This window comes from Leisingera sp. ANG59, assembly GCF_013317235.1.
Taxonomy (GTDB): Bacteria; Pseudomonadota; Alphaproteobacteria; order Rhodobacterales; family Rhodobacteraceae; genus Leisingera.
Genome location: NZ_WLCM01000017.1, coordinates 1 through 94,251 on the forward strand (window position 1 = coordinate 1; position 94,251 = coordinate 94,251).

The following is a 94,251-nucleotide window of genomic DNA, read 5'->3' on the forward strand; positions in this document are numbered from 1 at the left end:
TAGCTCGGCGGGCTCTCATCCTTCAGATACTTCTTGATCGTGTTCCGCGATAATCCCGTCGCCCGCGCAACAGACCGGATGCTGCGTCCCTCAACCAATACCCATCGTCGGATCTTCGACACGCTTTCCATCAGTAACACCTGCTCTTTCCTCCGCACTTTTAGTGCGGATGTTAACGAAAACAGGTGGGTCAATTTTACTCGCTCATAACCCACCAAAGTGGGTCAATTTTGCACGCCGATTCACAGTGCTGGGGCTGCAGCAGGTGCCGGAAACCGTCCGCGAGGCCGCGCTCGCCTTCGGCGCCAACCCGCGCTACCTCCTGTGGCGGGTAGACTTGCCGCTGGCGCACAAGACGATCATGGCTGGCGTCAACCAGACTATCCTTTTGTCACTGGCGATGGTGGTTGTGGCCTCGCTGATTGGCGCCAAGGGTTTGGGTGAGGATGTGCTGGAAGCTTTGCAATATGCCGCCGCCGGCCAAGGCATTCTGGCCGGTCTGGCAATCTTGTTCTGCGCCCTGATCCTCGACCGGATTGTGGCTGGGAAAAGGTGAAGCAAACAACGCCGCATCCTGGCTTCTCATGGCGCGGCGTCGGGTTTGTCAGGTTGCTGCCGCCGCAGCAGCGGGGTAGTTCTCGCTGCCATGTTGAACATCTAAGATTTGCCCCGGATCAAAGGCTTCCGGTTTCCGCGGAGTGTGATTGGATACGCCGTTTGGGTCTACCATCGGTTTTCTCTGAGCCTGCGCGACGTCGAGGAATTGTTGGCGGAACGCGGTGTCGCAGTTTCGTACGAGACGATCCGTGACTGGGTGAACCGGTTCGGGCATCAGTTTGCCGCAAAGATCCACCGGGACCGTTCAGCGCCGGCGGATAAATGGCATCTCGATGAAGTCGTGATCCGGATCAAGGGCCGGAGCCATTGGCTTTGGCGGGCCGTCGACGCCAAAGGCGATGTGCTCGAAATCCTGATCCAATCACGGCGCAATAAGGCCGCGGCCCACCGTTTCCTCCGCAAACTCATGAAACGATGGGGCCAGACCCGTGTCCTGGTGACGGACAAACTGCGATCCTATGGCGCCGCCAAGGCAGAGATCGCGCCCGGCGTAGAACATCGTCAGCACAAAGGGTTAAACAACAGGAGCGAGGCGTCCCATCGGCACACACGGCGGCGCGAGAAGATCATGGGCCGTTTCAAATCGCCGCGCCAGGCACAGCGATTTCTATCCGTCCACGATCAGATCGCCAACTTGTTCCGCCCCAAACGCCACCGCCTATCCGCCAGATCCTATCGCCATGCGAGGTCAGATGCGTTCGGCCTCTGGGCTGGCTATGCAGCAAAACTGACCGCCTGATTATAGGAAGTCACCCATAGTATGGTCGCGCGGCAACAACCTGACAAAGCCGTCTCAGCCCCGAAGAGGCCCTTCTACCTGATAATAAAGCGTAGAGAGTGCCCACGCAGGACGGGCGGAACGCTGTGGTTCTCTGGAAGTGCAAAGTACCTGTCCGGAGCCGACCCCTAGTTCAAGCTCCGCAGCTCACCCGCCTCTGAATAATACTGAACCTCTGCTTTAATATCGCGAAGAAGCCGGGCATCGCTTTCTGCAGCTTCCTTATCGATGAAGGTCACAAGCACCTGTTCAACCGGCTCTCCTTCACTGGTGCCAAAAGCCCTGTAATACAGAAGCGTCATAACATCGGTCGGGCTAAGCAATTGGTCTCCTTGAATTGAAGCCGTAAATTCAAGCACCTTCTTGTCTGCGAAATAACCAACCGGATTGAGCTGGGCCTCAAAGCCGAAGATCATATCTCCCTCTTCCTGCGTATAGGGCGCGGTCTCCCATAACGTGCTTCCAGGGGCAGCTGCGCGGGCCAGCTCAATACCTTTCTCCAGCGCTTGCCGCTTGAATTCCGTCTCATCAGCCGTTTCAAGCCCGCGTGTCACTAGCGCGCGCCCGGCACCGAAGTACTCAACGCTGTCCCAGGTCTCGAAATACGCATCGGGCGTATCGTAGTCCCGGGCAATCAGATCGGTGTTGGCCAGATACATCACCAGATCTGAGCGCGCATGGGGCGGGGAAACTCCGGCAAATCCCCGGCTGCGGCGTGAAAGATGCGCACCCAGAACTTCAAACCTCTGAAGCACCTGTTCAATCAGCCCTCGGTAAAGGCCCCACTGGCGGGAAAACCCGTCCTGAAACTCAAGAAAACCAGCTCCTTCGTCATAAATCCGCCACCCGCTGGTGTTGCCGTAGGTGTCGTAGAACCGGTCGGGATCCGCGCCCTCGATCCGCCGCACATTTAGACCGCAGGGATCGCCGATGATTGAGAACCCGCCAGCAAAGGTTTCGGCTCCGAGCCGATCCAGATCCCCGGCTTCCGGAACACCTTTGCGAAAGGCCATGACCGGCGCATCATCACGCCGAAGATCCGCCGCCGCGGCCCATTCTCGCGCCTCGATTTCGGGTTTCCCCCAATAAGCGGCGGACAGAAACTCGATCAGCTCACCTATCTCAACGGTCGGCGGAAGAACAATGTTGACGCTGAGCCTGTCTGGAAACTTGGTGGTCACGCCTGCTTCTCCCCTAATCTATCGAATCCATTTCACGGTCGAAGCAATGTTGCCGGACTGTGATTTGGCATAATAGGCTACGTGAATGTTTTTATGCAGCTTGTCACCCTGACGGTCTTTCATGATGAGCAGTGCCTTTTCTGCATCGGCCTTGGTCGGGAAGAAATAGGTTACCCCTTCCAGCGCCGCGTATTCACCGTCAACTTTCATATCCGTAAGGATTTTTCCCGCCTGGGGCCCCTGCCCTTCAGACAGGAGGCGGCAGTAGTTTTCAAGCTGCTCGAGTTTGAGCGCGGCAACGCTGGCCTTGTCTTCGGCCAAGTAATCCCCCGCCTTCAGCGGACCGGGATCATCGGAGCCTCCGATCGGTCTGCGCACCTCGTTGATGCCGTCGCCTGACCGGCTGGTTCCTTTCAGCTGCGTCTCTTTGGGCAGCGGCTTCCTGGCAATAATGTCCTCTTCCAGAACTGCCTGCATCCCTGGCCGCCCGGCGGTGACGGGCTTTGCCCCCGCGTCAGCCTCTTTCAGCACCATTTCGCGGAATTCAGAGAAGAGTTTGCCATGAAAGCCCTGCTCGGGACTTGTCCGGAAATAATCCTTCAGCACCTGCATCCGCCGCGCCGGATCCTTAATCTCAGCCAGCTGTGCAACGATCTTTTCACGCAGAGCGCGCCGGATCAGCCCGTCCACATTCGCTTCGGTCGCACTGGCCAGGAGTTTTTGCGTAAGGATCTCATCCGGGGTGACTTTCAGACCTTCAATAGCCCCGATCTGCTTGAATACTTTTTCGTATTTCTTGGCGTAGGCCCGGGCGAAAGAATAGGTAGGAAACTCTGCCTCGAACTGCACTGGGGTCAAATTGGCTTTCTTGTCGGCGGCCATCTTTCTCAGCTTGGGATAATCTGGGAATTCCGCTTCCAGTTCAGCGGCGGACTTGCTGCGCATTGCAGCAATCAGTTTGCCAACCTCATCCTCGGCGATACCCGCGTCCTGTGCCAGTTTCTGGATCAACAGCCCTTCCGCAGCGCTTTCAAGTTCGGGAAACGCCGGGTCTCCCCGGTAGCGTCTTCGCACATCCTGGCGCAGATCAGCACTGGATTTTGCTCCGGTGGGCTTGCTTGGAAGTTCAACGCTCCTGTACCCGGTCTTTTTCGAATATTCGAGCTTGAAGTACTTCTTAGGCGTGGCCCCGGGCAGCAGCCTGAAATGATATCTGCCATTCTTCAAGTAATAGGTATAGCCATCAGGGCAGTCGATCTTGGGCGGCCGCGATCCGTCTGCCAGCCTGACCGCGCTGTTGACGTTCTCGATTTCTGTTTCAGCAAGCTTGCGGGTTTTCAGCGTTTGCTTAGAAGGGGAATTGAACAATCTCGGCGGTGTTGCGCCTTCAAGCCAGACCGGCATTTTGCCCGCCGCCAGGCCGTCTTCCACGCCTTCCAGCCGGAATTCGTAGTCAGCAATATAACCCTGCACATCCGCACGCTCTGCCTTGAGAATATCCAGCTTGCCTGTGTCACTGGTCTTGGCAATGGCATCGTTCAGGTCGGCCAGAAGCTTCTGCTGCGCGTCGATCTCCATCTTCAGCTGCAACTGGTGCGCCTTCATCTGGTCGACAGCGCCGGTATCCGGCCATTTCTTCAGAGCATCCTCGCTCAGCCGCCAAACCTCGCCTTTGAAACGCGGGTCAGTCAGTTGGTCGATGTGACGCATTTCTTCCAGCACGGCAGTCCGGCGCACGTTCACTCCGGCACCACCGCGCACCACCACCTCTATCGAAAAACCCTCAGCCGGGTTGCCCTTGACCAGCGTAACTGCTTCGGACATCTCGGAGGCGTATTTGGTGTCAAATACCGAAGGAGGCACCTCAACTGCACGGAAGTTTTTCACCCGCGCGCCTTTCAGAAGCGGCAGCAGCGTATTGTCCACCTCTTCGGGCGACAGCTTCAGCGCCTTGATAACATCGTCCAGCTCGGCTTTGCTGAGCTTGCCGAAGTCATCCACTTTGGCCAGTTTAGCCGCTGCCACCAGGGCCTTGCTGGCCTTTGCCACATCCACAGCGTCAAAGCCTACTCCGATCCAGGCGGCAACCACCCAGCCAATGCCGGGAACCTCTTCTTCGGTCACAATGCCCTTAGCCGGGTCGATGGACACGTTGGCCGCCGAGCCCAGGCGAAAATAATCCTCGGTTACATCCACTGCGCCGTAGACGCCGACAGCCAAAGCGGCGCCGCCGAGAACCCAAGCCAGCCCGCCTGTCGCAAAGCCAGCCGCAACCGCCAGACCGATCCCGACAACAGCTTCGCCAATGGACCATGCGGCATCTTTCTTGCCTTCCCAGGCTGCCTTTTCCTGCGCCCATTTCAGCTGATCGCCCTCGAGCCCGGTTGCGGCCATCGCCGTGTTGCAAACCCCGGGGATGGTCCAGAGGTCAAAGTCTCCCTCATCGATGTTTTTGCGGGTGGTTTGGATGTCGATCAGCATTGAATCGACTTGGCTGCGCAGCAGGCTGGCCTGGGCCTCGGGCGTCATCCCTGAGAAGGCAACCCGGTCCGGCACCCGCAACGCCAGAGGAAACTCTGCCGCCGCGACAGAACGCTGCGCCTTGAGCGCATTAACTTCTGCCGTCAGCCGTTTGACTTCAGCCTGTGTCTCCGCATCCGCCGCAACCGGATTGCCGCGCAGCAGGTTCCAGCCAAGTTCCAGGGAAGCAAAAGGTGCCGTCATCGGGTTGCCGAACTTGGCCACGAAATTGGCATATTCGCCATAGAGCTTCAGCTCGGCGATCAGCAGTTCTCGCTCCTTGACGTCAAGCTTCTTGTCGAAAGGCGCAATTTTCTCCAAGGTCCGCTCCAAAGCCGCCTGCTCTTCGGAACCAAGTTTTGCCCCGGCAAGCTGCTCCTTAAGCTTTTGCGCAGCGTCCTCCGCCTTGGCCACGCAATCATGGGCCGCATCGCGCATCACCAGTTCGAATTGCTTTTCAAACTCCTCACGCGTCTTGCAGTCCTTCAACCCAACGCCAAAAGTGCGCATATGCGCAGCATAGGGATCACTTGCGCCCCCGGCGCGCTCGATCTTCGCATTTCCTGCGCTATCGCTGTGCAAAACATAATCGTCTTCGGTAATCAAAGCGGCCAGGTTCGATGCACCGCCTTTGATTGCTGTTTCTGCCTGATGCGCGGACTTCAGCTGCGCAATCTCAAGTTCCAGCGCGGCCATCCGGTCCAGATCAGCCTGTCTCACCCCCAAAGGCGATCCATCCCCCAGCAGGTTTGCCACGATCTCGATAACCGCAAGGGACCAAGTGGCTGGATTGCCAAACTTTTGAACGAGTGAGGCCAGCTGACCGGCGGCTTCTGCCTTCAGCATCAGCAGCTCGAGTTCTTTCCTGCTGAGCGCCTTGGCCGCCTCCGAGTCAACGTCCATTGTCTCATTGTCGGTCAGGGTCAAGGCATCCTTACCGAAAACAGCCTCGCTGTTCTCCAGCTTGACCTTATAGACCACATAGCGGCCCCCTTCGAATACCACAGCCGCGGCACCGTCCAAACCGCGGGCAAAGGCCGTTGCCTCCTGAAGCGCAGGAAAATCACGCGCCACCCGGTCCCCCGCTACAATCGGGTCGCCGTCCCCATGCTGCGCCAAGGTCTTTCCGGTCTGATCTCCGGTTTTGAATACTTTGTTTCCAAGGCTGGCGTGGGTTCTCAGCTCTTTCAAATAGGCGTTCAAACCCGCTTTGAGGGTCCGCATATCGGTCGGCGAAATATGCATCCAGCGCCAGAATCCGCTGAGATCGTCATCGCTGAGCCCTTTCAGTTTCTCAGCGATCTGGACGTAATCCGGCATCGTGTGAAACCCCAAGGTCATGCCGTTCTTGGGGTTGGTGAAAAAATTCTGCAATCGCGGCGCAAGGCTGTCCCACTGCCCCTGGATACTGATGGCCCGGGTCAGCGGGACCGGCGCCAGAGGGTTGGAAGCCAGCAGCGCCTGGGTCCTAGCGACCAGCGCCGCCACCACTGCCGTGATTTGCTCCAGCTGCGCTTGCGTCTTAACTTTTGAGAGCCCGCTCCTGAGTTTAGCAACGGCTGCCGCCAGCTTTCGGAATTCCCCTGGCGGGGTGACCGCCGAAACCATAAGTCCGTCAAAAACCGCAGCCAGATCCCGGGCCGCGGCCTGGACCCGCTGCGTTTCGGCTGTTGCGTCAATGCCGTCGTAATCGCCGCGGTATTGCGCGATCATTTGCGTGGATTTGGCGAGGATCAGATGCATTCCCTGCACGATCTTGGGAAGATTTGCCTCAGCCTCTTTACCGTCGAGCGATTGACGCAGTTTGGCCAGGGCTTTTTGCAGGGCAGCAACCTGCTCCGCGGGGGCATCTGACGGGATCACAATGCCGTTCAGGGCCGCGTGAAGATCCTTGCGGACATCTTCGAACTCCACCTTTGCTTCGGTCTCCGCGCTGCCGGTCTGAGAGGCATCAGCCTCAAGCGGCCTTTCCTTCGGCTCCGGTGCAGCAGTGTCCGCTGCCCTCTGCTCCATGTCACCGGATTCCACAATTTTGCCATCCCGCAAAATCAGCACCTTCTTGACCAGCGGCAGTTTGAACAGGCGGAACATTGTCCTGGCCCGCTTCGCCAGCCCCGGCAAGTCACGCCCCTTGAGGGACAGGACCAGGGTCTGCGAACCGGCCTCTTCATCTGTAAGATCCGTGACGCTGTCCTTCACTGCAGCGGCCCCGAAGGTCAGTTTCCGCGCCCCCGTTTCTTTGGCCAGTTTGGCTGCCAGAGCTTTGCCCTTACGTTTGGGATGAAACAGGATCCGGATCTCACTGGGATCGCTGGAGGGCATCACCAGACCGAAATGCATTGGCCGCTTGCGCATGCGCTTGATCATCTTGCCCAGATATTCTGCGTAGGCTTCCGGATCGGACAGGCTGCCGTGATCATCCTCTTCCTCAGGAGCCTCACCTTGCTGATCCTGCACATTGGCAGTTTCTTCCGGCTTGAGCGCGTCTTTTGGCGCTTGCTGCGGAACCGGTTCCTCCGCCGGGGACTTCGGAGCGCTGCCGCTGCCCTCCTCTTCTGATCCCAGAACGACATCAAACGGGATTTTCTGCGTCTTCAGGTATTTTTTCATCTTGGCGGTGAGGGCTGCCACCTCGCGCTCACAGCGCAGTATCAAAGTCTTACCCTCAACCGTGAAGGTGCCAAAAGCTATCTTTTTTCCAGGCCCTTCGGTCTTTGCAGCTTTGGCCAAGGCCGCTGCATCTTTGCTGCGGTGCACAAACATGGCGTGATCGGCATCTTTTGCACCTGGGTTGAACGCAAAGGGCAGAGGCCCCTTCTTGCCGAGGACAATTAGTTTTCTGAGCGCATCACCCGTTACTTGAAGCCCCGGCATCCAAAAACCTCCAACCGGTCAACATCGAATTCGCGACGCCTCTCCGGCATACAGCAAATGCCAAGCCGGCAGGCCGCCAGCCCCTCTTCAACTCAATCACCTTCGATCTTAGCACCAAGAGGATCTCTGTCTATCCACTGAACTGAATTCGGGCTGGCTGGCCGGATCGTGCCAGCTTCAGTTCAATCTCACGCAAAAGCTTCAGGATGTCCTCGTCCGAATACCGTTTGACTGGCCGCCGTTTCGACTCTTTGCGGGTTCCGGTGTATATTGGAGCGGGCTGATCGGTCGAAAGGCAATGCCGGAGCGAGACGAGAGGATAACGATACGGGGCGGTGTGCAGAACCCTGCAGGAAGTGCCGTTCGCCTCAGTGTCCGGCTGCTTGGTGCTGCCGAGGTCATTTTGGACGGTCAGCGGTTGAGGGGTTTCAATTCACCACGATTGCAAGCATTTTTGGCGCGTATCGCCCTGCGAAGAGAGCCCCTGGACCGAGCCGCCCTGGCCTTTGAGATCTGGCCCGAGTCCACAGAACACCAGGCGCGCACGAACCTCCGAAAGCTGCTGCATGAGCTGCGGCAGGCACTGCCGAACGCAGACGCATTTGCCGAGACCGGAACCAGGAGGGTGCGCTGGCTTCCGGCAGGGCCGAGCGAAGTCGATGTCCTGAGTTTCCGGGAGGCGATCGCGTCCGGCGATTTTGAAGCGGCCGCGAGGCTCTACCGGGGTGACCTGCTGCCGTCCTGCTACGACGACTGGGTGCTTGAGGAGCGCCGCTGTCTTCGCGCTGCAGCGGTCGGCGCCCACCGCCGTCTCGCCGAGGCGGCAGCGGAGCGTGGCGGTCACCTCGCTGCTCTCCGGCATGCCGGGGCGGTAAGCCGTTTGGACCCCACCGATGCGGCCGCAGTCCGAATTCAGATCGAAGCCCATTGCGCGCTGGGTGACACCGCCGGGGCATTGCGGACGTATCATCACTATGCCCGCGATCTTCAGCGTGAGCTTGCGATTGAACCCGATGCGGAGATCAAGGCGCTGTACAAAGCAATTCCTGCGGGCCCGCCTGACCAGCACCGCCGGTGCGCATCGGACCCGGAAGCGCCGCCGTTTGTGGCGCGCGACCAGGAATGGCATGCACTTGCCAAGGCGTGGGATATGGCACAAGCCGGACGGGCGCATCTGGTCCTTCTGACTGGCGAACCCGGGATCGGCAAGTCCCGCCTTGCACATGAGCTCGGCCGTTATGTGCAGGCCGACGGGTATGAGGTGGCAACCGCCCGGGCCTATCAGGCGGCTGGCAGGCTGCCGTGGGGGCCGGTCGCCGACTTGCTGCGGTCAGAAAGCATCCGGCGCCGGGTCAGCACACTCGGGCAGGCGTGGACCGGTGAGCTTGCCATGCTGCTGCCGGAGCTTGGCAGCACCGTTTCGCAGTCGGCAACCGGTGGCGCGGACAGCGTTTCCAGGCGCCACCGGTTGTTTGATGCCGTGTGCCGGGCAATCGCAGCGCATGACAGGGCGCTAGTGCTGATCATCGATGATTTGCAATGGTGCGACACCGAGACCACCGAATGGATCGGATTTCTCCTTCGCGCGTATTCGCAGCTGCCAGTCCTGATAGTCGGAACCGTGCGGTGGGAGGAGCTTCCCGACGGCCACCTGCTTCCAAAGCTGGCCGATGCATTGCAGCGTGAGAACGCTGTTACCGTCGTCGCGACCGGCCCGCTCAATCAGACGTCAACCGCAGTGCTCGCGGCTGAACTGCAAGGGGTGAAGGAGCTTGAGCCAGAGCTGGCCGAACGGCTGTGGAACGAGACGGAGGGCAATCCTTTGTTCGTTATCGAGACGATCCAGGCTGGGATCACATCTGCTGGTGAGCAGGGCATTCTGACACCGACGATGCGCTCGGTTTTACGGGCGAGGCTCAGTCAACTGACTGATGGGGCGCGGGAACTGGCGGAGCTGGCCGCCGTCTTCGGCCGGTCGTTTTCAGCGCGCGCGCTGGCTGCAGCAATGGGCGGCAGCGAACAGCTAGCCGAAGACCATCTGGACGAGCTTTGGCGCCGGAGAATCGTGATTGTCCGGGGCCAGACCTATGACTTCAGCCACGACAAACTTCGGGAAGTTGCAATCGAGATGATCAATCCTGCGCGCCGGCGGCGGCTTCACCGGGTTGTTGCAGACGCTATTGCGCGCGAATATCGCGACGATCCGACCGCGGTCATTGCGCAGCTGGCGGCACATTACGACCAGGCTGGCATGGCCGAACAGGCAATCGGGGCGTACCGCATGGCTGGCGCGCAAGCGGTAGCAATGTCGGGGTTCGACGAAGCTGTCTCAATGTACCGCCGCGCGCTTGCGCTCCTGACCGAGCTACCCGTTTCACCGGACCGCGACGCTGTCGAACTGAATATCCGGATTGCCCTGGGCGCGCCGCTTGTCGCGGTAAAGGGGTATGGTGCAGGCGCCTCGCACCGTCTTTACGAGCGCGCCCTGTCGCTTTGCAGTAAACTCGGAAGACCGGCCGATCCGCCAATTCTCCGCGGACTGGGCCTCGCCCGCTTGCAAGGGTGCCGGTTTGATGCCTGCGACGAGCTCGCCCAGGCGCTGATCGATCACCAGAGCGGCGACCGCGTTGCCAGCACCGAGGGCCTGTACCTCATGGGCGTCAGCGCGTTTTGGCAGGGTAACCTGGTTAAGGCATGCCGGTTCCTTAAGGCGGCTATAGCGCGTTACGACACCACGCGGCGCGAAGAGCATCTGGCGCGCTATGCGCAGGATCCGAAGGCGGTTTGCCTTGTGCGGCTGGGGCTTGCCACGCTCTGGTCCGGCGATCCTGCGCGGGCCGGCGCGATGGCCCGGTCGGCGGACGGGCATGCCGGTGAGCTCGATCATCTTATGACGTCGGCCTACGTCGTGACCTATGGAGCCGTTTTGGCGGCCATGGCCGGGGATGTTCCCCGGCTGGAAGAGCTTCTTGGCCGGGCCGACCGGATCTGGCAGCATCTCTCCGAACGGTATCTTAAGGTCGTCCTGGACGCGCTGCGGGCCTGGCTGGAGGTTTGCAACGGGTCCGGTTCCGGTGTGGACCGGATCGTGCGGGCGGTGGAGCGGTCGCGGGTCCAGGGCCAGACGCTTCACCTGAGCCTGACCCTGCTTTTGCTTGCGCAAGCGCGCGGTGCCCGCGGGGAGTTGCACGAGGCGCGCGCCGCCGCCCGTGAAGCGCTCGCGTGGTCTGGGCAGTGCGGCCAGCGCTATCTGACCGCCGAGCTGCTGCGCACCGACGGCGAACTTTCGTACAGCATGGGCGAAACCGTTGATGCGTTTTCATCCCTGCACAATGCGGTGGATGCCGCAGGCGCTCAAGGCGCGCGGTGGTTGGCGCTCAAGGCTCTGCATTCGCTTGCCATTCGGTTTCCGGATCCGGCGGCGCGCGCGCAACTGGCAGGGCTGGCGGAAGAGCTTCCGTCTGGGCACGATCTGCCGGCATTTCGGGCAGCTGAGGCCTTTTTGCGCAAAACCGACTAGCCCGGAACGCTTTCGGAACGCCAAAGGTGGTATGCCTCAGAGGAACTCAGGGGGAGGGCAATCGAATGCGCAAACTGATTGAGAAATTGTCCGGGACGGTTCGGGGCACGGTCACAGCCGCTGCGGATCCCGGCTATGACGAAGCGCGGGCTGTCTATAACGCGATGCACGACCGAAGACCGGCCGCAGTGGTCAGCTGTGCCGACGCGGCAGATGTGATGGCCACGATCACCGCCGCGCGAGAAGCCGGGGTTGACCTTGCGGTGCGCGGAGGCGGCCACAGTGTACCAGGGTTCGGCACGGTGGATGACGGGCTAGTCATCGACCTTGCGCGAATGAACAACGTCCATGTCGACCCCGGCAAGAAGACTGCCCGCGTTGGCGGCGGCGCAACCCTTGGCGACGTGGATCACGCCACCTATCCCTTCGGGCTAGCCGTCCCTGGCGGGATCATCTCAACCACTGGGATCGCGGGGCTGTCCCTGGGCGGCGGGCTTGGCTATCTGACCCGCAGGGCGGGCTTGACGATCGACAGTCTCGTGTCGGCCGATGTGGTTCTGGCCGACGGAAGGCAGGTCACTGCCAGCCACTACCAGAACGAAGATCTGTTTTGGGCCCTGCGCGGCGGCGGCGGTAACTTCGGTGTTGTCAGCTGCTTTGAGTTCCAGTTGCACGAAGCTGGAGGCGTCGTGGGCGGACCGCTGTTTTATGAATTCGGCGATGCCAAGGCGGTCCTGCAAGGTTACCGCGAGTATATCGCCGAGGCGCCTGAGGAGCTTGGCTGCTTCTTCGGCTGGCAGATCGCTCCGCCGCTGCCGTTCATCCCGGAGGACCGGGCCGGCGATCTCTTTTGCGTGCTTGTGCCCTGCTGGAGCGGTCCCCATGATGACGCCGGGCGGGTGCTGAAGCCGCTCCGGGATATTGCCGAAGTGAAGGCGGAATACTGCATGCGCATGCCGTTACCGGCGCTCAACAGCCTGTTCGATGATGCGGTTCCAAAGGGGATGCAGCACTACTGGAAAGCCGACTTCATCAAAGAACTCACTGACGATGCCATCGCTGCGCATATCGCGCACGGGCGGCACACGCCGCATGTCAGCTCCTCAATGCACCTGCACCCAATCAACGGCGCAGCGCAACGCGTCGGCGCCGACGAAACCGCATTCGGCCACCGGGACAAAACCTTTTCGCCGGTGATTGCCGGCATCTGGGACGATCCGGCTGACAGCGAAGCCAATATCAAGTGGGTCCGGGACTACTACGATGCGATCCATCCCCACTCGGGCTGTGATGGCGGCTACATAAACTTCATGTCAGACGACGACGGCCACCGGGCGGCGGCGAATTTCGGCGGAAACTACGCCCGGCTGGCCGAGGTGAAAGCGGCCTACGACCCCGACAACGTCTTTCACGTCAATCAGAACATCGAACCAGCGAAGGGAGGAAGCCATGTCTGATCATTGGCATTTCAAAAGCGAAACCTTCGACAACTGCAACTGTGCGATCAATTGCGGCTGCCAGTTCAATCTGCCCACGACCCACGGGTTCTGCCAGTCGGCCTATATAGGCCGCGTTATTGAGGGAGACTTCAACGGCATCCCGCTTGCAGGCCTGAAATGGGCGGCGATTTATAAGTGGCCGGGCGAAATTGCTGACGGCGACGGTAAATGCCAGATTGTAATCGACGAAACCGCCGACGCGGAACAGCGGTCCGCGCTCGACACCATTCTCTCTGGCAAGGCCTGCAAGCCGCTGAGCAATGTCTTTTCGGTTTTTGCCTCGACCTGCTCCGAGTTCCGCGACACGCTGTTCCTGCCGATCGAGCTTGAGGTTGATCTCGAAGGCCGGACTGCACGTGCAAGCATACCCGGCCTGTTGGAAAGCCGCGGTGCCCCGAAGATCAACGAATTCACGGGCGCCCCCTTCCACATCGCGCTGGCGCGGCCGAGCGGCAGCTTCGAGTTCACATATGCCGAACTTGGCCTCGGATCGACCGAGGTCAAAGGCAGCCTGGAAATGGCGTTCGACAACACATGGGCGCTTTACTGTATCCACCATTTCAACCAGGACGGGCTGGTGCGCGACCGCCCGCGCCTGACTGCTTGGCTTGGCCACTAGGCCAGCGGATTGGGAAAGGAACATGCACAAAACCGGCGGATTGAACGGTTCCCAAGGCGTGGTGCGCAGCGATCGCGTGCCTGTGGCGGCAACGAAAAATGTCTTGGTCAAGCTTCCGGTGATCTGCACCGGTGCTGGCGTTGGGATGAGGTTCGGCAGCGGCACGGATGGTTGCTCTGGTTCGGATGCAATTCGAGCTGCGTCACCGGTTCAAACAGAGTTCCATCGCCTTTCAGCGCTGCCAACGCCACTTTCGCTTTGAATGAAGGGCTGTGGTTCCGTCTCGGACGTCTCCTCATCATCGCTCCTTCGCTCCGGCAACGCTGCCGGATTGGGAGCAGGAAATCCACTAAGCTCACACGTTCAAATTTCCCGAACCAGCTCTCCGTTTCGTCCCGCTTTTGGTCGGTAACAACCGGCTGCAGCAAAAGGGCGGTTTGAAAGTCGCGCCTAGGCGTGGCATTCAGTGACCGGTTTGGTGCAGTCCCCTGCGGCGCAACAATCCGGTCGCCGCATATACGAACCGCGAATGTGGCTTTCTGCTCGCGCATTCGCCGCAGTGGCACAAGTCCGGTTTGTCCCGCATCTCATCGCATACGCGATCTGGTTCACGTTCGTGGACAGGCCATGTATCTGCCGCAGCCCTGCCATGAACCGGCGACGGTCGCGTGCCGTCGGCTGAGGGGCTGCACAAAGCCGCGCGGTCAGTAGATTGCCCGCCCAGGTGGACGGTGTGACACCGGCCCGCACTGCTTCCTCGGACAGCGCTTCACGGGCATCAGAGGCTAGGCGGACGGTGACCTTGCCCTCGCGGCGGGACCGCGAGGACAGCTGTGGAGGTTCTGCCGAGCCCTCCTCTTCTCCCAGAACGATATCGATGAGCTGACCCAGAAAGGCCGAAACTGTTTGCCCCTTGGCCTCTGCAACGGCTGCAGGCTGGGCATGGCGGTCTGGGGGCAGATAGGCCATCGCGGCTTTCTTTTGTGTCGGAATTTCAATCTATGGTAATGTACTTGCTGGCGCTACGCCTATCCTGCATTAGCGCTATAGGAAAGCGGATTTGTGGTCCCGGACCACACTTTGCGTGGCACCCTCGGTCAGGGATAGGCTGAACCTCACCGCCCGTGGGGCGGTGAGGTGCTGCTGACGGTGTGCCATCTGCCGGCGTCACTCCCTGAGGAAATGTGGTCCCGGAACACGCGCTTGGCGCCGGGCGTGCGTCGCGACGGCACCACCTCTAATGATCTGGCTAGATCAGGCCTTTTAAAAAATTCGGCCGGGGCATTTGCTAAGTTTCGGTTCCCCGAAACCCGGCGGGATCCNACGACTATCCTGCATTAGCGCTATAGGAAAGCGGATTTGTGGTCCCGGACCACACTTTGCGTGGCACCCTCGGTCAGGGATAGGCTGAACCTCACCGCCCGTGGGGCGGTGAGGTGCTGCTGACGGTGTGCCATCTGCCGGCGTCACTCCCTGAGGAAATGTGGTCCCGGAACACGCGCTTGGCGCCGGGCGTGCGTCGCGACGGCACCACCTCTAATGATCTGGCTAGATCAGGCCTTTTAAAAAATTCGGCCGGGGCATTGGCTAAGTTTCGGTTCCCCGAAACCCGGCGGGATCCGCAAATGTGGTCCGGGACCACATCTCCATTGCAGCCAGGGCAATGCCAACGTGGCCACGCTTGTAGAGCGAAAGACCCGGTTTGCCGTCTTGTTCAGAAACCAAGACAGAAGCACCACACACCTGATGAACCGGCTGATGGAAGTCATGGAACCTCTGCCCCAGCTGGCGCGGCGGTCCATCACCTTCTACAGAGGGATCGAGTTCCGGAACTGGCGCAAGCTCAAGACTGGGATTGGAACGGAGGCCTGTTTTTGCGATCCTCAAGCTCCTTGGCAAAAAGGATCCGTCGAGAACCTCAACAAGCGAGCGCGCCGGTACCTGCCACCGGATACGCCGGTGGCTGCGCTCTCAAACCGCTCAATGAAGGCGATTTGCGACCGCTTGAACGGCACACCAGAAAATGCCTCGGATGGTGCACACCGGCTTAAGCCTTCAGGGACGAACTCATTAAGCTAGGATAGCAGGAAGCGTCGCAACGACTCTTGAGCCTCCAGCGCAGATGAGTTGTAGAGGCAAAAGATTCCAAAGCGATCAATCCGCATACGTCCAAAGTTCACTATCCGTCTGAATAGCTGCGACAACTTCATTCGCACGTTTCAAAGCACCTGGAGAGTTCCCCAATCCCATGTGGTTTGCCTCAATGTCGACAAGGTATCTGGCAACAGATTCCTCTGGCTCTCCTCTACGAAGCTGGCCTGCCGCGTGAAGCAGGTAGCCATCGTATTCGCCGGCGAAAGGTAGGCAGTCTTCATCATCCCAACTCTGATCGTCGGCAAGCAACCCAACCGGATCCCACTTTGACCAGCCAATGTCGCGCAATCGCGACAGCTTGATCTTAGGTGGAGGCGTTAAAGGCGGGTCGAGAAGCGGCATCAGAACGTACTCAGGAAAATGTTTCGCCCTACGGCTACCCGATATCGCAAGGTTTTTCAGCCCTGCGATCTCTGGAGTCTTCGGTCCGCCAAACTTTGCTCCTGTTGAAAGTCTTAGTGATGTTCCTGACTTGCACGCCCGGGGACATTTCTGCTTGGCTGCTACATCGCAAGCCGCACCCATGCTCTCCCTGCAAAGGCGGCAACAAGCCGCCCGGCAATAATTGACAAAATTAGTAAATTATAATACCCGCCGCGCTCGAAGGAGTTGCGGATGTTTTACGACCTGGCCAAATTGCGCGCATTCGGCGCCCGTCCCTGCCTGATTGAGGCCGATGGAACCGAGCTGACCTATGACGATTTAGCGGCAGCTGCCGAACAGTTTGCCCGCCAGCTGCCGCAGGAACGGCGGCTGATTGCGGTTGAGGCTGCCAGCGACCCCCAAGCCATCACTGCCTATCTGGGTGCCCTGGCTGGTGGCCATGCCGTCATGCCGCTGCCCGCCGGGGATGAGGACACCGCCGACAGCCTATCAGACCGCTTCCGCCCCGCCGCCAGCTTCCGCTGCATCGGCGGCACCTGGCAACTGCTCAACCATACGCTTGAACCGGCGGACATCCATCCGGACCTAGCCCTGCTGCTGCAAACCTCCGGCAGCACCGGTCATGGCCGCGGCGTGCGGCTGTCCGGGACGGCCATGGACAGCAACGCCCGTGCCATCGCGGACTATCTTGAGATCCGGCCGCAGGACCGCGCCGCGCTGATCCTGCCGCTGCATTATTCCTACGGCCTGTCGGTGCTGCACTCGCATCTGGCGGCCGGGGCCAGCCTCTGGCTCGCCCCTGGCTCAGTGCTGGATGCCGGTTTCGGTGCCGCGCTGGAGGCCTCCGGCACCACAAGCCTGGCCGGAGTGCCGCATCACTTCCGGCTGCTGGACAGCGCAGGCCTGTCCCAGGCGCTGCCGGAAAGCCTCAAGACCCTCACCGTTGCGGGCGGCGCGATGGAGGCGGATCAGGTGCGCAGCTGGGCCGCCCGGATGCAGGCCCGCGCCGGCAGGTTCTTTGTCATGTACGGTCAGACCGAGGCCACCGCCCGCATCAGCTACCTGCCGCCTGAGCAGGTTCTGGAACACCCTGGTTCCGCAGGCCGCGCCATCCCCGGCGGCCGCCTGCTGCTGCGTGATGCAGGCGGCAACGAAGTCACCGCGCCCGAAGGCGAAGGCGAGCTGGTCTACCAGGGCCCGAACGTGATGATGGGCTATGCCGTAGACTGCGCCGATCTGGCCAAAGATGCGGAGCTTACTGAACTTGCCACCGGCGACCTGGCCCGGCGCGATGCAAACGGGCTCTATCACATCACCGGGCGGCTTTCGCGGATGTCCAAGATCGCCGGGCTGCGCATCGGCCATGACGCCATCGAGCGTGCCCTGGCCGCCCAGGGGCATGAGGCCGCGGTCTGGGGGGATGACAGCCGTATCTCGATTGCCATTTGCGGGCCGGAGGATGGCATCGCCGCGCTGGCCGCCAAGCTGACCTGCGTCGGCCAGCAGCTTTTCACGGTGCTACCGCGCAAATCCCTGCCGCGCCGCGCCAATGGCAAGATCGACTACCGGGCGCTCAAGGCGCAAGCCGCCAAGCCCAAGCCCACCAAGGGTGTTCTGGCCGCCTTCCAGGCCGCCTTTGCGCCGCAGACCGTGGGCCGCAACGACAGCTTTGCCTCGCTCGGCGGCGACTCGCTGCGCCATGTGGAGCTGTCGCTGGCGCTGGACGAAGCCCTGGGCGGCGCCCCGGCAGGCTGGGAAGAGATGCCGGTCAAGGATCTGGAGCAGGCCGCCCCGGCGCCTACCGCCAGCCTGCCCTTTGATCTGGTGGCCCGGGTGGTCGCCATCCTGGCGGTGGTGGTGGCGCATCAGACCTTCTGGCCGGTCTTCGGCGGTGCCGCGGCGATGGTGATCCTGATGGGGATGAGCGTTGCAGGCTTCCGCTGGGAGGCGCTGAAGTCCGGCGACATGCGCAGCTTCTTCAAGCCCGTGGCGGCGGTGCTGATCCCCTACTACCTGATCCTGGCCGGCTATGCCGTGGCGTGGGAGCAGGTGCCCTGGATCTCACTCTTCCTGGCGGGCAACTTTGCCCTGACCGTTCCCGAAACCCATCTGATGCTGCCGTATCTGTACTGGTTCATCGAGGCCTATCTGCAGATGACCCTGCTTGTGGCGCTGCCCTTTGCCTTGCCGCCGGTGCGGCACTGGCTGGTGCAGCAGGGCGCCTACCGCGCAGGCCTCTGCTTCCTGGGTTTTGCCGTCGCCATCCGTCTGATTGCGCCGGAAGTCTGGCAGATCGGCGGCCGTGCACAATTCACCGTGCCGTGGGTCTTCTACCTGTTTGCCCTCGGCTGGTGCATCACCGCCGCCAGCACGCTGGGGAAGCGGCTGCTTGTGCTGGCAGCAGCCTGCGTGATCATGCCCGCCGCCGCCTACCTCGGCGGCAACTGGTACGGCGGCTGGATCAAATACATGTGGCTGCTGGCGCTGATTGCCGGGCTGCTGTTCATCACCCGCCTGCCGGTGCCGCGGTTTGCCGCCCGCCCGCTGATGCGGCTGGCGCAGGCCGCCTTCCCGATCTACCTGCTGCACCGCTTCGTGCCGGAGCTGCTGATGCCGATGATCGGGATGGAGGGCCGCAGCCCGCTGAACGATGCGCTGGCGATCTTCGGCGGCATCGCCCTGGGTCTTGCTGCTGCCGCCCTGCAGCGCCAGCTGGTGCAGGCTTGGTCCAGCGCCAGGAGCCGGCGCCAGCCGTCAATGGCGCAGGCCTAGGCCAGCGCCGCCACCGCCCGGCCGATCCGGGTCAGCGCCTCGCGCAGCTCCGCCTCGGAGGTGGCATAGGAAATCCGGAAATAGGGCGAGATGCCAAAAGCGCGGCCCGGCACCACCGCCACATGATGCTGGTCCAGCAGATAGGCGCAGAAATCCGCATCCGTCTCCAGCACCCTGCCCCCGGGCGTGCGCTTGCCCAGGAGCCCTGCGCAATTTGCGAATGTGTAAAACGCCCCCTCCGGCACCGGGCAGGTGATCCCTTCCATGCCGTTTAGTGCCTCCACCACCAGATCGCGCCGCGCCTGGAAACTGGCCCGCCGCTCCGCCAGCACCTCCTGCGGGCCGTTCAGCGCCGCCGCCGCGGCTGCCTGCGAAATCGACGAGGGATGCGAGGTCGATTGCGACTGCACCACTTTCATCGCATCAATCAGCGCCTTCGGCCCGCCCGCATAACCCAGCCGCCAGCCGGTCATCGCATAGGCCTTGGAGACGCCGTTGACGGTCAGCACCCGGTCCTTCAGCCGCGGCTCCACCTGCGCGGGCGTTGCAAACTCAAAGCCGCCATAGGTGATGTGCTCATACATGTCATCGGCCATCAGCCAGACATCCGGGTGCCGCAGCAGCACCTCCAGCAGCGGCTGGTAATCCGCGGCGCTGTAGCCGGCGCCTGCCGGGTTCGAGGGCGAGTTCAGCAGCAGCCAGCGGGTGCGCGGGGTGATCGCTGCCTCCAGCTTCTCCTCCGTCAGCCGGAAGCCTGTGCCGTCCCCGCAGGGCACCAGCACCGGCTCGCCGCCCGCAATCCGGATGATGTCGGAATAGGAGGTCCAATAGGGTGTCGGAACAATCACCTCATCGCCGGGGTTGAGGCTGGCCATGAAGGCATCGAACAGGATTTCCTTGGCGCCGGTGCCTGCGATGATCTCGTCCAGCGCATAGTCCAGCCCGTTGTCGCGCTTGAACTTCGCCTGGATCGCCTGCCGCAGCGCCAGCGTGCCGCCAAGCGGAGTGTATTTCGTCTCCCCCGCCCGCATCGCGGCAGCCGCGGCCTCCTTTATGTGGTCCGGCGTGTCGAAATCCGGCTCACCTGCGCCCAGGATGATCACCGGCGCGCCCTGGCGCTTCATCTCCGCCGCCTTGGCGCCGATGGTCAGGATTTCGGAGACCTCAATCGGGTCAAGACGGCGGGCGCGGCGGAATTCGGCCATGGCATTCGCTCCCTGCTGGTGTTGCTTCGCCAGCTAGCATGGAGCGAATGCCGTTCTCCGGAAAACCAGCCCTTTGCGACCCAACCTATTCCGGTTTGGCATCTATCGCCGAGGGCGGTGCCCGTCCGCGGGCGGAAGCGAAGCGCCCGCCGCCGTTTTGCCGGAGGCAAACCTTCGGTTTGACGGGGCGGACGGGCGCTGCCCGGCCTGTCGGCCGGGCGAAACACTTCAATCCGGCCTGGTCCGCAATTGCTTGCGCATCCAGCTTTCCAGCTTCTGCACCGCCTCCGGCACCGGCCCGTGCGGGCGCACCAGGTAATAGCGCTTGCGCGACTCCAGCGCGGGACCCGGGATCCGCAAGAGATCCCCCACCGCAATCTCCCGCGCCACCATGTCATAGGGTACAATCGCCGCCCCCAGCCCCGCCGAAGCCGCCGCGATCACCATCGAATGCTGGTCGAAATAGCGCCCGTCTTGCCGCGGCGTGCCGGCCAGCCCGGCGCGTTCGAACCACTCCGCCCAGGCCCCCGCCCGGCTCTCCAGATGCAACAGCGGCGCCTGCGCCAGATTGGCGGCCAGCTCCAGCTGATGGGCGGCATAGAACCCCGGCGCGCAGACCGGCACCATCTCCTCGCCGAACAGCGGCGCCATATGGGTGCCCGGCCAGTTGTCGAGCCCGTAATGCACCGCCAGGTCGAAATTCTCGCGGGCAAAATCAAACGGCTCCAGCCGGGTGGAGAAGCTCAGCTCCACCTCCGGGTGGCGGGCAAAGAAATCCGGCAGCCGCGGGATCAGCCAGAGGTTGGCAAAGGCCGGCAGCACCGCAATCCGCAGGGCCGAGCGCCCGGCCCCGGCGGCGGCGGCCTTTTGCAGGGTCGCCCGCAGCCCGGCCAGATCCAGCTCCAGATCGGCCGCCAGCCCCTGCCCCGCGGGCGTCAGCACCACGCCGCGGCCCGCGCGCTGGAACAGGTCGAACCCCAGGTCCGCCTCCAGTTCCTTGACCTTCTTGCTGACCGCGCTTTGGGTCAGCCCCAGCTCCTCGCCCGCGGCGGTAAAACTCTGGTGCCGCGCAGCGCTTTCGAAACAGCGCAGATGTGTCAGGCTTGGCAGGCGCATCTCAACCCTCCTCCAGCTGCATCAGCAGCCATTCGCGGAACTTGATCAGCGGATATTCCTCCGCGTGGTCCGCGGGCCAGACCAGAAAATACTCACCCAGGCTCACCGCAGCCCCCTCCATCGCCAGCGCCAGCCGCCCTTGCGCAATCTCATTCTCCGCCAGGAAATCCGGCAGCAAGGCCACGCCCAGCCCATGCACCGCCCCCTGCGTCATCGCCGAGGACTGGTCAAACAGCATTCCCCGGAGCTTGGCGGCCGGCACATCGTGCAGATGAAACCACTGCTCCCAGCAATCGGGATGCGTCTCCAGATGCAAGAGTGGATAATCCAGCAGCTCCGCCGGGCGCGCAACCGGCCCGTCCATCAGCCCCGGCGCGCAGACCGGCAGCACGTGTTTTGGCATCAGGGGCAGATACTCCACCCCCGGCCAGTCCCGCGTGCCGTAGTGGATCGCCGCCTGCGCGGTGCCCGCGTCAAAGCTGAACGGCAGATTGTGGGTATGCAGGTTCACCGTGATGCCGGGATGCGAGGCGGCAAATTCCTTGAGCCGCGGCGCCAGCCAATGCAGCCCGAAGGACGGCAGGATCGAAAGCGTGAAACTGCCGCCGTCCGGGTTGGCCCGCAGCTTGACAGAGGCCTGCGCCAGCCGTGTCAGGATCGCCCTCGCCTCCTTGGCAAAGCCCGTCCCCGCCGGCGTCAGCTGCATCCGCATCTGGTCGCGGGCAATCAGGTCCACTCCCATCTGCTCCTCCAGCTGCTTCAGCTGGCGGCTGATGGCGCTTTGCGTCAGCGACAGATCCTCCGCCGCGGCAGAAGCGCTGCCCAGCCGGTCCACAGCCTCCAGCGCCAGCAGAGAGGGGATCGAGGGCAAAAAACGGCGCGGCGCAATCATATGATCATAACTCATGGCTGCAGGATTTACTTTCATTAGCAATCCGGCCCGCCAGGTGCAATTTCTATATCAGACCTACGCCCGGCGGGACTTCGCGGGAAACCACCCTAAAGTTTTTCTCATGCCCTGCCCTCGCACCGAAAGGACGCTGATATGCCCCATTCCGACATCCTCGCCGCTGCCGGCCTGACCCAAGCCGAACTCACCGGCGGCAGCCTGACTGTCACCACGCCGGTCGACGGCAGCGAAATCGCCCGGCTCAAGACCCACAGCGCGGCTGAAGCCAAAGCGCAGATCGCCGCCGCCAGGTCCGCCTTCAAATCCTGGCGCCTGGTCCCCGCCCCGCGCCGCGGCGAGTTGGTGCGCCTGCTGGGGGACGAGCTGCGCAAGGAAAAGGAAAACCTGGGCCGCCTCGTCACCCTGGAATGCGGCAAGATCTACCAGGAGGGGCTGGGCGAAGTGCAGGAGATGATTGACATCTGCGACTTTGCAGTGGGACTCTCACGCCAGCTTTACGGCCTCACCATCGCCTCCGAACGCCCCGGCCACGCGATGCGCGAGAGCTGGCACCCGATCGGCACCTGCGGCATCATCACCGCCTTCAACTTCCCGGTTGCGCCCTGGTGCTGGAACGCGGCGCTGGCGCTGGTCTGCGGTGATCCGGTGATCTGGAAACCGTCGGAGAAAACCCCTCTCACCGCGCTGGCGGTGCAGAAAATCTGCGAGCGCGCCATGGCGGCCTTTGGCGAGGACGCGCCTGAGGGCCTGATCCAGGTGCTGATCGGCGAGCGTGACCTGGGCGAGGCCCTTACCGCCTCCAACGACGTTGCCATCATCTCCGCCACCGGCTCGGTGCCGATGGGCAAGGCAGTGGCGGCCGATATGTCGAAACGCCTGGGCCGCACCATTCTGGAGCTTGGCGGCAACAACGCGATGATCGTGGCACCGTCGGCCGATCTGGAAATGGCCCTGCGCGCCATCGTGTTCTCCGCCGTCGGCACCGCCGGCCAGCGCTGCACCTCCCTGCGCCGCCTGATCGTGCACGAGGATATCTACGATCAGCTGATCCCGCGCCTGATCAAGGCCTACGAGGGCCTGCCCATCGGCGACCCGCTGGCAGACGGCACTCTGGTCGGCCCGCTGATCGACAACGCCGCGCTAGACGCTATGACCAGTGCGCTGGACCGCGCGCAGGGCGAGGGCGGCAAAGTGCACGGCGGCACCCGCGCGCTGGCGGACAGCCACGCCGATGCGGCCTATGTGCACCCGGCCATCGTCGAGATGCCGGCCCAGACGGAGATCATGCACACCGAAACCTTCGCCCCTATCCTCTATGTGGTGAAATACGCGGGTCTCGACCAAGCCATTGAAATGCAGAACGAAGTGCCCCAGGGCCTCAGCTCCTGCATCTTCTCCACCGACGTGCGCGAAACCGAATATTTCCTCTCGGCAGCGGGCTCCGACTGCGGTATTGCCAACGTGAACATCGGCCCCTCCGGCGCTGAAATCGGCGGCGCGTTCGGGGGCGAGAAGGAGACGGGCGGCGGCCGCGAAAGCGGCTCCGACGCCTGGAAAGGGTACATGCGCCGGCAGACCAACACGGTGAACTATTCGCGCGAGCTGCCGCTTGCTCAGGGGATCAAGTTTGACATCTGACCTGGCGTCCAGCCTCTGGCACCAAACCTGCCAGGAAAATCCCGCCTTCCCGGACCTCGCCGGGGAGGCCGAGGCCGATCTGGTGGTGATCGGCGGCGGCTATACCGGCTGCTCCGCCGCGCTTAAAGCCGCGGAACTGGGCGCCTCGATCCGCCTGATCGAGGCGGAGGTGATCGGCTGCGGCGGCTCCGGCCGCAATGTGGGGCTGGCCAATGCGGGCCTCTGGCTGCCACCCGAAGACATTAACGCCGCGCTGGGGCCGGAAACAGGCAGCCGCCTCTCCTCCCTGCTGGCGCGCGCGCCCGGGATGGTGTTCTCGCTGATCGAAAAGCACGCCATCCAATGCGAGCCGGAGCGCAGCGGCACCCTGCATTGCGCCCATGCGCCCGGCGGCCTGAAAGACCTGCAGCGGCGCCACGACCAGCTCACCGCCATCGGCGCGCCAGTGGAGCTACTGTCGCGCGAGGAAGCCATTCAGCGCACCGGTTCAAAGGCCGTTCACGGCGCCCTGTTCGATCCGCGCGCCGGAACCATCCAGCCGCTGGCCTATGTGCGCGGCCTCGCCCGCGCCGCCGCAAGCGCAGGCGCGCAGCTGCACAGCGGCACGCCTGCCACCGGTATCACCCGCAGCGGCACCAGCTGGCAGGTAGCAACGCCCAAGGGCAGCATCCGCGCTAGGCATCTGATCATGGCAACCAACGCCTATGCCCGCGAAATCACCGGCTATGACGCGCCGCAGGTGATCCCGGTGCATTATTTCCAGGCCGCCACCGATCCGCTGCCCGCCCCCCTGCTGGAGAAAATCCTGCCGGAAAKGGAAGGCTGCTGGGACACCGCGCTGGTGATGTCGTCCTGGCGGCTGGATCAGGCCGGGCGGCTGGTGATCGGCGGCATGGGCGCTCTCAACCATATCGGCAGCTCTCTGCACCGCAGCTGGCTGCCCCGCAAGCTGGCCGCGCTGTACCCCGAATTGAAGGACATGCAGCTGCACAGCCACTGGCACGGCCGCATCGCCATGACCACCGAACACCTACCCAAGATCCTGGATCTGGACGGCGGCTTGGCCTGTTTCGGCTATTCCGGCCGCGGCATCGGTCCCGGCACCCTGTTCGGGACCGCCATGGCAGAGGCGCTGCTGAGCGGCGACCAATCCCGCCTGCCGGTGCCGCCGGTGCGCGATCACGCGATCCCCTTTGCGGGCCTGCGCAGCGCCTATTACGAGACCGGCGCCACGCTCACCCATCTGATCAGCAACAGATGAAAAAGGCGGGCCAAATGGCCCGCCCCTCTCTCACTCGCAACCGGCAATCGCCGCACCGATCTCCTGCAGCAGCTCCGGATAGAACTGCGGCCCCGGCGCCAGTTCGGCACCCAGCGGATCCAGCACCGCCGTACCCGCACCGGTGCCGTCCAGCACCGTGGCGACCAGCCCCGGGTTGAACTGCGGCTCGGAGAACACGCAGTTCACCTTCAGATCCGCCACCACGTCACGCACCTCGGCAACCCGCGCCGGGCTCGGCTTGGCGGCGTCGCTGATCGAAATCGCACCCGCTGCATTCAGGCCAAAACCGCGCTCGAAATACTGGTAGGCATCGTGGAACACGATGAACTGCTTGGGCCGGAACGGTTCCAGCCGGGCCGAGATGCTGGCCACGGCCTCTGCAATCTCCTGCTTGCCGGCTTCGGCATTGGCCTTGTAGGCGGCAGCATTGTCCGGGTCATGCTCTGCCAGTTCTTCGGCGATCACATCCAGCCAGGCCTGGGCATTGGCCGGCAGCAGCCAGGCATGCGGATCGGCGCCCTCGTGGTGATGCCCATGCGCATCCGCGTGATCCTCATGCCCCTCATGTTCGCCGTGCCCGCCTTCTTCGGCATGCTCTGCATGATCATGGCCCTCATGATCCTCGTGGCCATCATGGTCTTCAGCGTGTTCTTCATGCCCATGGTCTTCGTGATCATCATGGCCCGCATGCGCATCTGCTTCGGCATGCTCCGCGTGACCGTGTTCGCCGTGGCCGTCATGATCTGCATGATCCTCATGCCCGCTGTGGTCATCGTGATCGCCGTGCTCCGCGTGACCATCATGCGCATGCGCCTCGAACCGGGCTCCTTCACGGAACGGCAGAACCGTGGTGCCTTCACTTTCCAGCAGCTCAATCCGGTGTGCATCGCCGGCCAGCTCTTCCAGCGGCCCCTCCAGCCAAGGGGTCAGAGCTTCCCCCAGCCAGAACACCACATCCGCCTGATCCAGCGCCCGCGCCTCGGAGGGACGCATCGAATAGCCATGCGGCGAGGCGCCCGGCGGCACCACCAGGGCCGGCTCGCCCAGGCCCTGCATCACCCGCGCCACCAGACCGTGCACCGGCGCAATATCCGCCGCCACCTTGGGCACCTCTGCCCAGGCCGCCCCGGTTCCCGCCAAAAGCGCCGCAACCGCAACCGCGTTCCGCATGTCATCCTCCGATGTAACTTTATAACATTCGCCCGGGTTGATAAACGTCATAACATTACATATCAAGAGCCAATCCCGCCCGTGCCCGGAGACCTCGCCCCATGGATTCCATCGGATTCGAACCGCATGATCACAGCAGCTGCATTCACGACGGCATAGCAGCAGTGGATGCCTATTGCCGGAGCAACGGGCTGCAGTTCACCCCCGTGCGCCGCCGGGTGCTGGAGATCCTGCTGCAGGAGCACCGCGCCCTCGGAGCTTACGAAATCCTCGACCGGCTGCGCGAAGAGGGCCTCGGCTCGCAGCCGCCCGTTGCCTACCGGGCCTTGGATTTCCTGGTTAAAAACGGCTTCGCCCACAAGATAGAGCGGCTCAATGCCTTCATCGCCTGCACCCATCCGGGTGAGAGCCACGCGCCGGTGTTCCTGATCTGCCGTGCCTGCGACGCGGTGGCGGAGGCGCAGCGCGAGCCCACCCAGGGCCAGCTCGGCCAGGCCGCCCGCGACGCCGGTTTCGTGATCGAACGCGCGGTGATCGAGGCTGAGGGGCTGTGCCCCAAATGCCAAGGGAAACCCTCCGCATGAGCAGCCTGATTACCCTGGACGGCCTCACCGTCGCGCATGGCGGCAACACGGTGCTGTCCGGTGTCAGCCTGGCGATCGCCCCCGGCGAGATCGTCACCGTGGTCGGCCCCAACGGCTCCGGCAAGTCCACCCTCCTGCGCAGTGTGATCGGCGCGCAGAAACCTTCGCGCGGCACTGTCCGGCGCGCCCCCGGGCTGCGGATCGGCTATGTGCCGCAGAAACTGCACATCGACCCCACGTTGCCGCTGACCGTGCGCCGTTTCCTCAGCCTGCCGGACCGGGTGTCCGACGCCCGCGCCGCTGAGGCGATGGAGCAGGCCGGCGCCGGCGGTCTGGCGGCGCGGCAGATGTCCGGCCTGTCGGGCGGCCAATTCCAGCGGGTGCTGCTGGCGCGCGCGCTGCTCAGCAATCCTCAGCTGCTGATCCTGGACGAAGCCACCCAAGGCCTGGATCAGCCCGGCTCCGCCGCCTTTTACCAGCGCATTGAAAAGGTCCGGCAGGAGCTTGGCTGTGCGGTGCTGATGGTCAGCCACGAGCTGCATGTCGTGATGGCGGCCTCCGACCGGGTGATCTGCCTCAACGGCCATGTCTGCTGCGAGGGCGCGCCGGAGCATGTCGCCTCCGCCCCGGAATACCGCGCCCTGTTCGGCACCGGCACCCAGGGCGCCCTGGCGCTGTACCGGCATGAGCACAATCACAGCCATGACCACGACTGCGCCCACAACCACGGGCACCATCACGAGGCCGCCGAATGACCCTGTTTGACGATTTCCTGATCCGCGCCGCGCTGGCGGGCATCGGCGTGGCGCTGGCTGCGGCGCCGCTGGGCTGTTTCGTGGTCTGGCGCCGGATGGCCTATTTCGGCGACGCCACCGCCCATGCCTCGATCCTCGGCGTGGCGCTGGCGCTCAGCTTTGATGTCTCGGTCTTTGCCGGCGTGCTGGCGACCGCGCTGGCCATGGCGACCACGGTTTCGGCGCTGGCCGGGCGCGGCTATGCGATGGACACGCTGCTGGGGGTGCTGGCGCATTCCTCGCTGGCCTTCGGCCTGGTGGCCGTTTCCTTTCTGCAAGGGGTCCGGATCGACCTGATGGCCTATCTGTTCGGCGACATCTTGGCGGTGGGCCGCACTGACCTGGCGGTGATATGGGGCGGCGCGGCGCTGGTGCTGGCGCTGTTGTGGTGGCGCTGGTCCGCATTGCTGACCGCCACCCTGAACCCGGACCTGGCCCATGCGGCCGGCATTGATCCCCGGCGCGAGCAGATGGTGCTGACCATCGCGCTGGCGCTGGTCGTGGCGGTGGCAATCAAGGTGGTGGGCGTGCTGCTGATTGCGGCGATGCTGCTGATCCCGGCCGCCGCCGCCCGGCCGTTCGCCGCGACACCTGAACGCATGGCAATCATTGCCGGACTGCTGGGGATGCTGGCTGCCACCGGCGGGCTTCAACTGGCCTTTGTGCTGGATACGCCTGCAGGCCCCAGCATCGTCTGCCTCGCAGCCGGGCTGTTCGCAGCAACCAGCCTGACCGGGCTGCTGCTGCGGTACCGCCGCGGCTAGCCGGCACCCGAACCGCCTGGCAGCGGCCTGACCGGGTCATCTTTCCGCCCGCCGACGGCAGGGGCGTCAGCTGCCGGTGCGCCGCAAGTCCGGGGTGCCCGTCCATTTGATGATCGCGTCGATCAGGGCTTTCTTGTTGATCGGCTTGCTCAGGAAATCGTCCATGCCGGCCTGCAGGCATTTTTCCCGGTGCGCTTGCAGCGCATTTGCAGTCAGCGCCACAATCGGGCATTTGCCGCCGCCGCCTGCTGCCTCGATCCGGCGCATCTCGGCGGTGGCTTCCAGCCCGTCCATCTCCGGCATCATCATATCCATCAGCACGATATCAGGCCGTTCAGACCGGAACTGGGCAACCGCCTCAACACCGTTTCTTGCAATTCTGATATCCAGCGGCGCATCCTTCAGCATTTTGGTCACCACCAGCTGGTTGGTGCGGTTGTCCTCAGCCAGCAGCAGCTTCAGGCGGCGCTCCGGCAGCCCGGGGCCAGCTGTGAGGTCCGCAACAGGTTCCGCCTTGCCGCCCAGCAGGCTCAGCACCCGCTCAAGCACCTGCCGGAGCTGCACCGCCCGTACCGGCTTCAGCGCAAATTCGCAGGTCCCGATCGCTTCGCAATCGGCACGGCTCAGCGCGTGCTCCACTGACGACAGGATGATCAGCGGCACCCCCTCAAACCCCGGCATCGAGCGGATCCGCGCCGCAAGAGCGCGCCCGTCCATGGCCGGCATCTGGTAGTCAAGAATGACAAAGTCGAACCGGCGCCCGTCCAGCTGCGCATCCGCCAGGATTTCCAGCCCCTCATGCGCCGACGCCGCCAGGGTGCAGGACATCCCCCAGGCGCCCAGCCGTTCGGACAGGATCACCCGGTTCAGCTCCAGGTCGTCCACCAGCAAGCCATGCAGCCCGGACAAATTCTGCGGGCTTCCCGCCGGCGCGGTTTCCAGCCGGCCGCCGGCCCGCAACGGAACCCGGATCGTGAACACGGACCCCTTGCCCGGCTCAGATTCCACCTCCACGGATCCGCCCATCAGCGCAAGCAGCCGAGAGGAGATCGCCAGCCCCAGGCCGGTGCCCTCGAAATTCCGGGAGGCGGCGTTGTCAGCCTGCTCAAAGGCCCGGAAGATCTTGCCKACACGGGCCGGCTCGATGCCGATCCCGGTGTCCCGCACCTGCAGCTGCAGCATGTAGCTGCCCGGCTCCTGCTGCTGTCCGGTGACCTCAATGTAGACGTACCCTTCGCGGGTGAACTTGACAGCATTGCCCGCCACGTTGGTAATCACCTGCCGGATCCGGCCGGCATCGCCCTCGAAGACTTCGGGCAAAGCCGGGTCATAGCGCATGGTGATCTCGACCCCTTTCTCAGCCGCTTTCGGCGACAGCAGGGTGATCACGTCCTCGACCGCTGTCTGCAGGTTGAAGGATTCGATGCTGAACTCGACCTTGCCGGCCTCGATCTTGGAGAAATTCAGGATGTCATTGATGATCGTCAGAAGCGCGGAGCCGGACTTGGCAATGGTCTCCGCATACATCTGCTGGTCTTCATTCAGCTCGGTTTCCTGCAACAGCTCCGCCATGCCGATGACCCCGTTCATCGGCGTGCGGATCTCATGGCTCATATTGGCCAGGAAATCCGATTTCGCACGGTTGGCGATATCCGCCGTCTCGCGGGCCTGCTCCAGCGCGAACTCCCGCTCGTCGCGCTCGGAGAAGGTTTCCTCCAGCACCCCGACCGAGAAATCCAGTGCCCAGAACTCCCGCGAGGCGTACCACGGCAGTTTTTCAGCTGGACTGCGCAAGCCGGAAATCGCATCCGACATCCGCTTGTGGATCATCTGCAGGGGCCGCAACGCCAGCCCGTGCACCAGCAGCAGCACCAGAAAGGACAGAACCAGCACCGGCACCACCGTCCAGATGATGATCTGGCGCACCGAGGCCGCGACCAGTTCCTCGCCTTCCTGAGTGGACCATTCGACCATCATGGTGCCGAAGACCGCGCCCTCCAGCTCGATCGGCCGCTCGTACATGACCCGGCCGCCTTCGGGCGGGGCGCCAGCCGCTTCCGCCGACGCCAGCAGTTTGCCTGCCGGGCTGCGGATCTGGATGGAAACGATTTGCGGCTTGCGGGTGACGGCTTCGATCAGGCCGGTTTCCAGCACCGGCACATCCTCGACAATGATCGATTCCAGCATCAGCCCGCTCAGCAGCGAAACCGTAAGGTCCGCCTGTTCCGCCAGCTGTTTTTCGAGCCTTTGCGCCTCCTGGCGCTGCGCCAGATCGCCGACCACAAAGCCGACAGCCGACGCTGCCAGCAGTAGCGACAGCACAATCTGGAAAAGGATGCTAGTACGTTTCATACAATCAACGCAGTGCTCTAAAAGGCCAGGCTGCGCTCCATCGCCCGGCGGATGATGTCATAATCCTGATCGTTCCCAAGCAGGAAGCCGTTCTTTGCAATCCGGCGCACGATCTCCTCGTTCTCCGAGGACAGCATTACCTTGCGCATCGCCTCCAGCACGCCGGCCGGCATGTCCGGCGACGCCAGCCACGGCTTGGTCACATTGTCGAACGACGCCAGCACCCGGATCGGCACCCCCTTGGCAACAAGCTTCTTGTAGGTGCTTTCTTTGAGAGCGCCCGCGGTATACTTGCCCGCGCCGACAGCCTCCCCCACCAGATCATGGCGGCCGAGATAGGCAAACTCCAGCAAATCGCTGCTGCTGATGCCGGCTTCCAGCAGATACTCCTGAGCGAGGTAGCGGCCGATGGTCGACAGTTCGTCGCCAAAGGCGAAACTGAGGCCCGCCAGGTCTTCGACCGACTGCACCGTGCTGTCTGAATGGACCACAATCACCCCCTTGAACCGCTTCTGGCCATTCTGGGATTCCATCGCAATGATCCGGATCCCCGGATTTTCCTTCATCACATGCACATAAGAGGCAGGGCCGAACCTGGAGAAATCCACTTCGCCGCTCGCAAGCTGGCGGATGCCTTCCTCGTATTCCTTGGCGACCTTCAGCCGGATGGTAACCGGCTCCCCCAGCTCCTCGCTCATCCGCTTGGCCAGGAAGGACAGGAACGGCTGGTATTTTTTGACCGTTGCGGTTGGTTTATCCGCCGCATAGGTGCCGAAAATCAGATCAGTTCCGGCCGGAGCAGCACCGGGCAGCAATGCTGCCAGCCAAGCAGCCAGCAGCGCGCCAGGGAGGGCGTGCCGCAGCCCTTTCCGGAAAAGCGCAATGATACCAAAGGTCCACTCAAACTGTTTCACGAGTCTAGCCTCCTGACTGACATCGGCTGGCACGGCAGGCAGGCCGCGCCCCTTGGTTACATGGCACGAAGTTAAGAATACAATGTTAACGCGCCTGCAATTCTCGGAAAAATTTTACGGTTCTTTTATTCTCCGGCCTCTATATTAACCTTTCAGTAAGATTTTCGTAATCTTTTAGGCAAATTCGCCATAATTTCAGAATATCAGACTCAGTTGGCCCGACAGGAACCACCGTGAAGCAGACCCCTATGCCCTCCAGGACCATCCGGTCCCTCCGCCGATCAGCACAAACCGTTGTGATGGCATCGCTTTTATCCGCGATTCCGGTAGCGGCCCTCGCCATTCCCTCGCCGGAACTTGTGATCGGCTCGGTCTCTTCGCTGTCCCAGGTCCTGGCTGTAGGAATTGCTATGGTTTCCGGTCTGGGCGCTGTCATTGCGGCGAAACTGGGTTTTACCCCCAAACCAGGCACCTCGCCGCGCCGCTACCCGGTCAAGCTGATTTCCTTCCTCGTTCTGGCAGCCATGGCGCTGGCTGCGGGCAATTACTGGCAATATTCCTCGCATGCGCAGGCTGAGCAGGCAAGGCTGCAGGCCACCTTGACGCGGCCTGCGCAGTTTGACGGCACCACCATCAAGGACGCCGCGCTCAAGGAAACCAGCTTCTCCAAGCAGGAGGATCATCCGCTGGCGATGAGCACGGCTGACGCCGCAGCGGCGCTTCAGGACGGCTCCACCCTGTTCTACGACATCCGCGAAACCGGCGAGAACGCCATGGGCACCCTGCCCGGTGCCACCCATATCCGCTTCCCGGACTTCGTTGAGAGCCAGCCGGTGCAGCCGGGCCAGAAGGTCGTGCTGTTCTGCCACAACGGCAACCGCTCTTCGGAAACCTGCGCCAAGCTGGCAGCAATGGGCATCGACTGCAGCTTCATTGCGGGTGGCATCGAGAAATGGATCGTCGAGGGGCGCGAGTTCTCCGACAAGGATGTGAAGACCCTCTCCGACCTGCGTGCAATCCCGGAATACCCGGGCAGGGACGTGCTGCTCAGCACCGATGACTTCAAGACCCTGCTGACCACCGAGGACCTGCAGATCGTCGACACCCGCTACCCCGGCGATTTCGCCAGCGGCCACCTGCCCGGCGCCGTCAACATCCCGATCCGCAAGATGACCACCGCGGACCTGATGGACCGCATCGCGCAGCTGGACCCGGACAAGCCCACCATCGCCGCCTGCTACGACCGCCGCAGCTGCTTCATGAGCCAGGTGCTGGGGCTGGAGCTGTCGCAACAGGGCATCGACTTCCGCGGCCGCTACACCCTGCCCTGGGAATACTTCGTCGCGCCCAAGCCCAAGCCGCATGTGCAGGAATGGCTGGCAGACCAGCAGACCGGCCTCTGGGACAAGGCGATCTCGGCGCTGGCAGCCGCCCTGCTGTGGGTGCATGAGCGCAGCCATATCCTGCTGGGCCTCCTGGCGCTGTCGATCGTGACCCGCATCCTGGTGCTGCCGGTGGCGCTGAAATCCGAACGCGACCAGATCATCACTGCCGAGACTGCGGATGAAATGAAGGCGCTGAAGGAGAAACTGGCCCACGATCCCGTGCGCAAGGCCCGTGCAGTACAGGCGTTCTACAAGGACAAGGGCCTGACCCCGATGAAGAACCTCACCGCGCTGCTGTTCCTGCCGGTGATGATGCTGGGCGTCTCTGCGGCACAAGAGGCCAGCGCCAGCCTGCAGACCCCGTTCCTGTGGATGGCCGACCTCGGCCTGCCTGATCCGCTGTTCATCATGCCGGTGCTGTTCTGCGCCCTGGCCGCCGTCTACCTGCTCTGGGCCGTGGCCAAGACCAAGCGCCAGAAGCAGCTGTGGATGCTGCTGGGCATGCCTGCGCTGTTCGCCATGGTCTTCACCCTGTCGGGCGCCGCCAACGCCTACCTCTGCTTCAGCCTGACCCTGCTGCTGGTGCAGCGCGCCTATGTGACGGGCATGCATCGCAAGCTGGCTGAGGCTCTGTCGCTGCGCGCCCACAAGCGCCGCCTCGCCAAGCTGCCGCGCGGCGTGATTCCGATGGGCTACACCGAGGAGCTGGAGCACGCCGGCAACAAGGCGCTGCGCCTGTCGATCCTGCGCAACGCCGGCCTGCCGGTGCCCGGCGGCGTGATCGTGCGTTCCGATGCGATCCACGACTACCGCGAAATGACTGACGCGAGGAAAGACGCCTTTGCGGCCAAAGTCTTTGCCCTTGCAGGCGGCAAACCGGTTGCCGTGCGCTCCTCCGCCAGCAACGAGGACGGCCACGACCAGAGCTTTGCCGGCGTCTTTGAATCGGTGCTGGACGTGACCGCAGAGACCATGCGCACCGCGCTGGACGAAGTGGTGACCAGCTTCTCCTCGGAACGCGCCGCCAGCTACTCCGGCGAGGGCGACAGCACCGGCCAGGGCAATATCGTGGTGCAGGAAATGGTGCAGGCGGAATACGCCGGCGTCCTCTTCACCCAGGACCCGATGGCCCCCGGCATGTGCATGATCGAATGGGTCGAGGGCTGCGGCGAGGACCTGGTTTCGGGCCGCGTCACCCCGACCAGCTTGCGCTTTGGCCGATACACCACCCTGCCTGCGTCCGAGGACCAAGACCAAACCCTGGACATGGCGCCGCTGCTGGCGCTTGGGCGTCAGATCGAGGACACCTTCGGCTGCCCGCAGGACGTCGAATGGGCCTATGCCAACGGCCAGTTCCAGATCGTGCAAAGCCGCGACATCACCACGCTGTCCTTGGGAACCGAGCAGGAACAGACCCGCCTGGCCGAGTGGCGCGATCTCCTGGACCGCTACGCGGACGCGGACCCGGACCAGACCATCCTGGAACAGGACGAGATGTCCGAGGTCCTGCCCCGCCCCACCCCGCTCTCCTTCTCGCTGATGAGCGAGCTCTGGGCGCCGGGCGGCAGCGTCGACCTGGCCTGCCGCGAGCTGGGCGTGCCCTACGGCCTGCCCGAGGGGCGCGACGGCCATCTGGTCAACCTGTTCGGCAAGACCTACGTCGATGTGGCGCTGAAACAGGGCATGACCCTGAAACTCACCGCCGCCAAGGCCAAGCAGCTGCGCAAGCAGGCGCATCCGATGATCACCCGCTTCCGCGGCCAGGTGATGCCGGAGCTGCGCAACAAGCTGGCGATCTGGCAGGCCGTCGACTACACCGCCCTGCCCCAGGACAAGCTGCTGGAGGCGGTCTCCACTCTCAAGGACATGTTCATCCAAGAGGTCTATCTGGAGGCTGAGAAAATCAACATCCTGGCGGGTTTCACCATGGGCGAAGCAGGCACGGCTGCCGCCGGCGACCCCGCCCTGCGCGCGCATCTGATGCACGCGGAACTGCCCAACGCGCCCTCCAGCCTGCTCGCCTCCTGCACCGGTAAGGACGCCCAGGCGCGTGCCATGAAGCTGATGGGCCACCGCTCTATTTTCGACTATGAGCTGTCCTCGCCCCGCTACGCCGAGGCGCCGGTGCTGCTGCAATCGCTGCTCGACAGCACGGTGGAGCCGATCGGTGCAGTGCCGGTCCCGGCCAACCTGCCGGACGAGCTGGACGATACCATCGGTCTTGCCATTGCCTATCAGGACCTCAAGGAACAGGCCAAGCACGAGGCACTGCGCGTCGTCGCCGAACTGCGCCGCGCCCTCTTGGCACTGGGCCGGATCAGCGGGCTGGAGGATCTGGTGTTCAGCCTGACCTTCGACGAGGTTCTGGACAGCAACTGGTCCAACCCGGCCCCCCTGCGCGATCTGGCAGAGGCCCGTGCGGAGAAGGAAGCGCTGCGCAAGAAATCCGCGCCGACAGATGTCACCCTCACCCTGCGCGATTGCGAACTGCTGTCGCTGGGTGCCCAGGCCCAGGCGGGCGACGGCACCATGGGCGGCACCTGCGTCGCAGGCAGCGGCAGCGCCACCGCCCGGGTGTTCTGGATGGAGGACGACAGCTGCATCGACCCCGCAGCCTTTGCGGACTTCCGGGACGGCGACATTCTGGTCTGCCGGATGGTCAACCCGGCCTGGCTGCCGTGGGTGCAGCGCTCCGGCGCGGTGCTGTCCGAGGTCGGCGGCTGGCTCAGTCACATGGCCATCGTCGCGCGTGAAAAAGACGTGCTGATGCTGGTCGCCTCCAAGGGCCTCGACAGCCTTAGCCATGGCGAGCAGGTGACCGTCAGCGAAGACGGCACCATCCAGCCGCTGGAGGAAAAGGGCCTCAAGGCGGCCTCCGCCTGATTTCCATCCAAAATTGAACTTTTTGCCCGGCCGATAGGCCGGGCAGCGCCCGTCCCGCCCCCACGGGGCGGGCGCTGCCCTCCGCGAGTCTCATAGAGGTTGCACCCTTGGCAAAGATTGCCATATCCTGTTCCAGCGAAAGGAGTCCTCCAATGGCCACCATGAACGTCTCCCTGCCGGACCAGATGAAAACTTGGGTCGAGGAACAGGCCCGCGCCGGCACCTATGCCAATTCCAGCGACTATGTCCGTGACCTGATCCGCCGCGACCAGGCCCGCACGGCGGCCATTGCCGAGCTGCAATCCGCCATCGACGCAGGCCTTGCCAGCGGCCCGGCTGAGGCGCTAACCGCCGAAGATTTCAAGGCCGCCATGCGCCGCAATGGCTGAGGAACGCTGGCGGATCCGCCCCGCTGCCCGCGCCGACCTTGCTGCGATCTGGCGCTATGGCCTGGACACCTGGGGCGAGGCGCAGGCGGATGCCTATGCCGACAACCTGTTTGCCCTCTTCGACCTGCTGGCGGATTTCCCGGAAATGGCCCGCGAACGGGGTGAATTCACGCCCCCGGTCCGCATCCACCCCACCGGCGCGCATCTGGTGATCTACCGCTTGGAGCAGGACCGCCCCGAAATCATCCGCATCCTGCATGCCCGCCAGGACCTGGTGGCGTTCCTGTCTGAATAATATCCGTTCCGCCCTTGCCATTCTCCGCACATCTGCTCTGATGCGGCGCATGGACCCGCATCTCGATCCCCGCAAAACCGCCCGGCTGATCCAGCATCTGAAGGACCGGATGGACGCCCTGCCGCCCAAGCTGAAGGCGGCAGCGAAATACGTGATCGACAACCCCGGCGACTTCGGCCTCGACACCGTGCGCACCTCCGCCGAAAGGACCGGCATCAGCGCCAACGGCTTCGTCCGCCTGGCCCAGCACCTGGGCTATGACACGTTTGAGGCCTTCCGCGCCCCCTTCCGCGCCGCCCTGACCACCACGCAGGAGGCCGGCCTCGGCCAGGACTGGCTGGAGCAGATGCAGGACCAAGGCCCCGCAGGCAAGCTGCAGGCCGCCGCCGCCCGCAATCAGCTCAACATCACCTCCCGCTCCCTGCGGCTGATGACGGCTGAGCGTACCCAGGCCATCGTGGACACGCTCACCGCCGCACGGCGCAGCTATGTCACCGCCACCCGCTCATCCTACGCGCTGGCCTATTACTTCCACTACGTGGGCCGCATGGCCCTGCCCTCGCTGGACCTTGTCCCCCGCCACATGGGCGCCGCGCTGGACGATCTCCTCGACATAGGCCCCGAGGACTGCCTGATCGCCCTCACCTTCGCCCCCTACTCCGCCGGCACCATCCAGGCGCTTCGGCTGGCGGGCGAACGCGGCGCATCGGTGATCCTGATCTCCGACAGCGAGGTGATCGCCCCCGGCATCCGCACCGACCACGTGCTGGCCGTCGCCGCCAACTCGCTGCACCCGTTCGGCGCCATCGGAGGCGCCATGGCGGTGCTGGAGTGCCTGCTCACCCATCTGATCGACGCCGGCGGCGAGGACGCCCGGCGGCGGATCGAAGCCTATGACGCCCTGCGCCAGGACAGCGGCGCCTATTGGATCGGCCCGAAACTGCCGCGGGTGGGGGGCTGATCACTCCCCTTAGACATCCCCGTCAATGAACGGGTTCTGTTCCTCATACTCGTCCCGGGTGGCCCGCTTGTGATCGCCCTTCAGCCGTACAGAAGCCATCGCCCGGTCGGCGTAGATCTCCGACCGCAGCGGCCACGCCAGCGCAGCATCAAAAAGCCCCGGCATCAGGTCAAAAGGACTGCCTTCTTCATCCACGTCCCGCATCCACAGGTGCGACCCGCAAGTGCTGCAGAACGCCCGTTCGGCAAAGGCAGATGATTGGTAGCGCGAAACCGGCCCCTCGACCGTCACAGCCTCAGCATCAGCCTCGAAACACAGAAACAGCCCGCCGCTCCAGCGCTGGCACATGCGGCAATGGCAGGCGCCTGCGCGCGGGTCATGCGCCCCCGTCACTTGGATCTTCACCGCGCCGCACAGGCAGCGGCCTTCCAGAACCTCACTCATCGCCGGCCTCCTTGCTGACATGGGCAAGGATACAGCAATTCAAGCGACTACGGTAAAATTCCCCATGTCAGAGCCGCAAATCCGCCTCTTCCGGCGCCAGCACGTATTTCAGGTCATAGACCAGCGCGCCCTCGGCCCCCAAAGCGCGGACCGCTTCCGGCCCCATCTCCCGGAACTCCGAATGCGCCACCGCCAGGACCACCCCGGCATAGGCCCCCTGCCCCGGCTCCGGCACCAGCGAAATCCCGTATTCCTCCTGCGCCTCTGCCGCATCGGCATGGGGATCGAACACATCCACCGCCGCGCCGTATTCCTCCAGGCTGCGCACCACGTCGATCACCCGCGTGTTGCGCAGGTCCGGGCAGTTCTCCTTGAACGTCAGCCCCATCACCAGCACCCGCGCGCCGGCCACCGGCAAGCCGCGCTTCAGCATCGCCTTGACCATCTCGCCGGCCACATAGGCGCCCATGCCGTCATTCAGCCGCCGCCCGGCCAGCAGGATCTCCGGGTGATAGCCCAGCTGCTCCGCCTTGTGGGTCAGGTAATAGGGGTCCACCCCGATGCAGTGCCCGCCCACCAGACCGGGGCGGAACGGCAGAAAATTCCACTTGGTGCCAGCGGCTTCCAGCACCGCCTGGGTGTCGATCCCCATCCTGTTGAAGATCTTCGCCAGCTCATTCACCAGCGCGATATTGATATCCCGCTGGCTGTTCTCGATCACCTTGGCCGCCTCCGCCACCCGGATGCTCGCGGCCTTGTGGGTGCCCGCCGAGACTACCTCGCGGTACAGCGCATCGACCCGCTCCGCCACCTCGGGCGTGGAGCCGGAGGTGACCTTCACCACATCCTTCAGCCGCCGCTGTTTGTCACCGGGGTTGATCCGCTCCGGGCTGTAGCCGGCAAAGAAATCCTTGTTGAACGCCAAACCGGACCGCGCCTCCAGCACCGGCACGCAATCCTCTTCGGTGGCGCCGGGGTAGACCGTAGATTCATAGATCACCAGATCGCCGGGTTTCAGCACCCCGCCCACAATGGCCGAGGCCGCCAGCAGCGGGCTCAGGTCGGGGCGGTGGCTGGCATCCACCGGCGTCGGCACGGTGACGATGTAGATGGAGCAATCCGCAATCTCTGCCGGGTCGGAGGTGAAGCGCAGAAACTCCGCCGCAGCCAGTTCCTCGGGTTCCAGTTCCCGCGTGCGGTCCTCGCCGTTGCGCAGCCCCGCGATGCGGGAGGGATCAATGTCGAACCCCACGACCGCCCGGTGCTGCCCGAAGGCCGCTGCCAGCGGCAGCCCGACATAGCCCAAGCCAATGACACAGATCTTTTCCTGCACGCCGCTCATTCCGGGCTGCTCCTTGTTCCGCGGGGCTTGTCACGCCAAGCCCCCTGTCCGCCCACATAATGCCTTGGCCCCAAGGGGTTCAACCGCAGGCGTGCCGTTTCCGCCTCACGCCTCCACAACAATGGCAGAGACCTCACCATCCACATCGCGGCAGGCCGCCAGCAGCCGCGGCATCAGATGCGACATCACATAGTTCGCATGGAACCGGCTCGGCGCCTTCAGCACCAGCCTGCCCCCTGCCCTGCCAGCGCGCTCCAGCCCCTGCACCCAGGAGGCATAATTCGCCGGGTCCTCCGCATGCAGCACTGCCTTGGCGAGGCTCCACTCATGGCCGTCCGAGACATCCGGCGCAGGCGGCACCGCACCGGGCCGCAGCGGCACCACATTCGGCGCAGGCTCATCCGCCCCCTGCATCCGGTGCTCGAAGTCCGGCCCCACCGCGCCCCAGCGCTCCTGCGTATCGGCCAGCAGCTGCTCCAGATCGATGCCGTATTCGGTGACCCGCCCGCGCGCGCCCTGACGTTTCACTACCAGCCAGCCCATGCCGCGAAGCTTCGCCATCTCGCGCTTCACCGTGCGCTCATCCACGTCCCACAGCCGGGCAATCTCCCGCTGCCCGACGGCCAGCTCATCCCGCTGCCAGTTGTAGCGGGCCGTCATCAATGTCATGAAACGCAGAACCAGCTTCTGCGCCCCCTTGCCCTGGCCAAGCGCATAAGCCCCCATCGCCGTGAGGATGTCATATTTCAGCGCGGAGGCGTTGCGCCCCGCAGGCCGTTTGGCAAGCATTGCTGCCCCCGTTTCTCCCTCCCTGCCCTCCTGGGCTGGGRTATGCTGCCTCAAGTGCTCCCGGGCCTTTTGCCGGGAAATGCGTTGGCCGGTTTTGCCCGGAACTCAACGCTATTCGTCTGTTGTATCTGATTTGCGTCCGGAATTCCGATTCTGTCAAGCGCTGGCGGGAATTCAATTCAAACCCAATCCCTTTTTCGAAAGAAAAATTGGTATCAATGGTATTGGGGGACATCCTTAGCGACCCCTATTCGCCCCGAAATGTCCCCCAATCTGCTGTGTCTCGGTCCGGGGTGTCCCCCTAAATCTGGCGCCGGAACCCCAGAAAAAACCAATGAAACGAATCGTTTGGCTGATGCCCTCCGAATCGTCCTGCCCCTTATTTCACGGGGTCTTTTGCAGATGTGTCCCCGCGGGGACAGGACGCTCTTCCCGACCATATTAGCTTTTGCGTTTTTTGCAAATTCGGCGTAAATAGATATTGAGGCCGAATTAGCGTCCTGAGGAAAATGGACGCCGCCAAATAACAACAACGTGCAGATCGAGGAGCAGTGATGTTTACGCATGAAGACCTGTCCAAAATGCAGGCCCAATCTCTCAAGATGCAAAGCTGGATCCGCCAGCAGACCTTCTCCCCCGAAATGGAAAAGACCTTGCGCCGGTTCTCCTCCTGGGAAGTGGCGGAGCTGATCTTCCGCGTCAACCAGTCGACCCTGCGCGGGCGGCTTGCCACCGACCCCACCCTGCCCCAGGGCCATGTCGAGGAGGACGGCCGCCAGCGCTGGTATTCGCTGGAGGAGATCAACGAGCTGCGCCGCCGCATCAGGATCAACCGCAAGTCCCTGCTGCCCAAGCGCCCCGCAGGCAAACGGGCGCTGCGGGTGGCAATCTCAAACTTCAAGGGCGGCGCCGGCAAATCCACCGTGGCGCTGCACTTCGCCCATGCCGCGGCGCTGGACGGCTACCGGGTGCTCTGCGTCGACTTCGACCCGCAGGCGACCCTGTCGCATTCCATGGGTCTCAGCGACGTCACCGAGGACTACACTGTCTGGGGCATCATGGCCCGCGACCTGGTGCGCGAGACGGAACGGATGAACGCCGCCTCGCAGGGCGCCGAGTCCGGCACCGCCCTGCCTCAGCGCCAGCTGCCCGACGCGATCACCGGCATGGGGCTGCAGGACCTGCGGGTCAGCGATTTCGTCAAACCCACCAGCTGGCCGACCATCGACATCATCCCCTCCTGCGCCAATGCGGCCTTTGTGGAATTCGCCTCCGCCCAGTACCGGCACCTGAACCCGGAATGGTCCTTCTTCGCGGCTGTGTCCCGCTACCTCGACCAGCTGCCGGCGGAAGATTACGACCTGATGATCTTCGACTGCCCGCCCGCCATCGGCTACCAGTCGATGAACGCGGTGTTCGCTGCTGACATGCTCTATATCCCCTCCGGCCCCGGCTACTGGGAGTATGACTCGACCACCTCCTTCATCGGCCAGTTGTCCGAAGCGCTGGAGGATTTGTCGGCTTTCAACGGGGTTGTCCCCGCGGGGACATTTGCCTTGCCCAAGGTTTTTCAGGACGTCCGATTCCTGCTCACCCGTTACGAAAGCGGTAACGATTTGCACCGTGCGATGCGTTCGGCATTTATGAAGGTTTTTGAGGGTAGGATGACGGAGCACCCGATCGAGATGACCCGCGCAGTCGAACAATCGGGCCGCTTCCTGAGTTCCATCTACGAAATTGATTACCGGGATATGACACGCGAAACCTGGCGGCGTGCGCGGGCGTCGTTTGATCAGGCCTATGACGAGTTCAAGGCCTATGCGCTGGAAGCCTGGGAAAAACTGGAGGATGAGGCATGAGCAAACGCAGAGTCTTCGACATCGACTTCACTCCTGACACCGCCGCTGTCCCCGCGGGGACAGCCCCGGAGAAACCGGACGAAAAACCCGCCGAGGCGCGCCGCGGGCCAATGGCCACCGCGATTTCCGAGAACGCCGATGCGTTGCGCGCCCGCGCCGAAGCAGAGAAGAAAATCCGCGCCGAAAACGACCGGCTGGCGCATGAGTTCGTGCGGCTGAAGAAATTGGGTCTGGTGGTCGACCGGATTCCTCTTGGCCGCATAAACGCGACCAAGCTGATCCGCGACCGGCGCGAGGGGCGCGACCCGGACCTGGATGAGCTCAAGGCTTCGATCAAATCCATCGGCCTGTCGAACCCGATCCGTGTCGAGGAAAACGAGGACGGCACCTACGAGCTGATTCAGGGCTACCGCCGGCTGCGGGCTTATCTGGAACTGCTGCGGGAAACGGAAGACGAGGCCTATGAGCACATCCCTGCGGGGCTGGTGGCCAAGGGCGACACACTGCAGAGCCTCTACCGCCGGATGGTGGACGAGAACCTGGTGCGCCGGGACATCTCTTTTGCCGAAATGGCCCAGCTGGCGCTGCGCTATGCAGAGGACGAGGGCACTAGGGCGAAGTCCCTGGAGGAGGCGGTGAACGATCTTTACGCCTCTGCGGGACGGCAGAAAAAGATCTATATCCGTCATTTCGCCCAGCTGCTGGGCGCGGTGGGCGATCTGCTGAAATTCCCGGAGGCAATCCCGCGCGCGCTGGGGCTGGAGCTGAGGAAACGGCTGGAGGCGGATGCGGCCAGCATCCCGGAGCTACGAGAGGCGCTGACACGTGCGAAAGCCGAAACCGAAGAGGCAGAGCTGAATGTGCTGCGCGGCTTTCTGGAGGGTAAGCGCAAACCCGCACCGCGCGCAGCCGCTGCACCGCGGCCCGGTGTGGCCAAGACCACCTTGCGCTGCACTGTCCCCGCGGGGACAGTCCGCTGCCAGGCGCGCGACGGCAAGATCGAGATGGCCATGGAGCGGGACTTCTCCGAGATCGACCGGCACAAGCTGGAGGGGGCGATTGCGGCCTTCTTTGCTGCCTTGGAAGACGATACCTGAGGGGGTGTCCCCGCGGGGACAGGAGTTGAAATCCGCAAGGGCCCGGCACCATTGCCGGGCCTTTTTTGTGTCTAACTGAGGATTTTGAGCCTGTTTCCGGTCTGTCTCTGCGGGGCAGCTTTGCGGGGGCGCGATAAGGAACGGAAACATCCCGTCCTGTCAGATCCACAGAAAGCAGGCAGAAGGTGCAGCCTGTCCCCGCGGGGACAGCCCGGTCAAGGGGCGGTTGCCAGTTCTGTGAAACCCACAGAAAAGGCCCCGGCTGTTAAGCCGGGGCCTTGATCATTTTCCATTGTGTCCCCACGGGGACAATAGGGGGACAGGATCAGTTCAAAACCTTGAACTCGATCCGCCGGTTCTTGGCCCGGTTCTGAGCGTTGTCGTTGGAGACCAGCGGCGTGGTCTCTCCGTAGCCGACCGCGACCAGACGCTCTGCCGGGATGCCTTTCAGCTGCAGATACTGGTTCACCGCAGCCGCGCGTTTTTCGCTCAGCGTCATGTTCCAGGCGGCTTTGCCCTGGCTGTCGGTGTGACCGCCGACCTCAACCACCATGCCGGGGCAGCGGCGGATGATGTCCGACAGGCTGTTCAGGAAGTCGCGGGAGTTGGCATCCAGGCGTGCGGTGGAGGGCGCGAAGTTCACGCTGCGGCCCTGCGACAGGATTTCGAACCTCCCGGTGCAGGCCTCGCGGCTGAAATCGCCGCTGGCCTCCAGCGCTGCGGAGGACCCGGCGGTGACTGTCCCCGCGGGGACAGATGCGCCACCGCGCTCAAACATCAGGTCCATGCTGACCAGGCCGACGGGGGTGATGGTGACGCCGGCGGCTTCCTCCAGCTTCTCGCGGCCGGGGTTCAGATTGAAGTCCTCCAGCTTGAGGATCACCGGCTGCACGGTGGCCACGGCGACACGGGTTTCGTTCAGCAATGTTACCGCGACAGGGACGGTCAGCCCCGCGGTGACCCCGTGCAAGGACAGGGTGACAGGCAGGTCGATCTGCTTGCGCTGCACTGCCGCCAGATCGGCAATCTGATCCGGGCTGATTTGCGCTGTGATCACCGCCTCGGGGTAGGTGAAGGTTTCAAAGAACAGGAACCGCATCCGCACGTTGCGCAGGTCGATGGAGGTGTCCACGGAGTCCAGCGCGATGTGGATCCTGGCCTCTCCCGTTTCGGAGATGCCGCCGGAGAAGGCGGCAAAGCGGCTGGATTCCGCAATGCTGCCCTTTTTGATTGATATGAATCGTATCGCAGAGGATTCGGGTGTCAGCTGCCAGCCGCCGTCAAACGGGCCCGCGGCCATGGCAGGGCGGGTGATAAGGAGAAAAAGTGTTATTATTGAGAGGGTTATGCGAAACATGCGGCAGCCATCCGGGTTGCTGGAAAAGGACATCCCGGCAGCAAGGCCGGGCAAGAAGCGATGCGCCTAGACTAACAGCAGTCTTGCCGCCGGGTGCAAGGGAAGCGATAGTTTGGTAACGAAATACCTTTAAGAATTGTGCAGAGGCCTGGCAGCAGTGCTGACAGGGCGGGAAGTGGGGCAGACACGTGCAAGTTTTGATGATCCGGGTCCGGCTGATGCTGCTGGCCGCTGTTGCGTCCTGCTGGGGCGTCGTGGCCTTGGCGGAGGAGCGGCTGGCGCTGGTGATCGGCAATTCGGCCTATGGCGCGGTTTCCGTGCTGGACAATCCGGTGCGGGATGCGCGGCTGATGGCTGAGACGCTGGAGGGCCTGGGCTTTGATGTGACCTTGGCGGCGGACGCCAAGCAGATCGAGATGAAACGTGCGATTGCCCAGTTCGGCCGCAAGCTTCGCAACGCCGGAGAGGATGCGACGGGGCTGTTCTATTATGCGGGCCACGGGGTGCAGAGCTTTGGCAGCAACTACCTCTTGCCGGTGGATGTGGCGCTGTCGGATGCCGCGGATCTGGACCTGATGGCGATCGAGGCGCAGTCGGTACTGCGGCAGATGGCCTCCGCCCGCAACCGCACCAACATCGTGATCCTGGACGCCTGCCGCAACAACCCGTTTGAGACAGTGGCCGACCTGAACCAAAGCGGCCTCGCGGAGATGAAGGCGCCGACCGGCACCTTCCTGGCCTATGCCACCGCGCCCGGTGATGTGGCGCTGGACGGGGAGGGGGAGAACAGCCCCTTCACCGAGGCGCTGGCGCGCGAGATCACGGTGCCCGGGGCGCCGGTCGAACAGGTTTTCAAACAGGTGCGCCGGGCGGTTCTGGAGCAGAGCGGCGGCAAGCAGACGCCCTGGGACACGTCCTCGCTGGTGAGTGATTTCACCTTTGCGGCGGCGGCACCGCAGGCGGCTATGACCGCCGCAGAGCTTGAGGAAGCGCAGATCTGGGCCTCGATCCAGGAGTCGCGGGATGCGATGCAGATCATGCTGTACCTGCGCGGCTACGGCGAAGGCAGATTTGCCGATGAAGCGCGGGCGCTGCTAGCGGAGCTGGTGCAGGAGGAGCTGCAGGCCAGCCAGCCGGTGGCAGAGGCACCGCCGGCTCCAGCCCCTGTTCAGGACGCAGAGTCAGCGATGTTCCAGGCAGCCCAGGGGGATGGCAGCAAAGCCGCTTATGAGGCCTATCTGATGGCCTACCCTGAAGGGCAGTTCGCGGAGATGGCCGCGGCCGAGGTCGCAGCGCTGGCTGCAGGTGCTGGACAGGACCCGGCGGCTGGCGGTGAAGCGCCAGCCACGGCGCCTGAGCTGGCCGCGGAACAGGCGCCAGAGCCGGTCAGCGAAGCCGGGCCTGTGACCTATGCCAGCCCCTTGCATGTTGGTGTTCCGGAGATTTCCGGGCTGACGCTGGCTGAGGCGGTGACCCGCTCGCCGGCGTTTCCGCCCATCGAAGGGCTGCCAGACAGCTACTGGAAAGACCAATCTTGCAGCAATTGCCACCAGTGGACACGGGAACGTCTGTGCACGCAGGGCAACACCTATTTGAGCCTCAACATGCAGCGGTCGCTGGGCAAGCAGCACCCCTTTGGCGGGGCGCTGAAACAAGTGCTGAAAAGCTGGGCCGCGGGCGGCTGCCAGTAGGTTTTCAGGTTTCGATCCAGCAGGGCAGGGGAGGGCTCCCGCCCGTTCCGGTGCATTTGAAAATGCACCCTTCCGGTTCGGCGTGGCGCTGTGCTGCGCACAGCGCGGCGGTGTTTCGAGGAGCAGCGTGCTGCCGGGTGGAAGGCAGGTTTTCATTTGCTGAGAAGCGCTTAAGGGCAGGTTTGCCCTTAAGGCGCCATGCCCAAGGCCGCCAAGGCCTGGCGGCGTCAGCCGCGGGCCTGCGGGCGCGGGAGTGCTGCCTTTGCGCTTGACGTCAGGGGGCGTGGGTGGTGATCAGGAAATAGACCCATTCGCCTTTGAAATCGGCATGTTCGGCGCGGGCGGCGGTGACTTGGGCGCGGAGGAAGTCGAGGTAAGGTTCAGCGGGTTCGCTGAGCGGGCGGGTGCCTTCGTAAAGCGGGTGCGAGGCGGCAAAGGCCACCGCGATTTCCTGGCCGTAGGGCGGGCCGACGGTGATTTGCAGGCCGGGGTCTCCGGCTTCCTTGGCGCCGACACGCAGGGCGCTTTTGGCGGCGGCCTCTGCGAGCGGCACCAGTTCGTTCGGGGAGAGGTGCAGCACCGCGCCGCCGGCGTCGAAGTAATCCACGTAGACAAAGGCCGGGTAGTCCGGCGCGGTGAGGTCAAAAAACAGCCGCTCGCCGCCGGAATAGTCGAGCACCCGGGCATGGGCGTCTTCGCCGACCAGCAGCGGGTTGGTGATCTGGTCGGTGCTTTGCGGCAGGCCGACGTTTGAAATGCCTGCCAGGGCGCCGCATTGCGGCCGGGGCAACAGGCGCATTTCGTCCGAGACTGTGATGTCGGTGCCCATTTGTGCCTGAAGGGCTGCCAGAACGGGAGGGCGGAGGCCGTCCTCGGGCAGGTGGCCGCGCACCTCCAGCGTGGCGGTTTCCGGAACAAAGGCCACCTGCAGGCGGGAGCAGGGCACGGCGGCGAGGATGCCGGAGACGCCGTCGCGCAGGGGGTCGCCCTCTGCCACTGCATCGCCGGGCTGCATGAAGCTTTGGAACGCGGCGAGGGAGACCGGGTCGATGTCGCCGGTGCCGCCCTGGAACGCCAGTGCGGCCTTGATGCGGGGGGCGTCCGGGATGGCGGCCGGCGTTTGCTGCGGATTGGGCGCGGTGCCGGGCAGCACGGGCGCATCCGGCTGCGCCTCCTGGCCGGGCTGGCTGGCTGGAGCGGTTTGCGGCAGCGCGGCCGCGTCGGGGCGTGCTGCTGCGGCGGCCGTCAGCGGAGCAGGTGCCGTTGCAAGGGTAAGCGCCGGTTCCTGCGCAGCGGCCAGCACCAAAGGCCGGGGGGCTGCGGCTGCGGCGGCCTGTGACAGCGCCGGTGCGGTGGCTTGGGCCTGCTGGGTTTGCGGGCTTGCAGCGGCCAGGCTTGCGGCCGGGAGGCTGGCGCTGGCGAGGGTGCTGCCGGCCGCCTGGGCCGGAGCCGCAGCGGCGGCTGGCGCAGCGGCGGCAGCAAGGGGTGCAGCGGGCGGAACAGCAGCGGCAAGGCGGTCCGCGTCAGGCGGCTGCGGCAGGGCCGCCGATTGCGGGATGCTGCCGGACGCCAGCCCCTGGCTTTGCGCCTCGCTTTCAGCGGCTTGCTCGCCCTCGGGCGCCTGTTGCACGGCCTCGGAACGGGGAACGCGGTGGGCCTGCAGGTTGAGGCTGCTTTCCGGCGTGGGCTGCTGCGGAACCGGGTCGGGTGTCAGCGAAATCAGCAGCGCGGCGGCGCCGCCGGCGTGGACCAGGGCGGAGGCTGCAAGCCCCAGCGCCCATATGGCCGGGGTGCGCATCATCCGTCCGTTTCCGGGGTGACCACCAGCACCACGTCCCGGATTCCCAGCGCCTCGCCCGCGGCGACCAGCGGCAGCACGTTGCGCAGTTCCGCCGTGCGGTGGGCGTTGATGCGCAGGCGCAGATCCGGGTCGTCTGCCAGCAGCGCCGAGAGGGCAGGGGAAAGAGCGTCTCGGGGGATTGCCTTGCCGTCGAGTGCCAGGTCTCCGGTGGCGGAGATGGCCAGGGTGATGCCGCCCGAGGGCATGTCGCGGCCGGTGACGGCAGTGGCGGGGCGGACATCGAACGGCGCGGTGGCGTCCATCCGGCCGATCAGCATGAAGAACACCAGCAGGAAGAACACCACGTCGATGAGGGCGATGATGGTTTCCGAATGCGGATTGCGGGCCGGGCGGTTGAGTTTCATGGCGCCGCCTCCAGCCGCAGGACGCGCAGGCGGGTGACGCCGGCCAGGGCGGCGCTGTCCATCACGGTGATCAGCGCCTGTGTCTGCGCGGCGCCGGAGGGGAGGATCACCACTTGGGTCAGCGGTTCCTCGGCCACTGCGGCGGCGAGGGTGGCGCGGAGGGTGTCCTGATCCAGTCCGGTGCCGCGCAGCACCGGCACACCGTCAGCGCCGAGGCGGATCATCAGGGTGCCTGCCGGCGCTTGCGGGCTTCCTGTTGCGGCGCCTTCGGAGGGTTTCACCGCCGGGATCATGTCGAGGTTCAGATAGGTGGAGGTCACCATGAAGAACACCAGCAGGATCAGCATGACGTCGATCATCGGCACCAGCGAGATCAGGGCGCGGGGACGGGCGGGCCGGTTGATCATCATGGCGGCCTCCCCCGTGTCAGCACGACCCGTCGATCAGCAGGAGGCGGCCGGCGGCGCTTTCGATGGCCTGCGCGGCGGCGTCGATGCGGGCCGCGAACAAGCCTGCGGCGATGGCGGCGGGGATGGCGACAAGCAGTCCCGCGGCGGTGGTCAGCAGCGCCTGCCAGATGCCGCCGGCCAGCACAGAGGCATTGGCGGCACCCTGTGCCAGTTCCAGCTCCTGAAACGATTGGATCATGCCGAGAACGGTGCCGAGAAGACCCAGGAGAGGCGCCACCATGGCGATGAGCTCCAACAGGCGGATGAGGGAATTCATCCGGCTTACCTCCTCATTGCCGCGGCGCTGCAGTTCGTCCTGCAGGAGCGGTCCGCGCAGGCCCTCTTGCAGTGCCTGCATGGCGTAGCCCATCACCCGGTCGGCGGGGGATTTGCCGCTTGCGATGCTGTCCTGCGCCTGTTTGCGGTCGCCGTCTTTCCATTGGGTCAGCGCCTGTTCGCGGGCTTGCCCGCCGGAGCGCACCGGCCAGAGCTGGATCAGTTTGACGGCGATCACCGTCAGCGATAGCAGTGACATCAGCGCCAGGATCACGATCACTGGCCCGCCGGTGCCGAGCATTTCCCAGGTGCCGGCCATGGTTTATTTCACCAGCGGCGCGGCAGCGCGGGAGCCAAGTTCCAGGATCGGGAAACAGTCCATCTGCTCTTCGTTCTGGGGCTGGCAGGAGGTGATGTCGTGCAGCAGGATCTCGGAGATGTTGCTGCAGGCGATCTCGGGAATTTCAAAGAGTTTCAGAGTGGTGCGCTGAACGGGCAGGGGGGCGGCGTCGATCGACAGCAGCCGGTCGATCACCCCCTGGCCGTCGAGGATGGCGAGCGACATCTCAAAGCCTTCGAAGCTCTTTCCGGTCTGGTTGCGGAACAGGAAGAAGGCGCGGCAGCCGCCGCCCTCGATCTCCTCGGTCTTGTTTAGCTCGACCCGCAGCGGGCCGGTCTCGGCCGCGGCGGCCAGCGGCAGGCAGATCAGGGCGAGGGCAGAAAGCAGGCGATTCAAGGGCATCACTGTCTCCGGGTTCCGGTTGGTGTTGGCCAGCCCGCCGGGTGCGGATTGGTTCTTTGGATCAGACCAGTGCGGTCAGGGCCTTTTCGATCTTGTCCATGGCATCGCGGGCGGAATCGAGGTCGCGGCGTTTCAGGTGGCGGGCGGCCACATGCAGGGCGCGGCCCAGACGGTCGCGGACCTTGCCCGGGGCGCGAGCGACATTGGCCTGCAGGGACTGGGCGCGCTTGACCTGGGCGCCAAGCGAGCGCTGGTCCATTTCGCGCTGGCCGCGTTTCATCGATTTGCCTTCGTCCTCTCGGTCCTTGCCGATGCGGGCGACGGCGCGTTCAATCACCACGACCATGGTCTCGGCTTCCTGCAGGCGGCCGTCGTTGATCAGGCTGACGGATTTGGCCAGCGCGCGTTTCAGTTTCAGCTCCAGCGGTCCGGGGGCAAGCCCGATGCGCGGCTGGATGCGTTTCAGGCGGCGTTTCAGCGGTGCGACGGCCTTGGGGTCGATGCCGGAGGCGGAAATGTCGGAGACGTCTTCCTCTGTGACCTGGCCCTCGGGGGCTTCGGGTTTGAGGCTGTCCAGCAGGTTGCCGCCATCGTCGTAGAACAGCACGTTGACCTTGGCCGGGTTGCGCTTGAGGAATTTCTTGAGCTCGGTGACCATGCGCTGCGGCGCGCTTTCGCAGATCATCTCCATATTGCCGGAGCGCACCACATAGGTGCCCCAGGCCATCGGCGGGCCGCCGCCTTCTTTCTTCATCGGGGCCTTCAGGGTTTCCGGTTTCTTGCCCGGCTGGATCATCAGGAGCGGATCCTTGCTGGCGTCGAGACAGAAGGCGAAACTCATCCGCTTCTTGGCCCCTTCGCGGACCATCTCTTTGACTTCCTTGCCAGAAATACGCTCAATACTCATCATTCAACCGCCTGAATGAACTGTGAAAAGGTTTGACATTAGGATGGCGATAAGGCTCTCTTGGGGTCAAGTTATTGTTTGAGGTTTCCGCGGGTTTAACCACCAGGCTCGAAAAGAGTGGTGCCCGCCTTACGTCGCGTTACCTATCTTAGGCGCGGCCAATAAAGAATGCACCCAGGGGGGCGAATAACGATGGATCCTGCAGTATTTCTGCAATCCAAAGGGGAGGATTCCCCTAGCGGTGAAAACCTCGAATATGACCCGGCTTTCACCGAGATGGAGCTGGCGGCTCAGCCGGGCGAGGAATCGGTGGTGGGCAATGAGAAGATCGAGGCCACCGATCCCGACTACCGCGAAGTTCAGAAGAAGGCGCTGGAGGTGCTGGAGCGCAGCCACGATCTGCGCGCGGCGGTGTTTCTGGGCGATGCGCTGCTGCATTCCGAGGGGCTGCCGGGCTTTGCCGATGTGACCACCTATATCCGCGGCTGCCTGGAGGAGTTCTGGGAGACCTGTCATCCGGAGCTGGATGAGGACGACGGCGACCCGACCATGCGGATCAATGCGATTCAGGATCTGTGCGGCCAGCCGGATGGCATGGCCGGCGCCTCGCCGCTTTACCGGTCGCTGCGCCGGGTGCCGCTGAGCGAGAGCCGCGGCTTTGGCCGCTTCTGCCTGCGCGACATCGAAATCGCCGAAGGGGTGATGACGGCGCCGGAGGATATGGAGCATGTCCCGGATACCGCCACCATCGGCGCGGCGTTCCAGGACAGCGACGAGGAGGTGGTGGCCGCGCGGCTGGCGGCGGTCAAGACGGCTGAGGAGAATGTCCGCGCGATCTCTGCCGTGTTTGACGAGCAGACGCCGGGGCAGGGGCCGGACCTGAGCGCGCTGATCAAGCTGCTGCAGCAGATCGGCAAGCGGATCAGCACCTATGCCAGTCTGAGCGCGGAAGACGGTGCCAGTGAGGATGAGACGGAAGAGAACGGCGCGGAGGATGGCGGTGCTGCGGCGCCGGCGGCGGGCGGCCGTGCGATGCCATCCGCGCCCGGGGCGATCAACTCTCCCGCGGATGTGTCGAACACGCTGGACCGCATCATCAGTTATTACCGGCGGGCGGAACCTTCCAGCCCGCTGCCGATCCTGCTGGAACGGTGCAAGCGGCTGGTGGGGGCCGACTTCCTCACCATCATGAATGACATGGCCCCGCAAGGGGTGGAGAACGTCCACCTGATCGGCGGGATTGACGACGACGACGACTGACGGACGCGGGAAACTTCTGCGGCGGAATCTGCGGCGGACCCCGTGAAAGCAAGACGAGTAAGGAGACCTAGATGGCCGGAAGTTCACAGAAATTCATTGCCCGCAACCGGGCACCAAGGGTCCAGATCGAATATGACGTGGAGCTGTACGGCGCCGAGAAGAAGGTGCAGCTGCCCTTCGTGATGGGCGTGATGAGCGACCTGGTGGGCAAATCCGAAGTGGAGCAGCCTGCAGTTGCGGACCGCAAGTTCCTGGAAATCGACGTGGACAACTTCGATGACCGGATGAAGTCGATGGCGCCGCGTGCGGCCTTCACTGTGCCCAACACGCTGACCGGCGAGGGCAATATGGCGGTCGACATCACTTTCGAGAGCATGGACGATTTCAAGCCTGCCGCGATCGCCGCCAAGGTGGAGCCGCTGCGCGAGCTGCTGGAAGCGCGTACCCAGCTGTCGAACCTGATGACCTACATGGACGGCAAGACCGGCGCCGAGGATCTGATCTCCAAGATCATCCAGGATCCGAGCCTGCTGAAAACCCTGGCTGCGCAGCCGAAACCCGGCGGCGACGCCGAGAGCGAAGAATAATAGGGGAGGACAAAGATGGCTGAAGAAGAACTCCAGGCGGAAGCCGCTGCTGGTGAAACCGCCTTTGGCTCTGCCGAATTTGCGAGTCTGCTGCAGAAGGAATTCCGCCCCAAGTCGGACCAGGCCAAGACTGCGGTCGAAAGCGCGGTCAAGACCCTGGCCGAGCAGGCGCTGGCAAACACCGCCCTGATTTCCGATGATGCGCTGCGTTCGATCGAGAGCATCGTGGCGGCGATTGACGCGAAGCTGACCGAACAGGTCAACCTGATCCTGCACAATGAGGAATTCCAGCAACTGGAAAGCGCATGGCGCGGGCTGCACTATCTGGTCAACAACACCGAGACCGATGAGCAGCTGAAAATCCGGGTGATGCCGATCACCAAGAAGGAAATGTCGAAGACCCTGAAGAAGTTCAAGGGCACGGCATGGGACCAGTCGCCGATCTTCAAGAAGATCTATACCGAGGAATTCAGCCAGCTGGGCGGCGAGCCCTATGGCTCCCTGGTGGCGGACTATCACTTCGACCATTCGCCGCCGGACATTGAGCTGCTGGGGGAAATGTCCAAGATCGCCGCGGCCGCGCATGCGCCGCTGATCACCGGCGCCAAGCCGACGCTGTTCCAGATGGACAGCTGGGCGGAACTGTCGAATCCGCGCGATCTGACTAAGATCTTCCAGACCCCGGAATATGCCGCCTGGCGCTCGCTGCGGGACAGCGAGGACGCGAAATACGTCGGCCTGGCGATGCCGCGCTTCCTGGGCCGTCTGCCTTATGGCTCCAAGACCGACCCGGTCGAGGAATTCGCCTTTGAGGAAGACACCGCGGGGGCGGGCAGCGAGAAATACGGCTGGGTCAACGCCGCCTATGGCATGGCGGTGAACATCACCCGCTCGTTCAAGATGTACGGCTGGTGCTCGCGGATCCGCGGTGTGGAAAGCGGCGGCACGCTGGAAAACCTGCCCAGCCACACCTTCCCGACTACCGATGGCGGCGTCGATCAGAAATGCCCGACCGAGATAGCCATCGACGACCGGCGCGAGGCGGAGCTGGCGAAGAACGGCATGATGCCGCTGTTGCACCGCAAGAACACCGACGTTGCGACCTTTATGGGGGCGCAGTCGCTGCACAAGCCGGCCGAATACGACGATCCGGATGCCACCGCCAACGCCAACCTCGGCGCGCGGCTGCCGTATCTGTTCGCCACCTGCCGGTTCGCGCACTATCTGAAGTGCATGGTGCGGGACAAGGTCGGCTCGTTCAAAAGCCGTCAGGACATGGAATCCTGGCTGCAGGACTGGATCAACAACTATGTTGATTTCAACGCAGACATCTCTTCGGAGAACGAGAAGGCGCGCAAACCTCTGGCCGCAGCCGAAGTGGTTGTGGAAGAGGTCGAGGGCAACCCGGGGTATTACACCTCAAAATTCTTCCTGCGCCCGCATTACCAGCTTGAGGGGCTTTCCGTCTCGCTGCGGCTGGTATCGAAACTGCCCTCGGAAAAAGGAGGCTGATTACCACTCCCCAGCCTCAAACCATCATAGTGCAGTAGAGTTCTTAATTTTTGAAAGGATAGAAAAATGGCTGCAAATATGTTCGTACAGATCTCGGACATCGAAGGCGATGCAACCGAGGAGAACCACAAGAAGTGGATCGTTGTTCAGTCGGCAAGCTGGAACGTTGAGCGTGCGGTCGAAATGACCGACCTCGGCTCGACTCAGCGGATGCACGCCAACTCGAACTTCGGCAAGATCGAGTTGACCTCGCAGATGGGCAAGGCCTCGAACGACCTGGCGCTGTCGGTTGCCAACGGCACCGTGCGCCCGGAAATCATCATGCACTGGTGCCGTTCGGGTGACAGCGCCAGCCAGGGCCTGCTGGTCTATTCGATCTGGAAGATGAAAGACGTGGTTGTCGACAGCTACTCGATCTCTGCCAGCGAAGACGGCATCCCGGAGGAGACCTGGTCGCTGGCCTATGCCGCGATCGAGCACGAGTACAAATCGACCAACCAGAAAACCGGTAAACTGACCACTGAAGGCACCTTCAAGTGGAACGTGCAGACCGGCAAAGTCGAGTAACCATTTGGCGGACCCCGGGTGTATTGCATGCCCGGGGTCCGTTTTTCTGATGTATTTGCAGCATTCAACCCCGTTGCGGAGTAGAGCCCCATGACCCCCGAAGAGCATCTGAAAGCTGGTGATCCCAAGGCGGCGCTGGAGGCGCTGCAAGCTAAGATCCGCGCGGATGCGAGCAATGCGAAGCTGCGGATCTTTCTGTTTCAGCTGCTGTGCGTACTGGGCGACTGGAACCGGGCGATTGCCCAGCTGAAGGCGGCCGCGGGTCTGGATGAAGGCGCCACAGTGATGGCGCAGGCCTACCGTGAGGCGATCATCTGTGAAGTCTACCGCGAGAAGGTGTTTGCGGGAGAGAAGTCGCCGCTGATCCTGGGCGAGCCGGAGGAATGGCTGGCGCATCTGATCGAGGCGCAGAAATTGCTGGCGACCGGCAACCCCAAGGAAGCGGCAGAGCTGCGCGCCAAGGCGTTTGACGCCGCGCCCGCCAGCCCGGGCGAGGTGAACGGCAAGCGGTTCGAGTGGATTGCGGACGCCGACATGCGGCTGGGGCCGGTGCTGGAAGCGGTGATCAACGGCAAATACTACTGGCTGCCGTTTTCCAAGATCGTCTCCTTTGAAGCAGAGGAGCCGAGCGACCTGCGCGATGCGGTGTGGACGGCCGGAACCCTGACCCTGGCGGGCGGCGGCGCGGTGGCCGCGATGATCCCGACCCGGTATCCGGGCAGCGAGAAGGCCGACGGGCTGTCGATGCTGGCCCGCGCCACCGTGTGGCAGGATGCCGGCGCGGAAACCTATACCGGTCTGGGCCAGCGGCTGCTGGCGATCGGCGATGAGGACATTGCCATCATGGACGTGCGCACACTCCGGATGGATGGGCACGGCGAAGAGAATGGCTGACAAGACACTGGCCGAGCGCCTGCAGCCCTCGCTGCTGGACCGGTTGACCGACAATGCGCCTGGCGATCAGAAGGAAACCCGCGAGAGCCGGGTGATCGATCTGGTGCGGCTGCGGGAAATCATCCAGCGCGATCTGTCGTGGCTGCTGAACACGCAGAACGTCGAAAGCCACTTCGATGCGGAGAAGTATCCTGCGGTCTCGGCTTCGGTTCTGAACTACGGGCTGATCGAAGTGGCGGGGGAGGCCTCGACTACCGAGAAGGCCGAGGCGATCCGGCGGTCGATCAAGCAGGCGATTGCGACCTATGAGCCGCGGATCATCGAAGGCTCGGTCGATGTGCGGCTGCAGGAGGGAACCGACGCCACCGAGATGACCGTGGGGCTGGAGATCCGCGCCGACATGTGGGCGCAGCCGATGCCGCTGGAGCTGTACCTGCGCAGCAAGGTCGATTTGACCACCGGTGAAGTGGAAATGGAAAGGGCCATGTGATGGATACACGGCTGCTGACCCATTACGAGAACGAGCTGAACTACCTGCGCGACATGGGCGCGGAGTTTGCGGCTGCCTATCCCAAGATTGCGGCCCGGCTGGGCATGGAAGGGGTTGAGGTTCTTGACCCCTATGTGGAACGCCTGTTGGAAGGGGCCGCGTTTCTGACTGCGCGGGTGCAGCTGGAGCTGGAGCTGCAGTACCCAAATTTCACCTCCAACCTGTTGGAGATTATCTATCCGCATTATCTCGCGCCGACGCCGTCGATGATGATCGCGGCGTTTGAGCCGGATGTGGCGAACTCTGCCGTCAAAAGCGGCTATGTGCTGAAGCGCGGATCGACCCTGCGGTCGCGGCTGACCGAGGGCGAGCAGACGCCCTGCGAATTCCGCACCGCCGCTGATCTGACCATGTGGCCGATCCAGATCACCGAGGCGCAGTATATCGACGGGCGCGGCGAGCTGGTGGCAGCGGGGGTTGCCACCGGCTACGATGCGCGCGCTGGCCTCCGGCTGCGGATCAAGCGCATCGACGGCGACCCGATCAGCAAACTGGAGATGGACAGCCTGTCGCTGTACCTGACCGGCGAGGCGGGCAACAGCTGGCCGCTGCTGGAGCTGCTGTGCACCCAGGTGCAGGGGATCGTGGCGCGCTCCACCGACCGGCGGGCGGATTGGCAGCTGCCGCTGCGCGAGGCCAAAGTGGTGCAGAAGGGGTTCAGCCCGGAGGAGGCGCTGCTGCCGCTGCCGCGGCGGGTCTATGACGGCTACCGGCTGCTGCAGGAATATTTCGCGATGCCGGAGCGGTTCCGTTTTGTCGAGCTGCAGGGGCTTCGGGAGGGGTTGCGGAAGTCCGAGGGCAATGAGGTCGACCTCTATATCCTGCTGCGCGAGGGCATGCCGGAGATCGCGCCGATCGTGGTGCCGGAGGTGTTCAAGCTGAACGCGGTGCCGGCCGTGAACCTGTTTGAGAAGCGCTGCGACCGGGTGCGGATCGCGCCGATTGATACCGAGCATCATGTGATCCCGAACCGCACCGCGGGCCTCGATTTCGAAATCTACGGGCTGCAGAGCGTGGTGGGCATCAGCGGCGAGGGCGAGGATGACGTGGTGTTCCGCCCTTTCTATTCCGCCAATGACTTCACCGCCGCGGGCGAAAGCCATCCGGCCTATTATACCGTCAAGCGCCGGATGCGGCAGCGCTCGGAGAAGGAGCGGTTGCGCGGGGTGCGCAGCTCCTACCTGGGATCGGAGGTGTTCCTGACGCTGGTGGACCGGGCGCAGGCGCCTTACTCCGCGGGACTGGAGCAGCTGGCGGTCAAGGCGCTGTGCACCAACCGCGATCTGCCGATGCTGCTGGCCACGGGCAATGACGATGTGTTCCAGCTGCCTGAGGGCGGTCCGGTCAAGAAGGTGACGCTGCCGGTGTCGCCAACCCGTCCGCATCCCACCCTGGCGCAGGGCGATACCGCCTGGCGGCTGATTTCTCACCTCAGCCTGAACTACGTCTCGATCGCCGAAACCGGCAAGGGCCAGTCGGCGGAGGCGCTGCGGGAGCTGGTCGGGCTCTATGCGCCGCTGGGCGACCGGGTGACGGAAAAGCAGCTGGAGGGCATCCTGTCGGTCAGCGCGCGGCCCATCGTGCGGCGGATGAGCGATGAGGTGCTGTCGACCGCGGTGCGCGGGCTGGAGATTACCCTGGGCTTTGACGAGAGCTTTTTCGAGGGCAGCAATATCTATGCGCTGGGGGCCGTGCTGGAGCGGTTCTTCCGCGGCTATGCCAGCATCAACTCGTTCACGGAGACCGTCCTGAAAACGGAAAAACGCGGGGAAATTGCCAGATGGCGACCGGAAAAGGGCCTCGGCCGGATGATCTGAGCCTGTATGGCCGGCTGGCCATGGACCCTGAAAAACACCACGTTTTTCAGGCCCTGCGGGTATTGGAGGCGCATTTCGGTGACGCCCCGCGCCTGGGCGAGAGCCGCCGCCCGCGGCAGGACCGGCTGCGCTTGGGGCAGGAGGCGGAACTGGCGTTTCCGCCTACAACCATTGCGGCGTTCAAACCTGCGGAAGGCGACAAGCCCGCAGTGCTGACCAACCGTTTCTTCGGGCTGTTCGGGCCGCAGGGGCCGCTGCCGCTGCATCTGACCGAATACGCCCGCGACCGGAAGCGCAACCACCGCGATCCGACGATGGTGGCCTTTGCCGATATGCTGACGCACCGGCTTATGAGCCTGTTGTACCGGGCCTGGACGCAAGGCTCGCCTGCAGTGAGCTTTGACCGGGCCGACGATCCGATGGCGCGCAAGGTGGCGTCGCTGATCGGCTACAACGGTTTCAAGTTCACCGGCCGGGACGACATGCCCGACCTGGCCAAGCTGCATTTTGCGGGCCACCTGGCCAAAGGCGCCAAGAACGCCGAGGGGCTGGTGTCGATACTGTCGGCGTTTTTTGAAGTGCCGGTTTCCCTGGAGGAATATGTCGGCAGCTGGCTGGAGCTGGAGCCGGACGACCGCTGGCAGCTGGGGTACGGCGGGCTGGGGCAGACCACCAGCATCGGCGACAAGGTGTGGAGCCGCTCAGCCAAGTTCCGCATCCGCATCGGGCCGCTGAAGCTGGAAGATTACGAGCGGCTGCTGCCGGGCGGCGCGGCGCTGAAGCGGCTGCGGGCGATTGTGCGGTCTTATGCGGGCGATGTGCTGGACTGGGATGTGAACCTGGTCTTGGCGGGCGACGAGGTGCCTCGGGCATCCTTGGGCGGCACCACGCGGCTGGGGCTTACCAGCTGGGTGCGCTCGCGCCCGGATCCGGACGCGGATCAGCCGGACGTGAATGATTTATACCTGTACCCGGGACTAGGCGCCGGGGCTGAAGAGCGAGTAGAGGGAGGGATTTGAGATGACCGAGATCAGCCGCGTGGCGCTGTTTGGCAAATTGAACAAGCTGGGATACCAGGCCGTCGAGAGCGCAACCGTATTCTGCAAGATGCGCGGAAACCCCTATGTCGAACTGGTGCATTGGATGCATCAGCTGCTGGCGCAGCAGGACAGCGACCTGCACCGGATCATCCAGCATTACGATCTGGATGCCGGCAAGATTGCCACCGAACTTACCCGCGCCTTGGACATGCTGCCGCGCGGGGCCTCAACGATTTCCGACCTGTCGGACCATCTGATGGATGCGATGGAGCGCGGCTGGGTCTGGGGCTCGCTGCTCTATTCCTCCGCTCAGGTGCGCAGCGGCCATCTGCTGCTGGGCATGCTGAAGACGCCGGCGCTGCGCAATATCCTGTCCAACATGTCGCCGGAACTGGCCAAGATCGGTGCTGATGATCTGGCGGACAACTTCCATAAAGCCACCGACGGTTCGCCCGAGGAACGGTTGGGGGCGCAGGACGGCTCCAACGTGACCGGCGGCGGGGCGGAGCCGGGCGAGGCCTCCGGCTCGATGGCGCCGGGCGCGATGGGCAAGGGTGAGGCGCTGCAGCAGTTCTGCACCGATCTGACCGAACAGGCCCGCAATGGCGAAATCGACCCGATCGTGGGCCGGGACGAGGAAATCCGCCAGATCGTCGACATCCTGATGCGGCGGCGGCAGAACAACCCGATCCTGACCGGCGAGGCGGGTGTCGGCAAGACCGCAGTGGTTGAGGGCTTTGCGCTGCGGATCGCCCGCGGCGATGTGCCGCCTGCGCTGAAGGACGTGCGGCTGCTGGTGCTGGACGTGGGCCTGCTGCAGGCGGGTGCCAGCATGAAGGGCGAGTTCGAGAACCGCCTGCGCCAGGTCATCGACGAGGTGCAGGCAAGCCCGGTGCCGATTGTGATGTTCGTGGATGAGACCCACACGCTGGTGGGCGCAGGGGGCGCGGCCGGCACCGGCGATGCGGCCAATCTGCTGAAGCCGGCGCTGGCACGCGGCACCCTGCGCACCATCGGCGCCACCACCTGGGCCGAATACAAGAAATACATCGAGAAGGACCCGGCGCTGACCCGCCGCTTCCAGGTGGTGAAAATCGACGAACCGGGAATCCCGAAGGCGATCCTGATGATGCGCGGCATCGCCTCGATGCTGGAGAGACACCACCGGGTGCAGGTGCTGGACGAGGGGATCGAAGCGGCGGTCAGCCTGTCGGCACGCTATATCCCGGCGCGCCAGCTGCCGGACAAATCGGTGAGCCTGCTGGACACCGCCTGCGCCCGGGTGGCGGTGAGCCAGCATGCGGTGCCCGCCGAGGTCGACGACAGCCAGCGCCGGATCGAGGCGCTGACCACCGAACTGGAAATCATCGGCCGCGACGAAACCGCGGGTTACGAGGTTGCCGACCGGCGCGAAGCGGTGGAAGCCGCCAAGGCCGCCGAGGAGGAGCGGCTGGCTGGGCTGACCGAACGCTGGGACAAGGAAAAGGCGGTAGTCGAGGGCATTCTGGAACTGCGCGCCAAGCTGCGGGAGGGGGCCGCGCCCGTGGACGCTGCCCCGGATGCAGGGGAAGACGGTGCGGAGGGCGCTGCCGATAGCCCGTTGTCGGACGAAGAACGCGCCAAGCTGATGCAGGAGCTGAAGGACAAGAACGCAGAGCTGGAGACGCTGCAGGGCGACAGCGCGCTGATCCTGCCGATTGTCGACCACCAGGCGGTGGCTAGCGTTGTCGGCGACTGGACCGGCATCCCGGTGGGCCGCATGGTCAAGGACGAGATCGAGACCATCCTGAACCTGGAAGAGCGGCTGGCCCAGCGGGTGATCGGCCAGGACCACGCGATGAAGATGATCGCCAAGCGGATCCAGACCAGCCGCGCCGGCCTCGACAACCCGAACAAGCCGATCGGGGTGTTCATGCTGGCGGGCACGTCCGGTGTCGGCAAGACCGAGACCGCGCTGGCGCTGGCAGAGGTTCTGTACGGCGGCGAGCAGAACGTCATCACCATCAACATGTCGGAATACCAGGAGGCCCATACCGTCAGCTCGCTGAAAGGCGCGCCGCCGGGCTATGTCGGCTATGGCGAGGGCGGCGTGCTGACCGAGGCGGTGCGGCGCAAGCCCTATTCCGTGGTGCTGCTGGACGAGGTCGAGAAGGCGCACCCGGATGTGCATGAAATCTTCTTCCAGGTGTTCGACAAGGGGGTGATGGAGGACGGCGAGGGCCGGGTGATCGACTTCAAGAATACGCTGATCCTGCTGACCTCCAACGTGGGCACCGAGACAATTATGGATCTGTGCTCCGACCCGGATCTGATGCCGGATCCGGAGGGCATGGCGAAAGCCTTGCGCGATCCGCTGCTGAAGGTGTTCCCGCCGGCGCTGCTGGGGCGCCTGGTGACGATCCCCTATTATCCGCTCAGCCCGGAGATGATCGGCGAGATCACCAAGCTGCAGCTGGGCCGCATTCAGAAGCGGGTCGAAGAGGCGCATGGGGTGCCGTTCGAGTATTCCGATGCCGTGGTCGGGGAAATCGTCAACCGCTGCCAGGAGCTGGACTCGGGCGGCCGGATGATCGACGCGATTGTCACCAACACCATGCTGCCGGAGATTTCCAACGAGTTCCTGCGCCGCCTGATGGAAGGCGCGGAGGTCGAGAAAGTTGCCATCGGCGTCAAGGACGGAGAATTCACCTACGCGTTTGAATGATCACTTGCACAAGTAACAAGTGGGAAAGGATTTCCTATGGTTAAACACGTTGTCATGGACATGAAGAACGTCGACATCGGCGCGTCCGGGCTGGAGATGGTTGTACCGCCCAAGCTCTCCTTCAAGGTTGTGGTCGAACTGGACAAGAAAATGGAGAAGGGGGTCGAGAAAGACCCGCTTCTGCAGCAGGAATTCCATGCCGGTGCCAGCGAGGTGTTTGAGCAGACCCGCGACACCATCGCGAAGAAGTGCAAGGTCTTCGACAAGGCCTTTGTCGAGATGGCCAACAAGGGCGCCGACAAGAAGACGATGGAAAAGCAGCTGAAGGGGCTGAACGACGCCATCAGGAACGACATCAAGGTTGGCGAGAAGGCGGCGGAACTGGCGGCGCAAAAGGCCTGGACCAGCCTGCAGAAGAAGAAGAAGGAATGGTCCAAGTTCAAGATCAAGGTGGGCGTGTCCATCGCGGGCACCCTGGCCGGGCTGGCGGTGAGCATCGCGGCGATGGCGACCTCACCTTTCTCGGGCGGCGCAGGTGCAGCCTTTGGCATCATCGGCCTGATCAAGTCCGGCGTCACGCTGGCAAAGGACATCGGCAAGCTGGCGATCAATATCCACCAGTCCAAGGCGATCCTGGTGAAGAACCTCGTGGTGGTGGAAAAGGCGGCCTCCAACAAGGCGCTGAATGCCACGAACGAGGTGTCGGCGGCGGTGTTTCAGGAGTTCCTCGGCATCTCCCAGCCCTCGGTCAAGACGGTGGAGGATGCAGCCGATACCCTGAAGGCGAAATACGCCCAGATGGTGGTTAAGATGCATGACCTGTCCAAGAACCTGAACAAGATCCTAAAGCAGCAGGAAAAGCTGAAGAAAGAGTTCCTGGCCGAGGTCGGCAAGAAGCTGAAGAAGCACCCGGTGAAGGACAAGAAGACCCAGCTGGTGATGATCAGCAAGGCGCTGGATACGGCTTTGGCGAAAAACTACGCCGAGGTGCAGAAGGCGATCGACAAGATCCAGATTATGTATGCGGACGCGCGCGGCTGGGCCAACAACATCAAGGACCTGATGAAGCGCGTGAAGGCGCTGACGATCAAGGATCCGAAGGCACTGAAGGTGTTCCGTGAGGGCCTGAAATTTGCGGCCCTGGCGCTGTCGCCGATTGACGGCAATTCGATCGCTACCGGCGCCAAGGATCTGGCCCTGGGTGTGGGGGGCGCCGTTGGCGGCTATGCCTATGACAAGATTACCAGCAAAGTGCTGGACGGAACCGTGTTCGACGCGGCCTGAGACTGAAGCAAAGACACCGGGCGCAGCGCGCGCCCGGCAAACTGAAAGACCGGCTGGAGAAGTACCTTGGACAGCAGCGCGCAGACCGCAGAGACGCTTCGGGACCGGGCCCGTGAATTCGTCGAGCGCCCGTGGGTGACCAATACCATTCTGGGCATCATCATTTTTAACGCCGTCACGCTGGGTCTTGGCACCTCCGCCGCGGTGCGGGCGCATGCGGGCGGGCTGCTGGACGTGATCGACACCGCTGTGCTGACCATCTTTGTGCTGGAACTGACGCTGAAGCTGTTTGCCTACGGCCTGCGGTTTTTCTCTTCTGCCTGGAACATCTTCGACCTTGTCGTGGTTTCCTTCGGACTGTTCCCCGACAGCCAGGGCCTGTCGGCGCTGCGGGGGCTGCGGGTGGTGCGCGCGCTGCGTCTGTTGTCGGTCATTCCGCAGATGCGCGCGGTTGTGCAGGCGCTGTTGGACGCGCTGCCCGGCATGGGTGCGGTGATCGTGATGATTTCCATCGTGTTCTACGTCTTCGGCGTGATGGCGACAATGATGTACGGTGCCGCCTTCGACGAATGGTTCGGCACCCTGGGCCGGTCGCTCTATTCGCTGTTCCAGATCATGACGCTGGAAAGTTGGTCGATGGGCATCGTGCGCCCGGTGATGGAGGAGTTTCCCTTTGCCTGGTCCTTCTTCGTGCCCTTTATCGTGATCACCGCCTTTTCGGTGCTCAACCTGTTCATCGGTCTTCTGGTCAACACCATGCAGTCGGCGGTGGAGGCGGAAGCCGAGGCAGAGTTCGAGCAGTTGCGCGATCTGGTGAAATCGGAGACCGATGTGGTCGACGCGCATGTGATGGAGCTGCATGAGGAGATCAAGGCGCTGCGGGCGGAGATTGCCGAGCTGAAAGGGCAGGGCAATGGCTGACAGCTCGCAGAAGTTCATTGCCCGGAACCGGGCGCCCAGGGTTCAGATCGAATATGAAGTGGAGCTTTACGGCGCCGAGAAGAAGGTGCAGCTGCCCTTCGTGATGGGGGTGATGAGCGATCTGGCTGGCAAGTCCACGGTCGAGCAGCCGGCGGTGGCGGACCGCAAGTTCCTGGAGATCGATGTCGACAATTTCGACGAGCGGATGAAAGGCCTGGCGCCGCGCGCCGCCTTCACCGTGCCCAATACGCTGACCGGCGAGGGTAACCTGGCGGTGGACCTGACGTTTGAGAGCATGGCGGATTTCTCGCCCGGGGCGATCGCCGCCAAGGTGGATGCGCTGCGTCCGCTGCTGGAGGCGCGCACCCAGCTGCAGAACCTGATGGCCTATATGGATGGCAAGACCGGTGCCGAGGCGCTGATCGAGACCATTTTGAATGACCCGTCGCTGCTGGCGGCGGTGTCGGCACCGGCGGCGGATGCGGACAGTGCGGCGGCACTGGACAGCCTGCACAATCTGGAGCTGCCGGAAGAAGAGGCGGACAGCAGCGATGATGTGCTGGCAGGCCTTGCGGCGCAAGCGCCGGAGGAGGCGGAGCCGGAAGACACATCCGCGGATGTGCTGGCTGGTTTGAGCGCGTCAGCGCCTGTGCACACGGATCAGCCGGATGAGTCGGCGGACGCATTGGCGTCGCTGGCTGCGGCAGAAATACCCGATGCTGTTGAGGAGGACACATCTGCGTCTGTTCTGGAGGGGCTGGCCCAGGCGGACCTCCCCGAAAGGGAGGAAGACACCTCGGGCGGGGTGCTGGCKGGGCTTGCCGCGCAGGCCCCGGAGGAGGCTGGGGCTGAGGATGACTCTGGCAGCGTTCTGGATGAGCTGCGGGCTGCGGAGCCTGTTGAGACGGAGGCGGATGATGCTTCCGCGGAGGTCCTGGCGGATCTGAGTGCGGCTGCACAGGAGGAGGAAGACCAGGGCGATGAAGCCGGAGAGGCGCTTGCGTCGCTGGCCGCAGCTGAGATGCCGGACGCCGAAGAGGACGATCAGACCGGATCCGTTCTGGAGGGATTGGCGCAGGCTGAAATTCCCGAGACAGAAGAGGACCCGTCCGGTGATGTGCTCGCCGGGCTGGCGGCGCAGGAAGTGGAGGAGGCCGCTGCCGAAGAGGACACAGCGGGGGCAGCACTGGAAAGCCTCGCTGCAGTTGAAGTGAGTGAGGCGGAAGAAGAAGATCAGTCTGGCGTGCTGGATGCTCTGGCGGAGCTGGACGTGCCGGAGGAGGCAGATACGGCTGCAGAGGATGCGCTTGAGAGCCTGGCTTCTGTAGAGATCTCCGAAGATGCGGAAGAAGACCATTCGGGTGTCCTGGACGCGCTGGCAGATGCCGGGATGGAAGAGGCTGAGGACACTGCGGCGGAGGATGCGCTGGAAAGCCTGACTGCCTTGGAAATTGAAGATGCGGCAGAAAAGGACACAGCCGGCGCGGCCCTGGAGAGTCTTGCGGCTGCGGATGGGCCGGAGGCCGCAGAGGCAGAGGACCATTCCTCGGTTCTGGATGAACTGGCCGCAATTGAGGTGGAGGATGAGGCGGAGGACGCCGCCTGCGCGGCGCTTGAGAGCCTCGCTGCCGCGGAGGTGGCCGAGACGGCGGACGATGAAGATGCTTCCGGTGCAGCTCTGGAAAGCCTGGCTGCGGTGGAGGTTTCGGAAGATCAGGACGAGGATGTTTCCGGCGTTCTGAGCGGGCTGGCGGATCTGGAACAGGGTGAGGAGGACGGCGGCGAAGCGGCCGCGGCTGCCTTGGAAAGCCTGACGGATGCAGCGGTTCCGGATGCTGAGGAAGGTGATGGCCCGGAGGATGTGCTGGGCGGTCTCCTGGAGGATTCACCAGAAGAGGAAGAAGCCGCCAGCAAAACAGAAGATGCGCTGGAGAGCCTGGCCGGGATTGAAATCGAAGATGCGGAGGATGGTGGCGCGCAGGACGTTCTTGAGGGATTGCTGGATGCCGCGCCGGAGGACGATGAGCCCGAAGAGGAGGATCTGAGCGCTGTTCTGGACAGCCTGTATGCCCCGGAAGAGACAGAAGACTCGGATGTTGCCGGGGATGTGCTGGCCGGGCTGGCGGATGATCTGCCGGAAGACGAACCGGAGAGTGAGACGGAATTCGACGATATACTGGGCGGTCTTAATGAGCCGGAAGAAGAGGCTGCTGAAGACGACCTGAGTACTGCGCTGGATACGCTGGAGGCTTCCGAAGAAGCAGAGGCCGAAGACGGCGGATTGGATGATTTGCTTGCCGATCTCGGCAGCGGCGCGCCGGAAGAAGCGGCCGAAGAGGACACAGCTGATGTGCTTGCAGATCTTGCCGAGGCCGGCGGGGCAGATGAGGATGACGATCTGGACAGTCTGCTGGGAGATCTGGATGCAGAGGATGCAACGGCGGACGATTCCGGTGCGCGCTTGAGCGGTGCAGAGGACGAGGCGGGCGACAGCGGTTTGGATGATCTTCTGGGGGGCTTGGACGCCGCGGCTGATGACGACGGTTCCGATCCGGATGCGCTTCTGGCGGATGATGAGGACGCCGCGGAAGCAGACGGTGATGATCTTGATGCTTTGTTGGGCGGGTTGGGCGAGACGGAAGAGGCCGCCAGCGGGGATGATAGCGGCAGCGATCTTGATGACCTGCTTGGCGGTCTGGAGGACGACGGCGGCGAGGACGACCTGGACGCTCTTCTTGGCGGCTTGGATGAGGACGAGGCCGGGGAGGACGCCGGCCTGGATGAGCTGCTGGGCGACCTTGGCAGCGATGAGGAAGAGGACGGAGATCTGGACGGCCTGCTGGCGGGTCTTGGCGAAGAAGCCGACGCCGAAGAGGCGGCGGATGCGGAGAGTGCGGAAGACGACCTTGATGCGCTGCTCGGCGGTCTGGGGGACGCAGATGCGGATCTGGACAGCCTGATGGGCGGTGACGGGGATATGGACCTGGATGATTTGCTTGGTGATCTTGGCGGTGAGGATGAAGACGCCGCCGAAACGGGCGGTGATGATCTGGATGCGCTGCTGGGGGACCTGGACGAAGGCGGCGAGGCGCCGGCGCCGGAGGCTGCTGCGGCGGAGGTCTCGGACGATCCGGAGTTTGCCTACGGCACCATGAGCGCGGCGCGGCCGGCGCCCTCGAGGCTGGAGCGCAAGCGGTTCCGGATGGCCATCATGGGCGATTTTTCGGGCCGCGCGGCCAAGGGGCAGATCGAAACCGGAGACGCCTTGGCGGCGCGCAAGGCGATCCTCTTGGACCCGGATACGGTCGAGGATGTGATCGAGCGCTTTGCCACTGAGCTGGTGCTGCCGATCGGCAAGGACGGCGCGGGCATTGCGGTCAAGCTGGAGGATCTGGACGGGCTGCACCCGGATGAGCTTTATGAAAACGTGGAGCTGTTTTCCGAGCTTGTGGGCCTGCGCAAGCAGCTGCAAAGCGGCGCGACCGCGGATCACGCGGCGAATACACTAAAGGCCTGGGCGGAGAAATACGGCACCCGGGCGCGGGCGCCCAGGCGGGCTTCGGCGGGCAATGCTGTGCCTGCGGACAAGCGTCTGAGCGCGTTTCAGCAGCTGATCGGGGACACCGGCAATACGCTGTGCGAGCCCTCGCCGGTGGAGGAACTGCTGGCGCGCGTCGTGGGTCCGCACATCCGGGCGCTGCCGGACCCGGAGGTGGCAGCGATGCAGAAGGCGGTGGATGAAGCGCTGTCGGATGCAATGCGGCTGGTGCTGCATCACCCTGAGTTCCAGTCGGTGGAGGCGCAGTGGCGCTCGCTGGATCTGATGGCGCGCTCCATTGAGGCCGACGATACGCTGGATGTCATGCTCTATGACATTTCGGCGGAGGAGCTGGCGGCGGATCTGGCGGCGGAGGACGATCTGTCGAAAACCGGCTTTGTGCGGCTGCTGACCGAGGAGCCGCTGGACGAGGAGAACGGCCGCGGCGGCTATTCGGCGCTGATCGGCATGTATCAGTTCGAGGAAACCCCGCCGCATGCGGAGCTGCTGGGGCGGATCGCGCGGGTGGCGGCGCATGTGGATGCGCCTTTCTTCGCGTCGATCTCGCCGGAGTTCCTGAAAACGCCGAAGGCGGAGCGGCCCAAGCTGGTGGCGGATGCCTGGGACACCCTGCAAGGCATGGCGGAAGCCGGGCATCTGGGGCTGGCCAGCCCGCGGTTCCTGCTGCGCCGTCCCTATGGTCAAAAAACCGATCCCTGCTATGAGTTTGATTTCGAGGAGTTTACCGAAACGGAAGGCCTGAAGGGTATGCTTTGGGCCAATCCGGTGGTGCTGGTGGCGATCCTGCTGGGACGGTCCTTCAAGGAACACGGGCCATCGCTGCAGCTGGGGAAAATTATGTCTCTGGGCGGGATGCCCTATCATTATGTGAACGACAAGTTCGGCGACCAGGTGGCGCTGCCCTGCACCGAGCGCAACATCGATCTGGACAAGATCGCGCTGGCGCAGGAGCGCGGCTTTATGGCGGTGAGCGCGGTCAAGGGGCGCGACGAGGTGCGGCTGACCTCTTTCAACTCGCTGAAGGGCAGCGAGATCCTGGGCCCCTGGACCGGATTGCCGGCGCCGGAGCCCTCGCCGCCGGACCCGCGCGGGCTGCCGAAGCCCAAGCCGCCAGCCGGAGGCGGTGGTGAAGACGAGGACCTGGATCTTGATTTGGATTCGGGCGGAGACGATGAGGACGATCTTGGCCTGGATGATCTGGATTTCGGAGGCGATGACGGGGATGACGATGGCCTCGGGGATCTGGATGACTTGTTGTCGTCGTTTGGGGATGACGATGATGACGACGGTGGGGATGATGACGAAATGGATGCGGACCTCGCCGCGCTTTTGGATGAATTGTGATGCGAATGTTTGAGAACACTGCCGGCGATTACCGGCCCCGTTCCCGTCGCGGAAAGGAGGAGACATGGTTGTAAGCAAGGGCCATGAAAACGACCTCGCCTGGATGTCGGGGACATATTCCACCGACGGGTTGATGATGAGCCGGGCCATTGTGCGCGAGGGGCTGAGCAAGCTTACCGAGACCACGATCGAATTTGCCGCGACCAAGGCCCAGCCGAAGCTGGAGGACCTGGTCGGCAAGCAGATGAACGTGCATGTGATGCGCCAGGAGACCGAGCATCAGTTCAACGGCATTTGTGTATCGGTCGAGCATCTGGGGTTCCGCAACGGCTATGAGATGTTCGTGGCGGAAGTGCGCCCCTGGTTCTGGATGCTGACGCGGACCTGCGACCTGAGGGTGTTCCAGGACAAGACGTCGGTCGAGATCATCAAGCAGCTGTTCGGTGAATACGGGTTCAGTGATTTCACGGACAAGCTGAGCGACAGCTATGAGAAGCGGGAGTATTGCCTGCAGTACCGGGAGAGCGATTTTGATTTCCTGTGCCGCCTGATGGAAGAAGAGGGGATCTATTACTATTTCGAAAGCCCGGTCGGTGAGACCACGCGCGAAAAACTGATCCTGTGCGACGGCGTCAGCGGCCATTCCCCGATCAGCGGCGGGGCGTCCGTCGAGTTCCATGCCCGCGACGACAGCGACCGGCGGCGGGCGGAGCATATCTCCGAATGGACAAAGGATGAGCGCGTGACCCGCGGCAAGGTCACACTGAACGATTTTGATTTCCTGACACCGTCAGCAGATCTCAAGGCCACGTCGTCGATCCAGAAGGGCAAGCATTCCTACAAGGACTATGAGGTCTACGACTACCAGGGCCACTACCGGAAAAACTCCGGCCTGGGCACCAAGCTGGCGCGGGTGCGGATGGAGGCCGAAGCGGTCAAGCACATCCGCTGGCGGGGAGCCTCCAGCGTGCCGACGCTGGTTACTGGCTGCACCTTCACCATGAAGGAGCACCCTGTGAAGGAGAACAACAAGGAATACCTGGTGATCGATGCGGAGCATCACATCAAGGTGGCCTGGGACTATGGCGAGCGGGAAAGCCAGAAGACGGAAAAGATTGCAACCAAGGGTGCCATGCGCCGCGATCTGAAGGCGAGGAACATGGATGTGCCGCCGGAGATGGAGCACGATGTCTATGCGTCGACCTTCCGCGCAATCCTGAAATCCGAGCAGTTCCGGGCACCGATGTTGACGCCGTGGCCGGAGGTGCAAGGACTGCAGACAGCCACCGTGGTGGGCCAGAGCGGTGAGGAGATCTGGACCGATGAGCATGGGCGCATCAAGATCCAGTTTCATTGGGACCGTGAGGGCAAGAAGAACGAGACCTCGTCCTGCTTCGTGCGGGTGATGACGCCCTGGTCCGGCAAGAACTGGGGCATGGTGGCGATCCCGCGCATGGGCCAGGAGGTGGTGATCCAGTTCGAGGACGGCAACCCGGACCGGCCGATCTGCACCGGCATGCTTTACAATGCCGAAACGATGCCGCCTTATACCTACCCCGACGATCAGACCCAGCTGGGGATCAAGACGAATTCCTCCAAAGGGGGCGGCGGCTATAACGAGCTGATGTTCGACGACAAGAAAGACAGCGAACTGATGCGGGTGCAGGCCGAGAAGGACCACCAGATGCTGGTCAAGGATCGTTCGACGGTGACGGTGGGCATGGATGCGCCGGACCCGGAAGTGACATCGGCGGATGAAAAAAGCTATGTGTTCACCGTTCAGCAGCACATGACGGAAACCGTGCATCAGGGCGACCGCACCGAAGTGGTGGAGACCGGCGACAAGTCGGAAACCATTCAAACCGGCAACATGACCCTGGACGTGGATACCGGCAACCTGACCGAGACCATTGCCAAGGGCGACCATACGGAAACCGTGTCGCTGGGCAATCTGACCGTGGATGTGACCGCGGGCAAGATCGCGATGAGCGCGGGCCAGGAGATCAAGCTGACGGTGGGGGCGTCCTCGGTCAAGATTGACAACTCCGGGGTTACCATCAAGGGGCCGATGATCAAGATCGAAGGCACCGGCATGGTTGAGGCGAAAGCGCCGATGACCACCGTCAAAGGCGACGCGATGCTGACCCTGAAGGGCGGCCTCACGATGATCAACTAGGCGGGTGCAGATGTCGGCAAGATTCGAAAAGCTGGTGAAAATGCCTGCTGACCCGGTGGCCAAGCTGCTGTCGCGGGCAAATGTCATCCTGAAAACCCCGCTGGAGGCGCCGCCCACGGCGCAGGCGGGGGTTGTGCTGGAGGAGCTGGAGCGCAAGGGCGCTCTGGTCGATCTTCTGCGTACCCTGGCGGTGCTGCTGCCCCCGCGAGAGCGGGTGTGGTGGGCCTGTCTGGCGGCGCGGGATTACATCGGGCCGCGCTCGGACAAGGATCCGGCGTCGCTGACCGCATCGGAGGCCTGGGTGTTCGAGCCCAGCGAGGAAAACCGCGACAAGGCGCGGATCACCCTGGATCATGCCTATGTGGACGATGATACGGTGAACTGTGCGCTGGCGGTGCTTTATGCGGCCGGAACCCTGGGACCCGGAGAATTGAATCAATATCCTGCCCCGGCAGGGGCCTCTGAGGCGGCTGCCTTTGCCATGAATATGGTGGCCTTGGGTCAATTGTCTGATAAGTTTGAAGAACACGGCGGCGTTCTGGTGGAGCGGGCGCTGGATATCGCGCGCGGCGGCAAGGGGCAGGTGATCGAGGTCCCCCAGCACGCGGCGCAGGACTGAAGGGGAGGATGTAAAAGATGGGAATGCCACAGGCCCGGGTGACGGATCTGCATGCCTGCATGCTGCCTTCCACCCCGCCGCCGCCGGTGCTGCCGGTGCCGACGCCGATCCTGCCACCCTGCGCTGTCACGGTGCTGGTGGCCAACCTGCCGGCCGCGCGCTTGGGTGACATGTGCACGGCTGCGCCGTCGCCGCACCCGATCATCAAGGGGTCGGCCACGGTGCTGATCAACAACATGCCGGCCGCACGTATCCTGGACAACACCGCCTGCGGCGGCATGGTTGCCAAAGGTGAATTCACCGTACTGGTGGGAGGATAACCCCAGGCATGGGAGTGACACTGAAATTTCAGAGCTCGGGCGCGATGCCCGGCGATGCGGCCCCTGTTCCGATGCGGGGGCCCAGCCTCACCGTGGGGCGCGGGGCCAGCTGTGATCTGGTGCTGCCGGACCCGGACCAGATGCTGTCGCGCAACCACTGTGTGATAGAAGACCACAACGGCAATGTGGTGGTGGTCGACCTCAGCTCGAACGGCACGTTTCTGAACTATTCCAAGATCCCTCTGGGCCGGACGCCGACGCCGCTGAACAATGGCGATGTGCTGTGCGTCGGCAACTATGAGCTGGTGGTGGAAATCCGCGATGATCTGGCCGATGTGGGCGACATGATCGCGGCGCCCGCGGCGCAGGGGCCCGCCTCGCACGGCAATGCCGCCAATGCGCCGGATCCGCTGCAATTGCTGGAGGACGCCGGGCCGGGCGGAGATTTCCTGGATGACCTGCTGGGGGAGGGGCCGAAAGGGCCTGCGCAGTTCAACCCGGTGGACCCGATCGACGAGCTGCTGCCGCCCTTGGGCGAGGAGGTGGATCCGTTCTTCCAGAAGGCCAGCGACGGGCGCGAAGGGGAGGGGGCCAGCCTGCCCAACCACAACCCGACGGCCTCGGACGGGTTTGCCGCGCCCGCGTCGCAGTCGAACCTGATCCCGGACGATTGGGATGACGATTTCCTGTCTGGCATCGGCGAACCGGAGGTGCCCGCGCCCCAGCCGGACCCGCAGCCCGTTACGCCGCCGCGTGAAGTGCCGCAGCCGCCAACAGAGGTGCCGCCTTCGGCACCGCCGCAAGAGGCCCCGCCGGCGCCGCCGCAGGAAATCCCGCCGCATCAGGATACTGGCGGGAAAGCCGCTGCGCCATCGCAGGAGGCGCAGGAGGCGGTGGCGGCCTTCCTGAAAGGGGTTGGCGCGGAGGTTAGCATCGACCCGGCGGACCACGCCAGCACCATGGCGCGGATGGGCCGGGTGATGAAGACGCTGGTCACGGGGCTGCGCGAAATCCTGATGACCCGGACTTCGATCAAGTCCGAATTCCGCATCGAACAGACAATGATTTCCGCCGGCGGGAACAACCCGCTCAAGTTCTCGATCACCCCGGAACAGGCGGTGGAGGCGATGGTGCGCCCGGCGACCCGCGGCTACCTGTCGCCCGAAACCGCCGCCGAGGAAGCACTGCGAGACATCAAGGCGCATGAGGTGGCGATGGTCACCGGCATGGAGGCGGCGCTGAAAGGCGTGCTGAAGCGGCTCGACCCCAAGGCGCTGGAGGCGCAGATCGAGGACAAGGGCGGCTTCACCGGCCTCTTGCGCGGCAAGAAGGCGCGCTACTGGGACGTATACGAGCAGCTCTATGCGGAGATTTCCGACCAGGCTGAGAATGATTTTCACGACCTGTTCAGCCGCGAATTTGCGCGGGCCTACAAAGACCAGCTGGACAGGCTGAAGGAATGATCGGCACCGCGCCCCGCGCGCGTGCCCGCAAGTGAGAGGAGATCCCGGTGTCCTGGGACAGCAAGGTACTTTGGACGGAGGGGCTGTTTCTGCAGCCGCACCACTTCCAGCAGTCCGACCGTTACAACGAGGCGCTGGTTGCCGGGCTGGCGCGGCGGCTCAGCCCTTATGCCTGGGGGGTGAACGGGCTGGAGATCGACCATGAGGCGCTGAAGATCGGCCAGTTCGCGGTCAAGTCCTGCGAGGGGCTGACCCATGACGGCACCGTGTTTCGGGTGCCGATGGCGGACCCGCATCCACCAGCGATGGAAGTGCCGACCACCGTCAAGGACTGTATCGTCTACCTGACCGTGCCGCAGCGCCGGCAGGGCGCGACTGAGGTGGAGCTGAGCGGCGCCGAACGCTCCGCCAGCCGCCTGCGCCCTGACAAGGTGGAAGTGACCGATGTGACCTCGACCGAGCGCAAACCGGTGCAGCTGGATGTAGGCAAGATGCGCCTGCAGTTTGCGCTGGAGGTTGATGATTTGGCCGACCTGCTGGCGGTCCCGGTCGCGCGCATCATCGAAGTGCGCCCGGACAAGGAGATTGTGCTGGACCAAGCCTTTATCCCGTCCTGTTTGGATGTGCGGGCAGCCCCGGCGCTCAGCGGCTTCCTGCGCGAGCTGGAGGGGCTTCTGGCGCACCGGATGGAAGCGTTGGCGGGCCGCCTGTCGGAGGCGGGCGGTGCCCGCGGGGTGGCGGATGTGTCGGATTTCATGCTGCTGGCGGTGGTGAACCGGATGCTGCCGCAGGTGCGCCACCTGCGCAACATCGAGAACCTGCACCCGGAACGGCTGTTCACCACCTGCGCCGGAATGGCGGGGGAGCTGTCGGTGTTCATGTCGACGGAAAAACAGGCGCCGGAGTTTCCGCCCTATACCCATGACAATCTGGTCGAATGCTTCGCGCCGGTGATCCGGGTGCTGCGCCAGTACCTGAGCTCGGTGCTGGAGCAGACCGCGATCCCGATCAAGCTGGAGGCGCGCAAATACGGCATCTCGGTGGGGGTGATTGCCGACCGAAAACTGCTGGGCAACGCAGGCTTTGTGCTGGCGGTCAGCGCCGACATTCCGGCCGAGGACGTGCGCAAGCATTTTGCCGGCCAGGCCAAGATCGGCCCGGTGGAGGAAATCCGCCAGCTGGTGAACTCCGCTCTGCCGGGGATCACCCTGCGCCCCTTGCCGGTGGCGCCGCGGCAGATCCCCTATCATTCCGGCGTGGTCTATTTCGAGATGGATGCGGACAGCCCCTATTGGCGAAAGATGACCACCTCGGGTGGCATCGCAGTGCATGTGTCGGGACAGTATCCGGGGCTCAAGATGGAGCTTTGGGCAATCCGTAATGCATAAGGGAAGGCGCTGAAATGGCTGATTATGACGATCCCTTTGCCGAACCGGGGGATACCGACAAGACGGTGATCAAGCCGAACCCGGGCGGGCGGCGCACGGCCACGCCGATGCAGCAGCCGGACGTGCCGCAGCAGACCCAGCCGGTGCCGGACCTGGACGCCTATGGGGTGCCGCAGGCGGCGGCACCGAAACCGCAAGCTGCGGCGGGCGGGGCCAAGGCACCGAAGATGGCGCTGACGGGGATGAACCAGCTGACCGCCTGCGCCTCGACCCTGTTTGCGCTGATTTCCCGTATCCGCAACCGGGCCCAGCACATGGACCCGGACGGGCTGCGCAAGAATGTGGTGGCCGAGGTGCGCGCGTTTGAAAACCGTGCTTTGCAGGCGGGCATTCCGGCGCAAACGGTGAAGATTGCCCGCTATGCGCTGTGCGCGACGCTGGACGATGTGGTGCTGAACACGCCCTGGGGCGGCCAGTCCGCTTGGGGCCTGCAGTCGATGGTGGCAACCTTCCACCGCGAGGTGGTGGGCGGCGACCGTTTTTACGACCTGCTTGCGCGGCTGGAGAAGGAGCCGGGCAACAATATCGACATGCTCGAGTTCCTGTACATGTGCCTGTCGCTGGGGTTCGAGGGCCGTCTGCGGGTGGAGCAGGGCGGCTCGGAGAAGCATCTGCAGATCCGCGGCGCGCTGGCGCGGATCATCCGCAACCAGCGCGGACCGGTTGAGCGCGATCTGTCGCCTCGTTGGGAAGGCCTGATCAAACCGTTCAAAGCTCTGTCGGTCTGGCGGCTGGTGTGGATCACCATGGCGGCCACCTGTGCCATCCTGGCGCTGCAGTTCCTGGGCCTCAGCTGGATGCTGTCGAACCAGACAGAGAATGTGGTGGGGCAGCTGACGATTGTGGACTCCGGGCCCAAGGCGGAGCTGGAGCGGCGGGCACCGCCGCCACCGCCGCCGCCGTTGGCGCCGACCACAGAGGAGCAGGTCGCCAAGGTCGCGGGCTTCCTGGAGCCGGAGATCAAGGAAGGCATCGTGCAGGTCTTCCAGAAGGGCAACACGCTTATTATCCGGCTGACCGGTTCCGGCATGTTCGGTTCCGGCTCTGACCAGCTGAGCAAGGCGTTCCGTACTCCGGTGAACCGGGTGGCCGAGGCTTTGAATGACGAAAAAGGCAAGATCATCGTGGCAGGGCATTCCGACAACGTGCCGATCCGCTCCTCCCGCTTCCCGTCCAACATGGCGCTGTCGCTGGCGCGGGCGAAATCGGTGATGGCGGGCATGGCAAGGGTGATGACCGACCCGGACCGGCTGTCAGCTGAGGGCCGCGCTGACAAGGAACCGATTGCAGACAACAGCACCCGCGCGGGGCGGGCCAAGAACCGCAGGATCGAAATCCTGCTGGTTCAGGAGGTTGAAGGATGATCCGCCGCTATATCTTTCCCCTGTTCCGGTCGATCTACACCATCCTGCTGATCCTGGCATTGGTGCTGTCGGCCTGTGTGTGGTTCTTTGCGCCCTTCATCGGCAGCGCAAACTGGCGTCCGTTTGACGGGGTCATGGCACGGCTGATCACCATCGGGGTGATCTTTCTTCTCTATTTCATCACCATCGGCATCATCTTCTGGCGGCGCCGCCGCAAGGACAAGGAGATGACCGAGGAGATGGCGGAGGCCGTCGATACCTCGGAAGATGATGTGCTGTCCGAGGAAATCGGCGAGCTGCGAGGCAAGTTCAAGGACGCGATGAAGGAGCTGCGCAAGTCCAAGGGCGGGCGGCGGCACCTGAACGATCTGCCGTGGTACATCATGATCGGTCCGCCGGGTGCCGGTAAGACCACTGCCATTGTGAACTCCGGCCTGCAATTCCCGCTGGCCGAGAAGATGGGCAAGGCTGCGATTGGCGGCGTCGGCGGTACCCGCAACTGCGATTGGTGGTTCACCAATGAGGCGGTGCTGATCGACACAGCCGGGCGCTATACCACGCAGGAAAGCGATGCCGAGGCGGACAATGCGGCCTGGCTGGGCTTTCTGGGGCTGCTCAAGAAGTACCGCAAGCGGCAGCCGATCAACGGTGCGATCATTGCAATCTCGCTGTCGGATCTGTCCTTGCAGGATGAGATCACCCAGAAAAGCCACGCCGCCGCGGTGCGCCGCCGTCTGGCGGAACTGCGCGAGAAACTGGGCGTGCGCTTCCCGGTCTATGTGCTGTTTACAAAGGCGGACCTGATTGCCGGTTTCCAGGAGTTCCATGACTCGCTGGGCAAGGAGGACCGCGAGCAGGTCTGGGGCTTCACCCTGCCGCTGCCCAAGGGCAAGAAGGAACAACCGCCGATTGCCGGGTTCGACGAGGAGTTCGGGCTGCTGCTGGGGCAGATCAATGCGCAGCTCTTGGAGAAGATGCAGACTGAGACCGACCATCAGCGCCGGGCGCTGATTGCCGGCTTCCCGGCGCAGGTGGCTTCGATGCGGGGGGTGGCGCGCGAGTTCCTGATGGAGGTGTTCCAGGACAACCGCTATGAGCAGCGCCAGATGCTGCGCGGGGTTTATTTCACCTCCGGCACCCAGGAAGGCACCCCGATTGACCGACTGATGCTGGGCATGGCGCAGACCTTCGGAATCGGCCGCCAGGCGATCGGCACGGGGCAGGGGACCGGGCGCAGCTTCTTCCTGACCCGCCTGTTCGAAGGCGTGATGTTCCCGGAGGCGGGGCTGGTGTCGGCTGACGACAAGGTGGAACGCCGCTACCGCTGGACCCGCCGGATTGCGATTGCTGCCACCGTGCTGGTGGCCGTTGCAATGGGCGCGTTGTGGGTGCGGTCCTACCTCAAGAACACCGATCTGATTGCCCAGGCTGAAGGCCAGGTTGCGGCCTATCAGGCAGCGGCGGCCGAATTGCCGCCCAGCCCGGTTGGCGATACCGACCTGGTGCCTGTTGCGGCGGCGCTGAACAATCTGCGCGACATGCCGGGCAACCCGGTCCTGTCGGACCCGGAACCAGAAGGGGCTATGACTTATGGCCTGTATCAGGGCGAGGTGATCGGCACGCAGGCAGCGCAGACCTACCGCGGAGCGCTGAACCGGCGTCTGCTGCCGCGGCTGCTGGTGCGGCTGGAGCAGCAGATCGAGGGGAACATGAACAACCCCGATACTCTGTATGAGGCGTTGAAGATCTACCTGATGCTGGGTCTTCAGGGGCCGATGAATCCCGATCTGGTCAAGGAATGGATGCGGCTCGATTGGGAAAATATCGCCTATCCCGGCATTGCCCGCAATCAGCTGCGCGCCGACCTGATGGACCACCTCACCGCGCTGCTGTCGCAGCCGATGGAGGAGATCGCGCTGAACGGCCCGCTGATCGAGCAGGCACAGAACATCCTGTCGGAGATGCCGCTGGCCCAGCGGGTCTATAACGGCATCCTGAATTCGCAGCAGGCAACCGCGTTGCCGAAATGGCGGATCACCGATGTGGGCGGGCCGTCGGTCAAGCGGGTGCTGGTGCGCAGCTCCGGCAAGCCCCTGAACGACGGGATCGAGGGCATCTTTACCTATGACGGCTTCCACAACGTGTTCCTGCCGGAGGCGGTGAGCGTCGCGGAACGGGTCCACCGCGAGGCCTGGGTGCTGGGAGAGAAGAACGAAGCGTCCCAGAACGAGGCGGTGCTGCTGAAGCTCAGCCGCGATGTGCTGGACCTGTACTACAACGACTATATCAGCCGCTACGACCAGATGCTGGGCGATATCGACATTGTGCCGCTGGAGTCGCTCTCGCACGCGGTGGAAGTCACCAATGTCTTGTCCGGGCCGACGTCGCCCATCGTCAACATCCTGACCGAAGTCAGCGCCGAAACCCGTCTGAACGAAGATAAGTCGGTTCTCGACGCGGGCTCCCTGTCGGAAGGGGCGCAGCAGGTCGCGGCAATTGAATCGCGCTCGAACCTGTCGATCCAGGGGCAGATCCTGCTGGAAGCGCTGGTCAATTCTGCCGCCAATGCGCCGGGCGAGGCGGCCAAGCCGCCGGGGGCCTATGTGCAGGAGCGGTTCCAGTGGCTGTATGATCTGGTGAACCGTCCCGAAGGCCAGCCGTCGCAGCTGGATGATCTGATGGGGCAGCTGCAGCTGGTCTATCAGGAGCTGAACAAGATGTCCTTCTCCGGCGTGGCAAGCGGCGGCGAGAGCGGCCAGGCGCTGTTGCAGTTCCAGCAGACCGCCAGCCGCATGGGCGGGCCGCTGCCCCGCTGGGCAACGCAGATTTCGGCGGGCTCGTCGGGCATCACCTCTGAAGGCACCCGTGCGTCGATCAATGCGCGCTGGCAATCGGCGGTGCTGCCGTTCTGCGAAAAGGCGCTGGCCAACCGCTATCCGTTCAACCGCTCGGCGCGGGCCGATGTGGCGATGGCGGACTTTGCCAAGCTGTTTGCGCCGGGCGGCTTGATTGACGGGTTTTTCAATGAGCATTTGCTGAAGTACGTCGACACCCGAAGCCGCCCATGGACCTGGAAGCGGGTGAACGACGTGGATCTTGGTATCAGCCCTGCGGTGCTGCAGCAGATGCAGTATGCTTCTGAAATCAAGGAGGCGTTCTTTGCCGGCGGGCCGCAACCTGCGGTGAATTTCCAGATCACCGTCAATGCGCTGGATCCCAAGGCCAAGGAAGTGCTGCTGGAGATCGACGGCACCAAGGTGGCTTATAACCACCGGTCCGGCGCACCGACGCCGGTTGCTGTGACTTGGCCGGGTTCTGTCGGGCTGGCGAGGCTGACGCTGCTGCCGCAGAAACGCGACAGCGAGAACGTGCTGTCGCGGGACGGGCCATGGGCCTGGTTCCGGCTGTTGGACGCGGCCGAGGTAAGGCGGACCAATGTCTCCGACCGGCGGCGGGTGAACTTCCGCGTTGGCGGGCGTCTGGCGCTGTTTGAGCTGCAGTCCGGATCTGTCATCAATCCCTTCGCCCTGCCGGCCATGGCGAAATTCAGCTGCCCGAAGTCGATGTGATGGCTGGGTTCGGTGCATTCGGCAAGATGCCCTCAGCCGGGGATTTCTTCCGGCTGAACACGCCCGGCGGGTTTGTGCGGATTTGGGATGCCTGGCTGCAGCAGGTTATGCTGGACGGCAAGACGGCTTATGGTTCCGGCTTTGACGCGCATTACATGACCGCGCCGATCTGGCGGTTCACCCTGCCGGCAGGGCTCGCGGGGGCGGCACCGGTCTGGGGGGTGATGATGCCGTCGGTCGACCGGGTCGGGCGGCGGTTTCCGCTGACCCTGGTTGCGCCGCTGTCAGAGACGGGCGGGGCGGGGCTCGGCCATCTGGGCGCCGGCGCTCTGTTTGAGCAGCTGGAGGATCTGGCCCTGGACGCATTGGAGGACAGCATGACCAAAGACAGGCTTGCCGAACGGCTTGCGGCGACACCGGCGCCCGACAATGTTCAGTTAGAAACAACCGAAGTGGTCAAGCCCGGGCCGCAAGGTTTGGAGCGGCTGGCGGTATCGGATCCGGAAGGACGGCTGAATCCTGGCCTTGCGGGCTGCAGCCTGTGGACCGCAGTTCTGGACGGGGGGCCGCGGACGCTGGCTTGCAAGGGGCTGCCAGCGGGAACCGTGGCCCTGGGACTGTTTGACCTGGACGCGCCGGTCTGGGCCGGGGTTAAGGCGGCATGATGAACCAGCTGCGCAAATACCGCTATACCGCGCAAACCCATGTCGGGCTGAAGCGCAAGGTGAACGAAGATTCCGTTCTGGCCCTGCCTGAGCATGACATCTGGCTGGTGGCCGACGGCATGGGCGGTCATGATGCTGGCGATTTTGCCAGCCGGCTGATTGCCGATGCAGTGGCGATGATCCCGCTGGGCCTGGATCCGGCGGCGCGGATGCATGCTTTGCGCGATGCGATTCAGAACGCGCATAAGGCGATCCGGGCCGAGGCCGCGGCCCGCGGCAGCGGAACCATCGGCTCAACCGTTGCCGCGCTGATCATGGCGAACCAGCATTTTGTCGGTCTCTGGGCCGGGGACAGCCGGATTTACCGGCTGCGCAACGGCCATATCGAGATGCTGACAGAGGATCATTCCGCGGTGGCGGAATATGTGCTGGCGGGCAAGATGACCTGGGACGAGGCGGAACAGCACCCGCATTCCAACGCCATCACCCGTGCCGTCGGAGTCGGCGAGGAGCTGGAGATCGACAAGATCCGCGGCGGTACGGAGCCTGGCGACCGGTTCCTGGTCTGCTCGGACGGGCTGACCAAATACGCCACTTTCCAGATCCTGGAGGACGTTCTGGGCAGCGCGCCGCTGGAAACGGTGGGTGACCAGCTGATCCAGATTGCTCTGACAGGCGGAGGGGCGGACAATATCACGGCTGTTGTGATTGACGTTCTGTAGGCCGCTTGTTTTCCGTTTTTGAGAACGGCTCGGGAAAACATGTGTTTCCCGGGCCGGAATCCTGACACCGAACAGATATCCGGTCAGGGTTTGGCGGTGACAAGGATACGGCTGTCGAGTGAACGGATGCGGCTGGAATCTGCCTCGTAGCTGGCCTTCAACGCCTCAGCAAATCCTACCGCGCTTTCCGAGGTCGGACGCATCCCTTCAAACAGCGGTTCTGCGGAATGCAACACCAGCACCTTGCTCTTGCCCAGGGTGCTGTCGTCGACCTTGAAGGCAATGCCGCCGTTGGCGGCGGACTCCTCCAGGCTGTAGGCAACCCGTACCGGAATCTCGCCGGCTGCGCCGTCGCGCAGGCTGGCCACTGCGTTGTCCTCGCGCGAGATATTGGGCAGCAGGTGGAACACGTTACCAGATACATCAAGGATCGAAACGGTCAGATACCCTTCGGTGACGTCACCTGGCAGCACCACGTCAATCACCGGGTTTTCACCGACAAAGAAGCGGCCCGACGGATTTGGCTCCACGGTGGTTCCACCGACCGAAAATTCCACTTCGGCACCGCCCGGCGGGGCCTTGGGTAGATGCTGTTCGACCACGCAGAGCGAGTCATTCAGCACCTCAACATCCAGAACCACCTGACGCTCATGAGCCAGTGCGCGCAGCGCATCGAACAGTTCCAGCCGGGTGGCGGTGCTGGCAACACGGCCGCTGATCAGGATCGGGTCCGCGGGGCCGTAGCCGTCGAAATGGCCATTGCCCTGACGTTCCAGCGGCCCGCAATCGGCAAAGCTGTCCATAATCGCCTTGACCTCCGCCACCGGCAGTACCGGCAGTTCAAACCGGATTTCGGCCTTGCCCTCCAAGGCCCCGGGCAAACCGTTGCGGAACAGCTCATTCAGCATCTCTGCGACGTTGGTGTCATCCGTGGTGCCTGTCAGCCGGGCCTTGTTGTTGCTGATAACCAGACGCCATTCGCGCAGACCTTCAAGCGGCTTTACCGTCTCCAGCACGTCGGCCCCCCAGGTATCCGCAATCGCGCCGGAAGCCAGGGTCAGGTCAGCATCCTGAGACACTTCAAGAAGCGCATCCCGCACCGTTTCAGAAGGCACATTTCCGACGATTTCCACCGGGCCATCAGCCGGCTTTTCGGCAATCAATGAATAGGGGCGCACTTCCGGGTAGCTGGGACCGAGGAAACTGTCGAGGAAGCCGCCGAAATAGGCGCCGGCCCCGCCGCCGCCCAGCAGAAGGAGGACGAGGAGAGCCGCCCAGAGCCCGCCGCCGCCTTGTTTCGCTTTCTTCGGCGCCTGTTTGGAAGCGGGGGGAGTCGGCGGCGGTGCAGGCCTGCTGGTCTGCGGCACGATGATGGTGGCATCTTCGTTCGGAGTATCCAGCACGCCGCCCGGGCTGCCGCCATCGGGATTGTCGAGGAAAGCCAGCACTTTGCCAGCGTTCTGAAACCGGTCGGCCGGATCCGGAGCGCACATCCGGTCGATCAAGGTTTTCAACGGTTCTGGAACACCATCGGTGTCCAGCGGCTTTTGCTTGTTTTCAACCACTTCCATCGGGTTGGCACCCAGCTTGGGCGCCGCGCCGCGGAAGTTGGCCAAGAGCAGAGCCCCCAGCGAATAAATGTCAGAGCGGGCGTCTGTATCACCGCTCATCTGCTCCGGCGCGGCATAGGAGTACTTGCCGGCAAATTCATTGCCGACAATGGTCTGGGCGCCCGGGTTGGTGTCCTTGGCAATACCGAAATCGATAATCACGGCTTCTGCCGGGTCGCCGCCGCGCAGGATGATGTTGTCCGGGCTGAGGTCGCGGTGGACGATATTGCGGGCGTGGGCAGCTTGCAGGCCCTGGGCCACCCGGCGGCAGATCACCAGCAGGTCCTCTGCCGGCATCGGCCCCTGCTTCAGGCGCTTGTCGAGGCCGGGGCCGTCCACGTAATCCATCAGCAAGTAGATATGGCCGTCCGGGGTGCGGTGGTTTTCTGAGTAGCGCACCACGGCGGCGTGGCGGATTTCCCGGATATTCTCCTCGCGCGCCATCAGAACGGTGAAGTCCTCGTTGGCGGCAAGCTCCTGCTTCAGCACCTTCAGGGCGACCAGATTGCCGGAGATTTCCGAGCGCGCCTTGTACACGTCAGACGTGCCTCCGCGGCCCAGCAGGCATTCGATCCTGTAGGTATTGTTGAGCAGATCACCCGGCTGGAACAGGTCGCCAGGGCGCGATTCAAGCATGGAAGTCTCCCTGGCCTTTTAACCGGCGCGGGTCCGGGCTGTTGTCAGCCCAGAGCCTGGAATTCAACGCGGCGGTTTTCATCGGCGCGTGTGTCATCTTGATTGAACGGTGCGGTTTCACCCATTCCGATCGCTTTCAGCATATCCTCCGGGACGCCGCAGGTGCTGATCAGATGGCGGCGCACTTCTTGCGCGCGCAGCAGTGACAGCCGTTCGTTATAGGCGGCGGAGCCTGAACTGTCGGTGTGGCCGATGATCTGGAAGACTGTACCGTCCAGCGCCTTCATCGAGGCGCACATATTGGCCAGCTTCGGCTCCTGATCCGAGCGCAGGGCAGCGCTGTCGAAATCGAAGGATATCTGAATGTTGATCTGGGCCTGCTGGTCCACGGGGGTATATTCCTCCGCAGCAGCGGCCACGGTTGCGGCCTCTCCGGTGCTGTCCTGGCTTGCGTCCGTGCTGCTGGGCACAATCACCAATCCGCGGGTCTTCTGCTTCTTGAAGGCTTCGGTAATCTCTTCGACCGACAGTTCGCCGCCGTTCGACTGTGCTTGCGCCATCGGTGCCAAAATCAGGCCGGCGCCCAGAATACTTGTGAAAATACCTTTCAGGCGGATCATGCTCTGCGCCCTCCCCTACCGTTTCAACATTGCTGGCAGTCTATACCAGCGCTATCAGCCTGCCAATGCCGGGCTGCGCGGAGTGCGGGAAAAAAGCGCGGTGTTTCCCGCAAGTTGTAAACAGGGGGTTTACTGCCGGGCGGCTAAAGATTGAAATGGGTGAAACCGGACCGGGAGGGGAAATGCGGGTACTGCCAGCTGTGATCATCGCCATTGGCCTTGTGCTGGCTCCGGCCGTCTGGTTCGGGCTCAGCTGGCTGCTGAGCGAGGAGGATTACCAGGGCGCCGGAGGGGTCGATTCAACTGCGCGGATCGAGATCGAGATGCTGCGCCAGCAGGTCGAGGATCTGCAGGCCCGGATGACGGATCTGCAGAAGGAAGTTGCCAGCCTGCCCGCAGGAGGGGCAGGCGCCGGAAGCCCTTTCACTGATGACGCGGCCGGCGAGGCCGCGATCTGGAACCAGACCGGCGGCGCGGATCTGGATTACGCCCAGGTCGTGCTGATCGCCGACCGTTTGAACGTGAACCGCGGCCTGCGGGTCACGGGCGGCAGGTATCTGACCGAGAAGCTGGGCCGCCCGCGGGAAGACCTGAATGACACCTGCCAGCCAATGACCAATCCGGACCTGAAGGAAAAGCTGGTCACCGAACAGGTCGGGCCGATCCGGGTCAGCATGCTGCGTCCGGCCATCGAAAGCCTGAAAGTGGTGTTTGAGAATATCCGCCAGGCCGACCCCGATCTTTATGCCCGCATCAACACCGCCGGTGCGCTGTGCGTGCGGCGGATCCGCGGCACCACCAACTCTCTGTCCACCCACAGCTACGGGCTGGCGGTGGATCTGAACATCGACGGCAAGCTCGATAACTTCACCGATGGCAAGACGCAATTGGGTCTCACCATCATGGCGGACTTCTTTTACGATCAGGGCTGGGTCTGGGGGGCCGGTTTCCGGCGCGAGGACAGCATGCATTTCGAGATCAGCCGCCGCCAGCTGGACCAGTGGATCGCTGACGGGCTGCTTTAAGCAGCCTGCCAGCCGCTTGACCGGCCGCGAATGGGCGGTTTGGGAACGCTGTGAAACGGCGCAGAGATCAAAGCCCGGAGCAGGCCTGGCTTTCGGCGCTGCAATTACCCCTCGAGCCCGTAAGCCCGGCGGATGCCCCGTTGCGTTCCAGGGCCGAAGTCACCGTCAATTGCCCCGGCGTAGAAGTTGTTCTCCTTCAGCTTTTTCTGCAAAGCACGCCGGGTTTCGGCGGTGAACATGTTCGGGCGTTCGCTCAGGAGGCCAAGAACGTCGGAACTTCCGCTGCGCAGCGCAGCATAGAGGTAATGCGCGGAATCTTCGGGGCCTTTCGAAGGGATCAGCCCGTCATCAATCAGCGCAGCAAAGTTGAACTGGGCCTGCGGATGGCGCAGGTCGGCAGCCCGCTCAAAGAACGTCAGCGCCTTTTTCGGATTTGCCGGCAGGCCCAGGCCGCCCTGGTAGTGCAGGAAGCCGAGATCATTGATCGCATCGGCGAAATCCTGGGCTGCCGCGGCCTGGTAAAGCTCCAGTGCCTTGGCGGAATCCACGTCGACTCCGGTGCCGCGCTCATAGAGCTTGGCAAGCTCGAACTGCGCCTCGGGCGAGCCGGCATCCGCCGCCCGCTGCAGGAAGTCCACTGCAGCTTTGGGGTCGAAACGGCCTTCGTTCGGGTTCAGCCGGATATAGGCAAGACCCAGCATTGAGCGGGTGTCACCCAATTCGGCCAGCGCCAGCAGCTGTTCTTCCTGATCGGGTTTCAGTGCGGCCCAGGCCGCAGAAGCATCGGCCACGGAAACAGGAGCGTCATTTTCGCCGGGACCGGCCAGATAGAAAGGCACACCGGTCAGCGAGCCGTAGGTGTGCGGCTCCTGCAGGTTCGCGGTGCTTTGCAGCACCTGGTCGCGCACCTGGCGGAACATCAGGCTGATTTCCAGACCCGGCTGCACCATCTTTTCCATCAGCGCAGTGGCATAGGGCGAGTTGCTGCCGCTGCCATCCAGCGCCACCTGGCCGTCTTTGGCGGCAAAGGCCACCAGGGTGCCGCGATCCGGGTCGGCGGGTGCCATGCCGCCGCCGCCGCGGGTGGTCTCCGTGGTTTCGGCAGTCTGGCTGCTGCTGGCCTCCAGCGCGATGGAATCCCCCAGCGGATTGTCGCGGCAGCTGTCCAGAATCACGATCCTCATCTTGCGCGCCCGGTCGACCGCAGCCAGCAGCTGTTTCAGCGACAGTGACTGGCGTTGAACATCAAGGTTGCTGGCCACCTTGGCGTCGGCGGGAATCAGGAAGTTCTCCCCCTGGACCTCAATTCCGTGACCGGCAAAATAGATCAGTGCCAGATCGGCAACTTCAGAGCGGAAGGCAAAGTCATCCAGCATCTGTTCCATTTCTGAGGTGCCGGGATCCAGGGCCAGGCTGACATCAAACCCGATACCCTCGAGCGTGTCCGCCATGGCAACAGCATCGTTGCGGGTGTTCTCCAGCGGCGGCAGATACTGGTAGTCCGCCACGCCGATGACCAGAGCAATACGATCGCTTGCAGCCTGTGCGCCGGCAGCGGTGAGCAAGCACAATGTGAAAATCAAGGGTTTGAAAAGAAAAGACATGCGGGTACCCGGGCTCGCGAATTCTGCTTAGGCCCAATGTACGCGCTCGCGGTGGCAAAGAGAAAGCAAATTTGCCTCCTGCGGCTGCCCCCGCCTGTTTCCAGACGGGGGCAGGGAAACTTCAGGTGCTGGCCATGCTGCTGGCTGAGCGGAGCCGGTCGCGCAGCTTTTCTAGGGTGACCCCCGCCGCAGCGGCCGGAAGATCCGCCGGGCCGGACTCATCGACCTGGGCCTGCACGCGCCTGTAGAACCCGGAGAGTCCCGACAAGGTCTGGATCACCAGGTCGAAGTCCTGCAGCGAGCGCAGCTCCTGGCTGGTCGGGGCGGTGCCCCGTTCCAGCACATCGAGGACGACGTCCTCCAGCGCTTGCATCTGGCTGCGCAGCTGCTCCATTTCCCAGGCCGATGCAGCACAGAGTTCGCCCAGGGCTTTGTCGGGATGCTCCATGATCAGAGCCGCCCGACGACCTGTTCGATGGCCTGCTTCATGGTCGCCACCGTGAACGGCTTGCGGACGATGTTGTTCAGGCCGATCTGCTTGCCGACCTGGATGATCTCCGGAGTCGGCTTGCCGGTCACCAGAATGAAGCCGACGCGCTGGGTCACCTGATGGCTGCGCAGGGCCTTCAGCAGGCCCAGCCCGTCCATGCCTGGCATGTTGTAATCCGACAGCACAAGGTGAACCGGGGTCTGGGTCAGCTTCTGATAGGCGCCCTGGCCGGAATTTTCGACCATGTAGTTCTTGATACCGATTTCATCCAGGCTTTGTGTGATGATTCCCCGGCTTGTCGACATATCGTCAACAACCATGACGCGGAGAGAGTCTTTCAAGCTCATTGTTTTTTCCTTCTGCTCTGCTTGCAGCCGTGGCCAGGGTTACCTGCCCGCGGGCGAGTTGACGTAAGTGGTGATCCCGGCCGTCTTCAGATGCTGCGCTGCCGGGCCTGACATGCGCTCGGAGTGACCGATGAAGAGGGTACCGCCCGGGTTCAGGGCATTCTGGAAGGCGCTCCAGACCTTCTGCTGGGTGGGGTTGTCGAAGTAGATCGCAACGTTCCGGCAGAAAATCGCATCGAACTTCCCCTTAAAGGGAAACGGTTCAATCAGGTTCAGCACTCCGAAAGTGATCAGCTTGCGCAAGCTTTCCGGCAGCCGCCCGTCGGGATCGCGTTTTGGCACCAGCTTGTTGTATTTGGAGTCGATCTGGGCCAGTTCGTCCTCAGGATACTTGGCGTTTTGGGCATGGCGGACCACCACCGGGTCGATGTCGGTGCCCAGGATCTTGATGTCCAGCTTGGCGGCTTCGGGGCAAACGTCCAGCAGCGTCATCGCAATCGAATAGGGTTCCTGACCGTTTGAACAGCCCGCCGACCACAGCCGCACCCGGCCGCCGCGCCGCGCCTGTTCCACCAGCGGCGGCAACACGTCATTGCGCAGGGTTTCAAAATGATGCGGCTCCCGGAAGAAATGGGTCACATTCGTAGTCAGCAGCGACAACAGCCCGCTGCGCTCCTCGTCGGCATTCGGGCCGTCCAGGCTGGCGAGGTAGTCCTTGAAGTTGGTGACATTGCGCTGGCGCAGCTTGCGGGCCAGGCGCGACGACACCAGCGGCTTCTTGCTTTTCGCCATCGCCAGGCCGAAGTTCTTGTGCGCGAATTGCGCAATGGCTTCGAATTCCTGGTCGGACAGCGAAAAGTTTTCAGCCGAGGGAGTGATGGTCGTTTCTGCGCTCACGGCATCACCTGCTCCGGGGCCGAGATCACCGCATCCAGATTGATGATGCGCACCATGGTGTCATCATGCGAGATGATGCCTTGGATGTACTCCATCGTGTTGCGGCTATCCACCGGCGGGGTGTCCTGGATGTCGTCCGGGTTGATCGAGATGATCTCGGAGACCGATTCAGCCAGCAGCCCGACCGGTTTTCCGTGCACGGACACGACGATGACCACATTGCGCTCGCTTGCTTCTGTCTGCTGCAGGCCAAAACGGGCGGAAAGATCATAGATCGGGATCACCGCGCCGCGCAGGTTCATTACCCCCAGCACGTCGGCCGGCGCATGCGGCAGGATGGTCACCGGCGACCAGCGCCGGATCTCCCGGATCTGGGTGATTTTCAGGCAAAATGCCTGGCCGGCAACAGTGAAGCTGACAAACTCGCTGTGCTCAGCGTGTTTCACTTCCTGATCGGTTTGCTTCACTTCAGCTTGCATTGCTCATTCTCCGCTCGGTGTCAAAGGCGGCCGCTGTGGGCGAGGCCGCAATGATGCTTTCAGGGTCCAGGATCATGGCGATTTTGCCATCGCCAAGAATGGTTGCCGCGGCGACGCCGGGGATGTCCCCGCAGACGCCGTCCAGGCTCTTGATCACCACCTGGCGCTGATCGTGGATGTCATCCACTGCCAGGGCGCAGCGTTGGCCTGTTTCGGTCTCAACCAGAAGGTAGACGCCGGCCTGCTGTTCGCTTTCGCGGTACAGACCGAGGCCGCCGGCAACGTCGCAGATCGGCACGAAGTTGCCGCGGATCGACAGCAGGGTGCCGTCGGCGCCCAGGCTGTTGATCATGTCGTCGCTGCCGCGCATGGTTTCGACGATCGAGGTGATCGGCACCACCATGGTCTGATCGGCCACCGACACTACCATGCCGTCCATGACTGCCAGCGTTAGCGGCAGGATAATGGTGAAGGTGGAGCCCTTGCCCGGGGCGGAAGAGATGTTGATGCGCCCGCCAAGGCCGGTCACCGCATTCTTCACCACATCCATGCCAACGCCGCGGCCGGAGAGGTTGGAGATCTCCCTGGCGGTTGAAAACCCGGGTGCAAACAGCAGGTTGTCGATTTCGCCATCGGTCAGTTCGGCGTTTTCCGGGATCAGCCCCTTCTCGATCGCGATCTGTTTGACGCGCGGGCGGTTCACACCGGCGCCGTCGTCCTTGATCTCGATGCAGACGCTGCCGGAGCGGTGCGAGGCCGACAACCGGATTTCACCGGTCTTGGCTTTGCCCGCGCTTTCGCGGTCTTCGGGTTTTTCGATGCCATGGTCGACCGCATTGCGCAGGATATGCGTCAGCGGATCGGACAGCCGTTCGATTACCGTCTTGTCGACCTCGGTGTTTTCGCCCTCGGTGACCAGCTTGCAGGTCTTGCCGGTGGCGGCCGAGGCCTCGCGAACGATCCGGGCCATGCGCTGGAACAGCGGCTTCACCGGCTGCGCCCGGATGGCCATGACGCCTTCCTGGATGTCGCGCGCCAGATTCTTGAAGCCTTCCAGTTCGGTCTCGACGTCGCGGGTATCCGAAACGTTCAGGTTGGCGATCTGCTGGGCCAGCATCGAATGGTTGATGATAAGCTCCCCGACAGCGTTGATCAGCCGGTCCACCCGCTCGAGCTCGACACGGAGCGTCGGCTTGGGACCGCCGCGCTGCTCCTGCTTGCCGCTCTCGGCTTTCGGGGCCGAGGCCTTTTCTTCGGCAGCTGCCGGTTTGGCTTCGGGTTCAGGTGCGGGGACCGGCGGCTCAAAAGGGACAGCAGAACCTGCGTCAGGCTCGGGCGTCTCTGCGGCGGGAGGCGCGCTGAACATCGCGTCCAGGGCGGCTAGAGCATTGGCTTCCGCCTCGGCATCGCCATCGCCTTCGATCGACAGTTCGCACAGGCCTTCGACAAATTCGAACACCGCCTCAACCTTGGAACGCGTCTCCTTGGTGACCAGCACCAGGTCCCAGGCCAGATAGGCCTCCGCCATGTCCATGGCATCAAAGCCGGGCAGCTCGTTTTCGTCCATGGTGACGGTCAGCTCGCCCAGGTCCTTGAGCGCCTGGAACAGGAAGAACGGCTCGTTGCCGGTGCCGTACATTTCCTTCAGCGGCTGGAAGCGGATCCGGTAGGTCTCTTCCTGCGGTTCCGCCGGGGCGCCGCCGAGATCGCCGAGATCCATCATCGGCGCCGGGCCGCCGAGCCCCATCGGTTCGAAGGTGAGATCTTCCTCTTCTTCCGGAATGTACTCATCCAGCGCCGCGAGAAGGGTGTCGTGATGCGCCTCGTCGACCTGGCCGCCGTCGCGGGCCACCTCGACAAGCGCCGACAGATGGTCGCTGGAACGCAGCAGCAGCTGAATCAGCTTCTCGTCCAGATCCAGCCGGTTGGAGCGCACTTCGTCAAACACAGTCTCGAACCGGTGGGCGAAAGCCACCAGGTCGTCCAGGCCAAAGGCCCCGGCGCCCCCCTTGATCGAGTGCACGGCGCGGAAAATCGCATTGACCACTTCAGAGTCGTGATCGCCTCCTTCGATGGCGGTCAGACCCTCATCCGTAGCTTCAAGGAGCTCTTCGCACTCCTCAAAGAAGGTATCCTGAATAGACCCCGACATCTCAGGCCGCAGCTCCGGTCACGCGCTTGAGCGCAAAAATCAGCGAGGCATCGTCAAAAGGCTTGGTGATCCAGCCGGTGGCGCCTGCACCGCGGGCGCGGGCCTTCAGCTCCGGCGCGCTTTCGGTGGTCAGCACCAGGATCGGCACCTTGGAATTGATGCCGGTGCCGCGCAGCTCCTCGATCACGCCGAACCCGTCGAGGTTGGGCATGTTGATATCGGTGATGACCACGTCCGGGTCCACGTCCGGGTACATGTCCACACCCTCGCGGCCGTCGACCGCGCAATGGTATTCAAAACCGGCCTCTTCCAGGGTCGCGGCCAGAAGATTCCGGATCGTGCGGGAATCGTCGATTGCCAGAACTTTGGTTTTCATGCTGTTTCCTCGTCTTCAAAACGGTTGGGCTCCAGCCCCAGAAGCGTCAGGGACTTGCGGCAGGATTCGGTGATGTTGGTGACTGCGAAGCCCACTCCCTCGGACCGCCACTGCTGTTCTGCACCAAGCAGAACCTGCAGGCAGCGCGAGGGCATCAGGGCGACGCCGCTGCAGTCGATTTCGACCGCCTTGGCACGCGCCCCTTGCAGGAAGGCGATCAGCGGATCCAGCTCCGCGAAGGCGTTCGGCAGATCCAGATTATGCTTTTGCGTTTCCGTAGTCATTGTCGGCGATTCGCACCCCCGTTGTCGGCGATCAGTTCGAGTTCGATGAGGCAATTCTTAGGTGCCGGGCCTTAACATTTGATTGCCGCCACGCCCGCGCAGAAGGGGATTCATAAGGAGACCGGCTGCAATTTCGCGGCAGAAATCCGATCAATTTTTATCTGTGTTCTGACGGTCGGAAGAATCACCAGGCGGCACGTGAAATGGTGTGCTTCCGGCGCAATGCGCAGCCTGTGATTGCATATTTACCTGCCCTTCAGAAAGTGACGCCGGAGCGCAGCAGTTTTCGGCTTGATTCCGCATCGAAATGCGGCAGCGGCCCTGTCCCGTAAGCGGCAAATTAACATCTGAGACGCATTCTCGATGGCATCACTACCGCGGTGGCCTAGACCGCACTGCTCTTAGGAGGACGGAATGAAAACGTTCAAATCGCTCAAGCTGGCACATAAATTGCCGCTGTTTGTTGTTGGGTTCGGTGTGCTTGTGACGGCGATTCTTGTCACTATCAGCACCATCAGCTTCCAGAACAGCGCCGAAAAAACGGCGGAAGACCAGTTCCGCTCCATGGTGGCGGACAGGAAATTCTCGGTGCAGACCTTGCTGGACGGCATCCACGCGGATGTGCAGACCCTGGCAGCAGTGCCATCGACGGCCACAGCCATCGAATGGCTGACGATGACCTGGAACGACCTGGACGGCAACCCGGGCCAGATCCTGCGCCAAGCCTATATTGATGACAACCCGAATCCGATCGGACAGAAACACCTGCTGGTGCGCGGCAAGGGTGAATCACCCTATCACATGCACCACGAAACCTTCCACCCGGCCTACAAGACCCTGATCGAGAGCAAAGGCTACTATGATGCCTTCCTGATCAACCTGGCCGGCGACATCGTCTATTCGGTGTTCAAGGAAAACGACTTTGGCACCAACATGATGTCCGGCCCGTTCAAGGATTCCGGCCTGGCCGATGTCTACCGTGCGGCGCTGGAAGGTAGCCGCGGCGAGGTGTTCTTTGCCGACATGAAGCCTTACGCACCCTCCGGCGGTGCCGCGGCGGCCTTTGCAGCCTCGCCTGTGGTGAACGATGCAAATCTGACCGTTGGCGTGCTGGCAGTCCAGATCCCCGTGGATCTTCTGGCTGCCATCGTAAACAATGAGCAGGGCATGGGGCAGACCACCCAGATTTACCTGGCTGGCGCAGACATGCTGGCACGGACCCCGGCCCGTTTCGAAGACGGTTTTGACGTGTTGTCCCAGCTGCCCGGCACCCAGCAGGTGCAAACAGCCTTCGACGGAGAATCTCATGTCTTTCGGGGTGTAGACGGTCTGAATGGCCAGAAAGTGCTGGCCTATTCCGAACCGCTGCCGCTGGCCTTTGCCAACTGGGCGATCATCGCCGAACAGGACTGGGCAGAGCTGATGGCCCCGGCGGCTGAGAAGCGCAACATGCTGCTCCTCGCGTCTCTGATCTGCGCCGGCGGCATGTCCTTCTTCGGCTGGCTGTTCGCGCGGTCGATCACCAAGCCGATCGACCGGATCTGCGCCGACATGGAGGCGGTTTCCTCCGGCGACCTGGAGACCGAGGTCGAGGCCGCCAACCGCGGCGACGAGATCGGCAAGATCGGCAAGACGCTGGTCTCCATGCAGGACGACCTGAAGCTGGCCCGCGCTGCCGAGGAAGAACGCGCCGAGATGCAGCGCCAGCAGCAGCAGGTGGTCGAAAGCCTGAGCGCCGGCCTGATGCAGCTCGCCGATGGCGACTTCTCGCAGCCGATCAGCTCTGCCTTCCCGGAGGAATACGAGCAGCTGCGGCAGAACTTCAACAGCACCGTCAGCAACCTCAGCACCACCGTGCAGCAGGTGATCGAGGCCTCCGGCAGCATCCGCAACGGCGCTGCCGAGATCAGCCAGGCCTCTGACNGTCTTCGAACCACATCAGCCAGATCATCAGCGTGATCGACGACATCGCCTTCCAGACCAACCTGCTGGCGCTGAACGCCGGCGTCGAGGCGGCGCGGGCCGGCGAGGCCGGCAAGGGCTTTGCGGTGGTCGCCAGCGAGGTGCGCGCCCTGGCGCAGCGCTCCTCGGATGCGGCGATGGAGATCAAGACGCTGATCTCCGACAGCTCCAAACAGGTGGAGCGCGGCGTCGACCTGGTCGGCAAGGCGGGCGAGGCGCTGCAGAGCATCGTCGAGCAGGTGACCCATATCTCGCAGCTGGTCTCCGGCATTGCCGAAGGCGCGGCGGAGCAGTCCACCGGCCTCAATGAGATCAATACCGGCGTCACCCAGCTGGACCAGGTCACGCAGCAGAACGCGGCGATGGTGGAAGAGGCCACCGCGGCGGGCCACATGCTGAACACCGATGCCGGCAAGCTGGCCGAGCTGGTGGCGCATTTCCGGGTCTCCGGCGGCGCGGCCCCCGCCCGCCCGGCTCCGGCAGCGGCGCCCGCTGCCGCCCCGGCAGCCAAGCCCGCGCCTTCGGCGCAGGGCGAGGGCGACTGGGAGGTCGAAGCCAGCCCGGCACCCGCAGCCGCCAGCAGCGGCAATGCCTCCCGCGATCTCTGGCAGGACTTCTGACAACTCAACGGAGGCGCCGCGCAAAAATCCGCGGCGCCTTCAGAC

Annotated in this window: 70 protein-coding genes and 4 pseudogenes; 43 read left to right on the forward strand and 31 right to left on the reverse strand. The window is 63.4% G+C overall.

The genetic code is table 11. The features are described from left to right. On the reverse strand, nt 1–140 hold a 140-nt coding region (locus GKC28_RS26430; RefSeq protein WP_368041129.1), incomplete at its 3' end, for a helix-turn-helix domain-containing protein. Nucleotides 141–154: 14 nt separating this feature from the next. Here GKC28_RS26430 and GKC28_RS15175 point away from each other — a divergent pair. Then, a pseudogene (locus GKC28_RS15175) lies at nt 155–556 on the forward strand (ABC transporter permease subunit); the annotation flags it as partial. A gap of 108 nt (nt 557–664) precedes the next feature. Further along, the gene (locus GKC28_RS15180; protein ID WP_174147871.1) at nt 665–1,357 is read left to right on the forward strand and encodes an IS6 family transposase; all 693 of its coding nucleotides are present in this window, start codon (nt 665–667) and stop codon (nt 1,355–1,357) included. Nucleotides 1,358–1,524: 167 nt separating this feature from the next. Here the strand turns inward: GKC28_RS15180 and GKC28_RS15185 are convergent, their stop codons facing one another. Continuing rightward, entirely contained in the window at nt 1,525–2,577 is a 1,053-nt protein-coding gene (locus tag GKC28_RS15185; protein WP_174147872.1) for a hypothetical protein, read from the reverse strand. 18 nt (nt 2,578–2,595) lie between these two features. Further along, nucleotides 2,596–7,752 (reverse strand): hypothetical protein, encoded by a 5,157-nt coding sequence (locus tag GKC28_RS15190; protein WP_174147873.1) that lies wholly within the window; start codon nt 7,750–7,752, stop codon nt 2,596–2,598. Between the two features lie 673 nt (nt 7,753–8,425). Here GKC28_RS15190 and GKC28_RS15195 point away from each other — a divergent pair. From GKC28_RS15195 to GKC28_RS15205, 3 genes are all read left to right on the forward strand, one after another. Beyond that, nucleotides 8,426–11,491 (forward strand): AAA family ATPase, encoded by a 3,066-nt coding sequence (locus GKC28_RS15195; protein WP_217434103.1) that lies wholly within the window; start codon nt 8,426–8,428, stop codon nt 11,489–11,491. Nucleotides 11,492–11,556: 65 nt separating this feature from the next. Continuing rightward, nucleotides 11,557–12,948 (forward strand): FAD-binding oxidoreductase, encoded by a 1,392-nt coding sequence (locus tag GKC28_RS15200; protein WP_174147875.1) that lies wholly within the window; start codon nt 11,557–11,559, stop codon nt 12,946–12,948. Then, nucleotides 12,941–13,609, forward strand: coding sequence for a DUF1326 domain-containing protein (locus GKC28_RS15205; RefSeq protein ID WP_174147876.1), 669 nt, complete (start codon nt 12,941–12,943; stop codon nt 13,607–13,609). Before GKC28_RS15200 ends, GKC28_RS15205 begins: the two co-directional genes overlap by 8 nt. Nucleotides 13,610–13,785: 176 nt before the next feature. On the opposite strand, the pseudogene GKC28_RS26435 reads toward GKC28_RS15205, so the two are convergent. Next, a pseudogene (locus GKC28_RS26435) lies at nt 13,786–13,908 on the reverse strand (IS3 family transposase); the annotation flags it as partial. Nucleotides 13,909–15,280: 1,372 nt separating this feature from the next. Here GKC28_RS26435 and GKC28_RS15215 point away from each other — a divergent pair. Then, nucleotides 15,281–15,688, forward strand: coding sequence for an IS30 family transposase (locus tag GKC28_RS15215; protein ID WP_368041128.1), 408 nt, complete (start codon nt 15,281–15,283; stop codon nt 15,686–15,688). 75 nt (nt 15,689–15,763) lie between these two features. Here GKC28_RS15215 and GKC28_RS15220 read toward each other — a convergent pair whose 3' ends face one another. Then, entirely contained in the window at nt 15,764–16,105 is a 342-nt protein-coding gene (locus GKC28_RS15220) for a hypothetical protein (protein ID WP_174147877.1), read from the reverse strand. Between the two features lie 273 nt (nt 16,106–16,378). Between GKC28_RS15220 and GKC28_RS15225 the strand changes: the two genes are divergently transcribed. Continuing rightward, nucleotides 16,379–18,919 (forward strand): AMP-binding protein, encoded by a 2,541-nt coding sequence (locus GKC28_RS15225; protein WP_174147878.1) that lies wholly within the window; start codon nt 16,379–16,381, stop codon nt 18,917–18,919. Here the strand turns inward: GKC28_RS15225 and GKC28_RS15230 are convergent. The 3 genes from GKC28_RS15230 to GKC28_RS15240 form a co-directional block, all read right to left on the reverse strand. Then, nucleotides 18,916–20,124 (reverse strand): pyridoxal phosphate-dependent aminotransferase, encoded by a 1,209-nt coding sequence (locus GKC28_RS15230; protein ID WP_174147879.1) that lies wholly within the window; start codon nt 20,122–20,124, stop codon nt 18,916–18,918. The genes GKC28_RS15225 and GKC28_RS15230 overlap by 4 nt on opposite strands. A gap of 228 nt (nt 20,125–20,352) precedes the next feature. Beyond that, a complete protein-coding gene (locus tag GKC28_RS15235) occupies nt 20,353–21,240 on the reverse strand; it encodes a LysR substrate-binding domain-containing protein (RefSeq protein ID WP_174147880.1) in 888 nt (295 codons plus the stop codon). A 1-nt stretch (nt 21,241) separates the two neighbouring features. Next, entirely contained in the window at nt 21,242–22,147 is a 906-nt protein-coding gene (locus GKC28_RS15240) for a LysR substrate-binding domain-containing protein (protein ID WP_254604256.1), read from the reverse strand. Between the two features lie 138 nt (nt 22,148–22,285). Between GKC28_RS15240 and GKC28_RS15245 the strand changes: the two genes are divergently transcribed. Together GKC28_RS15245 and GKC28_RS15250 are read left to right on the forward strand one after the other, a co-directional pair. Next, a complete protein-coding gene (locus tag GKC28_RS15245) occupies nt 22,286–23,788 on the forward strand; it encodes an aldehyde dehydrogenase family protein (protein ID WP_174147881.1) in 1,503 nt (500 codons plus the stop codon). Further along, on the forward strand, nt 23,778–25,049 hold the full coding sequence (locus tag GKC28_RS15250; protein WP_174147882.1) for an FAD-binding oxidoreductase: 1,272 nt from the start codon (nt 23,778–23,780) through the stop codon (nt 25,047–25,049). The genes GKC28_RS15245 and GKC28_RS15250 overlap by 11 nt, the downstream gene beginning before the upstream one ends. 30 nt (nt 25,050–25,079) lie before the next feature. On the opposite strand, the gene GKC28_RS15255 is transcribed toward GKC28_RS15250, so the two are convergent. Next, nucleotides 25,080–26,240 carry a zinc ABC transporter substrate-binding protein gene (locus tag GKC28_RS15255; protein WP_174147883.1) on the reverse strand — a complete coding sequence of 387 codons (1,161 nt, stop codon included), beginning with the start codon at nt 26,238–26,240 and terminating at the stop codon, nt 25,080–25,082. A gap of 101 nt (nt 26,241–26,341) precedes the next feature. Between GKC28_RS15255 and GKC28_RS15260 the strand changes: the two genes are divergently transcribed. From GKC28_RS15260 to GKC28_RS15270, 3 genes are read left to right on the forward strand one after another with little or no spacing between them, the layout of a single operon-like run. Next, nucleotides 26,342–26,824 (forward strand): Fur family transcriptional regulator, encoded by a 483-nt coding sequence (locus GKC28_RS15260; RefSeq protein WP_174147884.1) that lies wholly within the window; start codon nt 26,342–26,344, stop codon nt 26,822–26,824. Further along, nucleotides 26,821–27,579 carry a metal ABC transporter ATP-binding protein gene (locus GKC28_RS15265; protein ID WP_174147885.1) on the forward strand — a complete coding sequence of 253 codons (759 nt, stop codon included), beginning with the start codon at nt 26,821–26,823 and terminating at the stop codon, nt 27,577–27,579. Before GKC28_RS15260 ends, GKC28_RS15265 begins: the two co-directional genes overlap by 4 nt. Then, entirely contained in the window at nt 27,576–28,382 is an 807-nt protein-coding gene (locus GKC28_RS15270; protein WP_174147886.1) for a metal ABC transporter permease, read from the forward strand. Before GKC28_RS15265 ends, GKC28_RS15270 begins: the two co-directional genes overlap by 4 nt. A 66-nt stretch (nt 28,383–28,448) precedes the next feature. Here GKC28_RS15270 and GKC28_RS15275 read toward each other — a convergent pair whose 3' ends face one another. Together GKC28_RS15275 and GKC28_RS15280 are read right to left on the reverse strand one after the other, a co-directional pair. Beyond that, nucleotides 28,449–30,734, reverse strand: coding sequence for a response regulator (locus GKC28_RS15275; protein WP_174147887.1), 2,286 nt, complete (start codon nt 30,732–30,734; stop codon nt 28,449–28,451). A 17-nt stretch (nt 30,735–30,751) separates the two neighbouring features. Next, the gene (locus GKC28_RS15280; protein WP_174147888.1) at nt 30,752–31,648 is read right to left on the reverse strand and encodes a PhnD/SsuA/transferrin family substrate-binding protein; all 897 of its coding nucleotides are present in this window, start codon (nt 31,646–31,648) and stop codon (nt 30,752–30,754) included. Nucleotides 31,649–31,947: 299 nt separating this feature from the next. Here GKC28_RS15280 and GKC28_RS15285 point away from each other — a divergent pair, with 299 nt between their 5' ends. The 4 genes from GKC28_RS15285 to GKC28_RS15300 all read left to right on the forward strand — a co-directional run bounded on the left by GKC28_RS15285 (nt 31,948) and on the right by GKC28_RS15300 (nt 37,561). Then, nucleotides 31,948–35,916, forward strand: a complete 3,969-nt coding sequence (locus tag GKC28_RS15285) for a PEP/pyruvate-binding domain-containing protein (protein WP_254604257.1) — start codon at nt 31,948–31,950, stop codon at nt 35,914–35,916. A 152-nt stretch (nt 35,917–36,068) separates the two neighbouring features. Beyond that, on the forward strand, nt 36,069–36,305 hold the full coding sequence (locus tag GKC28_RS15290) for a type II toxin-antitoxin system ParD family antitoxin (protein ID WP_174147890.1): 237 nt from the start codon (nt 36,069–36,071) through the stop codon (nt 36,303–36,305). Beyond that, on the forward strand, nt 36,298–36,600 hold the full coding sequence (locus tag GKC28_RS15295) for a type II toxin-antitoxin system RelE/ParE family toxin (protein WP_174147891.1): 303 nt from the start codon (nt 36,298–36,300) through the stop codon (nt 36,598–36,600). The genes GKC28_RS15290 and GKC28_RS15295 overlap by 8 nt, the downstream gene beginning before the upstream one ends. Before the next feature lie 49 nt (nt 36,601–36,649). Continuing rightward, a complete protein-coding gene (locus tag GKC28_RS15300; RefSeq protein ID WP_174147892.1) occupies nt 36,650–37,561 on the forward strand; it encodes a MurR/RpiR family transcriptional regulator in 912 nt (303 codons plus the stop codon). Between the two features lie 9 nt (nt 37,562–37,570). Here GKC28_RS15300 and GKC28_RS15305 read toward each other — a convergent pair whose 3' ends face one another. From GKC28_RS15305 to GKC28_RS15315, 3 genes are all read right to left on the reverse strand, one after another. Continuing rightward, on the reverse strand, nt 37,571–38,005 hold the full coding sequence (locus GKC28_RS15305) for a GFA family protein (RefSeq protein WP_174147893.1): 435 nt from the start codon (nt 38,003–38,005) through the stop codon (nt 37,571–37,573). 67 nt (nt 38,006–38,072) lie between these two features. Then, nucleotides 38,073–39,347 (reverse strand): Vi polysaccharide biosynthesis UDP-N-acetylglucosamine C-6 dehydrogenase TviB, encoded by a 1,275-nt coding sequence (gene tviB, locus GKC28_RS15310; RefSeq protein WP_174147894.1) that lies wholly within the window; start codon nt 39,345–39,347, stop codon nt 38,073–38,075. Nucleotides 39,348–39,452: 105 nt separating this feature from the next. Further along, nucleotides 39,453–40,136, reverse strand: a complete 684-nt coding sequence (locus GKC28_RS15315; protein WP_174147895.1) for a DnaA N-terminal domain-containing protein — start codon at nt 40,134–40,136, stop codon at nt 39,453–39,455. 554 nt (nt 40,137–40,690) lie between these two features. Between GKC28_RS15315 and GKC28_RS15320 the strand changes: the two genes are divergently transcribed. Continuing rightward, nucleotides 40,691–41,995, forward strand: coding sequence for an AAA family ATPase (locus GKC28_RS15320; protein WP_174147896.1), 1,305 nt, complete (start codon nt 40,691–40,693; stop codon nt 41,993–41,995). Then, nucleotides 41,992–43,092: a ParB N-terminal domain-containing protein gene (locus GKC28_RS15325; protein ID WP_174147897.1), complete on the forward strand. Its 1,101-nt coding sequence runs from the start codon at nt 41,992–41,994 to the stop codon at nt 43,090–43,092. Before GKC28_RS15320 ends, GKC28_RS15325 begins: the two co-directional genes overlap by 4 nt. Before the next feature lie 325 nt (nt 43,093–43,417). On the opposite strand, the gene GKC28_RS15330 is transcribed toward GKC28_RS15325, so the two are convergent. Further along, nucleotides 43,418–44,449, reverse strand: a complete 1,032-nt coding sequence (locus tag GKC28_RS15330; RefSeq protein ID WP_174147898.1) for an OmpA family protein — start codon at nt 44,447–44,449, stop codon at nt 43,418–43,420. Between the two features lie 200 nt (nt 44,450–44,649). On the opposite strand from GKC28_RS15330, the gene GKC28_RS15335 reads away from it, so the two are divergent. Further along, a complete protein-coding gene (locus tag GKC28_RS15335) occupies nt 44,650–46,140 on the forward strand; it encodes a caspase family protein (RefSeq protein ID WP_174147899.1) in 1,491 nt (496 codons plus the stop codon). A 274-nt stretch (nt 46,141–46,414) separates the two neighbouring features. Here the strand turns inward: GKC28_RS15335 and GKC28_RS15340 are convergent, their stop codons facing one another. The 6 genes from GKC28_RS15340 to GKC28_RS15365 all read right to left on the reverse strand — a co-directional run bounded on the left by GKC28_RS15340 (nt 46,415) and on the right by GKC28_RS15365 (nt 50,722). After that, nucleotides 46,415–47,941: a DUF4384 domain-containing protein gene (locus tag GKC28_RS15340; RefSeq protein ID WP_174147900.1), complete on the reverse strand. Its 1,527-nt coding sequence runs from the start codon at nt 47,939–47,941 to the stop codon at nt 46,415–46,417. Then, on the reverse strand, nt 47,938–48,345 hold the full coding sequence (locus GKC28_RS15345; RefSeq protein WP_174147901.1) for a biopolymer transporter ExbD: 408 nt from the start codon (nt 48,343–48,345) through the stop codon (nt 47,938–47,940). The genes GKC28_RS15340 and GKC28_RS15345 overlap by 4 nt, the downstream gene beginning before the upstream one ends. Further along, a complete protein-coding gene (locus GKC28_RS15350) occupies nt 48,342–48,755 on the reverse strand; it encodes a biopolymer transporter ExbD (protein ID WP_174147902.1) in 414 nt (137 codons plus the stop codon). Before GKC28_RS15350 ends, GKC28_RS15345 begins: the two co-directional genes overlap by 4 nt. A 16-nt stretch (nt 48,756–48,771) precedes the next feature. Beyond that, nucleotides 48,772–49,389, reverse strand: a complete 618-nt coding sequence (locus GKC28_RS15355) for a MotA/TolQ/ExbB proton channel family protein (RefSeq protein ID WP_174147903.1) — start codon at nt 49,387–49,389, stop codon at nt 48,772–48,774. 3 nt (nt 49,390–49,392) lie between these two features. Then, nucleotides 49,393–49,812, reverse strand: coding sequence for a hypothetical protein (locus GKC28_RS15360; RefSeq protein ID WP_174147904.1), 420 nt, complete (start codon nt 49,810–49,812; stop codon nt 49,393–49,395). Nucleotides 49,813–49,873: 61 nt separating this feature from the next. Continuing rightward, nucleotides 49,874–50,722 (reverse strand): hypothetical protein, encoded by an 849-nt coding sequence (locus GKC28_RS15365; protein ID WP_254604258.1) that lies wholly within the window; start codon nt 50,720–50,722, stop codon nt 49,874–49,876. A 189-nt stretch (nt 50,723–50,911) separates the two neighbouring features. Here GKC28_RS15365 and tssA point away from each other — a divergent pair, with 189 nt between their 5' ends. From tssA to GKC28_RS15470, 22 genes and pseudogenes are all read left to right on the forward strand, one after another. Next, a complete protein-coding gene (tssA, locus tag GKC28_RS15370) occupies nt 50,912–51,979 on the forward strand; it encodes a type VI secretion system protein TssA (protein ID WP_174147905.1) in 1,068 nt (355 codons plus the stop codon). Between the two features lie 71 nt (nt 51,980–52,050). Next, a complete protein-coding gene (gene tssB / locus GKC28_RS15375; protein ID WP_174147906.1) occupies nt 52,051–52,566 on the forward strand; it encodes a type VI secretion system contractile sheath small subunit in 516 nt (171 codons plus the stop codon). A 15-nt stretch (nt 52,567–52,581) separates the two neighbouring features. After that, nucleotides 52,582–54,078, forward strand: a complete 1,497-nt coding sequence (gene tssC, locus GKC28_RS15380) for a type VI secretion system contractile sheath large subunit (RefSeq protein WP_174147907.1) — start codon at nt 52,582–52,584, stop codon at nt 54,076–54,078. Between the two features lie 66 nt (nt 54,079–54,144). Further along, nucleotides 54,145–54,645, forward strand: a complete 501-nt coding sequence (locus tag GKC28_RS15385; protein ID WP_174147908.1) for a type VI secretion system tube protein Hcp — start codon at nt 54,145–54,147, stop codon at nt 54,643–54,645. Between the two features lie 90 nt (nt 54,646–54,735). Further along, nucleotides 54,736–55,539: a type VI secretion system accessory protein TagJ gene (locus GKC28_RS15390; RefSeq protein WP_174147909.1), complete on the forward strand. Its 804-nt coding sequence runs from the start codon at nt 54,736–54,738 to the stop codon at nt 55,537–55,539. After that, entirely contained in the window at nt 55,532–56,029 is a 498-nt protein-coding gene (gene tssE / locus GKC28_RS15395) for a type VI secretion system baseplate subunit TssE (RefSeq protein ID WP_174147910.1), read from the forward strand. The genes GKC28_RS15390 and tssE overlap by 8 nt, the downstream gene beginning before the upstream one ends. Then, nucleotides 56,029–57,906, forward strand: a complete 1,878-nt coding sequence (tssF, locus tag GKC28_RS15400; protein WP_174147911.1) for a type VI secretion system baseplate subunit TssF — start codon at nt 56,029–56,031, stop codon at nt 57,904–57,906. The genes tssE and tssF overlap by 1 nt, the downstream gene beginning before the upstream one ends. After that, the gene (gene tssG / locus GKC28_RS15405) at nt 57,870–58,925 is read left to right on the forward strand and encodes a type VI secretion system baseplate subunit TssG (protein ID WP_174147912.1); all 1,056 of its coding nucleotides are present in this window, start codon (nt 57,870–57,872) and stop codon (nt 58,923–58,925) included. The genes tssF and tssG overlap by 37 nt, the downstream gene beginning before the upstream one ends. A gap of 1 nt (nt 58,926) precedes the next feature. Further along, the gene (gene tssH, locus GKC28_RS15410; RefSeq protein ID WP_174147913.1) at nt 58,927–61,650 is read left to right on the forward strand and encodes a type VI secretion system ATPase TssH; all 2,724 of its coding nucleotides are present in this window, start codon (nt 58,927–58,929) and stop codon (nt 61,648–61,650) included. A 36-nt stretch (nt 61,651–61,686) separates the two neighbouring features. Next, entirely contained in the window at nt 61,687–62,934 is a 1,248-nt protein-coding gene (locus GKC28_RS15415) for a hypothetical protein (protein WP_254604259.1), read from the forward strand. Between the two features lie 66 nt (nt 62,935–63,000). Further along, a complete protein-coding gene (locus GKC28_RS15420) occupies nt 63,001–63,855 on the forward strand; it encodes an ion transporter (protein WP_174147914.1) in 855 nt (284 codons plus the stop codon). After that, nucleotides 63,848–64,324, forward strand: a pseudogene (tssB, locus tag GKC28_RS26440) (type VI secretion system contractile sheath small subunit); the annotation flags it as partial. The gene GKC28_RS15420 and the pseudogene tssB (GKC28_RS26440), both read left to right, overlap by 8 nt. Before the next feature lie 921 nt (nt 64,325–65,245). Next, entirely contained in the window at nt 65,246–68,758 is a 3,513-nt protein-coding gene (locus GKC28_RS26850; RefSeq protein ID WP_368041130.1) for a type VI secretion system contractile sheath large subunit, read from the forward strand. Between the two features lie 64 nt (nt 68,759–68,822). Then, complete coding sequence (locus tag GKC28_RS15430) at nt 68,823–70,934, forward strand: type VI secretion system Vgr family protein (RefSeq protein ID WP_174147916.1); 2,112 nt, start codon at nt 68,823–68,825, stop codon at nt 70,932–70,934. A 10-nt stretch (nt 70,935–70,944) separates the two neighbouring features. Further along, a complete protein-coding gene (locus GKC28_RS15435) occupies nt 70,945–71,553 on the forward strand; it encodes a hypothetical protein (RefSeq protein ID WP_174147917.1) in 609 nt (202 codons plus the stop codon). Between the two features lie 17 nt (nt 71,554–71,570). Further along, on the forward strand, nt 71,571–71,873 hold the full coding sequence (locus GKC28_RS15440; protein ID WP_174147918.1) for a PAAR domain-containing protein: 303 nt from the start codon (nt 71,571–71,573) through the stop codon (nt 71,871–71,873). A gap of 8 nt (nt 71,874–71,881) precedes the next feature. Continuing rightward, a complete protein-coding gene (gene tagH, locus GKC28_RS15445) occupies nt 71,882–73,336 on the forward strand; it encodes a type VI secretion system-associated FHA domain protein TagH (RefSeq protein ID WP_174147919.1) in 1,455 nt (484 codons plus the stop codon). Between the two features lie 47 nt (nt 73,337–73,383). After that, the gene (gene tssK / locus GKC28_RS15450) at nt 73,384–74,724 is read left to right on the forward strand and encodes a type VI secretion system baseplate subunit TssK (protein ID WP_174147920.1); all 1,341 of its coding nucleotides are present in this window, start codon (nt 73,384–73,386) and stop codon (nt 74,722–74,724) included. Nucleotides 74,725–74,738: 14 nt separating this feature from the next. Continuing rightward, nucleotides 74,739–76,148, forward strand: a complete 1,410-nt coding sequence (gene icmH / locus GKC28_RS15455) for a type IVB secretion system protein IcmH/DotU (protein ID WP_174147921.1) — start codon at nt 74,739–74,741, stop codon at nt 76,146–76,148. Then, nucleotides 76,145–79,717 (forward strand): type VI secretion system membrane subunit TssM, encoded by a 3,573-nt coding sequence (tssM, locus tag GKC28_RS15460; RefSeq protein ID WP_174147922.1) that lies wholly within the window; start codon nt 76,145–76,147, stop codon nt 79,715–79,717. The genes icmH and tssM overlap by 4 nt, the downstream gene beginning before the upstream one ends. Then, nucleotides 79,717–80,382, forward strand: coding sequence for a type VI secretion system-associated protein TagF (gene tagF, locus GKC28_RS15465; RefSeq protein WP_174147923.1), 666 nt, complete (start codon nt 79,717–79,719; stop codon nt 80,380–80,382). The genes tssM and tagF overlap by 1 nt, the downstream gene beginning before the upstream one ends. Beyond that, nucleotides 80,382–81,104 carry a PP2C family serine/threonine-protein phosphatase gene (locus GKC28_RS15470; RefSeq protein WP_174147935.1) on the forward strand — a complete coding sequence of 241 codons (723 nt, stop codon included), beginning with the start codon at nt 80,382–80,384 and terminating at the stop codon, nt 81,102–81,104. Before tagF ends, GKC28_RS15470 begins: the two co-directional genes overlap by 1 nt. An 83-nt stretch (nt 81,105–81,187) precedes the next feature. Here GKC28_RS15470 and GKC28_RS15475 read toward each other — a convergent pair whose 3' ends face one another. Beyond that, nucleotides 81,188–83,350 (reverse strand): serine/threonine protein kinase, encoded by a 2,163-nt coding sequence (locus GKC28_RS15475; RefSeq protein WP_174147924.1) that lies wholly within the window; start codon nt 83,348–83,350, stop codon nt 81,188–81,190. Nucleotides 83,351–83,394: 44 nt separating this feature from the next. Continuing rightward, nucleotides 83,395–83,970: an OmpA family protein gene (locus GKC28_RS15480; RefSeq protein ID WP_174147925.1), complete on the reverse strand. Its 576-nt coding sequence runs from the start codon at nt 83,968–83,970 to the stop codon at nt 83,395–83,397. A 182-nt stretch (nt 83,971–84,152) separates the two neighbouring features. On the opposite strand from GKC28_RS15480, the gene GKC28_RS15485 reads away from it, so the two are divergent. Next, nucleotides 84,153–84,995, forward strand: coding sequence for a M15 family metallopeptidase (locus GKC28_RS15485; RefSeq protein WP_174147926.1), 843 nt, complete (start codon nt 84,153–84,155; stop codon nt 84,993–84,995). Between the two features lie 104 nt (nt 84,996–85,099). Here GKC28_RS15485 and GKC28_RS15490 read toward each other — a convergent pair whose 3' ends face one another. The 8 genes from GKC28_RS15490 to GKC28_RS15525 form a co-directional block, all read right to left on the reverse strand. Further along, nucleotides 85,100–86,599, reverse strand: a complete 1,500-nt coding sequence (locus tag GKC28_RS15490) for a caspase family protein (protein WP_174147927.1) — start codon at nt 86,597–86,599, stop codon at nt 85,100–85,102. Between the two features lie 121 nt (nt 86,600–86,720). Next, nucleotides 86,721–87,047 carry a hypothetical protein gene (locus tag GKC28_RS15495; protein WP_174147928.1) on the reverse strand — a complete coding sequence of 109 codons (327 nt, stop codon included), beginning with the start codon at nt 87,045–87,047 and terminating at the stop codon, nt 86,721–86,723. Between the two features lie 2 nt (nt 87,048–87,049). Next, nucleotides 87,050–87,436: a response regulator gene (locus tag GKC28_RS15500; RefSeq protein ID WP_039152568.1), complete on the reverse strand. Its 387-nt coding sequence runs from the start codon at nt 87,434–87,436 to the stop codon at nt 87,050–87,052. 39 nt (nt 87,437–87,475) lie between these two features. Continuing rightward, complete coding sequence (locus GKC28_RS15505; RefSeq protein ID WP_174147929.1) at nt 87,476–88,333, reverse strand: protein-glutamate O-methyltransferase; 858 nt, start codon at nt 88,331–88,333, stop codon at nt 87,476–87,478. Further along, complete coding sequence (locus tag GKC28_RS15510; protein ID WP_019297432.1) at nt 88,330–88,812, reverse strand: chemotaxis protein CheW; 483 nt, start codon at nt 88,810–88,812, stop codon at nt 88,330–88,332. Before GKC28_RS15510 ends, GKC28_RS15505 begins: the two co-directional genes overlap by 4 nt. Next, nucleotides 88,802–90,964: a chemotaxis protein CheA gene (locus GKC28_RS15515; protein ID WP_174147930.1), complete on the reverse strand. Its 2,163-nt coding sequence runs from the start codon at nt 90,962–90,964 to the stop codon at nt 88,802–88,804. The genes GKC28_RS15510 and GKC28_RS15515 overlap by 11 nt, the downstream gene beginning before the upstream one ends. A 1-nt stretch (nt 90,965) precedes the next feature. Next, the gene (locus GKC28_RS15520; RefSeq protein WP_019297430.1) at nt 90,966–91,340 is read right to left on the reverse strand and encodes a response regulator; all 375 of its coding nucleotides are present in this window, start codon (nt 91,338–91,340) and stop codon (nt 90,966–90,968) included. Then, nucleotides 91,337–91,624, reverse strand: coding sequence for an STAS domain-containing protein (locus GKC28_RS15525; RefSeq protein ID WP_174147931.1), 288 nt, complete (start codon nt 91,622–91,624; stop codon nt 91,337–91,339). The genes GKC28_RS15520 and GKC28_RS15525 overlap by 4 nt, the downstream gene beginning before the upstream one ends. Nucleotides 91,625–92,038: 414 nt before the next feature. On the opposite strand from GKC28_RS15525, the pseudogene GKC28_RS15530 reads away from it, so the two are divergent. Further along, a pseudogene (locus GKC28_RS15530) lies at nt 92,039–94,206 on the forward strand (methyl-accepting chemotaxis protein). Nucleotides 94,207–94,251 lie beyond the last annotated feature (45 nt).

Bases quoted from the DNA above. Each gene is read 5' to 3' on its own strand.
- tssH (WP_174147913.1), top strand. From the start codon at position 58,927: ATGACCGAGATCAGCCGCGTGGCGCTGTTTGGCAAATTGAACAAGCTG.
- GKC28_RS15385 (WP_174147908.1), top strand. From the start codon at position 54,145: ATGGCTGCAAATATGTTCGTACAGATCTCGGACATCGAAGGCGATGCA.
- GKC28_RS15365 (WP_254604258.1), bottom strand. From the start codon at position 50,722: ATGATGAGTATTGAGCGTATTTCTGGCAAGGAAGTCAAAGAGATGGTC.
- GKC28_RS15290 (WP_174147890.1), top strand. From the start codon at position 36,069: ATGGCCACCATGAACGTCTCCCTGCCGGACCAGATGAAAACTTGGGTC.
- GKC28_RS15315 (WP_174147895.1), bottom strand. From the start codon at position 40,136: ATGCTTGCCAAACGGCCTGCGGGGCGCAACGCCTCCGCGCTGAAATAT.
- GKC28_RS15340 (WP_174147900.1), bottom strand. From the start codon at position 47,941: ATGATGCGCACCCCGGCCATATGGGCGCTGGGGCTTGCAGCCTCCGCC.
- GKC28_RS15430 (WP_174147916.1), top strand. From the start codon at position 68,823: ATGGTTGTAAGCAAGGGCCATGAAAACGACCTCGCCTGGATGTCGGGG.
- GKC28_RS15525 (WP_174147931.1), bottom strand. From the start codon at position 91,624: ATGACTACGGAAACGCAAAAGCATAATCTGGATCTGCCGAACGCCTTC.
- tssA (WP_174147905.1), top strand. From the start codon at position 50,912: ATGGATCCTGCAGTATTTCTGCAATCCAAAGGGGAGGATTCCCCTAGC.
- GKC28_RS15220 (WP_174147877.1), bottom strand. From the start codon at position 16,105: ATGCCGCTTCTCGACCCGCCTTTAACGCCTCCACCTAAGATCAAGCTG.
- tagH (WP_174147919.1), top strand. From the start codon at position 71,882: ATGGGAGTGACACTGAAATTTCAGAGCTCGGGCGCGATGCCCGGCGAT.
- tviB (WP_174147894.1), bottom strand. From the start codon at position 39,347: ATGAGCGGCGTGCAGGAAAAGATCTGTGTCATTGGCTTGGGCTATGTC.
- GKC28_RS15495 (WP_174147928.1), bottom strand. From the start codon at position 87,047: ATGGAGCATCCCGACAAAGCCCTGGGCGAACTCTGTGCTGCATCGGCC.
- GKC28_RS15435 (WP_174147917.1), top strand. From the start codon at position 70,945: ATGTCGGCAAGATTCGAAAAGCTGGTGAAAATGCCTGCTGACCCGGTG.
- GKC28_RS15265 (WP_174147885.1), top strand. From the start codon at position 26,821: ATGAGCAGCCTGATTACCCTGGACGGCCTCACCGTCGCGCATGGCGGC.
- GKC28_RS15415 (WP_254604259.1), top strand. From the start codon at position 61,687: ATGGTTAAACACGTTGTCATGGACATGAAGAACGTCGACATCGGCGCG.
- tssE (WP_174147910.1), top strand. From the start codon at position 55,532: ATGGCTGACAAGACACTGGCCGAGCGCCTGCAGCCCTCGCTGCTGGAC.
- tssC (WP_174147907.1), top strand. From the start codon at position 52,582: ATGGCTGAAGAAGAACTCCAGGCGGAAGCCGCTGCTGGTGAAACCGCC.
- GKC28_RS15200 (WP_174147875.1), top strand. From the start codon at position 11,557: ATGCGCAAACTGATTGAGAAATTGTCCGGGACGGTTCGGGGCACGGTC.
- tagF (WP_174147923.1), top strand. From the start codon at position 79,717: ATGGCTGGGTTCGGTGCATTCGGCAAGATGCCCTCAGCCGGGGATTTC.
- tssG (WP_174147912.1), top strand. From the start codon at position 57,870: ATGGCGACCGGAAAAGGGCCTCGGCCGGATGATCTGAGCCTGTATGGC.
- GKC28_RS15240 (WP_254604256.1), bottom strand. From the start codon at position 22,147: ATGAGTTATGATCATATGATTGCGCCGCGCCGTTTTTTGCCCTCGATC.
- GKC28_RS15355 (WP_174147903.1), bottom strand. From the start codon at position 49,389: ATGGCCGGCACCTGGGAAATGCTCGGCACCGGCGGGCCAGTGATCGTG.
- tssB (WP_174147906.1), top strand. From the start codon at position 52,051: ATGGCCGGAAGTTCACAGAAATTCATTGCCCGCAACCGGGCACCAAGG.
- GKC28_RS15480 (WP_174147925.1), bottom strand. From the start codon at position 83,970: ATGATCCGCCTGAAAGGTATTTTCACAAGTATTCTGGGCGCCGGCCTG.
- GKC28_RS15520 (WP_019297430.1), bottom strand. From the start codon at position 91,340: ATGAAAACCAAAGTTCTGGCAATCGACGATTCCCGCACGATCCGGAAT.
- GKC28_RS15500 (WP_039152568.1), bottom strand. From the start codon at position 87,436: ATGAGCTTGAAAGACTCTCTCCGCGTCATGGTTGTTGACGATATGTCG.
- GKC28_RS15225 (WP_174147878.1), top strand. From the start codon at position 16,379: ATGTTTTACGACCTGGCCAAATTGCGCGCATTCGGCGCCCGTCCCTGC.
- GKC28_RS15295 (WP_174147891.1), top strand. From the start codon at position 36,298: ATGGCTGAGGAACGCTGGCGGATCCGCCCCGCTGCCCGCGCCGACCTT.
- tssM (WP_174147922.1), top strand. From the start codon at position 76,145: ATGATCCGCCGCTATATCTTTCCCCTGTTCCGGTCGATCTACACCATC.
- GKC28_RS15345 (WP_174147901.1), bottom strand. From the start codon at position 48,345: ATGAAACTCAACCGCCCGGCCCGCAATCCGCATTCGGAAACCATCATC.
- GKC28_RS15245 (WP_174147881.1), top strand. From the start codon at position 22,286: ATGCCCCATTCCGACATCCTCGCCGCTGCCGGCCTGACCCAAGCCGAA.
- GKC28_RS15330 (WP_174147898.1), bottom strand. From the start codon at position 44,449: ATGTTTCGCATAACCCTCTCAATAATAACACTTTTTCTCCTTATCACC.
- GKC28_RS15360 (WP_174147904.1), bottom strand. From the start codon at position 49,812: ATGCCCTTGAATCGCCTGCTTTCTGCCCTCGCCCTGATCTGCCTGCCG.
- icmH (WP_174147921.1), top strand. From the start codon at position 74,739: ATGGCTGATTATGACGATCCCTTTGCCGAACCGGGGGATACCGACAAG.
- GKC28_RS15490 (WP_174147927.1), bottom strand. From the start codon at position 86,599: ATGTCTTTTCTTTTCAAACCCTTGATTTTCACATTGTGCTTGCTCACC.
- GKC28_RS15515 (WP_174147930.1), bottom strand. From the start codon at position 90,964: ATGTCGGGGTCTATTCAGGATACCTTCTTTGAGGAGTGCGAAGAGCTC.
- GKC28_RS15470 (WP_174147935.1), top strand. From the start codon at position 80,382: ATGAACCAGCTGCGCAAATACCGCTATACCGCGCAAACCCATGTCGGG.
- GKC28_RS15440 (WP_174147918.1), top strand. From the start codon at position 71,571: ATGGGAATGCCACAGGCCCGGGTGACGGATCTGCATGCCTGCATGCTG.
- GKC28_RS15485 (WP_174147926.1), top strand. From the start codon at position 84,153: ATGCGGGTACTGCCAGCTGTGATCATCGCCATTGGCCTTGTGCTGGCT.
- GKC28_RS15300 (WP_174147892.1), top strand. From the start codon at position 36,650: ATGGACCCGCATCTCGATCCCCGCAAAACCGCCCGGCTGATCCAGCAT.
- GKC28_RS15230 (WP_174147879.1), bottom strand. From the start codon at position 20,124: ATGGCCGAATTCCGCCGCGCCCGCCGTCTTGACCCGATTGAGGTCTCC.
- GKC28_RS15475 (WP_174147924.1), bottom strand. From the start codon at position 83,350: ATGCTTGAATCGCGCCCTGGCGACCTGTTCCAGCCGGGTGATCTGCTC.
- GKC28_RS15390 (WP_174147909.1), top strand. From the start codon at position 54,736: ATGACCCCCGAAGAGCATCTGAAAGCTGGTGATCCCAAGGCGGCGCTG.
- GKC28_RS15510 (WP_019297432.1), bottom strand. From the start codon at position 88,812: ATGCAAGCTGAAGTGAAGCAAACCGATCAGGAAGTGAAACACGCTGAG.
- GKC28_RS15235 (WP_174147880.1), bottom strand. From the start codon at position 21,240: ATGCGCCTGCCAAGCCTGACACATCTGCGCTGTTTCGAAAGCGCTGCG.
- GKC28_RS15260 (WP_174147884.1), top strand. From the start codon at position 26,342: ATGGATTCCATCGGATTCGAACCGCATGATCACAGCAGCTGCATTCAC.
- GKC28_RS15285 (WP_254604257.1), top strand. From the start codon at position 31,948: ATGGCATCGCTTTTATCCGCGATTCCGGTAGCGGCCCTCGCCATTCCC.
- GKC28_RS15335 (WP_174147899.1), top strand. From the start codon at position 44,650: ATGATCCGGGTCCGGCTGATGCTGCTGGCCGCTGTTGCGTCCTGCTGG.
- GKC28_RS15350 (WP_174147902.1), bottom strand. From the start codon at position 48,755: ATGATGATCAACCGGCCCGCCCGTCCCCGCGCCCTGATCTCGCTGGTG.
- GKC28_RS15255 (WP_174147883.1), bottom strand. From the start codon at position 26,240: ATGCGGAACGCGGTTGCGGTTGCGGCGCTTTTGGCGGGAACCGGGGCG.
- GKC28_RS15325 (WP_174147897.1), top strand. From the start codon at position 41,992: ATGAGCAAACGCAGAGTCTTCGACATCGACTTCACTCCTGACACCGCC.
- tssF (WP_174147911.1), top strand. From the start codon at position 56,029: ATGGATACACGGCTGCTGACCCATTACGAGAACGAGCTGAACTACCTG.
- GKC28_RS15305 (WP_174147893.1), bottom strand. From the start codon at position 38,005: ATGAGTGAGGTTCTGGAAGGCCGCTGCCTGTGCGGCGCGGTGAAGATC.
- GKC28_RS15270 (WP_174147886.1), top strand. From the start codon at position 27,576: ATGACCCTGTTTGACGATTTCCTGATCCGCGCCGCGCTGGCGGGCATC.
- GKC28_RS15205 (WP_174147876.1), top strand. From the start codon at position 12,941: ATGTCTGATCATTGGCATTTCAAAAGCGAAACCTTCGACAACTGCAAC.
- GKC28_RS15320 (WP_174147896.1), top strand. From the start codon at position 40,691: ATGTTTACGCATGAAGACCTGTCCAAAATGCAGGCCCAATCTCTCAAG.
- GKC28_RS26850 (WP_368041130.1), top strand. From the start codon at position 65,246: ATGGAAGAGGCTGAGGACACTGCGGCGGAGGATGCGCTGGAAAGCCTG.